This is a genomic window from Winogradskyella sp. HaHa_3_26, assembly GCF_019278425.1.
Classification (GTDB): Bacteria; Bacteroidota; Bacteroidia; order Flavobacteriales; family Flavobacteriaceae; genus Winogradskyella; species Winogradskyella undariae.
Genome location: NZ_CP058981.1, coordinates 1,275,857 through 1,391,199, shown reverse-complemented (window position 1 = coordinate 1,391,199; position 115,343 = coordinate 1,275,857). Strand labels below are relative to the sequence as shown.

At 31.9% G+C, this 115,343-nt stretch carries 97 protein-coding genes and 2 tRNA genes (2 of these 99 running past the window's edge); 55 read left to right on the top strand and 44 right to left on the bottom strand.

Going from position 1 to position 115,343, the window contains the following annotated elements; genetic code table 11:
- Positions 1 to 615, bottom strand: partial view of a universal stress protein gene (locus H0I32_RS06000; RefSeq protein ID WP_179312656.1) — the 5' portion only. 210 nt of this gene lie to the left of the window's left edge; only the first 615 of its 825 coding nucleotides appear in the window; the start codon lies at positions 613 to 615; the stop codon falls past the left edge of the window.
- Between the two features lie 158 nt (positions 616 to 773).
- Here H0I32_RS06000 and rimP point away from each other — a divergent pair, with 158 nt between their 5' ends.
- From rimP to infB, 3 genes are all read left to right on the top strand, one after another.
- Positions 774 to 1,238 (top strand): ribosome assembly cofactor RimP, encoded by a 465-nt coding sequence (gene rimP, locus H0I32_RS05995; protein ID WP_173587049.1) that lies wholly within the window; start codon positions 774 to 776, stop codon positions 1,236 to 1,238.
- 12 nt (positions 1,239 to 1,250) lie between these two features.
- A complete protein-coding gene (gene nusA, locus H0I32_RS05990; RefSeq protein ID WP_173587050.1) occupies positions 1,251 to 2,483 on the top strand; it encodes a transcription termination factor NusA in 1,233 nt (410 codons plus the stop codon).
- A 187-nt stretch (positions 2,484 to 2,670) separates the two neighbouring features.
- Positions 2,671 to 5,529, top strand: coding sequence for a translation initiation factor IF-2 (gene infB / locus H0I32_RS05985; protein ID WP_173587051.1), 2,859 nt, complete (start codon positions 2,671 to 2,673; stop codon positions 5,527 to 5,529).
- A 74-nt stretch (positions 5,530 to 5,603) separates the two neighbouring features.
- Here infB and H0I32_RS05980 read toward each other — a convergent pair whose 3' ends face one another.
- Positions 5,604 to 5,984, bottom strand: coding sequence for an SPOR domain-containing protein (locus H0I32_RS05980; RefSeq protein WP_173587052.1), 381 nt, complete (start codon positions 5,982 to 5,984; stop codon positions 5,604 to 5,606).
- 295 nt (positions 5,985 to 6,279) lie between these two features.
- On the opposite strand from H0I32_RS05980, the gene H0I32_RS05975 reads away from it, so the two are divergent.
- From H0I32_RS05975 to tsaB, 34 genes are all read left to right on the top strand, one after another.
- The gene (locus H0I32_RS05975) at positions 6,280 to 7,572 is read left to right on the top strand and encodes a c-type cytochrome (RefSeq protein WP_179312918.1); all 1,293 of its coding nucleotides are present in this window, start codon (positions 6,280 to 6,282) and stop codon (positions 7,570 to 7,572) included.
- Between the two features lie 144 nt (positions 7,573 to 7,716).
- Positions 7,717 to 10,959, top strand: a complete 3,243-nt coding sequence (locus H0I32_RS05970; RefSeq protein WP_179312658.1) for a TAT-variant-translocated molybdopterin oxidoreductase — start codon at positions 7,717 to 7,719, stop codon at positions 10,957 to 10,959.
- 27 nt (positions 10,960 to 10,986) lie between these two features.
- Positions 10,987 to 12,723: an NrfD/PsrC family molybdoenzyme membrane anchor subunit gene (gene nrfD, locus H0I32_RS05965; protein ID WP_173587054.1), complete on the top strand. Its 1,737-nt coding sequence runs from the start codon at positions 10,987 to 10,989 to the stop codon at positions 12,721 to 12,723.
- A gap of 8 nt (positions 12,724 to 12,731) precedes the next feature.
- Positions 12,732 to 13,271: a DUF3341 domain-containing protein gene (locus tag H0I32_RS05960; RefSeq protein ID WP_173587055.1), complete on the top strand. Its 540-nt coding sequence runs from the start codon at positions 12,732 to 12,734 to the stop codon at positions 13,269 to 13,271.
- A gap of 1 nt (position 13,272) precedes the next feature.
- Positions 13,273 to 13,833 carry a c-type cytochrome gene (locus tag H0I32_RS05955; protein ID WP_246293559.1) on the top strand — a complete coding sequence of 187 codons (561 nt, stop codon included), beginning with the start codon at positions 13,273 to 13,275 and terminating at the stop codon, positions 13,831 to 13,833.
- Positions 13,834 to 13,854: 21 nt separating this feature from the next.
- Complete coding sequence (locus H0I32_RS05950; RefSeq protein ID WP_179312660.1) at positions 13,855 to 15,201, top strand: quinol:cytochrome C oxidoreductase; 1,347 nt, start codon at positions 13,855 to 13,857, stop codon at positions 15,199 to 15,201.
- Positions 15,202 to 15,225: 24 nt separating this feature from the next.
- Entirely contained in the window at positions 15,226 to 16,284 is a 1,059-nt protein-coding gene (locus H0I32_RS05945) for a cytochrome c oxidase subunit II (RefSeq protein WP_179312662.1), read from the top strand.
- A 30-nt stretch (positions 16,285 to 16,314) separates the two neighbouring features.
- Complete coding sequence (locus tag H0I32_RS05940) at positions 16,315 to 18,108, top strand: cbb3-type cytochrome c oxidase subunit I (RefSeq protein WP_173587058.1); 1,794 nt, start codon at positions 16,315 to 16,317, stop codon at positions 18,106 to 18,108.
- 183 nt (positions 18,109 to 18,291) lie between these two features.
- Entirely contained in the window at positions 18,292 to 19,314 is a 1,023-nt protein-coding gene (gene ruvB / locus H0I32_RS05935; protein WP_179312664.1) for a Holliday junction branch migration DNA helicase RuvB, read from the top strand.
- Positions 19,315 to 19,377: 63 nt separating this feature from the next.
- Complete coding sequence (locus H0I32_RS05930; protein ID WP_179312666.1) at positions 19,378 to 20,712, top strand: cytochrome P450; 1,335 nt, start codon at positions 19,378 to 19,380, stop codon at positions 20,710 to 20,712.
- Positions 20,713 to 20,741: 29 nt separating this feature from the next.
- A complete protein-coding gene (queG, locus tag H0I32_RS05925; RefSeq protein WP_218841324.1) occupies positions 20,742 to 21,638 on the top strand; it encodes a tRNA epoxyqueuosine(34) reductase QueG in 897 nt (298 codons plus the stop codon).
- Between the two features lie 136 nt (positions 21,639 to 21,774).
- Positions 21,775 to 24,057, top strand: a complete 2,283-nt coding sequence (locus tag H0I32_RS05920) for an NADP-dependent malic enzyme (RefSeq protein WP_179312667.1) — start codon at positions 21,775 to 21,777, stop codon at positions 24,055 to 24,057.
- 168 nt (positions 24,058 to 24,225) lie between these two features.
- The gene (gene ruvA / locus H0I32_RS05915) at positions 24,226 to 24,807 is read left to right on the top strand and encodes a Holliday junction branch migration protein RuvA (RefSeq protein WP_173587062.1); all 582 of its coding nucleotides are present in this window, start codon (positions 24,226 to 24,228) and stop codon (positions 24,805 to 24,807) included.
- On the top strand, positions 24,807 to 32,105 hold the full coding sequence (sprA, locus tag H0I32_RS05910; protein WP_179312669.1) for a cell surface protein SprA: 7,299 nt from the start codon (positions 24,807 to 24,809) through the stop codon (positions 32,103 to 32,105). Before ruvA ends, sprA begins: the two co-directional genes overlap by 1 nt.
- 61 nt (positions 32,106 to 32,166) lie before the next feature.
- Entirely contained in the window at positions 32,167 to 32,547 is a 381-nt protein-coding gene (gene gcvH / locus H0I32_RS05905) for a glycine cleavage system protein GcvH (RefSeq protein ID WP_179312671.1), read from the top strand.
- Between the two features lie 43 nt (positions 32,548 to 32,590).
- Positions 32,591 to 32,887 (top strand): VanZ family protein, encoded by a 297-nt coding sequence (locus tag H0I32_RS05900; protein ID WP_256928801.1) that lies wholly within the window; start codon positions 32,591 to 32,593, stop codon positions 32,885 to 32,887.
- A gap of 72 nt (positions 32,888 to 32,959) precedes the next feature.
- Positions 32,960 to 33,688 carry an energy transducer TonB gene (locus tag H0I32_RS05895; RefSeq protein WP_173587066.1) on the top strand — a complete coding sequence of 243 codons (729 nt, stop codon included), beginning with the start codon at positions 32,960 to 32,962 and terminating at the stop codon, positions 33,686 to 33,688.
- Between the two features lie 116 nt (positions 33,689 to 33,804).
- Positions 33,805 to 34,596 carry an energy transducer TonB gene (locus H0I32_RS05890; RefSeq protein WP_179312675.1) on the top strand — a complete coding sequence of 264 codons (792 nt, stop codon included), beginning with the start codon at positions 33,805 to 33,807 and terminating at the stop codon, positions 34,594 to 34,596.
- A gap of 116 nt (positions 34,597 to 34,712) precedes the next feature.
- Entirely contained in the window at positions 34,713 to 36,824 is a 2,112-nt protein-coding gene (locus H0I32_RS05885; protein WP_179312677.1) for a gliding motility protein RemB, read from the top strand.
- Positions 36,825 to 36,975: 151 nt separating this feature from the next.
- On the top strand, positions 36,976 to 37,878 hold the full coding sequence (gene cyoE, locus H0I32_RS05880; RefSeq protein WP_173587069.1) for a heme o synthase: 903 nt from the start codon (positions 36,976 to 36,978) through the stop codon (positions 37,876 to 37,878).
- Complete coding sequence (locus H0I32_RS05875; protein WP_173587070.1) at positions 37,869 to 38,468, top strand: heme-copper oxidase subunit III; 600 nt, start codon at positions 37,869 to 37,871, stop codon at positions 38,466 to 38,468. Before cyoE ends, H0I32_RS05875 begins: the two co-directional genes overlap by 10 nt.
- 36 nt (positions 38,469 to 38,504) lie before the next feature.
- A complete protein-coding gene (locus H0I32_RS05870; RefSeq protein WP_173587071.1) occupies positions 38,505 to 39,506 on the top strand; it encodes a cytochrome c oxidase subunit 3 in 1,002 nt (333 codons plus the stop codon).
- A gap of 20 nt (positions 39,507 to 39,526) precedes the next feature.
- Positions 39,527 to 39,973, top strand: a complete 447-nt coding sequence (locus H0I32_RS05865; RefSeq protein WP_179312679.1) for a cytochrome C oxidase subunit IV family protein — start codon at positions 39,527 to 39,529, stop codon at positions 39,971 to 39,973.
- A gap of 156 nt (positions 39,974 to 40,129) precedes the next feature.
- Positions 40,130 to 40,849, top strand: a complete 720-nt coding sequence (locus H0I32_RS05860) for a hypothetical protein (RefSeq protein ID WP_173587073.1) — start codon at positions 40,130 to 40,132, stop codon at positions 40,847 to 40,849.
- Positions 40,842 to 41,603 carry an SCO family protein gene (locus H0I32_RS05855; RefSeq protein WP_179312681.1) on the top strand — a complete coding sequence of 254 codons (762 nt, stop codon included), beginning with the start codon at positions 40,842 to 40,844 and terminating at the stop codon, positions 41,601 to 41,603. Before H0I32_RS05860 ends, H0I32_RS05855 begins: the two co-directional genes overlap by 8 nt.
- A gap of 52 nt (positions 41,604 to 41,655) precedes the next feature.
- On the top strand, positions 41,656 to 42,201 hold the full coding sequence (locus H0I32_RS05850; RefSeq protein ID WP_179312683.1) for a DUF420 domain-containing protein: 546 nt from the start codon (positions 41,656 to 41,658) through the stop codon (positions 42,199 to 42,201).
- Between the two features lie 2 nt (positions 42,202 to 42,203).
- Positions 42,204 to 42,437 (top strand): hypothetical protein, encoded by a 234-nt coding sequence (locus tag H0I32_RS05845; protein ID WP_173587076.1) that lies wholly within the window; start codon positions 42,204 to 42,206, stop codon positions 42,435 to 42,437.
- Positions 42,438 to 42,597: 160 nt separating this feature from the next.
- Positions 42,598 to 43,299, top strand: a complete 702-nt coding sequence (locus tag H0I32_RS05840) for an ABC transporter ATP-binding protein (RefSeq protein ID WP_173587077.1) — start codon at positions 42,598 to 42,600, stop codon at positions 43,297 to 43,299.
- A complete protein-coding gene (locus H0I32_RS05835; protein ID WP_173587078.1) occupies positions 43,292 to 44,536 on the top strand; it encodes an ABC transporter permease in 1,245 nt (414 codons plus the stop codon). Before H0I32_RS05840 ends, H0I32_RS05835 begins: the two co-directional genes overlap by 8 nt.
- 1 nt (position 44,537) lies before the next feature.
- The gene (locus tag H0I32_RS05830) at positions 44,538 to 45,797 is read left to right on the top strand and encodes an ABC transporter permease (RefSeq protein ID WP_173587079.1); all 1,260 of its coding nucleotides are present in this window, start codon (positions 44,538 to 44,540) and stop codon (positions 45,795 to 45,797) included.
- A gap of 19 nt (positions 45,798 to 45,816) precedes the next feature.
- Positions 45,817 to 46,974, top strand: a complete 1,158-nt coding sequence (locus H0I32_RS05825; protein WP_179312685.1) for an efflux RND transporter periplasmic adaptor subunit — start codon at positions 45,817 to 45,819, stop codon at positions 46,972 to 46,974.
- 52 nt (positions 46,975 to 47,026) lie between these two features.
- Entirely contained in the window at positions 47,027 to 48,358 is a 1,332-nt protein-coding gene (locus H0I32_RS05820; RefSeq protein ID WP_179312687.1) for a TolC family protein, read from the top strand.
- A 2-nt stretch (positions 48,359 to 48,360) separates the two neighbouring features.
- Complete coding sequence (locus H0I32_RS05815; RefSeq protein ID WP_179312688.1) at positions 48,361 to 49,650, top strand: efflux RND transporter periplasmic adaptor subunit; 1,290 nt, start codon at positions 48,361 to 48,363, stop codon at positions 49,648 to 49,650.
- A 74-nt stretch (positions 49,651 to 49,724) separates the two neighbouring features.
- Entirely contained in the window at positions 49,725 to 50,396 is a 672-nt protein-coding gene (gene tsaB, locus H0I32_RS05810; protein ID WP_179312690.1) for a tRNA (adenosine(37)-N6)-threonylcarbamoyltransferase complex dimerization subunit type 1 TsaB, read from the top strand.
- Here the strand turns inward: tsaB and H0I32_RS05805 are convergent.
- From H0I32_RS05805 to H0I32_RS05795, 3 genes are all read right to left on the bottom strand, one after another.
- Positions 50,393 to 51,205 (bottom strand): mechanosensitive ion channel family protein, encoded by an 813-nt coding sequence (locus H0I32_RS05805; protein WP_179312692.1) that lies wholly within the window; start codon positions 51,203 to 51,205, stop codon positions 50,393 to 50,395. The two genes, tsaB and H0I32_RS05805, sit on opposite strands and share 4 nt — an antisense overlap.
- Before the next feature lie 37 nt (positions 51,206 to 51,242).
- Entirely contained in the window at positions 51,243 to 51,938 is a 696-nt protein-coding gene (locus H0I32_RS05800) for a hypothetical protein (protein WP_179312694.1), read from the bottom strand.
- 200 nt (positions 51,939 to 52,138) lie between these two features.
- Positions 52,139 to 53,041, bottom strand: a complete 903-nt coding sequence (locus H0I32_RS05795) for a NifU family protein (protein ID WP_173587086.1) — start codon at positions 53,039 to 53,041, stop codon at positions 52,139 to 52,141.
- A 179-nt stretch (positions 53,042 to 53,220) separates the two neighbouring features.
- Here H0I32_RS05795 and H0I32_RS05790 point away from each other — a divergent pair, with 179 nt between their 5' ends.
- Both H0I32_RS05790 and H0I32_RS05785 read left to right on the top strand, forming a co-directional pair.
- Positions 53,221 to 58,674 (top strand): choice-of-anchor L domain-containing protein, encoded by a 5,454-nt coding sequence (locus H0I32_RS05790; RefSeq protein ID WP_256928790.1) that lies wholly within the window; start codon positions 53,221 to 53,223, stop codon positions 58,672 to 58,674.
- Positions 58,675 to 58,680: 6 nt separating this feature from the next.
- Positions 58,681 to 59,694: a type IX secretion system membrane protein PorP/SprF gene (locus H0I32_RS05785; RefSeq protein ID WP_179312696.1), complete on the top strand. Its 1,014-nt coding sequence runs from the start codon at positions 58,681 to 58,683 to the stop codon at positions 59,692 to 59,694.
- A 73-nt stretch (positions 59,695 to 59,767) separates the two neighbouring features.
- On the opposite strand, the gene H0I32_RS05780 is transcribed toward H0I32_RS05785, so the two are convergent.
- Together H0I32_RS05780 and H0I32_RS05775 are read right to left on the bottom strand one after the other, a co-directional pair.
- Positions 59,768 to 60,934 (bottom strand): vWA domain-containing protein, encoded by a 1,167-nt coding sequence (locus tag H0I32_RS05780; protein WP_179312698.1) that lies wholly within the window; start codon positions 60,932 to 60,934, stop codon positions 59,768 to 59,770.
- Positions 60,935 to 60,939: 5 nt separating this feature from the next.
- Positions 60,940 to 61,971, bottom strand: coding sequence for an SIMPL domain-containing protein (locus H0I32_RS05775; RefSeq protein ID WP_179312700.1), 1,032 nt, complete (start codon positions 61,969 to 61,971; stop codon positions 60,940 to 60,942).
- A gap of 210 nt (positions 61,972 to 62,181) precedes the next feature.
- Here H0I32_RS05775 and H0I32_RS05770 point away from each other — a divergent pair, with 210 nt between their 5' ends.
- Both H0I32_RS05770 and H0I32_RS05765 read left to right on the top strand, forming a co-directional pair.
- Positions 62,182 to 64,353: a histidine kinase gene (locus H0I32_RS05770; protein WP_179312702.1), complete on the top strand. Its 2,172-nt coding sequence runs from the start codon at positions 62,182 to 62,184 to the stop codon at positions 64,351 to 64,353.
- A 2-nt stretch (positions 64,354 to 64,355) separates the two neighbouring features.
- On the top strand, positions 64,356 to 65,090 hold the full coding sequence (locus H0I32_RS05765) for a LytR/AlgR family response regulator transcription factor (RefSeq protein WP_179312704.1): 735 nt from the start codon (positions 64,356 to 64,358) through the stop codon (positions 65,088 to 65,090).
- Positions 65,091 to 65,139: 49 nt separating this feature from the next.
- Here the strand turns inward: H0I32_RS05765 and H0I32_RS05760 are convergent, their stop codons facing one another.
- Positions 65,140 to 65,931, bottom strand: coding sequence for a DUF2797 domain-containing protein (locus H0I32_RS05760; protein WP_179312921.1), 792 nt, complete (start codon positions 65,929 to 65,931; stop codon positions 65,140 to 65,142).
- Positions 65,932 to 65,983: 52 nt separating this feature from the next.
- Here H0I32_RS05760 and H0I32_RS05755 point away from each other — a divergent pair, with 52 nt between their 5' ends.
- On the top strand, positions 65,984 to 67,501 hold the full coding sequence (locus H0I32_RS05755; protein WP_179312706.1) for a GH3 auxin-responsive promoter family protein: 1,518 nt from the start codon (positions 65,984 to 65,986) through the stop codon (positions 67,499 to 67,501).
- A gap of 112 nt (positions 67,502 to 67,613) precedes the next feature.
- Here H0I32_RS05755 and clpX read toward each other — a convergent pair whose 3' ends face one another.
- The 6 genes from clpX to H0I32_RS05725 all read right to left on the bottom strand — a co-directional run bounded on the left by clpX (position 67,614) and on the right by H0I32_RS05725 (position 73,032).
- Positions 67,614 to 68,843, bottom strand: coding sequence for an ATP-dependent Clp protease ATP-binding subunit ClpX (clpX, locus tag H0I32_RS05750; RefSeq protein WP_179312708.1), 1,230 nt, complete (start codon positions 68,841 to 68,843; stop codon positions 67,614 to 67,616).
- 73 nt (positions 68,844 to 68,916) lie between these two features.
- Entirely contained in the window at positions 68,917 to 69,591 is a 675-nt protein-coding gene (locus H0I32_RS05745; protein ID WP_173587094.1) for an ATP-dependent Clp protease proteolytic subunit, read from the bottom strand.
- Between the two features lie 161 nt (positions 69,592 to 69,752).
- Complete coding sequence (gene tig, locus H0I32_RS05740; RefSeq protein WP_179312710.1) at positions 69,753 to 71,075, bottom strand: trigger factor; 1,323 nt, start codon at positions 71,073 to 71,075, stop codon at positions 69,753 to 69,755.
- A gap of 80 nt (positions 71,076 to 71,155) precedes the next feature.
- Positions 71,156 to 71,503 carry a phage holin family protein gene (locus tag H0I32_RS05735; protein WP_173587096.1) on the bottom strand — a complete coding sequence of 116 codons (348 nt, stop codon included), beginning with the start codon at positions 71,501 to 71,503 and terminating at the stop codon, positions 71,156 to 71,158.
- Positions 71,504 to 71,523: 20 nt separating this feature from the next.
- Positions 71,524 to 72,288: an alpha/beta fold hydrolase gene (locus tag H0I32_RS05730; RefSeq protein WP_179312712.1), complete on the bottom strand. Its 765-nt coding sequence runs from the start codon at positions 72,286 to 72,288 to the stop codon at positions 71,524 to 71,526.
- Positions 72,289 to 72,315: 27 nt separating this feature from the next.
- A complete protein-coding gene (locus H0I32_RS05725; protein ID WP_173587098.1) occupies positions 72,316 to 73,032 on the bottom strand; it encodes a pyridoxine 5'-phosphate synthase in 717 nt (238 codons plus the stop codon).
- A 232-nt stretch (positions 73,033 to 73,264) separates the two neighbouring features.
- On the opposite strand from H0I32_RS05725, the gene H0I32_RS05720 reads away from it, so the two are divergent.
- From H0I32_RS05720 to H0I32_RS05680, 9 genes are all read left to right on the top strand, one after another.
- Positions 73,265 to 73,921, top strand: coding sequence for a CBS domain-containing protein (locus H0I32_RS05720; RefSeq protein WP_179312714.1), 657 nt, complete (start codon positions 73,265 to 73,267; stop codon positions 73,919 to 73,921).
- A gap of 2 nt (positions 73,922 to 73,923) precedes the next feature.
- Positions 73,924 to 74,802, top strand: a complete 879-nt coding sequence (locus tag H0I32_RS05715; protein ID WP_179312922.1) for an NAD kinase — start codon at positions 73,924 to 73,926, stop codon at positions 74,800 to 74,802.
- A 112-nt stretch (positions 74,803 to 74,914) separates the two neighbouring features.
- On the top strand, positions 74,915 to 75,607 hold the full coding sequence (locus tag H0I32_RS05710; protein ID WP_179312716.1) for a DUF6089 family protein: 693 nt from the start codon (positions 74,915 to 74,917) through the stop codon (positions 75,605 to 75,607).
- 1 nt (position 75,608) lies between these two features.
- Positions 75,609 to 76,349: an isoprenyl transferase gene (locus H0I32_RS05705; RefSeq protein WP_179312923.1), complete on the top strand. Its 741-nt coding sequence runs from the start codon at positions 75,609 to 75,611 to the stop codon at positions 76,347 to 76,349.
- On the top strand, positions 76,321 to 78,888 hold the full coding sequence (gene bamA / locus H0I32_RS05700; RefSeq protein ID WP_394366304.1) for an outer membrane protein assembly factor BamA: 2,568 nt from the start codon (positions 76,321 to 76,323) through the stop codon (positions 78,886 to 78,888). The genes H0I32_RS05705 and bamA overlap by 29 nt, the downstream gene beginning before the upstream one ends.
- 141 nt (positions 78,889 to 79,029) lie before the next feature.
- Entirely contained in the window at positions 79,030 to 80,181 is a 1,152-nt protein-coding gene (locus H0I32_RS05695) for an OmpH family outer membrane protein (RefSeq protein WP_246293560.1), read from the top strand.
- 41 nt (positions 80,182 to 80,222) lie between these two features.
- A complete protein-coding gene (locus H0I32_RS05690) occupies positions 80,223 to 80,723 on the top strand; it encodes an OmpH family outer membrane protein (RefSeq protein WP_173587102.1) in 501 nt (166 codons plus the stop codon).
- 63 nt (positions 80,724 to 80,786) lie between these two features.
- Positions 80,787 to 81,569: a glutamate racemase gene (murI, locus tag H0I32_RS05685; protein ID WP_179312718.1), complete on the top strand. Its 783-nt coding sequence runs from the start codon at positions 80,787 to 80,789 to the stop codon at positions 81,567 to 81,569.
- A gap of 33 nt (positions 81,570 to 81,602) precedes the next feature.
- The gene (locus H0I32_RS05680; RefSeq protein WP_179312720.1) at positions 81,603 to 81,950 is read left to right on the top strand and encodes a GTPase; all 348 of its coding nucleotides are present in this window, start codon (positions 81,603 to 81,605) and stop codon (positions 81,948 to 81,950) included.
- Positions 81,951 to 81,978: 28 nt separating this feature from the next.
- On the opposite strand, the gene H0I32_RS05675 is transcribed toward H0I32_RS05680, so the two are convergent.
- The 5 genes from H0I32_RS05675 to H0I32_RS05655 form a co-directional block, all read right to left on the bottom strand.
- A complete protein-coding gene (locus H0I32_RS05675) occupies positions 81,979 to 82,497 on the bottom strand; it encodes a gamma carbonic anhydrase family protein (RefSeq protein ID WP_173587105.1) in 519 nt (172 codons plus the stop codon).
- A 126-nt stretch (positions 82,498 to 82,623) separates the two neighbouring features.
- Positions 82,624 to 82,818: a 30S ribosomal protein S21 gene (gene rpsU, locus H0I32_RS05670; RefSeq protein WP_173587106.1), complete on the bottom strand. Its 195-nt coding sequence runs from the start codon at positions 82,816 to 82,818 to the stop codon at positions 82,624 to 82,626.
- A 219-nt stretch (positions 82,819 to 83,037) separates the two neighbouring features.
- Positions 83,038 to 83,901 carry an RNA polymerase sigma factor RpoD/SigA gene (locus H0I32_RS05665; RefSeq protein ID WP_173587107.1) on the bottom strand — a complete coding sequence of 288 codons (864 nt, stop codon included), beginning with the start codon at positions 83,899 to 83,901 and terminating at the stop codon, positions 83,038 to 83,040.
- Between the two features lie 126 nt (positions 83,902 to 84,027).
- On the bottom strand, positions 84,028 to 86,700 hold the full coding sequence (locus H0I32_RS05660) for an AsmA-like C-terminal region-containing protein (RefSeq protein ID WP_179312722.1): 2,673 nt from the start codon (positions 86,698 to 86,700) through the stop codon (positions 84,028 to 84,030).
- Between the two features lie 158 nt (positions 86,701 to 86,858).
- A complete protein-coding gene (locus H0I32_RS05655; RefSeq protein ID WP_179312724.1) occupies positions 86,859 to 87,563 on the bottom strand; it encodes a queuosine precursor transporter in 705 nt (234 codons plus the stop codon).
- Positions 87,564 to 87,774: 211 nt separating this feature from the next.
- On the opposite strand from H0I32_RS05655, the gene folK reads away from it, so the two are divergent.
- On the top strand, positions 87,775 to 88,923 hold the full coding sequence (folK, locus tag H0I32_RS05650; RefSeq protein ID WP_179312726.1) for a 2-amino-4-hydroxy-6-hydroxymethyldihydropteridine diphosphokinase: 1,149 nt from the start codon (positions 87,775 to 87,777) through the stop codon (positions 88,921 to 88,923).
- Positions 88,924 to 89,110: 187 nt separating this feature from the next.
- Here folK and H0I32_RS05645 read toward each other — a convergent pair whose 3' ends face one another.
- Positions 89,111 to 89,758 carry a class I SAM-dependent methyltransferase gene (locus H0I32_RS05645; protein ID WP_246293561.1) on the bottom strand — a complete coding sequence of 216 codons (648 nt, stop codon included), beginning with the start codon at positions 89,756 to 89,758 and terminating at the stop codon, positions 89,111 to 89,113.
- Between the two features lie 97 nt (positions 89,759 to 89,855).
- Positions 89,856 to 90,392 (bottom strand): RNA methyltransferase, encoded by a 537-nt coding sequence (locus H0I32_RS05640; protein WP_179312728.1) that lies wholly within the window; start codon positions 90,390 to 90,392, stop codon positions 89,856 to 89,858.
- A 183-nt stretch (positions 90,393 to 90,575) separates the two neighbouring features.
- Between H0I32_RS05640 and mutS the strand changes: the two genes are divergently transcribed.
- From mutS to H0I32_RS05625, 3 genes are all read left to right on the top strand, one after another.
- Positions 90,576 to 93,188, top strand: coding sequence for a DNA mismatch repair protein MutS (gene mutS, locus H0I32_RS05635; protein WP_179312730.1), 2,613 nt, complete (start codon positions 90,576 to 90,578; stop codon positions 93,186 to 93,188).
- A gap of 93 nt (positions 93,189 to 93,281) precedes the next feature.
- Positions 93,282 to 93,353, top strand: a tRNA-Gly gene (locus H0I32_RS05630).
- 49 nt (positions 93,354 to 93,402) lie between these two features.
- Positions 93,403 to 93,486: transfer RNA gene (locus H0I32_RS05625), tRNA-Leu, on the top strand.
- Between the two features lie 166 nt (positions 93,487 to 93,652).
- On the opposite strand, the gene H0I32_RS05620 is transcribed toward H0I32_RS05625, so the two are convergent.
- From H0I32_RS05620 to hutH, 23 genes are all read right to left on the bottom strand, one after another.
- Positions 93,653 to 94,942, bottom strand: coding sequence for a phenylacetate--CoA ligase family protein (locus H0I32_RS05620; RefSeq protein ID WP_179312731.1), 1,290 nt, complete (start codon positions 94,940 to 94,942; stop codon positions 93,653 to 93,655).
- Positions 94,939 to 96,606 carry a C45 family autoproteolytic acyltransferase/hydolase gene (locus H0I32_RS05615; protein WP_179312732.1) on the bottom strand — a complete coding sequence of 556 codons (1,668 nt, stop codon included), beginning with the start codon at positions 96,604 to 96,606 and terminating at the stop codon, positions 94,939 to 94,941. The genes H0I32_RS05620 and H0I32_RS05615 overlap by 4 nt, the downstream gene beginning before the upstream one ends.
- 6 nt (positions 96,607 to 96,612) lie before the next feature.
- Positions 96,613 to 98,157, bottom strand: a complete 1,545-nt coding sequence (locus tag H0I32_RS05610) for a phytoene desaturase family protein (RefSeq protein WP_179312733.1) — start codon at positions 98,155 to 98,157, stop codon at positions 96,613 to 96,615.
- A 6-nt stretch (positions 98,158 to 98,163) separates the two neighbouring features.
- Positions 98,164 to 101,838, bottom strand: a complete 3,675-nt coding sequence (locus H0I32_RS05605; RefSeq protein ID WP_179312734.1) for an MMPL family transporter — start codon at positions 101,836 to 101,838, stop codon at positions 98,164 to 98,166.
- Positions 101,831 to 103,027 (bottom strand): DUF2062 domain-containing protein, encoded by a 1,197-nt coding sequence (locus tag H0I32_RS05600; RefSeq protein WP_179312735.1) that lies wholly within the window; start codon positions 103,025 to 103,027, stop codon positions 101,831 to 101,833. The genes H0I32_RS05605 and H0I32_RS05600 overlap by 8 nt, the downstream gene beginning before the upstream one ends.
- A 25-nt stretch (positions 103,028 to 103,052) precedes the next feature.
- Positions 103,053 to 103,436: a 3-hydroxyacyl-ACP dehydratase gene (locus H0I32_RS05595; RefSeq protein ID WP_173587136.1), complete on the bottom strand. Its 384-nt coding sequence runs from the start codon at positions 103,434 to 103,436 to the stop codon at positions 103,053 to 103,055.
- A gap of 4 nt (positions 103,437 to 103,440) precedes the next feature.
- Positions 103,441 to 104,043 carry a porin family protein gene (locus tag H0I32_RS05590; protein ID WP_173587137.1) on the bottom strand — a complete coding sequence of 201 codons (603 nt, stop codon included), beginning with the start codon at positions 104,041 to 104,043 and terminating at the stop codon, positions 103,441 to 103,443.
- 70 nt (positions 104,044 to 104,113) lie between these two features.
- Positions 104,114 to 104,746, bottom strand: a complete 633-nt coding sequence (locus H0I32_RS05585; protein ID WP_179312736.1) for a hypothetical protein — start codon at positions 104,744 to 104,746, stop codon at positions 104,114 to 104,116.
- Entirely contained in the window at positions 104,724 to 105,350 is a 627-nt protein-coding gene (locus H0I32_RS05580; RefSeq protein WP_179312737.1) for a LolA family protein, read from the bottom strand. Before H0I32_RS05580 ends, H0I32_RS05585 begins: the two co-directional genes overlap by 23 nt.
- A complete protein-coding gene (locus H0I32_RS05575; RefSeq protein WP_179312738.1) occupies positions 105,343 to 106,119 on the bottom strand; it encodes a polysaccharide deacetylase family protein in 777 nt (258 codons plus the stop codon). Before H0I32_RS05575 ends, H0I32_RS05580 begins: the two co-directional genes overlap by 8 nt.
- Positions 106,113 to 107,141 (bottom strand): beta-ketoacyl synthase chain length factor, encoded by a 1,029-nt coding sequence (locus tag H0I32_RS05570; protein WP_179312739.1) that lies wholly within the window; start codon positions 107,139 to 107,141, stop codon positions 106,113 to 106,115. Before H0I32_RS05570 ends, H0I32_RS05575 begins: the two co-directional genes overlap by 7 nt.
- Entirely contained in the window at positions 107,141 to 108,334 is a 1,194-nt protein-coding gene (locus tag H0I32_RS05565) for a beta-ketoacyl-[acyl-carrier-protein] synthase family protein (RefSeq protein WP_179312740.1), read from the bottom strand. The genes H0I32_RS05570 and H0I32_RS05565 overlap by 1 nt, the downstream gene beginning before the upstream one ends.
- Position 108,335: 1 nt before the next feature.
- On the bottom strand, positions 108,336 to 108,593 hold the full coding sequence (locus tag H0I32_RS05560) for a phosphopantetheine-binding protein (protein WP_173587143.1): 258 nt from the start codon (positions 108,591 to 108,593) through the stop codon (positions 108,336 to 108,338).
- On the bottom strand, positions 108,593 to 109,216 hold the full coding sequence (locus H0I32_RS05555; protein ID WP_179312741.1) for a 3-oxoacyl-ACP synthase: 624 nt from the start codon (positions 109,214 to 109,216) through the stop codon (positions 108,593 to 108,595). The genes H0I32_RS05560 and H0I32_RS05555 overlap by 1 nt, the downstream gene beginning before the upstream one ends.
- Positions 109,213 to 110,343, bottom strand: coding sequence for a beta-ketoacyl-[acyl-carrier-protein] synthase family protein (locus H0I32_RS05550; protein WP_179312742.1), 1,131 nt, complete (start codon positions 110,341 to 110,343; stop codon positions 109,213 to 109,215). The genes H0I32_RS05555 and H0I32_RS05550 overlap by 4 nt, the downstream gene beginning before the upstream one ends.
- A gap of 6 nt (positions 110,344 to 110,349) precedes the next feature.
- Positions 110,350 to 110,796: an acyl-CoA thioesterase gene (locus H0I32_RS05545; protein ID WP_173587146.1), complete on the bottom strand. Its 447-nt coding sequence runs from the start codon at positions 110,794 to 110,796 to the stop codon at positions 110,350 to 110,352.
- A 7-nt stretch (positions 110,797 to 110,803) separates the two neighbouring features.
- Complete coding sequence (locus tag H0I32_RS05540; protein ID WP_173587147.1) at positions 110,804 to 111,241, bottom strand: hypothetical protein; 438 nt, start codon at positions 111,239 to 111,241, stop codon at positions 110,804 to 110,806.
- 6 nt (positions 111,242 to 111,247) lie between these two features.
- Positions 111,248 to 112,138, bottom strand: coding sequence for a lipid A biosynthesis acyltransferase (locus tag H0I32_RS05535; protein WP_179312743.1), 891 nt, complete (start codon positions 112,136 to 112,138; stop codon positions 111,248 to 111,250).
- 16 nt (positions 112,139 to 112,154) lie between these two features.
- Positions 112,155 to 112,397, bottom strand: a complete 243-nt coding sequence (locus tag H0I32_RS05530) for an acyl carrier protein (RefSeq protein WP_092465719.1) — start codon at positions 112,395 to 112,397, stop codon at positions 112,155 to 112,157.
- A gap of 7 nt (positions 112,398 to 112,404) precedes the next feature.
- Positions 112,405 to 113,622: a beta-ketoacyl-[acyl-carrier-protein] synthase family protein gene (locus H0I32_RS05525; RefSeq protein WP_179312744.1), complete on the bottom strand. Its 1,218-nt coding sequence runs from the start codon at positions 113,620 to 113,622 to the stop codon at positions 112,405 to 112,407.
- A gap of 13 nt (positions 113,623 to 113,635) precedes the next feature.
- Complete coding sequence (fabG, locus tag H0I32_RS05520) at positions 113,636 to 114,367, bottom strand: 3-oxoacyl-ACP reductase FabG (protein WP_179312745.1); 732 nt, start codon at positions 114,365 to 114,367, stop codon at positions 113,636 to 113,638.
- Positions 114,367 to 114,999 carry a hypothetical protein gene (locus H0I32_RS05515; protein WP_179312746.1) on the bottom strand — a complete coding sequence of 211 codons (633 nt, stop codon included), beginning with the start codon at positions 114,997 to 114,999 and terminating at the stop codon, positions 114,367 to 114,369. The genes fabG and H0I32_RS05515 overlap by 1 nt, the downstream gene beginning before the upstream one ends.
- A gap of 2 nt (positions 115,000 to 115,001) precedes the next feature.
- Positions 115,002 to 115,343: the 3' end of a histidine ammonia-lyase gene (gene hutH / locus H0I32_RS05510; protein ID WP_179312747.1), read on the bottom strand. The gene runs 1,191 nt beyond the window's last position; 342 of the gene's 1,533 nt are visible here — the last part of the coding sequence; its start codon lies beyond the right edge, outside the window — the gene reads right to left on this strand; the stop codon is at positions 115,002 to 115,004.

Sequence of the window (115,343 nt, the reverse complement as noted above, 5' to 3'; positions counted from 1 at the left end):
TATGAAGTTGGTGATTCTTGATTTTGCTTCATATGTTGTCATAAAGCTATTTGGTGTGATAACGAGTAATAGGTGGATTTTCGCATTAAATATCTCTGCGAATTTTACAGCTTGTTTGTAGGTTTCTTTATTGTCGTTTTGAAAATCTGATGCAAATATAAAATCAGATACATTAAAGTTTTGATGTTCATTTTTTATTACTAGAACAGGTGTTTCGGAAGAACGAACTACTTTTTCTGTATTAGATCCTACAAACATGTCCATAATTCCTGAGGTGCCGTGCGAGCCCATGACAATTAAGTCGATATTAAATTCATCACAAGAATCTTTTACTTCATTAAAAGTAATATCTTCTTTTACGGTTTCGTGTACTTTAATACCTTTTAAATAATCTTGATTTTTGATGGTTTCAAATTTTTTACGCGCTAAATTCATAAAAAATAAAGTTTCAGGAATTATGCTTTTGGCTTTTCCGGGGTCTGTTTGTTGCATCGGAATTTCCATCATATGCAGTAAATAAATTTCTGCATCGTTCATTTTTGCAATCATAGCGGCAACTTTTAATGCGTTTTCCGCTTGCACTGAAAAATCAGTCGGTACGAGTATTCTTTTCATAGTTGTTGTGTTTTAGTTTACTTAGTCTCTTTAAAGTTAATAAAATAAATGAATATTATATCGCTTGGGTAAGTGAATATAATATCGTATATTTGCACCGTTATTTACTAAAATAAATAAGCGAGAGGACGAAAAGTCCTCTCTTTTTATATTAAGAAATGTTAAAGAAAATAGTAGAAGACTTATTACAAAGTGCGTTAGATGAGAGAGAGGATTTGTTCTTAATAGACTTTTCTTACTCAGCAGATAATGCTGTAAAAATTGTAATAGACGGTGATAATGGTGTGTTAGTAGAGGACTGTATGTTTATTAGCAGAGCTATTGAGAATAATATAGATAGAGAAGAACACGATTTTTCTTTAGAAGTACTTTCTTCTGGTGCTGCAAGTCCATTAATTTTGCCAAGACAATATGATAAGCATGTTGGTAGAAATTTAGAGATTAAAACTATCGATAATCAAAATTTAGAAGGTGAACTTACCGAAGTAAATGATGATAACGTGGTTTTAAGTTGGAAGGCAAGAGAGCCTAAGCCCATTGGGAAAGGGAAAGTAACAGTTACAAAAACAGTAGTGGTTGCTTTCAACAATATTAAAGAAGCAAAAGTTAAAATAAAATTTTAATTCATATCAATCATGGAGAATATAGCGTTAATTGATTCATTTTCAGAATTCAAAGACGACAAATCAATAGATAGAGTTACGCTAATGGCAATTCTTGAAGATGTATTACGTAATGCATTGAAGAAGAAGTATGGTGATGACGATAATTTTGATATTATTATAAATCCAGATAAAGGGGATTTAGAGATTTGGAGAAACCGTATCGTTGTTTCAGATGGAGAAGTTGAAGAGCCTAACCAAGAAATTGAATTATCAGAAGCTCAGAAAATAGAGCCTGACTTTGAAGTTGGTGAAGATGTTGCCGAAGAAGTGAAGTTGATTGATTTAGGTAGACGTTCTATCTTAGCATTGAGACAAAACTTAATTTCTAAGATTCATGAACATGATAATACAAATATATACAAGCAATTTAAGGAATTAGAAGGCGAAATATATACAGCAGAAGTTCACCACATTCGTCATAGAGCAATTATTTTGTTAGATGATGAAGGAAATGAAATTATACTTCCAAAAGACAAACAGATACCTTCAGATTTTTTCAGAAAAGGAGAAAATGTAAGAGGAATTATTGAAAGTGTTGAATTAAAAGGAAGTAAACCAGCAATTGTGATGTCTAGAACATCACCATTGTTTTTAGAAAAATTATTTGAACAGGAAATTCCAGAAGTTTTTGATGGTTTAATCACCGTTAAAAAAGTTGTGCGTATCCCTGGTGAAAAAGCAAAAGTTGCAGTAGATTCTTATGACGACAGAATTGACCCAGTTGGAGCTTGTGTTGGTATGAAAGGTTCTAGAATTCATGGTATAGTACGTGAGTTAGGAAACGAAAATATCGATGTAATTAATTACACAAATAATGTTCAACTTTTTGTAACAAGAGCATTAAGCCCAGCAAGAGTAACTTCTCTTAAATTAGATGAAGAAAACATGAGAGCTGAGGTTTTATTGAAACCAGAAGAGGTTTCTAAAGCGATTGGTAGAGGAGGTCACAATATACGTTTAGCAGGTCAATTAACAGGTTACGAAATTGATGTCTTTAGAGAAGGTGCAGAAGAAGATGTAGAATTAAAAGAATTCTCTGATGAAATTGAAGGCTGGGTAATCTCTGAATTTAGCAAGGCAGGATTAGATACAGCAAAAAGTATCTTAGAACAAGATGTTAAGGATTTAGTGAAGCGTACAGATTTAGAAGAAGAAACAATCTTAGATGTCTTAAGGATTCTAAGAGAAGAATTTGAAGAATAATATCAGCGTAATTTTGAAATGATTTAGTCAATACATTTTGAAATTGCATTGGTACCATACTAATTTTTATTTATAATTGACTTTTAATAAAATGATGTTTTTTACTTTTACAAAAGCAAAAAATATTTTATTAACTTTTTTATATATAATTAGTATATAATATATTTAAGTATTTTACAGGCAATTTATGGCTCAAACAACAAGATTAAATAAAGTATTAAGAGAACTGAATATCTCAATAGATCGCGCAGTGGATTTTTTAGAATCCAAAGGTGTGGAAATTGAGAAAAGTCCTAATACTAAAATTTCGCAAGAGGTTTATAACACGCTTTCTGGTGAATTTCAGACAGATGCATCTAAGCGTGAAAAAGCTCAAGAAGTAAGTGAAGCTAAACTTAAGGAAAAAGAAGAGCTTCGCGAACAAAGAGAACGCGAAATTGAGGAAAAGCAAAAGCAAAAGGCTGAAAGAGATGCAGTGGTTAAAGCTAAAGCTGAGTTAAGTGGTCCTAAGCAAGTTGGTAAAATAGACTTAGATAATAAGTCTAAAACTGTAAAGGAAGAAGCTCCTAAAACTCCAGAAGTTAAGGAAACTCCAAAAGCGGAAACACCGAAAGTAGAAATACCAGAGGTAAAAGCTGAGGTTCCTAAGGTTGAGGCTAAAGAACCAGAAAAACCAAAAGAGACTCCTAAAGCAGAGGAGGTTGCTAAGGTAGAAAAGGTTGAGCCAAAAGTAGAGAAGAAAGAAAAGGTAGAAGAGGTTAAGCCTAAACCAAGAGTAACTAATCTTGATAAAGTTGCGCAATCTGCAAGACCAGAACCAAGAGTTGTTGCTAAGAAGGAAGATAAACCTTCAACTCCAACTGAACCTGTAGAAGAAACGATAAAGACTAAATATCAAAAACTTTCAGGTCCAACTACAACAGGTAAAAAAATTGATTTATCTCAATTTAATAAACCGAAGAAGAAAAAAGTTGAAACAGCTAAACCAGGTGATGCTAATAAACGTAAAAGACGTAGAATTAGTAAAACAGGTGACACTACAACAACTAACAATAAGCCTAAATTCGATAATAGAAGAGGTGGTGGACCTAAAGGAAGAGGTGGTAATGCTGCAAGACCTAAAGTGGTTAAGACAGAACCAACTGAAGAGGATGTTCAAAAACAGATCCGTGAAACTTTAGAAAAACTTCAAGGGAAGTCTAATAAAGGTAAAGGAGCAAAATATCGTAGAGATAAAAGAGATCATCACCGTCAACAAACAGAAATTGATCAAGAAATTGCAGCTGCAGAAAGTAAAACCATTAAGGTTACTGAATTTGTTACAGTAAGTGAAATGGCTACGATGATGGAAGTTGGAGTTACGCAAGTGATTTCTGCATGTATGTCTTTAGGTATGATGGTTACCATGAACCAAAGATTAGATGCTGAAACTTTAACTATTGTTGCTGAAGAATTTGGTTTTGATGTAGAATTTATCAAAGCAGATATTGAAGAATCAATTGTGGTTGTAGAAGACGATCCAAAAGATTTAATCGAAAGAGCTCCTATTGTAACCGTAATGGGTCACGTAGATCATGGTAAAACATCTTTATTAGATTATATACGTAAAGAAAATGTTATTGCAGGTGAATCTGGAGGTATTACACAGCACATTGGTGCTTATGGTGTACAATTAGAGAGTGGTCAAAAAATAGCATTCTTAGATACACCAGGTCACGAAGCCTTTACAGCGATGCGTGCTCGTGGTGCTCAAGTTACAGATATTGCAATTATTGTTGTTGCTGCGGATGATGCTATAATGCCTCAAACAAAAGAAGCGATTTCTCATGCACAAGCTGCAGGAGTACCAATCGTATTTGCAATTAACAAAATTGATAAGCCAGATGCTAACCCAGAAAAGGTAAAAGAGCAATTGGCACAAATGAATTTATTAGTAGAAGATTGGGGTGGTAAAATTCAATCTCATGATATCTCTGCTAAAAAAGGAACAGGTGTTAAAGATTTACTTGAAAAAGTATTATTAGAAGCAGAACTTTTAGAATTAAAAGCCAACCCTAATAAAGCAGCAAGCGGAACAGTAGTTGAAGCTTACTTAGATAAAGGTAGAGGTTATGTATCAACAATTTTAGTACAAGCTGGTACATTAAAAGTTGGTGATTACGTTTTAGCTGGTAAGAACAGTGGTAAAGTAAAAGCTATGCAAGATGAGCGAGGACAAGATGTAAAAGAAGCTGGTCCTGCAACTCCTGTATCAATATTAGGTTTAGACGGAGCACCTCAAGCAGGTGATAAGTTTAATGTCTTTGCAGATGAGCGTGAAGCGAAACAAATTGCAACGAAACGTGCACAATTACAACGTGAGCAGTCTGTAAGAACTCAACGTCATATTACACTTGATGAAATTGGAAGACGTATTGCTCTTGGTGATTTCCAAGAATTGAATATAATTCTTAAAGGTGATGTTGATGGTTCTGTTGAAGCGTTAACAGATTCATTCCAGAAATTATCAACTGAAGAAATTCAAGTTAATATTATACATAAAGGCGTTGGTGCCATTACAGAAAGTGATGTGTTATTAGCAACGGCTTCAGATGCTATTATTGTCGGATTTAATGTTCGTCCTGTAGGTAATGCAAGAATGATTGCTGATAAAGAAGAAATTGATATCAGAACTTATTCTATTATTTATGCAGCGATTAATGATCTTAAAGATGCAATGGAAGGTATGTTATCCCCTGAAGTTAAAGAAGAGATTACGGGTACTGCTGAAATTAGAGAAATATTTAAAGTATCTAAAGTTGGTAACATTGCAGGTTGTATGGTAATGAATGGTAAAATCTTTAGAAATTCTGGTATTAGAATTATTAGAGATGGTGTCGTTGTTCATATGGGAACTCTAGAAGCTTTAAAACGATTTAAAGATGATGTAAGAGAAGTCGCTAAAGGATACGATTGTGGTATGCAAATTAAAGGCTATAACGATATCCAAGAAGGTGATGTTATAGAAGCATTCCAAGAAGTAGAAGTAAAGAAAAAGTTGAAGTAATATCAACTTCTTATAAATAAAAAAAACCGACAAGTAATTGTCGGTTTTTTTATGGTCTTTAATGAGCTAATAATTTAATCGTCACTCTTAGGTTGAAAGATAATAGCATACATGTATTTCTCTTTAATTTTAGCCCATGCACGGTCAGCTTCTAAACGTTTAGAAAAGTTACCAACCCAAACCTTATAATTAGGCGTGTTCCAAACTATTTCTACCGGCCACTCATTGTATTGATTTAAGAAGTTTGATTTCTCACGTCGGGCTTTATCAATATCTACATCTTGATAGACTTGTATTTTATAAACCTTAGTTGTTTTTGTGTCTTTCTTATAAGCTAGTAATTTATCAATATCACTATCTTGACTTACATTTACTACACCTTGTTGGGCATTTAATGCTAGACAAAGACCAAAGCCTGTAATTAATGTTGCTATAGATTTACTTTTTAATTTCATAGGGTATAATTATTTTACAAAGGTATAGTATTCGAATTAACATAAATAATTTTTTTTAAAACTCATTTAATTTGTAATTAATTGCATTTCAGGTAATCGATATATCTAACGAATATTCTTAGCTAAAATTTTAAAACACTTTATTTAGAATTGGTATAAATTAGCTGTTAACAGCTAATTTAGATTTTCAATACTCACTTTAAATGTTACTTTTGCGAGAGTTTTTTACAAATAACATTTTTCATTTTTAATGAAAAAATCGTACCAAAGTTTAGAAGATAATCCAAATTATAATATGAAACAGGTGATTTACTGTAGTTTAACCTCAAAGATGTCTCGTCTTTGTCTTTTTCTATTGCTTACGTTTTCAACCTCTCTTATGGCTCAAGAAGGTGATCCAGTTAATGGGAAGTCACTTTTTAATTCAAATTGTGCTGCTTGTCATAAATTAGATGCACCTATGACCGGGCCTGCTTTAAGAAATGTTGAAACAAGACTTTCTGATGATGAAGGTTTAGACCGAGTGTGGTTGTCGTCATGGATTAGAAATAGTTCTGCGTTAGTTAAATCTGGTGATGCTTATGCTAACAAAGTATACAATGAGCACAACGGAACACAAATGACTCCATTTCCTCAATTAAGTGATCAAGATATTTCTGATATCTTAGCTTATACGGCAGCTCCTAAACCGGAGCCTGTTGTTGTTGAAAGTAATACCGGAGCAGGAGAAGCTACACAACAAGGAGGTGTTTCTAATGATTTAATTCTTGGAGCTCTTGCTTTATTGTTTGCTTTATTAGCGATGGCTTTAGTTGTAGTGAATCGTACATTAAATCGTTTTGCGGAAGTTAAGGGTATTAGTGTTGTAACTGAGAAAGAGAAAAGAACACCATTATGGAAAGCTTTTGCTCAAAATCAATTCTTAGTTTTAGTAACTACAATTGTCTTTTTATTAGCAAGTGGATATTTTGTTTATGGATATTTAATGCAGGTTGGTGTAGATCAAGGTTACGAACCTGTTCAGCCAATTCATTATTCACATAGAATACATGCTGGTGATAACGGTATTGATTGTAAATATTGTCACTCATCTGCAAGAGTTAGTAAGACATCAGGTATTCCTTCGTTAAATGTTTGTATGAATTGTCATAAATCAATATCTGAAGTGGCACCAGAAACTTTAGCTGAAGGTAATGAGTATGGTGTTGATTATAATTCTGAAATTCAGAAATTATATGAAGCTGTAGGTTGGGATGGAACAGGATATACTGGCGAGTCCAAACCAGTTAAATGGATTCGTATTCATAATTTACCAGATTTTGCTTACTTTAATCACTCGCAACACGTTTCAGTTGGAGGTATCGAATGTCAAACTTGTCATGGTCCTGTAGAGGAAATGGAAGTTATGTATCAAAATGCTCCTTTAACAATGGGATGGTGTATTAACTGTCACAGAGAAACTAATGTAAAGGTTAAGGATAACGAGTATTATACTAAAATTCACGAACAACTATCTAAAAAATATGGTGTTGACCAATTAACGGTAGCACAGATGGGTGGTTTAGAATGTGGTAAGTGTCATTACTAATACATTAAGTGATTATCTCTGTAAAGTGAGAATCTCTTAAAAAGAGAAAATAATAAGTTTAAAAATTAAATATTTAGATTGAATGGGTTTAAGTTTAATAACTGTAAATCTTAATTCACAAATCGAAAATTATAAATAAACACTATGTCATCAAACAAGAAATACTGGAAAAGTGTTGAAGAGCTAAACGAAAATAGCTCTATTGTTGAGGCGCTTCAACAGAATGAATTTGTGGAAGAGATTCCTACAGACGAATTTTTAGGAGATAAAGAGTCTTTAGAGTCTTCGTCTACATCGCGTCGTGATTTCTTAAAATACGTTGGTTTCAGTACAGCAGCAGCTTCTTTAGCAGCATGTGAAGGACCGGTGATCAAATCAATACCTTATATAGTTCAACCAACAGAGATTATTCCTGGTGTTGCTAATTATTATGCAACTACTATTGCAGATGGTTTTGATTTTGCTAGTGTTTTAGTAAAGACTAGAGAAGGGCGACCAATTAAAATTGAAAACAACACGGATGCTGCTACAAACGGAACAGCAAACGCTAGAGTTAATGCTTCAGTTTTAGGATTGTATGATAGTCTAAGGGTTAAATCACCAATGAAAGGTGAGTCTAAGATTTCTTGGGACACTTTCATGTCTGAAACGACTTCGAAATTAAATGGACTTAATGGTAAAGCGATTGTTCTTTTAACACAATCAATGCCTAGTCCTTCAACAAATAAATTAATTGCAGAATTTAAATCTAAATATGGTAATGTAAGTCATGTGGCTTATGATGCTGTTTCAGAATCTGCAACATTAGATGCTTATCAAGCCAAATACGGTTCTAGAGGAATGGCTAATTACGATTTCTCTAAAGCAATGACTATTGTTTCTATCGGAGCTGATTTCTTAGGGGATTGGCAAGGTGGTGGATTTGAGTCTGATTATGCTAAAAAGCGTGTGCCTGCAAATGGTAAAATGTCTAGACATATTCAGTTTGAATCTAACATGTCTCTTGCTGGTGCCAATGCTGATAAACGTGTGCCATTAACACCTAGTCAACAAAAATTAGTATTAGCTAAATTATATAGTTATGTTACTGGTGTTGCTTTACCAGGCGCTCTACCTGAAGCTTTAGATACAGCGGTTAAAGCTGCTGCTAAAGAGTTAAGTTTAGCAGGTAGCAATGCAGTTGTGCTTACAGGTATTCAAGATGTAAATGCACAAACTACAGTTTTAGAGATTAATGAGCATTTAAAAAGTAAAGCTTTTGATCCTAAAACAACAATTAAGACAAGACAAGGTAACGATAAAGCCGTTTCTCAATTAGTAGCCGATATGAAGGCTGGTAAAGTAGGAGCGATTATTATGAATGGTGTTAATCCATTATATACTTTACCAAATGCTGCTGATTTTAAAGAAGGATTAGCTAAGACAGATTTATCTATTGCTTTCTCAATGAAGCAAGATGAAACGTCAACTAATTGTCAGTATATAGCAGCTGCGCCTCATTATTTAGAATCTTGGGGAGATATCGAAATCAAAACAGGTCATTATTCAATGATGCAGCCTACGATTCGTCCATTATTTGATACAAAACAATTCCAAGAAGTATTAATGAGTTGGACAAATACTTCTGGTTCTTACAGAGATTATTTAAAATCTGTATGGACTCAAAGTGTTTTAAATGGTGCTTCATTTAATAAAGCAATTCAAGATGGTGTTTTTGTAACGGGTTCAAATGGATTTGGTTCTAATGGATCAACTACGACAACAACGTCTACAACGGAATTACAAGATAAAAAAGATCGAACATTTTTAGGTGGTGTCATTCATGACGTTGCTGTAGGTGTTGGAATCAAAGATCAAGATAAAGACCAATATGTTACTTCAACATCATCAACTACGGTTGGTAGTGTAGATGTAGCTTCTGTTTTAACAGGAGGAGCTGCAGCAAGAGCGTTAGCAGCTTCAGTTAAAGAAGGTGGTTTTGAATTATCACTTTATACCAAAACAGGTATGGGTGATGGTCAACAAGCTAACAACCCTTGGTTACAAGAATTTCCTGATCCTATCACAAGAACAACTTGGGATAATTATTTAACAGTTTCTCAAGCAGATGCTGAAAAATTAGGATTAGAAAATTGGAATGTTGCTAATGGAGGATTAAATGGTAGTTATGCTAAGATTTCTGTAAAAGGAGCTGAAGCAATTACAGTACCAGTACTTATTCAACCAGGACAAGCTAAAGGTTCTGCTGGTTTATCATTTGGTTTTGGTAGAACATCTAATGCTCTAAAAGAGGAAATGAAAACAGGTGTTAACGCATATCCGTTATACCAAAATTTCAATTCTGTACAAAACGTTACTATTGAGAAAGCTACTGGTGAGCATGAATTTGCTTGTGTACAGTTACATAATACTTTAATGGGACGTGGAGATATCATAAAAGAAACTAGCTTAGAGATATTCAATACTAAAGATAAGAAACATTGGAATGCAATTCCAGAAGTGTCTCTTAATCATATAGAAACTCCTGTTACATCTCCAGATGTAGATTTATGGGATGAATTTGATCGTTCAGTAGGACATCACTTTAACCTATCTATCGATTTAAATGCTTGTACAGGTTGTGGGTCATGTGTTATAGCATGTCACGCAGAAAACAACGTACCTGTAGTTGGTAAGTCTGAAATGAGACGAAGTAGAGATATGCACTGGTTGCGTATTGATCGTTATTATTCTTCAGAAGATACGTTTGTAGATGATTTAGAAAAGAAAGAAAATATTTCAGGGTTAAGTAGTTCATTAAGTGAATTTGCTGAGTTAGAAAACCCAGCTGATAGTCCTCAGGTTGTATTTCAACCTGTAATGTGTCAGCATTGTAATCACGCACCTTGTGAAACTGTATGTCCTGTTGCTGCAACAGCTCATGGTCGTCAAGGTCAAAACCACATGGCTTATAACCGTTGTGTAGGTACACGTTACTGTGCTAACAACTGTCCTTATAAAGTACGTCGTTTTAACTGGTTCTTATATAACCAAAATGACGAGTTTGATTATTTCATGAATGACGATTTAGGTCGTATGGTATTAAACCCAGACGTTGTAGTTAGATCTCGTGGTGTGATGGAAAAATGTTCTATGTGTATTCAAAAAACACAAAAAACAATTCTTGATGCTAAACGTGATGGACGTCCTGTTAAAGATGGAGAATTCCAAACAGCTTGTTCTGCAGCATGTGGAAACGGCGCTATGGTATTTGGTGATATCAATGACAAAGAAAGTAAAGTTGCAGAGTTAAAAGAAGATGATCGTATGTATCACTTGTTAGAATATGTTGGAACAAAACCTAACGTATTTTACCATACAAAAGTGAGAAATACATCAAAAGCGTAAATAAATTAAAGAAACAATTATATAATTATGGCGTCTCATTACGAAGCACCTATTAGAAGACCTTTAGTTACAGGAGAAAAATCGTATCACGATGTTACTGTCGATGTCGCAAGACCAGTTGAAGGCAAAGCCAATAAAGCGTGGTGGATTGTATTCAGTATTGCTTTGGTTGCATTCCTTTGGGGAATAGGTTGTATTATTTATACCGTATCTACGGGTATTGGAGTTTGGGGTCTTAACAAGACTGTAAACTGGGCGTGGGATATTACTAACTTCGTTTGGTGGGTTGGTATTGGTCACGCAGGAACACTGATTTCAGCTGTTCTTTTATTATTCCGTCAAAAATGGAGAATGGCAATTAACCGTTCTGCAGAAGCAATGACAATCTTTGCGGTATTCCAAGCAGGTTTGTTCCCAATTATTCACATGGGTCGTCCATGGTTAGCATATTGGGTATTACCAATTCCAAACCAATTTGGTTCGTTATGGGTAAACTTTAACTCACCTTTACTTTGGGATGTATTCGCAATTTCTACTTATTTATCTGTATCATTAGTATTCTGGTGGACAGGTTTATTACCAGATTTTGCAATGTTAAGAGACAGAGCTGTACGTCCTTTCCAAAAGAAAATTTATGCTTTAGTAAGTTTCGGTTGGTCAGGTAGAGCTAAAGATTGGCAACGTTTTGAAGAAGTATCTTTAGTACTTGCTGGTTTAGCAACACCTTTAGTACTTTCTGTACACACTATTGTATCTTTTGATTTCGCTACTTCGATTGTACCAGGATGGCATACAACAATTTTCCCTCCTTACTTCGTTGCAGGTGCAATCTTCTCAGGATTCGCAATGGTAAATACACTTCTTATTATTATGAGAAAAGTGTGTAACCTTGAAGATTATATTACAGTACAACATATCGAGCTAATGAACATTGTAATTATGCTTACAGGTTCTATAGTAGGTGTAGCATATATTACAGAGTTATTTATTGCTTGGTATTCTGGTGTAGAATACGAACAGTTTGCATTCTTAAACAGAGCAACTGGACCTTACTGGTGGGCATACTGGTGTATGATGAGTTTTAATGTTTTCTCACCTCAATTTATGTGGTTCAAGAAACTTAGAACAAGTATTTTGTTCTCATTCTTTATTTCTATCGTAGTAAACATAGGTATGTGGTTTGAACGTTTCGTGATTATTGTAACATCATTACACAGAGATTACTTACCATCATCATGGACAATGTTCTCACCAACATTTGTAGACATCGGAATTTTTATTGGTACAATAGGTTTCTTCTTTGTATTATTCCTATTATACTCACGTACATTCCCTGTGATTGCACAAGCGGAAGTGAAAACAATATTAAAGTCTTCAGGTGAGCGTTACAAACGTATGAGAGAAAATGGAGAGTCACTATCAGGAACTGGTTCTGACGTCAGAACTTCTCATGTTAAAATTACTAGTGATGAAACAATAGTTACTAAGCCTGTTAAAGATACTACAGAGCAATTAGATCATTTATTGAAAGGTATTGGTGAATTTGATGCTTCATCTCAAAAAGCTGATGACTTAAAAGTTATAAGTGGTATTGGTCCAAAAATGGAAGAAGTACTTAATGATATAGGTATCTTTACTTACTTACAAGTAAGTAAAATGACAAAAAAAGAATATGATTTGTTAGATGAAATTACAGGTTCTTTCCCAGGAAGAGCAGAACGTGATGATTGGTCTGGACAAGCAAAAACCTTATTAAACAACTAATATAGTATATGGAAGCTTCAAAAGTAATTCATGCTATTTATACCGATGATGATGTATTAATGTCAGCTGTGAAAACAGTAAGGGCAGAAAAATATCACATTGAAGAGGTATTTACACCTTTTCCAGTTCACGGACTAGACAAGGCAATGGGATTAGCTCCAACACGTTTAGCAATAACAGCATTTTTATATGGTTGTGTTGGTTTAGCAGTTGCATCGGCAATGATGAACTATATAATGATTGTAGATTGGCCACAAGATATTGGTGGAAAACCAAGTTTTAGTTTTTTAGAAAACTTACCTGCGTTTGTACCAATTATGTTTGAACTTACAGTGTTTTTCGCAGCCCATTTAATGGTAATCACTTTTTATATGAGAAGTAGAATATGGCCATTTAAAGATGCTGAAAACCCTGATCCTAGAACAACAGATGACCATTTTTTAATGGAAATAGCTGTTCATAATAACGAAGAATCATTAACTAACTTGTTGAAAACTACAGGTGCCGTTGAGATAAATATTGTAGATAAAGATGAAGATGCACATTAATATGAAGATAGCCACAAAGTATATCGCAGTATTAGGGATGTTGGTAGGTCTTGTATCTTGCCAAAATAACTCTAGTAGAAATTACCAATACATGCCTAACATGTATGAGTCTGTTGGTTATGAAGCTTATCAAGAGTCTGATGCTTTTGGAAATGGAGTAGAAGCTCAATTACCAGCTGAAGGATCAATACCAAGAGGTGATTTTATGCCTTTTGAAATTGAAAACACAAACGAAGGTTTCCTATATGCTAAAGAGAACCTAAAAAGCCCTTTAGATTCAACTCAAGTTGATTACGAAAAAGGAGGTCCTTTATTTGCTATTTACTGTGGTATTTGTCATGGTAATAAAGGTGATGGTAAAGGTAAATTGGTACAAAGAGAAAAAATATTAGGTGTTCCTCGTTACGATGATGCTGGTAGAGCAATTACTGAAGGTGGTATTTATCATACAATTTATTATGGTAAAAACACAATGGGTTCTTATGCTAACCAATTGAACGAAGAAGAACGTTGGCAAGTTGTTGCTTATGTTGAGAAACTTAAGGCTGATTTAGAAAAATAAGATTTAGATAAAGATTATATAATGGAATATAAAATTTCAAATCGATTAAGAATTGTAGCTATCATATTAATGTTTTTAGGAGCTTTAGGTGTTGGTTATGGGTTTATTGATTCACATAGTGTTGATGAAGATAATATTGCTGAATTTATAGCAAACGAAGGTCATCATGGAGATGAACACGCTACTGAAGCACATGGTTTAGAAGAAGCTCACGTTGAAGCTGATCATGGACATGGAGCTGAAGCAGAAGTTGAAGGTCATGAATTATCTCATGAAGAACATGTTTTACACCAAATTCATAATAGACCATATGCAGCTTTATATGTAGCAGCATTCTTTTTCTTTATGATTTCATTAGGTGTTTTAGCTTTTTACGCTATTCAATATGCAGCACAAGCTGGTTGGTCTCCTGTACTCTTTAGAGTTATGGAAGGTATTACTTCTTATGTATTACCTGGTGGACTTATTTTATTGATAATTGTTTGGGTAGCGGATAGTCATATTTTTATCTGGATGGATGAAAATGTAGTTGCACACGATGCGTTAATTCAAAATAAATCGAGTTGGTTAAATAAAACTTGGTTTTTAATCAGAGGTTTAATTTTCTTAGGAGGATGGTCTACTTATCGTCATTTCTCAAGAAAGTTTTCTGTAGCACAAGATCTTGCTGATATTAATGATAATAGCAACTTTAAAAAGAACTTTAGAATCTCTGCAGCATTTTTAGTATTCTATATCTATACAGAATCTATGATGTCTTGGGATTGGATTATGAGTGTTGATCCACACTGGTTTAGTACTTTATTTGGATGGTACGTATTTGCAAGTATGTTTGTAAGTGGTATTACAGTAATTGCTTTAATTACAATATACCTTAAATCTAAAGGATTATTAGAATTTGTAAATGATAGCCATATTCATGATTTAGCTAAATTTATGTTCGGTATTAGTATTTTCTGGACTTACTTATGGTTTTCTCAATTTATGTTAATTTGGTATGCTAACATTCCTGAAGAAGTTACATACTTCGTTACACGTATAGAAGATTATAACTTACCATTCTTTGGTATGGTTGCATTAAATTTCTTATTCCCTTTATTACTATTAATGAATAGTGATTACAAACGTATTCCTTGGTTTGTAGTAATGGCTGGTGTAGTGATCTTATTTGGTCATTATTTGGATATATTCAATATGATTATGCCTGCAACAGTTGGAGATAGATGGTTTATTGGAATCCCAGAAATTGGATCAATATTATTCTTCGCTGGATTATTTATACTAATAGTATTTAATTCGCTTGGTAAATATCCATTATTAGCAAAAGGGAATCCTTTCGTTAAAGAAAGTGAACATTTCCATTATTAATATTAAACAAGAAAAGAAAAGATAATGACAGCATTATTTACGATTATAATTGTACTTTTTGTAGCAGTTGCTATATGGCAAATGGTTAAGATTTTTGACATTGCTCAAGTCGGTACAACACAAACACAAGTAGCAGACGATAAGGATAACAAGATCAATGGCTATTTAATGATTGCGTTCTTAATTTTTGTTTACGTAATTACTATTTTATGTTTTTGGTTTATTGGTGATTTGCCTTTATTATCAAATGCAGCTTCAGAACATGGATCTAAAGTAGATAATCTTATGATTATCTCTTTAGTTGTTATTTTTATAGTACAAACTATAACTCAGTTTTTATTACACTACTTTGCTTTTAAATATAAAGGTGAAAAAGGTAAAAAAGCATTTTTCTATGCTGATAACAATACTTTAGAGTTTATTTGGACTATTATTCCTGTTATTGTTTTAGCGGGTTTAATAATCTATGGTTTATTCACTTGGAATGATATTATGAATATCGATGAAGATGAAGATCCTATGGTTATTGAGTTATATGCACAGCAGTTTAACTGGAAAGCACGTTACAGTGGAGCCGATAATGTTTTAGGTAAAGCTAATGTTAGATTAATTGATATTGACCGTGCTAACATTTTAGGAGTAGATGAAGAAGACCCAAATGCTCAAGATGACATTATTGTATCTGAATTACATTTACCAGTAGGGAAACCAGTGGTATTTAAAATGAGATCTCAAGATGTATTACACTCAGCATATATGCCTCATTTTAGAGCTCAAATGAATTGTGTACCAGGTATGGTTACTCAATTTGGATTTACACCTTCTGTTACTACAGCAGATATGCGTGAAAGACCTGAGATGATTGATAAAGTGAAAAATATCAATGAACTTAGAAATGAACGTGCTGCTCAAATTGAAGAATCAGGTCAAGAATTAATATACGAATTTGATTACTTACTTTTATGTAATAAAATTTGTGGTACTTCTCACTACAATATGCAGATGAAGATTATTGTAGAGACTCAAGAAGAATTTGATGCATGGTTAAAAGAACAAACCACATTCCCAAATTCATTAAATTAATTAAGCTTTTAAGAAAAAGATAACAAACTTATGTCAGCAACTATAGATACACACGATCACGAGGATCACGAGGTACATCATCACAAACAAACATTTATTACTAAATATATATTTAGTTTAGATCATAAGATGATTGCTAAGCAGTACTTAATTACAGGTACTTTTATGGGGATTATCGGTATTTTAATGTCTATAATGTTTCGTATGCAAATCGCTTGGCCATCAGAGCCAAATGTATTGTTCGAAGCTTTATTAGGAAAATGGGCACCAGATGGTGTTATGAGTGCAGATGTTTATTTAGCACTTGTTACCATTCACGGTACTATCATGGTCTTTTTTGTATTAACAGCAGGATTAAGTGGTACGTTCAGTAACTTATTAATTCCATTGCAAATTGGTGCTAGAGATATGGCTTCTGGATTCCTAAATATGGTTTCTTATTGGTTGTTCTTTATCTCTTGTGTTATCATGGTAAGTTCACTATTTGTAGAAGCTGGTCCAGCTGCTGCAGGATGGACAATTTATCCTCCTTTATCTGCTTTGCCAATGGCATCAGGTGGTTCTGGTTTAGGTATGACATTATGGTTAGTATCAATGGCTATATTTATCGCTTCTTCTTTAATTGGAGCTTTAAATTATATTGTAACAGTAATAAACATGCGTACTAAAGGTATGTCTATGACAAGATTGCCTCTTACAATTTGGGCTTTCTTTGTAACTGCCGTTATTGGTGTTGTATCATTCCCTGTATTATTATCTGCAGCTTTATTATTAATAATGGATAGAAGTTTTGGAACCTCATTCTTCTTATCAGATATATTTATTCAAGGTGAAGTTTTACATTATCAAGGTGGTTCTCCAGTATTATTCGAACACTTATTTTGGTTCTTAGGTCACCCTGAAGTATATATCGTTATTCTTCCTGCAATGGGTCTAGTATCTGAAATTATGGCGAGTAATTCACGTAAACCAATTTTTGGTTACCGTGCAATGATTGCTTCAATCTTAGCGATTGCCTTTTTATCAACGATTGTTTGGGGTCACCATATGTTCGTATCAGGTATGAATCCTTTCTTAGGATCTGTATTTACATTTACAACTTTATTAATTGCAATACCATCAGCCGTAAAAGCTTTTAACTGGATAACGACCATTTGGAAAGGTAATCTCCAAATGAATCCTGCCATGTTATTTTCAATTGGTTTTGTATCAACATTTATCACAGGTGGTTTAACAGGAATTATTCTTGGTGATAGTGCATTAGATATTAACGTTCATGATACATATTTTGTTATTGCTCACTTTCACTTAGTTATGGGTATATCTGCATTATATGGTATGTTTGCTGGTATTTATCATTGGTATCCAAAAATGTTTGGTCGTATGATGAACAAGAATTTAGGTTATATTCATTTTTGGATAACAGCAGTTTGTGCTTACGGTGTATTTTTTCCAATGCACTTTATAGGTATGGCTGGTTTACCAAGACGTTATTATTCTAACTCTTCATTTCCTTTATTTGATGATTTAACAAACACAAATGTTGTCATTACAATGTTTGCTATTATCGGAGGAATTGCTCAAATCATTTATTTATATAACTTCTTTGTAAGTATATTCTATGGTAAGAAAGCAGAACAGAATCCTTGGAGATCTACAACTTTAGAGTGGACAACTCCTGTAGAACATATTCATGGTAACTGGGCAGGTCCAATACCTCATGTTTATCGTTGGCCTTATGATTACAGTAAGCCAGGTCATGATGTAGACTTTGTACCACAGAATATTCCTTTAATGGAAGGTGAAGAAGAATTACAACATTAAATTAATTCCTTTGATAAAAGGAACTTCATAATAGATTAAAAAAGACCTTTGGATAGCTTATAGTTTCCAAAGGTCTTTTTCTTTATATTTGTTTAGGCTTGTTGTCATCTACAGCTAAGCTTAGAACCTATATTTCTAATAGCAGTGTAACCTAATAAGATTTCCGTTTTCACGAGAAGTAATATGAACGAAAACTTAAACCCAAATAGTGATAATTTTAGTTCAGAGGAACTAGATGTCGAAAAGAAATTAAGACCCTTATCGTTTGATGACTTTACAGGTCAAGATCAGGTACTCGAAAATTTACTGGTTTTTGTTCAAGCTGCAAACCTTAGAGAAGAAGCTTTAGATCATACCTTGTTTCATGGCCCTCCAGGTTTAGGGAAAACAACTTTGGCACATATATTAGCCAATGAGTTAGATGTTGGTATTAAAGTCACTTCAGGACCCGTTTTAGATAAACCAGGAGACTTAGCAGGATTACTTACTAATCTAGATGAGCGTGATGTACTTTTTATTGATGAAATACACCGTTTAAGTCCAATTGTAGAAGAGTATTTATATTCTGCAATGGAAGACTATAAGATTGATATTATGATTGAATCTGGTCCTAATGCACGGACTGTTCAATTAAACTTAAATCCATTTACCTTAATTGGTGCAACGACGCGATCAGGATTACTTACAGCGCCTATGCGTGCACGTTTTGGTATTCAAAGTCGTTTACAATATTATAAAACAGAATTGCTGACTACGATTGTTCAACGTAGTGCTTCTATTTTAAATATGCCAATTTCTATGGAAGCTGCTATTGAAATTGCAGGTCGAAGTAGAGGAACACCTCGTATTGCAAATGCATTATTAAGACGTGTTAGAGATTTCGCTCAAATCAAAGGGAATGGAAAAATCGATATTGCCATCGCTAAGTTTGCTTTAAAGGCACTTAATGTTGACGCTTATGGTTTAGATGAAATGGATAATAAGATCTTATTGACTATTATCGATAAATTTAAAGGTGGACCAGTAGGGATTAGTACCATCGCTACTGCAGTGAGCGAAAGTACAGAAACCATTGAAGAAGTCTATGAACCTTTCTTAATTCAGCAAGGATTCATTATGAGGACTCCTCGTGGAAGAGAAGTTACAGAACAAGCTTATAAACATTTAGGAAAGATTAAAGGAGCAACGCAAGGCGGATTGTTCTAATTAATTCGATTGCTAGTTTAAAAATGATATTTCAATGCTAATTTAATTACAAATAGCCCTATTTTGAAATCAGATAACAACATACCAACAGTTCCGTTAAGTCGGTTTTTCAAACATTCACTAGAAATTTTGAAGAATCCCTTACCATTTCATCATCAAAATTTTGAAGAACAAGGGGACGTTTTCAGATTGAAAATAGGACTTAAAAATAGTGTGGTATTTGTTAGAGATGCTAGTTTAGCAGAATATGTCCTTCAAAAGAATCAAAAGAACTATACCAAGTCTAAGATTCAGACTGTAGACTTAGTTAAATATGTCGGAACAGGTTTGTTAACAGCTGAAGGTGAACATTGGAAAAAACAACGAAAATTAATTCAACCCGCGTTTCATAAAAAACAATTAGCAAATCTATTAGATAGTATTAAAGGTGCTATAGTTTCAGAATATATTAAGATTGTGCCTAATGAGGTGATAGATATATTCCCGATTCTAAATGATTTGGCATTTCAAGCGGTAGTAAAGTCACTTTTTAGTAGTGCAGCCAATCAAGAAGACATTAATAGACTTCAATATATTACGGAAGCTGCTCAGAAAATGTTGGTAAAAGAGTTGCGTCAACCCTATTTAGGTTGGTGGTTTAATGTAAGTGGTGAAATTAAAAAACACGTTGATTTAACAGGTGAAGCTAGAGAAATTCTAAAACGTATTGTTAACGAACGACGAACTTCAAAAGTTAAAGAAAATGATTTGTTAGATATGTTGTTAGATGCCAGATATGAGGATGGTAATCCGATGGAAGAAGAGCAACTTATCGATGAGATTTTAATTCTGTTTACAGCAGGTCATGAAACCACATCTAATGCGCTCACTTTTATAACACAACTTCTAGCATTGCACCCAGAGTGGCAAGAACGAATTTTAGTAGAACGAAATACTATTCTTTCCGAAAGTGATGATTTAATGGATTTGGTAACTAAATCTAAGGTTTGTCAACAAGTCATTGAAGAAGGTATGCGATTATACCCACCGGTTTATTTTATAGATCGTGTGAATAAGAAATCAGATGCTTTTAATGGTTTGGATTTTGAAGCCGGATGCAATCTCTTATTTTCAGTATACGAAATGCATCGTCATCCCAAATTATGGGAGCAACCCGATGAATTTCTACCCGAACGATTCAATGAAGGATCTCGTAAATTCTCATCACAATATTTTCCGTTTGGTGCTGGTCCTAGAAAATGTATAGGTAATAATTTTGCAATGTTCGAAATGATTATTGCCGTTTCTGAATTAGTTTCCAACTATAAAATGATTCCAGATTTCGAAAGCATTGATATTACACCATTGATTACTTTAAAGCCTAAAAATGCATTTTTAAAGTTTGAAGCGAGACATTGATATTAAACAATAAAATAAAATATAGTACAATGATTAAAACCGAAGCTAAACGTCTCGGTTTTTTATCTTGTGGTATAAGCCAAGCAGGATTTTTAGAAGAAGAAGCACCACGACTAGAAGCATATTTAAATAAGAATATGAATGGTGAAATGCGTTACATGGAAAATCATTTCGATAAACGTTTAGACCCAACTTTACTTGTGGAAGGTTCAAAAAGTGTTGTCTCCTTATTATTGAATTATTATCCTGAAGAAATTCAAACCGATGATTCTTACAAGATTTCAAAATACGCTTATGGTAACGATTACCATCATGTTATAAAACACAAGTTAAAATCACTTTTATATTTTATTCAAGATGAAATTGGTGAAGTTGGCGGACGTGCTTTTGTAGATTCAGCACCTGTTTTAGATAAGGCTTGGGCAGCAAAATCTGGTTTAGGTTGGATAGGGAAACATTCAAACCTTTTAACTCAAAAAGTAGGGTCTTTCTATTTTATAGCGGAACTGATTATCGACTTAGAATTAGATTATGATACTCCAGTTACGGACCATTGCGGTTCATGCACAGCTTGTATAGATGCTTGCCCAACAGAAGCCATTACAGATCCTTATGTGGTAGATGGAAGTAAATGTATTTCTTACTTCACGATAGAGTTAAAAGAAAACATTCCGACCGAATTTAAAGGCAAATTTGACGATTGGATGTTTGGTTGTGATATCTGCCAAGATGTTTGCCCATGGAATCGCTTTTCAAAACCACACAACGAACCCTTATTTAATCCACATCCTGAATTATTGGATATGACTAAAAAGGATTGGGAAGAAATTACAGAGGATACTTTTAGAAAAGTGTTTCAGAAATCTGCCGTAAAACGCACTAAATTTTCGGGTTTGGAGCGGAATATTGAGTTTTTGAAGGATTAATTCTTATCTAAGAACTTTATTGTCAGACTAAAAAATAGTTTAATTAAAAATAAGAAATAGCCATTCGTTTTTAAAAACACAGGTTTCTATAGCAAAGGTTCAAATCCTTATATTTGTAGCTTAATCCAATTAGATTATGAGCAAACAAAGCAAACGTAGAGAAGCCTTAGTATACCATGCTAAACCAACTCCTGGAAAAATAAAAGTAGTACCGACTAAAAAATACGCATCACAACGCGATTTATCTTTAGCTTATTCACCAGGTGTGGCTGAGCCCTGTTTAGAAATTGCAAAAGATGTAGAAAATGTTTATAAATACACAGCCAAAGGAAATTTGGTTGCTGTAATTTCTAACGGAACAGCTGTTTTAGGATTAGGTAATATTGGTCCTGAAGCTTCTAAGCCAGTAATGGAAGGTAAAGGTTTACTTTTTAAAATTTTTGCAGATATTGATGTTTTCGATATTGAAGTAAATACTGAAGATGTTGATGCGTTTATAGAAACAGTAAAAAATATTGCACCTACTTTTGGTGGTATTAATCTTGAAGATATAAAAGCACCTGAAGCTTTTGAAATTGAGCGTCGTTTAAAGGAAGAATTAGATATTCCTGTAATGCATGATGATCAGCATGGAACAGCAATTATTTCAGCAGCAGCTTTAATAAATGCTTTAGAAATCTCAGAAAAAAAGATTGAAGAAGTGAAAATTGTAGTCAGCGGAGCTGGTGCAGCTGCAATTTCTTGTACACGTTTATACCAAGCTTTTGGTGCAAAACGCGAAAATATTGTAATGCTAGATAGTAAAGGCGTTATTAGAGATGATAGAGATAATTTAACCTCTCAAAAAGCAGAATTTGCTACGCATCGTAAAATTGATACATTAACAGAAGCAATGCAAGATGCTGATGTATTTATAGGTTTATCGCAACCAAATATTGTTACTCCAGAGATGTTATTATCTATGTCAGACAATCCTATTGTATTTGCAATGGCTAATCCTGTTGCAGAGATTAGCTATCAGTTAGCAATAGACACAAGAGACGATATTATTATGGCAACGGGTCGTAGTGACCATCCTAACCAGGTTAATAATGTTCTAGGATTTCCATTTATTTTTAGAGGAGCTTTAGATGTTAGAGCAACTAAAATTAACGAAGCTATGAAAATGGCTGCAGTTAAAGCTTTATCTAAATTAGCAAAGGAGCCAGTACCAGAACAAGTAAATATAGCTTATGCCGAAACACGTTTAACGTTTGGTAAAGATTATATCATTCCAAAACCATTTGATCCTCGATTAATCGCTGTAGTTCCTCCTGCTGTTGCAAAAGCAGCAATGGAAAGTGGAGTTGCTAAAGAGCCTATTGAAGATTGGGAACGTTATGAAAATTCATTGTTAGAACGTTTGGGTTCTGATAATAAATTGGTGCGTATGCTATTGGGGCGTGCTAAAACGAATCCTAAACGTGTAGTTTTTGCGGAAGCAGATCAATTAGATGTTCTTAAGGCAGCTCAAATTGCTTACGATGAAGGTGTAGCACATCCAATTCTATTAGGTAGAAAAGATGCTATTATAAAATTAATGGAAGAGATCGAATTTGATGCAGATGTGCCTATTATTGATCCTAAATCAGATGAAGAGACTGATCGTAAAAATAGATATGCAGAAGCATATTGGAAAAAAAGAAAGCGTCAAGGCGTAACGGTTTATTCTGCTAAAAAAATAATGCGAGAACGTAATTATTTTGCAGCAATGATGGTTAATGAAGGAGATGCGGATTCTTTAATTACAGGATATTCTCGTAACTATCCATCGGTAATAAAACCGATGTTAGAATTAATAGGAATGGCTGATGGAGTTAGTAGAGTTGCAACAACTAATGTTATGATGACTGAACGTGGACCAATGTTTTTAAGCGATACATCAATAAATATTGATCCTACAGCATTAGATTTAGCTAAAATTGCTAGAATGACCTCACAAGTCACTAAAATGTTTGGTATAGAACCTGTAACGGCAATGATATCTTATTCTAATTTTGGGTCTTCTGAAAATCCAAGAGCAGAAAAAGTAAGAGAAGCCGTTGCTTATTTACATAAAGCATATCCAGAAATGATTGTTGATGGTGAATTGCAAACGGATTTTGCATTGAATGCAAAAATGCTTCAAGATATTTTTCCATTTTCAAAATTAGCAGGTCGTAAAGTCAATACGCTTATTTTTCCAAATTTAGATGCTGCAAATATTACATACAAATTATTAAAAGAGCTTAATAAGTCTGAATCTATTGGTCCAATTATGATGGGGATGAGAAAACCTATTCATATTTTACAATTAGGAGCTAGTGTAGACGAAATTGTAAATATGACAGCTGTAGCAGTTGTTGATGCACAAGAACGCGAAAAAAGACAATCAAAATAATTTCGAGATCAATAACAAAAAGATTATTAATTTCAACTATAAATGCCTGCTCTAAGTGGGCATTTATAGTTTTAAAAAATTAACAGTCTTCTCTCTTTCATACTACATCTGTATCTACTTTAATGAAAATAATTTTATTACATTTGGTTTTTTAACATTTCTTTATCAATGATTACACATATAGAAGGCAAGCTCGTAGAAAAAAATCCAACAGACGTTGTTATAGATTGCAATGGTGTCGGCTATTTTATCAATATATCATTACATACATTCTCTCAAATTCCAAGTAATGAAAAATTAAGACTTTATACTTATTTATTAGTCCGAGAAGATTCTCATAGTCTTTATGGATTTTCGTCTAAGGTAGAACGTGAAATTTTTAAATTATTAATTTCTGTTAGTGGTATTGGAGCCAATACTGCGCGTACAATGTTATCATCGCTTTCACCAGACCAAGTAAAGGAAGGAATTGCAAGTGAAGATGTTGCCTTAATTCAGAGTGTTAAGGGGATAGGGATAAAAACAGCTCAGCGTGTTATTATAGATTTGAAAGATAAAGTGTTAAAAGTCTTTGGTATGGAAGAACTTTCTTTAGCCCAGAGCAATACTGATAAAGAAGAAGCGTTATCAGCTTTAGAAGTGTTAGGCTTTAACAAAAAACAATCTGAAAAAGTTGTAGAAAAAATATTAAAAGCCCAACCAGATGCCCAAGTGGAGCAAATTATTAAAGAAGCTCTAAAAAACTTATAATGCAATTGAATAGACCAGAACATAAGCAAAGCTTCTCTTTTAAATGTTACTTAATGTTAGCTTTTGTAATGCTAATAGGTAATTTTGGTTTTGCACAAGAAGAAGAACAAGAGACAGAACAAGATTCTACTAAAACAACATTTGCATTTGGTAAGTTAAACATGCCAAATCCAAACAGTATTGTTTCAAAATATACTTATGATCCTGTTTTAGACCGCTATGTATATTCAGAAAAAATAGGGAATTTCAACATTAATTATCCATTAATTCTTACTCCAGAAGAATATCAAAAAAGAGTATTGGAGGAGAAGATGAAGGATTATTACAAAAAAACGGCCGATGCTGCAGCGGGTCAAAAAGAAGGTTCTGAAGAAGATCAGAAAAATTTATTGCCAGAGTTTTATGTAAATTCAGGATTATTTGAAACTATTTTTGGAGGAAACACTATAAATATAATTCCCCAAGGTTCTGTAGAGGTCGATTTGGGTATTCTTTTTTCAAAACAAGATAATCCTACACTGTCACCACAAAACAGATCGAATTTCACATTTGATTTCGATCAGAGAATTAGTTTAAGCTTATTAGGTAAGGTTGGTACAAAACTTCAAGTTACTGCAAACTATGATACAGAAGCAACTTTTGATTTTCAACAAGTTGTTAAATTAGAATATACACCTACAGAAGATGATATTATTCGTAAAATTGAAGTAGGTAATGTTAGTATGCCATTAAATAGTTCTTTAATTACGGGAGCACAAAGTCTTTTTGGTGTAAAAACAGAATTGCAATTTGGTAAAACGAGAGTGACAGCTGTATTCTCAGAACAACAATCAGAATCTACATCTGTTATAGCAGAGGGTGGTGGTACTGTTGAAGAATTTGAGTTTTTTGCACAAGATTATGATGAAAATAGACACTTCTTTTTAGCTCAGTACTTTAGAGATAACTACGATAAATCTTTATTACAATATCCATTTATTAATAATCAAGGACTTCAAATTACCAAAACAGAAGTTTGGGTAACTAACAGAACTAACGAAACTGAAAATGTAAGAAACATTGTTGCGTTTCAAGATTTAGGAGAATCTGATCCAGGTAATATAGGGTTAGATCCTTTACCGGCCACTTTTATTAACAATCTAGGAGCAAAACCAAATAATGAAAATAATGATTTTGACCCAACAAATATAGGAGGAGCGGGTTCATTATTAACAGAATCAGTTAGAGATATTACAAATACACAAGGCGGTGTTAATGTATCAATCCAAGAAGGTTTTGATTACGGTAAATTAGAGTCTGCTCGTAAATTAATAGAAGGACAGGATTATGTGCTAAATTCAGATTTAGGATATATTTCATTAAGTCAGCGTTTACTTAATGATGAAGTTTTAGCCGTATCATTTCAATATACGTTAGGTGGTCAAGTATTTCAAGTTGGTGAATTTGCTAATGATGGTGTAGAAGCTACCTCTGTAGATAATACAACAGGAACTGCTGTAGTTAGTAACCAAAGTTTAGTGACTAAAATGCTGAAAAGTGCTGTGACATCTGTAGATCAGCCTATTTGGGATTTAATGATGAAAAATATCTATGATACAGGTGCATATCAATTAAGTAAAGAGGATTTTACATTAAATATTTTTTATACAGAAGCATCTTCTGTCAATTATATAACTCCAGCGGTTGTTGGTGGTTCTGAAGTTCCTTTTCCTGCATTTACGGATGGTACAGAAATAAGAGAAACACCATTAATACGCCTTTTTCATTTAGATAAATTAGATTATAATGGAGATGCACAAAGTCAAGGAGATGGTTTTTTTGATTACGTAGAAGGCGTTACTGTTTTATCACAAAATGGGAAAATTATTTTTACAAAAACAGAGCCTTTTGGGCGTTATTTATTTGATATTTTAGATGATGATAGTAACCCTAGTAATAATGATGTTGATTACGAGGATGTTGCAGATACACAAAGTGGGTTTAATGAAAACCAAAAGAAATATGTTTATGATATTCTTTATAAATCAACTAAGACAGCGGCATTAGATGAAGCAGAGAAAAATAAGTTTCAAATACAAGGACGTTATACAAGTAGTGGAAGTGATAGTGGTATTCCTATAGGGGCATTTAATGTGCCTAGAGGTTCTGTAACAGTAACTGCAGGTGGACGTACACTTATTGAAGGACTAGATTACACGGTAAACTATACATTAGGGCGTGTAGAAATTTTAGACGAATCATTAATAGCTTCAAACACACCAATTAATATATCTGTTGAAAGTAATTCTGTTTTTGGTCAACAAACAAAAAGATTTGCTGGTGTTAACGTAGAACATCAATTTAATGAGAATTTTGTTTTAGGAGCTACATTATTAAATCTTAGTGAACAACCCGTAACTCAAAAAGCTGATTATAATTCTGAATCTATTAATAATACGATTTTTGGTTTTAATGGTAATTATTCAACAGAAGTTCCATTCTTAACACGGATGGTAAACAAATTACCAAATATAGATACAGATGTTCCTTCTAGTCTTTCTGTAAGAGGAGAGTTTGCTTATTTATTACCAGGAGCGTCAAGTGGGACTGATTTTAATGATGAAGCTACGGCTTACATTGATGATTTTGAAGGTTCTCAAGGCGCTATAGATTTATTAAGTCCAACATCTTGGACACTTTCTAGTCGTCCCTTAAATTTACCAAACAATGTACCAGGTAGTGATGTAAATGGAATACAAAATGGTTATGGTAGGGCGCTTTTAAACTGGTATACTGTAGATCCTATATTTTACAGTACTCAAAGACCAAGTGGTATAACAGATGATGATATTTCAGATTTATATACACGTCGTGTTTATATAGACGAAATATATGACCAAGATATAGCTCAAGGACAAACAACAGTAATAAATACTTTAGATTTAGCTTATTATCCTAGAGAACGTGGTCCTTATAATTTTGATCCTAGTGCAGCAAATGATACAGCATTAAACCCTATTAACAGTTGGGCAGGTATCACAAGACAAATAACGTCTACAGATTTTGAACAGGCTAATGTTGAGTATATCGAATTTTGGGTTCAAGATCCATTTTTAGATAATCCATCAAATGCCGGAGGTAAATTATATTTAAACCTTGGTAATATTTCAGAAGATATTTTAAGAGATGGTAAAAAGCAATATGAGAATGGTTTACCCGAAGATGGTGATGTTTCAACTTTAACCAGAACTGATTTTGGTAGTGTAGTGCCAGAAAATCAATCTCTTGTTTACACCTTTGGTACCACAGGAGCAGAACGGACTAATCAGGATGTTGGATTTGATGGTTTTAATGATACAGAAGAATTAGTGGAATTTGGTTCACAGTTTGGTGAAGATCCTGCGAATGATAACTATACTTATTATTTAAATACGGATGGAGATATCTTTAATCGTTATAAAAAATATAATGGTACAGAAGGGAATTCACCAGAAACCTTTACAGATACTAACAGAGGTTCTACTACACAACCCGATGTTGAAGATATCAATAGAGATAATACTATGAATACTATTAATAGTTATTATCAATATGAAATAGATATTACAAGTAACTCTTTAAATCTTTCTAACTCAATAGTTAATGATGTTAAAACAGAAGATGTAACCCTAGCAAATGGAGGAACAAGGACAGTAAAGTGGTACCAATTTAGAATACCTATAGCTGATAGTGATATTCGCGAAGCAGTAGGAGGTATTTCAGATATTCGTTCTATACGTTTTGCACGTTTATTTATGTCTGATTTTACAGAGACTACAGTGTTGCGTTTTGCTTCTTTAGATTTAGTTCGTAGTGATTGGAGACGTTATACTTTAGATTTAGATAATGATGATACAAATAACAGTACTAATGTAGACTTTAGCGTCGGTGTTGTAGGTATACAAGATAATGCAGGGTATGTAAGACCTCCAGGAGTGGAACAAGAAGAGATAAATAGCAATAACACAATTATTAGTGAGAATGAGCAGTCGTTAGTACTTCAGGCTTGTGATTTAGCACCTACAGATTCTAAAGGGGTTTATAAGAATATTGATTTAGATATGCGCCAGTATAAGAAATTGCGTATGTTTATTCATGCAGAACCACAGGATGGAAGTCTTTTGGAACCTGCAGAAATGGTTGGGTTTATTAGAATGGGTAATGATTTAACAGAAAATTATTATCAAATCGAAGTGCCTTTATTACCGTCTAGTGATGCCGAAGGAAGTATAAGAGAACAAGTTTGGCCAGAACAGAATGAAATTGAGATGCCTCTTGAGTTTTTACAAACAATTAAATCATTAGGTATTTCTGCAGGAACTTTAAGTAATGAAGATGCTACTTTTTATGATGTTATAGATGGTGAGCTAGATGAAAATCCTTTAGGAACATTAAATCCACTTTATGGAGATATTGTAGATACTGAGAAAAAACAGCGCGTAGGTATTAAAGGGAATCCTAATTATGGTGATATTAGGGTTTTAATGGTCGGTGTAAAAAATTCAGGTGTTACAGAAATGAGCTCTTGTAGTGAAGTATGGTTTAATGAACTTCGTATGTCTGATATGGAGGACGAAGGGGGTTGGGCCGCTATTTTAAGTATGGATACTAAAATTGCGGATTTTGCAGACATTAGTGCAACTGGAAAACGAAGTACTGTTGGTTTTGGTAGTATAGAACAAGGTCCTAGTGAACGCAGCTTAGAAGATGTAAAGCAATATGATGTTGTTACTAATATACAATTAGGACAATTATTTCCTAAAACTTGGGGCGTTCAATTACCATTTAATTATTCGCAAAGTGAAGAATTAATAACACCCAAATATGATGAGTATTATAATGACCTTACCTTAGAATCTAGATTAGATGCTGCAACTTCTAGCGAAGAAGCAGATCTTATTAGTGAGCAATCAGAGGATTATACAAAACGTCAAAGTGTAAATTTTATAGGAGTAAGAAAACAAAAAACAGGAGAGGCTAAAAAGCATTTCTATGATGTAGAAAATCTAACCTTAAATTACTCATATAATAAAGTAGAACATCGTGATTTTGAAATTGAAAATTCTTTAGATCAAACCGTAAGAGCAGGTGCTAATTATGTTTATGCTTTTGAGCCATTAAAAATTGAACCTTTCAAAAAGAATGATTCATTATTTACAGGTAAAAACTGGAAAATATTAAAAGATTTTAATCTAAACTTACTGCCCTCTAGCTTTTCTATAAATTCAGATTTTAATAGACAGTTTAATAAACAGAAATATAGAGATGTAGAATTAGGTGAAGATAATATTGGTCTTGAAGAATTATTTAGAAGAAGTTACACATTCAGTTTTCAATATGCTTTCAATTATAATATTACAGATGCATTGAGTTTAAACTTTACAGCAGCTAATACTAATATTGTTCGTAATTATTTTATAGATGATCAAATGGAAGAACAAGATCCTGAACTAGATGTTTGGGATGGTTTCTTTGATTTTGGAGATCCTAATTATCAGACACAACAGATTCAAGTAAATTATGAATTGCCATTATATAAAATACCAGCATTAAGCTTCTTTAGGTCTACTTATGCATACAGTGGTGCTTTTCAATGGCAAAAAGGTTCTGATTTATACACCGACTTAGAGATTATAGATGATGAAACAGGTGTTTCTGAAATAGTTAATTTAGGAAACTCAATTCAGAATTCTAATACACATACGCTTAACTCTACTCTTAATATGGAAACCTTATACAAGACTTTAGGGTTAGTAAGAAAAGGGAAACAAAAAGGTAGAGGAAGAACAAGATCAACAGTTGCAAGTAGACGTTCACCAAGTCCAGATTCAAAAAGCAATACAAATGCTAATAGTGCAGCAGATGAGACAAGTGCAGGAGATAAAGCATATAATACACTTATAGATATTGTTACTATGGTAAAACGTGTACAGTTTAACTACGCGGAGAACAATGGTACTTATTTGCCTGGTTATTTACCAACTCCAGGATTTATAGGAACTCTAAAACCAACTGTTGGGTATACTTTAGGTAGTCAGAGTGATATTAGAAGTCTAGCGGCTAGTAACGGTTGGTTAACAACGTATTCAAGTTTTAACGAGCAATACACAGAGGTTACAAATAAAATACTTGATTATTCGATTAATGTAGAGCCTCTAACAGACTTAAAAATAGATTTTACAGGTAATAGAACTTATGCTGAAACTACAACTGAAAGTTTTAATACAACAGATACTAATAATGATGGTTTAAGTGATGAGTATAATGATTTAATTACAAACTCTTACGGGAACTTTAATATCTCAACCGTATTATTTAAAACAACATTTAATAAAAGTGATGAAAATCAATCGACTACTTTCGATGATTTTAGAGCTAACCGATTAATCATAGCAAATCGATTAGCAAAAGAATTTTATGGAGATACACCTTACAGTACAGACGCTGATGGTTTTCCACAAGGTTTTGGTAAAAATAGTCAGCGTGTATTATTACCAGCATTTTTATCAGCATATCAAGGCTCTGATCCAGAAAAAGTAAATACTAGTGCATTTAGAGATATTCCAATTCCTAATTGGAACTTAAAATACACAGGCTTAATGAAACTACCATGGTTTAAGGAACGCTTTAAACGTTTTTCTGTTCAACATGGTTATCGTTCTAATTATACTATAAATCAATTTAGTACTAATTTAAATTATACAGAATACGATAAAGATTTAGGTTTTGATTCGCCAGGAAATGAAGATGCTTTAGACGAATCTAATAATTTAAAAAATGAAACTTTATTTAGTAACATTAATTTAGAAGAACAGTTTAGTCCATTAATTCGTTTAGATTTTGAAATGAAGAACTCTATTAAAATCTTAGCCGAAATTAAAACAGATAGATTATTGTCGCTTAGTTTTGATAATAATTTAATGACAGAAATTCAAGGTAAAGAATATACATTAGGATTAGGTTACCGTTTTAAAGATTTAAGAATCCGATCAGAGCTGGCAGGACCAGGTCAGATCATTGTAAGTGATTTAAATATGAGTTTAGATGTATCGGTAAGAGATAATAAAACGATTATAAGATACTTAGATTTAGATAGTAATCAAATTACAGCAGGGCAAACGATTTGGGCATTACAATACAATGCTGATTATGCTTTTAGTAAAAATTTATCAGCTATATTTTACTTTGATTATAGTTTTTCTGAATTTGCTATTTCTACATCATATCCACAAACCTCAATTAGATCTGGAATTACATTACGATATAATTTTGGAAATTAAGCTTGAATTGAATCTATTAAAAAATTACATTTGCATCTAAAATTTATAATTACTCTATAATATGAATATACCATCAGAATTAAAGTACACAAAAGATCACGAGTGGGTGAAAATTGAAGGAGATATAGCCACTATTGGAATTACAGATTTTGCGCAAAGCGAACTAGGAGACATCGTTTATGTAGAAGTTGATACCTTAGATGAAACTTTAGAAGCAGAAGAAGTATTCGGTACTGTTGAAGCCGTAAAAACTGTTTCAGACTTAATGTTGCCATTATCTGGTGAGATTGTAGAATTTAACGAAGGATTAGAAGATGAACCTGAAAATGTAAACACAGACCCTTATGGTAGTGGTTGGATGATTAAATTAAAGTTTTCAGATGCATCTCAAATAGAAAGTTTATTATCTGCAGAAGACTACAAGTCACATATCATTGGTTAAAAAAGGACTTCTACTGATTTCAATCGTCTATACGTTGGCATTAGTGGTTGCGAGTTTAATAACTCTAAATGGTGTACCTAGTTTAGGTTCATCGTTTGATGATAAAATTTATCATATTGTTGCTTACTTGTGTCTGACATTAGTTTGGGGACTTTATTTTAAATCAAAGCATTTGTTTTTAAAATTATGCTTTGCTGCTATTTTTCTTGGCTTTATATTAGAATTGCTACAATATCTAATTACAGAAAATAGAACTTATGATACATATGATTTAATTGCAAATAGCATCGGTGCCGTTTTTGGTACATTAATTGCAAGTCAAATAAACATATATAAATAAAATTAACCTAAAGCCTTGTTTTTTTTACTATTTATTGGTTAAATTAGCAACGTTATATTAAAGAAAAATAATATGGAACCTAAAAAGAATCCGAAATCAGACGTAAGTAGAAACAGTTCGCTGTACTTCGCTGTTGGTTTAGCCTTAATGATGGGGATAGCCTATATGGCAATTAATCACAAGACTTACGATCCCGTAAGTGTAATTGCAGACTCTCTAAATTTAGATGATGATTTAGATGAAGAAGTACCAATTACAGAACAAATAGTAACCCCACCACCACCACCACCGCCGCCACCAGCAGCGCCAGAAATTATTGAGGTTGTAGAAGATGAGGTTGAGATAGAAGAAACTGTAATTGAATCTACAGAAACTGAAATGGAAGCAGAAATTGTTGAAGTTGAAGAGGTAGAGGTAGCTGAAGTAGAAGAAGATTTAGAAGTACCTTTTTCTGTTATTGAAAATGTAGCCGTTTTTCCTGGTTGTGAAAAGGAAAAAGGAAATGCTGCTAAAAAACAATGTATGAACGATAAGGTAAATAAATATATCGGTAGAAAGTTTAATACAGACTTAGCTGGTGATTTAGGATTACCTCCTGGTAAAAAAAGAATTTTCGTTCAATTTAAAGTAGATAAGTCTGGTAACATTACAAATATTGTAGCTCGTGGTCCTCACCCAGGATTAGAGAAAGAAGCAAAACGTGTTATTGGTGGTTTACCTAAAATGAAACCAGGTAAACAAAGAGGAAAAGCAGTGGTTATGCCATTCTCTATTCCTATTGTATTCCAAGTACAAGACTAAGAATAAAATAGAATTTTTTCTAATATAAAAATCCCGTTCAAAATTAATTGAGCGGGATTTTCGTTTTGGTATGCTTATTGTGATTTTATCATAATATTAACATTTAAAATCATATTATGAAAAATTCTAAAAAAGAATTCAGCGGTACTGGTCAGAGTACTACTGAGGTGAGAAAATCACAAAAGCACGATGCAAATTTACAAAAAAACTCAAGCCTTTATTTCCAAATAGGTTTGATACTTTGTTTATTGGGTACGTATGCACTTTTTGAAATGCAATTTCAAGAAAAGAAAATCAACTTTGTTGAAGAAGAAGTTGAGGTCGATAAACTTACAATCGATTATGTGCCGCCCTACATCGTTGAGGTAATTAAACCAAAAACTATAGAGAAATTGCCTAGTAGCGATTTAATCGATATAGTTAAGGTTGTTAAAGACGATGATCCATTTGTTCAAAATGTTATCGATTTACCAAAGAGCAATAAGCCTATGGTTGAAACCCCATTTACCTTAGGTGATGTACCAGATGTAGATACATCAGATGATGTTATTGTCGATTTTGTTGCCGTAGAGAAAGTTCCTGTATATCCAGGTTGTGAAAAACGTAAGACAAATGAAGGCCGTAAAAAATGTATGTCAGATAAAATTAATAAATTAATAGGTAAAAGATTTGATGTAGATATTGCTTCTGGTTACGGGTTATCTGGTAAGCAAAGAATTTTTACCCAATTCACAATTGATAAATTAGGTAATGTAACCGATATAAAAATAAGAGGTCCACATCCTGTTTTAGAAAAAGAAGCTAATCGTGTTATTAATAAGATTCCTAAAATGAAACCAGGAATACAAGGTGATGTTCCTGTAGGTGTAGTGTATTCTCTTCCTATAACATATCAAGTTAGAAATTAATTAACAGAAATAATTAGAAACCGCTATTCTCTATATAGCGGTTTTTTTATGCCTAAATAGAATCGATGGTTACTAAAAAAAATAAGTATCTTTCGCCCATTAAAAATTAGTATTATATGAAGCGCATTGTGCTATTTGTTATCTTATTAACGACCACTTATGATTATGCTCAAACCCTATTGTCATACGAGAAATCTCCAGTATTTAAGGAATGTAACTCGGTTGAAGTAGATCAATTAAAATCATGTTTCAACTACAATTTGAATAGTTTTATTTATAAAAATTTTAAAACACCTCAAATCGTTATTGATGAGTCTTATGTGGGGGGTATTAAAGTTTTATTTGAAGTTAATAAAGAAGGAGAATTTAGAACATTATACATAGATGCTATTTATGATGAATTAAAAATTGAAAGCAAACGTGTTTTCGATTCACTCCCAAAAATAAAACCAGCAACTTATAATGGTATTCCAACATTTGTTCAATACAGTATTAGTATTAATATTCCATTAACCGAGCCAGTAAAGGTTGTAAAGCTAACTGTTGAAGAAGAAAAGGAGTTAAGTGAAAAAGAAGCTCTAAATCTTACTTTGTCTAGTGAGTTTGATGATGTTAATAAAGCATTGAAAGCCTATGAGAAACTTGAATATAGTAGTGAATTAAATATTCCTTTTACACATTCTTATTACGCAAGGTTTGATGACGAAATGAATGCTATTGGTACTAATAGTCATACCGCATCAAAACCATTTGTTTATAGTGATGTGGCTAGGTATTATGATATTAAAGCAGAAAAAGAAAGCTTAGTAAAAGATACAGATTCTTGGTTAGGTAGAAAGTTGTTTAATGAGCACTTAGTAGAAGTTCAAGGTAAAGATTATTGGTTTACAATAGATCCTATTTTAGATTTACAAGTAGGAAAAGATACTGAGGCTGATTTTAATACCACTTGGAACAATACAAGAGGTGTAAATATTCAAGCCGGATTAGGAAAACGTTTTAATTTATCAGCTTCGGTTTATGAAAGTCAAGGTAGGTTTGCGGATTACTTTAATCAATATGCAGAGAGCTTGAAGGCTTTTGGACCAGATCCAGCCATTATTCCTGGTAGAGGAATAGCAAAGAGTTTTAAAGAGGATGCTTACGATTACCCTGTTGCAGAAGCTTACTTGTCTTATACACCAGCAGACTTTTTAAATGTACAATTTGGTCACGGTAAAAATTTTATTGGTGATGGTTATCGTTCTTTATTGCAGAGTGATGTTTCAAGTCCGTATCCATACTTAAAACTGAATGCTACATTTTGGAAAATTAAATATACCAGCACGTGGATGTGGTTAAAAGATGTTAGAGATGAAGTTGTAGATGATAAAGCATTTTTAACTAAGTATATGGCTAATCATTATTTAAGTTGGAATGTTTCTAAACGATTAAATATAGGTTTGTTTGAATCTGTAATATGGGCTAATTCAAATGGAAGAGGTTTTGATGTTAATTATTTAAATCCTATCATATTTTTTAGAGCTATAGAATTTCAAACAGGTCAAGGTGCCGGTAATGCTATTTTAGGATTATCTTCAAAATATAAATGGAATAATAAAGTAAACCTATATGGACAATTTGTTTTAGATGAATTTTCATTAGGAGATGTTAAAGCTGGAGAAAAAAGTTGGAAAAATAAATTCGGATATCAGTTAGGGGTTAAATATTTTAATGCCTTTGATGTCGATAATTTATTGCTTCAAGCAGAATATAATCGTGTAAGACCTTATGTTTATTCTCATAATACACAAATTCTAAATTATGCAAACTTTAATCAACCAATGGCACATCTTTGGGGTGCTAATTTTAAAGAATTGGTATTAATTGGGCGTTATAATTATAAACGATGGTTTGGTGATGCTAAATTTATATTTGGGCAACGTGGTTTAGATTATAATACAGATGAAGATAGTTTTTCTTACGGTGGAGATATTTACAGAGATTATAACGATCGTAATGCAGATATAGGTATAGAAATAGGACAAGGAAATAAAACTAATAGTTTTATGACCGAAATACAAGCTGGTTATTTATTAAACCCAGCAACCAATTTAAAAGTATTTACAAATATTATTTATAGAGACTATAATCCTGAAACTATTACTGCTTCAACTACAGATTCTAATACACTTTGGTTTAGTATTGGTGTAAGAACAGATATATTTAATTGGTATAATGATTTTTAATTTCATTGCTATAGAACTTTAATTTTCTAAACATTATTGTCGAATTGTAATGTCGTAATAGTCAAGTGCTATTGTTAAAACTAAAGTTTAACGTTGGTTAGGATTATTTTTCAGACTATCTTCGCAATCATTTTTACAAAAAACATATAATTTGAGCAGTACAAAATCTTCGCTATCAACAGTTTCTGTGGTAACAGATTTCAAGGAAATTACCAAGATGGGTTTGTCCTTAAGTGTGGTATTTTCTTCTATTGCTGGTTATTTTCTTGGAGCAGATACTATTAATTTTGCAACGCTTGCTTTATTAGCTTTTGGTGGCTATTTTATGGTTGGTGCTTCAAATGCTTATAACCAAATCATTGAGCGCGATTTAGATGTGCTAATGGATAGAACCAAAAACAGACCTATTCCTGCAGGGCGTATGTCTGTTAATACAGCATTTATAATAGCTGTGTCATTTACCATTTTAGGATTAGTTACTTTATATATTATTAACCCTAAGACAGCCATGTATGGGGCAATTTCAATATTTTTATACACAAGTGTCTACACACCTTTAAAGACAAAAACATCATTATCTGTGTTTGTTGGGGCTTTACCTGGAGCTATTCCTTTTATGTTAGGTTGGGTAGCGGCTCGTAACGAATTTGGTATTGAGCCAGGGACTTTATTTGCGATTCAATTTTTTTGGCAATTCCCTCACTTTTGGTCTATAGGATGGTTTTTACACGATGATTACAAAAAAGGAGGCTTCCATATGTTACCAACAGGGAAACCAGATAAGGGAACTGCTGTGCAAATAATTATGTATAGCATTTGGACTATCATTGCTTCTATAATACCTGTATTCGGTATGTCGGGTGATTTAAAATTATCTATTGTTGGTGCTATTTTAGTTTTTATATTAGGTTTGGTAATGTTGTTCTATGCTTTTAGATTGTTTAAAGAGCGAACAATAAAAGCCGCAAAACAACTCATGCTATCTAGTGTGTTTTATATTACAATGTTGCAAATTATATATGTTGCAGATAAATTTTTAAGAGAATGGATTTAACACAAGGGACAAGTGCGCAAAAAATCGCTAGGTCTAAAAAAATGATGATATGGTTCGCCATAGGTTCTTTAATTATGTCTTTTGCAGGTTTACTAAGTGCTTTTATAGTGAGTAGTAAACAAAGACTTAATGAAGATTGGTTAGTTGATTTTCAATTACCAAATGCTTTTTTTATAAGTTTAATACTTATTTTAATAAGTAGTTTAACCTTTATTTTAGCAAAACGAGCACTGCAACAAAACAAAATACAACTGGTATCAGTGTATTTATTGGTGACTTTAGCTTTAGGGATTGGATTTATTTTTAGTCAATTTACAGGTTTTGGACAGATTATTTCTGATGGTTATTATTTTACAGGACCAACAAGTAATATCACAATGTCTTATATTTACGTTATCGCAGTATTGCACATAGCGCACGTTATTGCTGGGCTAGGGTGTTTAATTGTTGTGATTTTTAATAACTTTAGACATAAGTATAATCCCGATAATATGTTGGGATTTGAACTCGCAGCAAACTTTTGGCATTTCGTAGATATACTATGGCTTGTGCTCTTTTTGTTTTTATATTTTTTTAAATATATAATTTGATTATTTTTGTCCATCTAAAAAATTTAAATAAATTCTATGGATTCTACGGTAGTTAGTACTGGTACAGAAGAAAAAACTTGGGGTGGTGGTAAAGATCCACTAAAGGCAAGTTACGGAAAGATGATGATGTGGTTCTTCATTGTATCTGATGCATTAACATTTTCAGGCTTCTTGGCAGCTTATGGTTTTTCAAGATTTAAATTCATGACCGAATGGCCAATTGCGGACGAAGTGTTTACACACGTTCCGTTTTTACATGGTCAAGATTTGCCAATGATTTATGTGGCGTTTATGACGTTCATCCTTATTATGTCATCAGTAACTATGGTATTAGCTGTAGATGCGGGTCATCACATGAACAAATCTAAAGTAACCATATACATGTTCTTAACCATTATTGGTGGAGCTATATTCTTAGGTTCTCAAGCTTGGGAATGGGGAACTTTTATTAAAGGTGATTACGGTGCTGTTCAAACTAATGGTGGAAATATTCTACAATTTGGAGAATATATTACTGTTGATGGTGAAAAAACATTTAAGCGTGTATCAATTGAGGATTTAGCGATTACTCAACCAAGCGAGCGTGTAGACCATGAGCGTAAAAACGGAATATGGTTTACAGATGAAGGTACTTTACCACTTTTCTCAGTAGATGAAATTTATGCAGGTTTAGCTGCAAATGAAAATGTTTTAGTAAGAAATCAGATTCTTGATGAAAACGGTCATAAAACTGTATTGTCTAGAGCAGAGTCTTTAAAACAAATAAAAGAAAACGGTAAATTAGTCGTTAAAGGAGCTAACCTTCAGGTTAATGAATATGGGCCATCTTTATTCGCAGATTTCTTTTTCTTCATTACTGGTTTTCACGGATTCCACGTACTTTCAGGTGTAATACTTAATATCATTATTTTCTTTAATGTTGTATTAGGTACTTACGAAAGAAGAGGAAGTTATGAAATGGTTGAGAAAGTTGGGTTATACTGGCACTTTGTCGATTTAGTATGGGTATTTGTATTCACATTTTTCTATTTAGTATAAAAAGAAATTAAGATTATATTATGGCACACGAGCATAAATTAGAAATATTTAGAGGACGTTGGAAATTTAAATCTAACATCGAGAAAATCTGGGGAGTTTTAGTATTCTTATCTGTAATAACAGCAGTTGAAGTTATATTAGGTATCTATAAACCAGAAATATTAATGCATACATGGTTAGATCCATTAGAAGGCGGATTCTTTGCTACAATAGGAAACATGATTTTATCACCTATTGTATACATGAAACCCTTAAACTTAATATTCATTCTGTTAACAATTGTAAAAGCCTATTATATAGCATGGGACTTTATGCACTTGAGAGATGAAACAGGTAGTTTTAGAAAAATGGTCGTTTGGACAGGAGTTTTCTTAATATGCTATTTAGTTTTTATCTTACTACAAGAAGGAGGTTATGTATTTAGTGTTTATAATGCTGATCATGCTTTAATAAAGAAAGATTTTTAAGTGAAAACAACATATCAACACTCGGTAAAAACTTAGTGTTAAATACAATTAAAAGGTGGTTTTTCTAAACCACCTTTTTTATTTTTGCATTATTCGTAATCTAAGATAGATTATACAATATAAAGCCATTAAAATTAAGGCTATAGTTCTCAGCAGATGAAAATAGTTAAAGTAAAACGCTATATCGTTCTTGGTATATTATTCTTCTTACCAGTGGCATTCTTATTAATGCTATATCCAGCAAAACACAATTACATACCTTTAAATATCGTCAATGAAAAAGTATCTGATATAGATGGTTTTCATTCCGATAGAGATGGAGAACTTTTGTTAAAAGATCATATTACTGTTTTAGGATTCTTAGGTAAATCTCCTTTAGATCATATGATTGCTGCTTCAAACTTAAAAGAATTAGTCTACGATAAGTTTAAGGGGTTTAAGAATTTTCAAATTGTAATTGTTGTTCCTGAAGGCACAGAAAAAGAAATTGAAGCGCTTAAGAAAGAAATAAATACTTACGAAGACTTAAAGTATTGGCATTATGCTTTTGCTACAGAAGGTGAAATAAAAATGCTTTATAGTTCATTAAAATCTAAAGTTAATTTATCAGATGATTTATCTGTAAGTAATGTTTTTATTGTAGATAAAGATCTTAATCAACGCGGAAGGATTGATGGTAGAAACGAAAGAGAGATAGAAGAAAATAAACCAAAATTTAGTGTTTATTCTTATGATGCGATTCAAGTAGCCGAAATAAAAAACATGATGAGTGATGATGTTCGAATTTTATTTACAGAATATCGTCAAAAGAGAACAGGTAAATTTGAAGGCTCTAATACAAGAAGAACTAAAGAAATAAATAAGAGTAATGAGTAAAAAAACAAACTATTCGTATATAGGAATTGCGTTTATTATTCTAGTTTTTGGAATTATTTTTGTTCCTAAAATTATAGATCGTGTAAGTGAAGGAGATGTTATTAGAGATGAAAGTCGAAGTATTAATGTTTTAAATTCATCAGTAGAAGGTGCTAAGCATAATAAAAGTGATTTAGCATATTTAGAGATCAATGGAGTATCTAAAAAAGTACCTGCTTTCAGTTTTACAAATCAAGATGGAAAGACGATTACTAATGAAGATTATTTAGGTAAAGTTTATGTTGTAGAATTTTTCTTTACAACGTGTCCAACAATTTGCCCTATAATGAACAGGAATTTGGTAGATGTTCAAGAAGATTTTAAAGATTTTGAAAATTTCGGAGTTGCTTCTTTTACTATCTCACCAGAAATAGATACACCAGAAGTTTTAAAAGCTTATGCAGAAAAATATGGAGTAACAAATCCAAATTGGAATTTTATGACAGGTGATGAAGCTGTTATTTATAAGTTAGCAAACGAAGGTTTTAATCTTTACATTGCTAAAGATGATACTGCAGAAGGTGGATTTGAACATTCGGGAAATTTTGCATTAATTGATAAAGAAGGATTTATAAGATCTAGAGTTGATGATTTCGGAAACCCAAAGATTTTTTATAATGGATTAATTTCAGAAGCTATTGGTGTAGATGATGATGGTATTACTCAAGAAATCACTATCTTAAAAGAAGATATTGCTAAATTACTGAAAGAGTAATATGCCTCACTTATTATTTTAACTAGCTGTAGAAGCTACAATACCTATGGATATGGATACAATTGATACTGAAAAAGCTAAGAAATACAATAAGTGGATTATTGTGCTGTCTATAATGATTCCTGTTGTAGTAGCTATTTTATCTCGAGTTAAACTACAAGACTTGGGTTTTGATGTAGCACCGTTAACATTTTTACCTCCAATTTATGCTACCATTAATGGGTTTACTGCATTACTTCTAATTAGTGCATTTGTTGCTATTAGAAAAAAGAATGTAGTACTTCACGAAAGCTTAATGACTACTGCTGTTTGGACATCTGTTGTGTTTCTTGTAATGTATGTTGCATATCATATGACAAGTGATTCTACACCTTTTGGAGGAGAAGGAACTATTAAATACATCTACTATTTTATCTTAATTACACATATCATTTTATCTATTGTAATTATTCCGTTTGTGCTTATCACTTACGTAAGAGGAATTACTAATGATAGAGCACGCCATAGAAAAATAGCAAAAATCACATTTCCTATGTGGTTGTATGTTGCAATAACGGGAGTTATTGTGTATCTTATGATCTCACCTTATTACATTTAATTATGAAACGTAAAATCGGTTTATCACTTATTGCATTTTTTTTCTTTATCTCTACTAATGCTCAATGCGCCATGTGTAGAGCTGTTTTAGAGAGTGGAGAAGATCAATCTGCAGCAGAAGGTATAAATGATGGTATCGTTTTTTTAATGGCAGTACCTTATATTTTGGTAGCTACTATAGGTTTTATTATTTATCGAAAATATAATAAGACAGATAATTCAGAAAATATAGATTAATATCTGTAACATTATTTAAAGATATTCGTCTTATGTATAACTAATCATTTCATTCATATCTACATATAGGTGTAATTTAATGTTTATTTGGTGTTCATAATTTGTAGGTGTAAAACTTTTCAAGTTATAAAATAATTGTATCCGCTAACCTAACTACATTATGATTCAAATAAAGGATTTGCACAAGTCTTACCATATGGGAAGTAATTCACTTCACGTATTAAAAGGTATTAATTTTGATGTTAAAGAAGGAGAACTTGTATCTATCATGGGCTCTTCTGGTTCAGGTAAATCTACATTGCTTAATATTCTTGGAATGCTAGACGAAGCAGATGAAGGACAATACATATTAGATAATGTTCCGATTAAGAATCTTAATGAAAAAATAGCCGCCAAATATAGAAATGAATTTCTCGGATTCATTTTTCAATCCTTCAACCTTATCAATTACAAAAGTGCTTTAGATAACGTTTCTATGCCTTTATATTACAAAGGTGTAAAACGTAAAGAACGAACTGAACGCGCTATGCATTATCTCGAAAAAGTAGGTTTAGCACAATGGTCTCATCATTTACCAAGCGAACTTTCTGGAGGTCAAAAACAGCGTGTTGCCATAGCAAGAGCATTAGCAAGTGATCCTAAAGTATTATTAGCAGATGAGCCAACAGGGGCCTTAGATACCAAAACATCTTACGAGGTTATGGAGCTTATACAAGGGATTAATGACGAAGGAAAAACGATTTTAATCGTGACTCACGAAGATGATATTGCACACATGACTAAGCGTATCGTTAATCTTAAAGATGGTTTAATTATAGATGATAGTCCAGTAGAACAAATAAGAGCTTCTGCACATGTTTGATTTAGAACGTTGGCAAGAAATATTTGAAACACTTAGTAAAAATAAATTAAGAACGTTTTTAACAGGTTTATCTGTAGCTTCTGGTATTTTTATTTTGGTAATTCTTCTAGGGTTTAGTGAAGGAATTTCTAATGGTGTAAAATCTCAATTTGAACAAGATGCAACAAATAAGATTTCTGTTTGGACTGGTGTAACCACTAAAAGTTATAAAGGTTTAAATCCAGGCCGTTATGTGCAATTGAAAAATTCAAGCTTTGATGCTATTGATAATCAGTACGGTGATTATTTTGAATACAGAACTAAGGATTATATGATTTGGGGAGGAGCAGTTACTTTTAAAAATGAATCAGGTAATTACCGAGTTCGTGGAACCATGCCAGATAATCAATTTATAGAAAATGCAGATATTGGCTCAGGACGTTTTATAAATCAATCTGATATCAATGAAAGCAAAAAAGTAGCTGTTATTGGAAACAAAGTAAAAACAGATATCTTTAAAGGTGAAGACCCAATCAATCAGAATATTCAGGTTTTCGGAATGAACTTTAAAGTAGTCGGTGTTTTTTATGACCCAGGTGGAGACCGGGAAGAAGGTCAAGTTTATATTCCGCTTTCTACAGCACAAAAAGTATTTAATCAAGGTGAAAATATCAGAAATATGGCCTTTACCGTTAAGATGGCTGATAATTTTGATGAAGCTGTAAAAAGATCTAATGCTATAGCTTTAGGGGTTGAGCAAAAAATCAAAGAAATTCATACCGTAGCACCAGACGATTTAAGTGCTGTTAGGGTTAATAATACCTTAGAACAAGCAGAGAAAATTTATTCCTTAGTGGCAACGATACGTGCTGTGTTTTGGTTTGTTGGTATAGGTACAATTATTGCAGGTATTGTCGGTGTTGGTAATATTATGCTAATCATTGTAAAAGAACGCACTAAAGAAATAGGAATTAGAAAAGCTTTAGGTGCTTTACCGATGTCTATTGTTGGTATGATTTTACAAGAGGCTATTTTTGTAACTATGTTTTCTGGTTTATTTGGGTTAATCCTAGGATTAGGTTTATTAGAACTCGTTGGACCACAAATTGAAAGTGATTTTATAAAATACCCACAAGTAGATTTTAATATCGCAATTACTACAGTCTTTTTATTAGTATTTGCAGGTGCTATTGCAGGATTTATTCCTGCTTATAGAGCAGCCAAAATTAAACCAATTGTAGCACTTAGAGACGAATAATATGTTTAGTAGAGACCGTTGGGAAGAAATACTTGAAGCATTAAATGCTAATAAATTTAGAACGTTTTTAACAGCGTTCGGAGTCTTTTGGGGCATTACAATTCTTGTATTATTATTGGCCATGACTAATGGGCTAAAAAATGGAGTCATGTCAGATTTTGGTGATTTTGCTACCAACTCTATGTTTATGTGGACCCAAAGTACATCTAAACCCTACAAAGGACTGCCCAAAGGACGTAGTTTTAGTTATAAAATAGATGATGTTGCAGCGATTAAAGCTCAAATTCCAAATTTAAAATATGTATCACCACGAAACCAATTAGGTGGTTTTAATGGTGCTAACAATGTGACAAGAGGGACTAAAACAGGAGCTTTTGAAATCTATGGTGATTATCCAGAATATATTAATCAGCAACCTTTAGATATTCTTCAAGGACGTTTTATTAGTTATTCAGATATTAATGCTAAGCGTAAAATATGTGTTATAGGAACAGGTGTAGTTAATGGACTTTACGATAAAGGAGAAGAAATTTTAGGAACTTACGTTAAAGTAAATGGCGTTAATTTTTTGGTTGTAGGTACTTTTAAAATGAGTAATAGTCAAGGAGATGAAGAGCAAGATGCAAGTACCATTTATATACCTTTTACCACATTTGGTCAAGCTTTTAATAGAGGAGAAAATGTAGGTTGGATGGCTGTAACAGCTGTAGATGGTGTTACTATTACCTCTTTAAAGCAACAAGTGTTTAATTTAATGAAATCTAGGCATAAAGTAGACCCAACAGATGATCGTGCTATCGGACATTTTGATCTGTCCGAGCAATTTGAACGCGTTAGTGGTTTGTTTTCAATATTATCTTTTGTTGGGTATTTTGTTGGAGCTTTAGTGTTAATGTCTGGCATTATTGGTATCAGTAATATTATGCTTATTGTAGTTAAAGAACGTACCAAAGAAATTGGAGTAAGACGTGCTTTAGGAGCAAGCCCATGGGCAATTAAATCACAAATTTTACAAGAGAGTTTAATATTAACCATTCTATCTGGTATGGTTGGTATTTCATTTGCTGCATTTGTTATTTGGGTAATGAATACCATTTTAGACAATGTAGGTCCTGTAGATAATTTTGCAAACCCAAGTGTTAGCATGCAAGTTATATTTACCGCTTTAATTATATTAATAGTTTCAGGTGTATTAGCCGGATTAATTCCTGCAAATAGTGCCACAAAAATGAAACCTGTAGATGCCTTAAGAATAGACTAAATTTATACCAATCACAATCATGAAAAGAACTAAAACTGTAATTATATTAATAGCAATTGTCGCTTTGTTCGGAATTTCACTATTCTATTTATGGCAGAAAAATCAAGAAAATCCTATTACTTATGCTTTAGAGTCGCCAACGGAAGAAACGATTATTGTAAAAACTGTAGCAACAGGTAGTATTGTACCAAAAGAAGAAGTATTAATTAAACCGAATATTTCAGGTGTTATTGAAGAAATTTTTATTGAAGCAGGTGAGTATGTTAAACAAGGAGATCTTATTGCTCAAATTAAAGTGATTCCAAATGCATCAACTTTAACAAGTGCTAAGAATAGTATTGCAACCAACCAAACAGCACTTCAAACAGCAAAAATAAATTTACAGACACAACAAGCTAATTACGATAGGCAGAAAGCATTGTTTAAAAAGGGTGTCATTTCAGCTAATGATTTTGAAGGCGTAAATAATTCATATTTACAAACAAAACAAAGTGTTGAGCAGGCTAGAATTAATGTGAATTCAGCCAATCAGAATTACGATATCATTAAAACAGGAACAACTTCTGGTTTAGGAAACATAGCACAAACACAAGTAAGAGCAACAGTTTCTGGGATGGTTTTAGATGTGCCTGTAAAAGCAGGAAATCAAGTTATTGAAGCCAATAATTTTAATGAAGGAACATCAATAGCCTCTTTAGCTGATGTAAAGCAAATGATTTTTGAAGGTAAAGTAGATGAAAGCGAAGTCGGAAAAATAAAAGAAGGTTTGCCACTAGAAATTACAGTTGGTGCCATAGAAAATAAGCAATTTGAAGCAGTTTTAGATTATATAGCACCAAAAGGTGTGGCAGAAAATGGAGCTGTTCAATTTGAAATAAAAGGAACTCTTAAAAAAATAGATTCAACATTTATTAGAGCGGGTTTAAGTGCTAATGCTTCAATTATTTTAAATAAAGCAGAGAAAGTTTTAGCGATTAAGGAGGCTTTAGTTCAATATGATGAGGAAACTAAAAAACCATTTGTTGAAGTTGCAATTGGTGATCAAAAATTTGAAAGAAAAGATTTAGAATTAGGTATTAGCGATGGTATTTTTGTTGAAGTTAAAAGTGGTATTTCTAAAACCGATAAAATAAAAGTTTGGAATCAATTAGAAGGTGTTCCAGATTATGCGCAGTAATATATTTAAATTAAATGTAACATTTTAAGTTTTAGATAGACCAATAGACATCATGAAAAAATCAATCATAATAGTATTACTTCTTTTTGGAGTATTAGCACAATCACAGAATAAGCAATGGACACTCAAAGAATGTGTTGATTATGCTTTAGAAAATAATATTTCTGTAAAGCAGAGTGAATTAGATATTCAAACATCAGAACTTAATAAAAGTGATGCTATTGGTAATTTTTTACCAACATTAAATGCATCTTCAAGCCTGAGTTGGAGTATTGGTTTAAATCAAGATCCTGTAACATTTAATGCTGTTAATTCAACAACCCGTACGTTAAGTGGAGGTATTAGTTCTTCTGTTGATATTTATAGAGGATTGAGTAATGTAAACCAATTAAGACGTTCTAATCTTCAATTATTATCTAGTCAATATCAACTAGATAATATGAAAGATAATATTTCATTAAATGTAGCAAATGCTTTTGTTCAAGTTTTATTTAATAAAGAACAGTTAAAAGTAGCTTTAGCTCAACAAGAAGTAACAAAGCAAGATATTAATCGTACAAAAGAATTAGTAGATGCAGGTTCGCTTCCTAGAGGAGATTTGTACGAAATACAAGCTACATTAGCCTCTCAAGAACAACAAGTAGTTAATGCAGAGAATGCTATTTTATTATCTAAAATTAGTTTAGCACAATTGCTTTTATTAAAAGATTATGAAAATTTTGATATTGAAGAGTTTAATTACGATGTGCCACTAGCAGACATTTTAAACGAAACACCAAGGTCTATTTTTGAAAAAGCAAGAGAAGCTCGTTATGATATTAAGATTGCTGAGAATAATAACGAAATAGCAGAGTATGATTTAAAAATTGCAAAAGCTAGTTTACAGCCTTCTTTGACAGGTGGTTACAGTTTTAGTTCAAATTATTTTACATCAGAATTATTTGATACACCTAATTTTGAAAATCAAATATCTGACAATAAGAATCATAACTTCTTTTTAAGTTTGAATATTCCTATTTTTAATGGGTTTTCAGTAAAGAATAATGTAAAACGAAGTAAAGTTAGTTTAGAACTTACTAAGTTTCAATTAGAACAAACGGAATTAGATTTAGAAACTAATGTATACCAATCTTTTAATGACGCTAAAGGAGCTTTAAAAGCTTACGAAGCTGCACAGAAAACATTAATTGCTAGACAAGAAGCTTTTAATTATTCTCAAGAACGATATACCGTTGGGTTATTAAATTCATTTGATTTTAATCAATCAAAAAATAATCTTGAAGCCTCACAAAGTGAAGTGGTTAGAACTAAATACGATTATATATTTAAGTTAAAAGTATTAGAGTTTTATTTTGGAATACCAGTAACAGAATCAAAGTTATAATTATGAGTAAAACAGTAAAAATTATTATCGGAATTGTAATCATTGCACTTTTTGTTTTAGTAGCAGGTTCTAAAATGGGATGGTTTGGTGAAAAAAGTGATTTTAAAGAGGTAGTTCTTCAAGATGTAACTTTAAAAGATATTGTACAAACGGTATCTGCCACAGGTAAAATTCAGCCAGAGGTTGAGGTAAAGATTTCTTCAGAGGTTTCAGGTGAAATATTAGAACTACCTTTTAAAGAAGGGCAAGAAGTTAAGAAGGGTGATTTATTAGTCAAAGTAAACCCAGATTTAAGTCAGTCTGCATACAGTAGAAGTCAAGCATCTTATCAAAATGTAAGAGCGGGTATGGCACAAGCAGAAGCTAACTTAAAGCAAGCAAAAGCAGATTACGAAAGAAATAAAACGCTTTTTGATAGAGGTGTGATTTCAAAATCAGATTGGGACAGTTCTATTGCGGCTTATGAAACAGCAACTGCCGGAAAAAATTCAGCATATTATAATGTTCAAAGTGCAGCGGCAACAGTAAATGAAGCTAAAGATAATTTAAACAGAACTACGATTTATGCACCAATGACAGGAACTATTTCGCTTTTAAGTGTAGAACTTGGTGAGCGTGTAGTAGGAACACAACAAATGGCAGGTACAGAAATTCTTAGAGTAGCTAACTTAAAGAATATGGAAGTAGAAGTTGATGTTAATGAAAACGATATTGTAAAAGTGAGTATTGGTGACTCTGCAATTGTTGAAGTTGATGCTTATTTAAAGAAACAATTTAAAGGTATTGTTACCGCGATAGCTAATTCTGCAGAAGGAACTTTAACAGCAGATCAGGTTACTAATTTTAAAGTTAAGGTAAGAATTATTGAAGAGTCTTATAAAGATTTAACCGAAGGTAAACCTGAAACATATTCACCATTTAGACCAGGTATGACAGCTACAGTTGATATTATTACAAAAACTAGAAAAGATGCAATTTCAGTACCAATTAGTGCTATTGTAATTAAAACAGATACAAGCTCAACAAAGAAGACTTATGTTAAATCTACAGAAATGACAGAGCGTAATTTAGGGCAAGAAGAACAGAAATTTGAATGTGTTTTTGTTAATGATAATGGTAAAGCAAAATTAAGAGTGGTTACAACAGGTATTCAGGATGATACTAATATTGAAATTATTTCAGGATTGGCTGAGGATGATGAAATTATAACAGGACCTTATAGTATGGTTTCTAAAAATTTAAATCCAGGTGATTTAATTGCTGTTCCAAATAAAGAAATGGAAGATAAATAGGGGCAAATTCCTAAAGTTAAAGAATGTCATTTTTGATTAATATATTGTAGTTTTACCAAAAACAACAACAGCATATGGCATTAGTGCTAAATATAGAAACAGCAACAACAAATTGTTCAGTCTCTCTGTCTAAAGATGGGGAGACTTTAGTTTTAAAAGAAGATAACAGTCTTGGTTATTCTCATGCAGAAACTTTGCATCTTTTTATTGATGAGCTTTTTAAAATTTCAAAATTAAAACCATCAGAGATTGATGCTGTAGCCGTAAGTAAAGGTCCAGGATCTTATACCGGTTTAAGGATTGGTGTATCTTCAGCTAAAGGTTTGTGTTTTGCTTTAGATAAGCCTCTAATTTCTATTTCTACTTTAGAAAGTTTAGCACATCAGGTTAAGGTCGAAGATGGTTTTATTGTACCGATGTTAGATGCCAGACGTATGGAAGTTTATTCTGCTATTTATAATTCAAAATTAGAATTACACAGAGCTATAGAAGCAGAGATTCTTAATGAAGAAAGTTTTAGTACGCTTCTAGAGAGTCATAAAGTTTATTTTATAGGTAATGGTGTAGAAAAGACAAAAAGCTTAATTCAACATCCTAATGCAATCTTTATAGAAGGGAAATTACCTTCTGCTAATGAGATGTCCTTTTTGTCAGAAATGAAGCATGAAAAAAGCGACACCGAAGATGTCGCTTATTTTGAACCCTATTATTTAAAGGATTTTGTAGCTTTAAAAAAGAAGGCTTAAGCTTCTTTATGTATTTCTACTTGATGTGGGTAAGGAATTTCAATACCAGCAGCATCAAGAGCTTCTTTTACACTTTCAGTTACTTCAAAGTAAACTGTCCAGTAATCTGCAGTATTAACCCATGGTCTAACAACAAAGTTAATAGAGCTATCTGCAAGTTCAGATAAAGCAATTGTTGGAGCTGGATCTTTTAAAATTAAAGGATGCGCTGCTAATACTTTACTAAAAACTTCTTTGGTTTGTTTAATGTCAGCATCATAGCTTACACCAAATACTAAATCAACTCTACGGGTACCTTGTGTAGTATAGTTTACGATATTTCCGTTAGAAAGTGATCCATTAGGAATGATGATTTCTTTATTAGATAGGCCAATTAATTTTGTAGTAAAAATTTCAATTTCTTTTACAACTCCAATTTCACCTTGAGCTTCAATTAAATCACCTATTTTAATAGGTTTAAAAATCATAATTAATACTCCACCTGCAAAATTTCCAAGAGAACCTTGAAGCGCTAAACCAATAGCTAAACCAGCAGCAGCAATAATAGCAGCAAAAGACGTTGTCTCAATTCCCATTGTACCTAACACAACTATAATTAGTACAATTTTTAAAATCCAACTAATAAGATTTAATAAGAATTTTTTTAGGCTTTCATCATAATTAGCTTTGTTCATGGCTGCTTTAGCACCTTTTACTAGCATTTTTAGAATCCAAGATCCAATGATCCAAATTAGTATTGCTATAATAAGTTTGGGGCCATATTCTATAATTAAGTTATAGCCTGCGTCAATCCATTTTTGTGTATCCATTCTTCTGTATTAAATATATTTATTTTAAGTAGTGTATTTATAGAGTTTTAATATGTTTAAACAATGTAATTAAATCTTCATCATCCTTAAGGCTAATTTTATTTTCCTTTATGAACTCTTTTAAATCCTCAGAATTTTTAGGGAATAATTTTAAAAAATCTTTTCTTTTTTGAGGTAATAAAGTGATGTCATCTCCTGATCTATAGTAAAAAACATCTTTAGATCTTTTGTATTCTGCAGGCTTTGCTTCATCATAACCATTAGTTGATGGTTTTTCTTCATAGTATTTTACCACTTCTTCTTTTAAAAAGGCCATTGAATCTGTTTCTCCTAATACAACAAGGAATCCTTGTTTTAAAATATCATCATCATTTTTATAGTTATAGCTTTTGTATATTTTTTTACCCATTACAAAAGTAATCTCATATTTTTCTGCATTATTTAAAACGATGGTGTCATTGTCAAGTTTAAGTTGCATTTCTCCAAGATTTGCATCATACCTACCGTAAAATGTTTTATCACCAAATCTTTTAAGTTTAACAACTTCAAATATATCACTAATGTATGGTGAGCCTTTTGCATTTTTTACTTTATCAAAATCATTATTGATTGTACTAATAAAACCATTTAAAAGGTTTTGTGTACTTTGGTGATTTAGATCTTGTGCATTGCTTGTATTAATACCACTAAGAGTAATTAGTGTTATGAAGATAAATTGTTTAATGTGTGTCATAAAATTATTGGATTTAATATTATTAATTATATAACTTTAATATCTGTTAAGGTTAATTATAAGCTAATTAATATTGTTTCTGTTTATTAAATACATTTTGTTTTTTTAGTATTTATAGATTCAATATTTTAAGAAGTTTAGAATAGGACTTACTTATTAGACACTAAAGTTTTTTATTTGTCACTTAAAAATAGAAAAAATTAGCCATTTATAGCGTTTACAATGATCGAATTGTCATTTAACATTTCTTTTAACATACTTTCAATACCGTTTTTTAAAGTAAAAGTAGATGATGGGCAACCACTACATGCACCCTGTAATAATACTTTTACTTCTTTTGAAGTTTCATCATAAGATATAAATTCAATGTTACCACCATCACTTTCAACCGCTGGTTTTATGTATTCTTCAAGTATATTAATGATGTTTTTTGAAGTATCATCTAAAGCTTCAAATTTTTGTTCAATAGCTTTTTCTGTTTTTTCTAATTTTTTTGGGGCATCATCATTTAAAATAGTTTTTCCATCCTCAACATAAGATTTTAAGAACTCTCTTAATTGTAAAGTGACTTCTTCCCATTCAATAATGTCGAATTTTGTGATTGAAACAAAATTCTTTTCCATGTATATATTTTTTACAAAAGGAAATTGAAATAAAGCAGTTGCTAATGGAGATGGTTTTGCTTCTTCAATAGATTTAAACTCATATAAATTAGGAACAAGTACTTTGTTACATACAAATTTTAAAACTCCAGGATTAGGAGTGCTTTCTGCATAAATAGTGACTGCTGCTTTAGGTTTTGATGTATCTTCTATTACGACAACCTCGTTTTTAGACAAATATTCTTCAATCTGAAGTGCAACTTCATTTTCTACATCTTTCCATTCAACAATATTATAGCGTTCTATTGCTATAAAATTAGATGCAATATATACCTTCTTAACAAATGGAAGATAAAATAATTGTTGAGCCAAAGGAGAGTTTTTAGCGTCGTCTATATTGTTGAATTCGAAGCTGTTGTGATTGGTTAAGAATCTGTCGGCCTCAAATTTCTTGATTGCATCATTAGATGTTGATACTACGGATATTTTTGTTTCTAACATTTTTTTTAGCAAAAGTATGAAATATCATATTGATACCTTCATCCTATAGATTATGTTTTATATCTATTAAATTCTATGTGTCTAATATTATTTGTTTAAATTTCGTGTCAAATTTAAGTTGCTTTTTTGTTATTATTTCAACTCATTGGGCAATACCAGCGATAATTAATCAGAATTTTATGAAAAAAACATTACTATTCTTAACTTTATTTATTTCTTATTTTAGTTTTTCTCAAGACGTATCCATGGAAGATGGAGTTTTTCTGCGCTGTGAGCCAAATATGTTTTATGACTCAGGAACACAGTATACTGGTTACGGTAATGGTGAGAATTTTATAACTACAATTTGCCCAGAAAATGCAGATCAGTTTACGATTCTTAATTTTACATATTTTTGGACAAGAGCAGAAGATGTAATGAATATTTATGATGGAGATGATACTTCTGCACCTTTATTAGGAAGTTACTCAGGTGTAGTTTATATTCCGGCTACTAATCCATTTGAGGTTAGTGCATCGAGTTCTAATACATCTGGTTGTTTAACTGTTGAGTTTATTTCAGATGATTCTGGGACTGCTGATGGTTGGGTTGCAGAGATTTTATGTGCAACAGCATGTCAAGATATTGTTGCTTCAATTGATAGCACAACTCCAGCTCCTAGTGCAACAGGGGTAATAGGAGTACTTCCGGGTGATACAGTAGATTTCTCAGGAAGTGCTACATTTTCTTTAGATGATACAGGAGCTACTTATAGTTGGGATTTTGATGATGGAAATATAGCTACTGGAGCAGATGTAACAAATACATTTACAAGTCCAGGAACTTATATAGTAACTCTTACTGCAACGGATACTAATCCCCAAGGTTGTTCAGATACTGATACAATTACGGTTTTTGTTTTAGGGCCTAATCTTGTGGTAGACCAAGATATGTTTACTGTAGAAGAATTGATTGAAGATGTTTTAATAGACAGTCCGTGTGCTTCTGTTTCTGATATCGAGTACTCAACAGGGTCGACACTTGATCCTGATGACCCAAATGGTATAGGTTATTTTTTTAGTAATGGGGATGATGATTTCTTTGAAGAAGGTTTATTGTTAACTAGTGGTGATGCTAGTAGGGCTGGTGGTCCTAATAATGTAACTTTAAGTGATGGTTCTTGGGCTGGTGATGATGACTTAGATGATTTATTAGGGGTGGATTCTAATGACGCTACTTATATTCAATTTACATTTATACCTATAGGAAATTCTATAAAATTTGAATTTTTAATGGCTTCTGAAGAATACGATATGGGGTCATTTGAATGTAATTATTCAGATGCTTTTGCTTTTTTGTTAACAGATTCATCAGGTAATGTAACTAATCTAGCGGTTATACCTGATACTACAGACCCTATTTTAGTAACCAATGTTCATCCTGATAATGGTCAAGATTGTGGTGGTGCTAATGAAGAACTTTTTGATGTATATACCCCATCAAATGGAGCGCCTATTGCTTTTGATGGAAGGACAGTACCTTTTTTAGCTTACGCAGATGTGATTCCAAATGAAGTATATACGATTAAATTAGTGATTGCAGACGATAGAGATAGTTCATATGATTCAGGAGTTTTTATTAAGGCAGGAAGTTTTGATTTAGGAGGTAGTTTAGGGGAAGATATTACGATAGCATCAGGTAATGCGTTATGTGATGGGGAAGAAGTTATTTTAGATACAGGTCTTCCAGAAGAGGTAATTCATATTTGGTATAAAGATGATGTTTTAATACCTGGTGAATCATCTACAACACTTACTGTTACAGAACCAGGAATTTATTATGCTGAGTTTGATGCCAGTGTTTGCGTTGGAGCTTCCGATCCGATTTTAGTTGAGTTTAGGGATAATCCTACAGTCAATGCTGTTCCAGATATAGCAATTTGTAGTGCCTCTGGAACTGAAGAGTTTGATTTGTCTGCAAATGATAGTGCTGCTTTGGGAGATTTTAGTTCTACAGATTATACGGTTAGTTATCATCTTACAGAAGAAGATGCTATTGATAATATAGATCCATTACCAAGTCTTTATACTAATGTATCTAGCCCTCAAACTATATGGGTGCGTTTAGCAGATGTGTCTCAAACATGTGCAGTAACAACATCATTTGAGTTGTCTGCTGCTTTGGCTCCAGATATTAATTCGGTACCAGATTTAGAGACTTGTGATGATGCGTCTAATGATGGTTTTTCAACTTTTGAATTAAGTGATCAAACAGCTACAATATTAGGGTCACAATCTGGGACAGATTTTGAAGTCTCTTATTATCTTACAGCAGAAGATGCAGATTTAGGAAACAACACTTTACCATTAACTTATACTAATACTGTCAATTCACAACCTATTTATGTAAGAGTAGCGAGTATTGGAGATTCGGCTTGTTACAATGCCTCAACGACACCTTTATTTAATTTAGTCGTTAATACAAGAGCGTTGGCAACAGCTCCAATAGATTTAGAAATGTGTGATGATCTCAGTGGAGATGGTATTGCAACTTTTAACTTAAGTAACCAAGAAACAACAATCTTGGGCGGACAAGATGCTTCTGTTTATAATGTTAGTTTTCATGCAAGTCAAGATGATGCAGAAAATAATGTTGGAGTCTTACCAACGAATTATGAAAATACAAGTTCACCAAATACACAAACGATTTATGCTCGTGTAGAAGACCCATTATATTCAAGTTGTTATGCAACGACATCTTTTGATTTAATTGTAAATTCATTACCGGTGATAACTGATCCATCAGCATTAGAAGTTTGTGACGATGGTACACCAGATGGTCTTACGGAGATGGATTTAACTTTGAAGAATTCAGAAATTACAGGTGGTAATCCAGATTATACAATTACTTATCATGAGTTAATTTCAGAAGCAGAATTAGGTACTAATCCATTACCAACGCCGTATACAAATACAAGTAACGGACAATTTATTTTTGCACGGGTAGAAGATAACATTACAGGATGTTCTGTGACTACAAGGTTAGAATTAGTTGTGCAACAGGCTCCTGCAGCCTATACGCCACAACCTTTTGTTTATTGTGATCCGGATAACGATGGATACGGCATGTTTATGCTTAGTAATTTAGATGCTGAAATTACCGGAGGTGCTTCAGGATTAGATGTTACTTATCACGAAACACAAACCAATGCAGATACTGGAGTAAATGCCATAGATACATCTATAGATTACGAAAATATTGTTCAAGATGCTCAAATACTATATGCACGTGTAGAAAGTTCAACGATAACAACAGCTTGTGCAACGATTGTTGTGGTAGAATTAATAGTAGAGGAAACACCACAATTAACAGCTCCAACAGCATTAGAATTTTGTGAAGATATTAATTCCTTTGATGGTTATATTAGTTTTGACCTTACAAGTAAATCTTCAGAAGTATTAAACGGTCAAGATGAGACGCAATATATTCTAAGTTATTACGAGAATGAATCTGACGCTGAATCAGGAACAAATGCAATACCCAACCCTTCAGTTTACACTAATAATGTTCCTTTTAATCAAATTATTTGGATAAGAGTCGAATATAATACAAGTGCTGGAGGATGTTACAAAATAACAAGTTTAGAATTAATCGTTAATCCTTTACCTGTTGCAATCCAGCCAACACAATTAAGTTTATGTGATGATTTAGGAGAAACACCAGGTGATGAGTTTACAGTTTTTGATTTAACAGTAAAAGATGATGAAATTACAGGTAATAATGGAAGTTTATCGGTAACGTATTATGAAACTAATGCTGATGCACAGTCTCAAATCAATGCGATACCAGATCCAACGCAGTATACTAATACATCTGTAGATGGATTAGATGCGAATCCACAAACGCTTTATGCTGTAGTTACAGATACAAATACAGGTTGTGTAGATTATGTAACACTGACTATACGTGTATTACCAAATCCAACGCCAACACCAAGTGAAGATATTCCAAACATCGAGTTATGTGATGATGTAAATACAGGAGATGGTGTAGAGGTTTTTGATTTAACAGAAAATGAAGTTTTAATTCTAAACGGAGAAGCAGGTGTAACGGCAAGTTATTATGAAACTCAAGAAGATGCGAATACAGAATATAATGCAATACCAGATCCAACACAATACACTAATATAGATACGCCAGAACAAGAAATCTATGTAAGAATAACAAGAAACAGTACAGGGTGTTATTCGTTAGTAGACTTTACTATTGTAGTGCATCCTTTACCAGCAGTAGTTCCTGTTACAGATATTGTACAATGTGAATTGTTTACTGATGGGGTTGATAGTTTTGATTTAACAACAAAAGATGAAGAAGTACTAGGCGGTCAAGACGCAACACAATTCATAGTAAGTTATCACGAAAGTTTAGCTGATGCAGAAGCAGGAGTAAGTGGCTTAGTAAGTCCTTATAATAATACAAGTAACCCACAAGAAATCTTTGTTACAATCACAAATAACGTAACAGGTTGTTCAATAAGTACACAGAGTTTTTATATTGAAGTTGATGAGGCGGCACAAGCTAATCCAGATATGAACCCAATATTATATGAAATATGTGATGATGAAATTGATGGGGATTACACCAATGGTAGTGCTCAATTCGATTTAACCACGATGGATGAAGATATTTTAGATCTTCAAGATCCTTTAAATTATATCGTAACCTATTATGGAACTCAAGAAGATGCGGATTTAAAAGAGAATCCATTACCAACCTTGTATGAAAACACGGTAAATCCACAAGTGATTTATGCAAGAGTAGATAATGATACTCCAGATGCAACTACAGGTAACGACACTTCTATATGTTATGCTGTAGCAGAATTAACTTTAGAGGTTAATCCATTACCAAATCTAGATTTAGATGATCGTTATATTCTTTGTATAAACACTAATGACACAGAAGTATTAGAGCCTTTGGTTATAGATACTTATTTATCAGCTGCAGATTATAGTTTTGTATGGTATTTTAATGCAGTAGAAATGGCAGGGGAAACAGGATCAAGTATAGTTCCATTAGAAGAAGGAACATATAGCGTTGATGTTACTGATATCAGTACATCAAGTGAGACTAATTGCGTTATCAGTGATAGCACAGAAGTTATAGAAAGTGAGCCACCAAGTATAACAATAGATCTCTTAACACAAGCTTTTGCTGATAATCACGTTTTAGAAGCCATAGCTGTAGGGATCGGAGTCTATGAATATAGTTTAGATGGTGGTCCATGGCAAGACTCAGGTGTGTTTAGTAACGTATCATCAGGAGATCATGAGATCACTGCAAGAGACAGAAACGGATGTGGATTGAGATCATCATCTAAGTTTGTGCTAGATTATCCATTGTATTTCACCCCCAATGGAGATGGAAATCATGAAACTTGGAACATTGAAGGTGTTGGTAGTAATGCAAAAATTTATATATTTGACCGATACGGTAAGTTATTACAACAACTAAGTCCAGATGGTGATGGATGGGACGGAACGTATAATGGTAAAGCGATGGCAACAGATGGTTACTGGTTTACAGTAGAATACGATGAGCCAAGCACAGGAAAACGCAAAGAATTTAAAGCTCATTTTACATTGAAACGATAAAAAATTATGAAATTAAAAAAGTATTGTTTAGTTGCATTTATAGCATTTTTAGCAAATTTTAGCTTTGCACAAGAAGGTATTCCTATTTATTCTGATTATTTAACAGATAATTACTATTTAATTCATCCATCTATGGCTGGGGTTGCAAATTGTGCAAAAGTAAGAATGACGGCAAGACAGCAGTGGTTTGGAGTAGATGATGCACCTAGTTTACAAACATTAAGTATTAATGGAAGAATAGGTGATTCTCCTGTTGCTGTTGGAGGGGTTATTTTTAATGACTCTAATGGATATCATTCTACAGTTGGTGGTTATGCTACGTTTGCATATCATTTGATGTTTTCTAGAAATGAGATTGACTTAAATATGTTATCTTTTGGTTTAAGTGCAGGTTTTATACAATACAAATTAGATGAAACAAGTTGGTTAGCTCCAGGCGAATTTGATGATGCTGTTTTTGGTATTGAACAAAGTGCTACAAATTTTAATGTTGATTTTGGCTTTTCTTACCAGTTCGTAGATTTTTATGCACACTTTACGGCTAAAAATATTCTAAATAATGAAGGTATTAATTGGAATGGACTTGACGGTTTTGAATATGATAATTTAAGAACTTATTTAGCATCTACTGGTTATACATTTAGCAGATATGGTAGTGACTGGAGTATTGAACCTTCACTTATGTATATGTATAGAGATGCAACTGAAGAATCTTCAATAGATTTTAATGCTAAAGTATATAGAGAAATGGATTTTGGTAAAATTTGGGGTGGATTATCTTATAGACGTAGTTTCGATGCTGCTGAATTTCAAAGTGGATCTGGTATTGATAGCGAAAAAGCACAATATATCACTCCATTTATAGGGGTAGATTATAACAATTTTGTTTTTGCATATACGTACTCTTACCAAGCAAATACAGTGAATTTTAATACAGGTGGTTTTCACCAATTAACATTAGGATTTAACTTTAACTGTAGAAGAGAGAAATATGAGTGTAATTGTCCTGCTTTAAACTAGGATAGTAATAACTAAAATTAATAAAAGAGGCTCAATGAAAATTGAGCCTCTTTTATTTTGTCTTAATAGATGATTATTCCCATTTGTAATTTTTATTTTCTGCTTGTGTTTTTAAGGCTTTAAGCATTGCTGATTCTAAACTACTAGAATTGTCTTTGTCTTGTTTCGCTACATATTCACGTCGTTTTAAATTTAAGGTTGCTATTTCATCTTGTAAGCTTTTACGAACTTCACTTTTCTTTTCAACATAAGCTTTAATTTCAGCTTTAAGCATTCCTTTTAATTCTTCAGGTAATTCACTTTCTTCTAAATCATCGTAAGAAAAATCAGATTCTTGTTCAGCATCAACCAAATCCCAAGAACTGTTTTTATATAATCTAGAGCTTTTACTTACCGTTCTACTTACTGCATTAGCTTTATTATAACTCATGGCATTTGCATCTTGTTCGGCTTGCATTTCTATTTTTCTTCTGCCAGCAGATCCATAAGCAATATAGGTGGTGTTTAATTTTTTATTGAGTTCTAATATTTTATCATCGTATGGTGAAGCAATATGAACGGTTGCTTCATTATGATTAATTGCGATATAATTTCCGTGTGTTAAATCGGCTCCGTCTTTCCATTTGGTTGCTATACCTTGATTATAATCACCACAGAAAATAGTGTTTACGGTTACGTCATTTTTGTGTGCTAATTTTGAAGCGTCTTTATAACTAACATCACCTTGTGAGTAAGGCTCGTTTCCTGCAATAAATATAAGTTTTAAGTCGTCTGTATTATTACCCCATTCTAATTGGTTTAAAGCCGTTTTAATAACCTTGCCACAGTATTCATTACCGCCATTAGTTGTTAATGAAAATAGCGATTTCGAAATTTCATCTAAATCATCACTAAAGGAAAGAACTTGTCTTAAGTAACCTTCATCAGCATTGAGATTATCATTTCCATATTCGTAAAGAGCAATTTTAAGATTAGGACTTTTATCTTCACATTTAGCATAAGAGAGTTCATTGACTATTTTCCAAAGTTGTGCTTTCGCTTGGTCAATTAAACCATCCATACTGTTGCTGGTATCTAAAAGTAATGCTACTTTAATTTCAGGGTTGTCAGCTTTCGATATTGTTTTAATTACCGTTTCTGTGATGGCTAAATCTTGAGGTTTGTTTTTTGAATTTGCATTGCAAGCAGTAAGTGATATTAAGCTGAATGCAAATATTAAGGTTCTAAAAGGTGTTTTCATAAGTTTTAATTTTTTGTATTTAATTCTTTAACATCAATGGTTCCATTTGGAGATATAACATAGTATTTATGATCTATTTTTGTTTCTACAATAGGAGCTTCTTTTTTCTCTTTAGGTTTTGGTGTGAAGTGTAATTTTATATTCATACCAATTTGAACAACGGGTTCTAAAATTGAAGGATTGATAACCACATCATAATTTTCATAGGTTAAGGGCTGGTAATAATATGAGGTTTGATTTTTGGCTGTTGTAACGCCTTTGTTTTTATCTAAAGCTTCAATAGAAATGCTATTATAAGCTTGGTAACTTTGGTAGAAATCTTTAGGGAAATAACAGTATTTATCGTCTGCAATAGCTACATTATAAGTTGCCATATCAAAACCTAAAACTTTGTAATAAGCTTTTTTCTCTTCAATAAGTTTTAACAATTGATTTTGTAAATTTTTATAGACTTCTTGTATGTTTTCAATATAATAATCCACTTTAACCAAATTGTAGATTTCACTTTTTGCACAAGCTTCTAAGATGGCTTCAAATTGATTGGTTTTTGTAAATTGAATATGAATGTTTTGTTGCAATTCAAATCCTTTAGGGACTTCTGTATAGGTTTTACTGAATAGTTTCTTAGTCACTTCAACCTCATAAATAGGAACAAAAGAAATAACATCAATGGCAATATTGTTTTCCGTGATGCCTTTGGTCTTTAATCGCTGTTTAATACTGTCTATTCGTTTTTTTAATAATTGGTTTGTTTTCTCTGCTGTTGGGCCTATTTGAGAGACATTAAAAATAGCAGTATATGTTGTTGCACTTACATTTTGAAGTGCTTTTACATCAATAGTTAAAACATTACTTGGTTGTAAATTTTGATGTATTTGTTTTTTAACTGTAGGGTTGTAAATTTGAGCATTCCCGGAGGTTAATATATTCTGTCTCGAGATATCTTGAGTGATTTCGTTATAGTTCCCTTTGTGCTGTGCTAAAAGGATAGTGATGCTAAATAATAATAGAAGAAAGGTTGAATTACTTTTTTTCATGAGATTTTGTTTTTGATTTATTGTGTAAAGCTCAGTCTAAAATAGAGAGTGTAAAAGTCAGAATGAGTAAAGTTGTGTTCTCAATGAGTGAGAAGCTTTATAAATTTAGTAGAAGCGGTTATTTTACACGTAAAAGGCAACTAATTACGGAGTACTCATTTTTTGAAACCAAATAAAGTATGTAGCTTAGTCCGACTAATAAATAATTAAGTGAGAATTATAAAAACATATTATATAACAATCCTATTTTTTCTAATTGGGTTTTTAGCTTTTGGGCAGAATCGAGAATTAGAGCATGCTGAAGATGATAACGCTTCGTTTACAATTAGAGGTTCTGTGTATGAAAAAGAGACAAGAGATCCTTATAAAAATGTAGAAGTATTAGTTAATGGGGGGCGTTATGTTACTACTGATTTTAACGGCTCTTTTGATATTAAAGCAAAAATTGGTGACGAATTAATAATTAAGCACCCCGATTTTGAAACTATTTATTATACTGTAAAATCTAATGAACGCATCACGATAGAAGTTATAGATTCAACACAATCTAAGTTTAGCAGTAGAAGCAAAAGTGATTTTACACGATTTAATAAAATGATAGATTCTGCCGATGTCTATCTTAAAAAAGATGCAGAGAAAAGTATAAAATTTATAGGTGATGCCCTAGATGTCAATATAAATACCAATCAAAATGCGGAAGCACATGAATTATTAGGTGATGTTTATGTTTATTGGAAACAATATGATTTGGCTATATCTGCCTATAAAGTGAGTCTTCAGAATACTGAAAAAGCTTCTGCAAAACTTAAATTAGCAAAAGCTTACCTTAACAATGGAGATTTTAAAACGAGCCTTTCATCTTATCAGCAAATAGATGAAAAGAGCTTAACGAATTATGAGAAAACAATTTGGTTTGAAGGCATTGGTGACGCTAATTTAAAAACAGAAAATTTTGAAAAAGCCATTACAGCTTACCAAGACGGATTAAAGGTGGCTCAAAAACATTTAATAGCTCCAAAAATTACAGATTTAAATTCTAAAATAGCAGAAGTTTATAGTAAGAAAGGTCAAACAAGTAAAGCTAAAAGCTATTTTTCAAATTCGTTAAGTTTAGCAAAAAGCGAAAACAAAAAACGAGCGGTTGAAGAACAGGTAAAAGTTGCAGAGTTTAATAGTATAAATGCTGATTACGAGAGTGAAATTGTACTCAGAAAAGAAGCTATTGAAGGTATTAAAGATATTGAAGTCGATTCAATAATTAGTAACGAAAGTTCAATTACCTCTCAAAAGCAAAATTATAAAATTGGTAATGCTTATTTACTCAGTAATGATTTTACAAACGCTATTCCGTATCTAGAGAAGAGTAGAGAAGTGGCAGGTGAAAGAGGAGATTTAGAAGTGAAATTAGATGCAACGCGTAAACTCTCTGAGGTCAATGCTAAATTAGGAAATACTGAAAAAACAATTGCTTATAACAATGAATATAAAAATGTTGTTGACGAATTATATGCAAAAAAAATACAAGAAATTTCTCAAGCCGCTCGTTTTAGCAGAAACATTGCTGATCAGCAAAATAGAATAACAACTTTAGAAAGTGATCGGGCTTTATCTAAAAGTAAATATGAATTAACTCAAGAACGAAATAAACGTCAAGAACTCATTATTTACTCATTAATCGGCGGTTTAATCTTGCTTTTAATTACTGGTTATTTAATGTTTAAATACATAAAACAGCAACGTTTAGCAAATAATTTATTGGCTTTAAAATCGTTGCGAAGTCAAATGAATCCGCATTTTATTTTTAACGCTTTAAACTCTGTAAACACGTTTATTGCTACTAATGATGAACGTACAGCTAATAAATATTTAACAGATTTCTCTCAATTAATGCGTGCCGTTTTAGAAAATAGTGAAGAAGATTTTATACCTCTAAAAAAAGAAATTGAATTGCTTAATTTATATACTAAACTAGAGCACTTTAGGTTTCAAGATAAATTTGATTATGCCATAGAGATTGATGAAGCAATTGATGTAGACGAATTTCAGATTCCACCAATGTTATTGCAGCCTTATATTGAAAATGCAGTATGGCATGGCTTACGTTACAAAACAGAAAAAGGACATCTAAAGATTCAAATTCTGCCAAAATCTAAAGACGAAATAACAATAACCATTGCAGATGACGGTATTGGTCGTTTGCGATCTAAAGCTTTAAAAACAGAGCATCAAAAAAAGCAAAACTCAAAAGGAATGAACAATATCAAAAAACGTGTTGCTATTCTTAATGAAATGTATAAGGATAAAGTAGATGTAACGATTGGCGATTTTCAAGAATTAGAAGATGCCGGAACAAAAGTGGTTGTAACCTTAAAAAAGGATTAAGTATGAAATTGAATGCCATCATCGTAGAAGACGAAGCACAGAGTCGACTTATTTTAAGAAATTATTTGACTAAATATTGCCCTAATATTTCCATCTTAGGTGAGGCGACTAATGTTGAAGAAGCTTTGGTGTTAATTAGAAATCATGATTTAGATGTCGTGTTTTTAGATGTAGAAATGCCTTATGGAAATGCTTTTGATTTATTAGATAAAGTTGGTGATGTTAATTTTGAAACCATATTTGTTACGGCCTATAATCATTATGCAATTGAAGCTCTAAATGCACATGCTTCTTATTATTTAATGAAGCCAATTTCTATAGATGAATTAATTAAGGCTGTAGATTATGTTACTGAAATTAGAACGAAAGAAGAGGCGCTTCAAGATCAAGTTTTAGTGCCAAAAACAAATGCTGTGAGCGGAAAAATAACACTACCTCAACAAGATGGTTTTGAGGTTATAGAAACTGCCGATATTATGTATTGCAAAGCAGATGATAACTATACTGAGATTTATCTAAACAACAATAAGAAGAAATTGGTTAGTAAAACTTTAAAATATATTGAAGAAAGTCTTAAGGATGCCAATTTTGCAAGAGTACACAAAAGTTATTTGGTAAATGTCAATGAAATTGTAAAATACGTAAAAGGTAAAGGAGGGAGTGTTGTATTGAGTAACGGAAAAGAAATTATGGTTTCTGCTTCAAAAAAATCAGATTTACTATCTTATTTTAAATAAAGAATCCCTTTTTTAAAAAGGGATTCTTTATCGATTTATAAAGTGTATTTTAAAGGCTTAATTCTACAACCATTCCTTCATTAGAGCGTACGTTAAATACGGTGTTATCTTCAAAAATTAGATATTGACCTTTGATGCCTACTAATTTCCCTGAGTATTCGGGAGTTTTACTTAGGTTAAGACTTTTTAGTTTTTCAGGATATTTCTCTACAGGAAACATAATATGCGTTTCTGCATTATCTTCAATAAAATAAGGTAAAGCTTCTTCGGGAATAAAAGCTTTTAATTTTTGTTTCCATTCAAGTAAATCTTCATCTTTAATCTCGTTTTTTAACATGGTTCTCCAATTTGTCTTGTCTCCAACATGGTCTTTTAAAGCGACCTCAGTAATTCCAGCTAAATAACGGTTAGGAACTTCTACTATTTCAACAGCTTCATGAGCACCTTGGTCAATCCAACGTGTTGGTACTTGGCTCTTTCTGGTGACTCCCACTTTTACGTTACTAGAGTTCGCTAAATACACAATATGAGGTTGTAGTTGTACTCTTTTTTCATATTCTAAATCACGATCTTCCTGATCTAAATGTGCAGTACTCAATTCAGGGCGCATTATCCAATCACCAGCAAATGGTTTGTCAAAAAAACAAGATTTACAAAATCCTTGTCTGTAAATAGGTTTATCTAATCCACAGCTTAAACATTGGTGTCCAATAAGTTTAATATCAATGGTTTTGTTCAGTAATTGATTCACGTGGATAAAGTCATTTTTAAAGACAAGATAGTATTGAATTGGCTCTAAAAATTCAGTTTGCATTTTTGTGAGAACTCCTGAGTAAACCATAAAAGAATTTAGTATTTTTATCATTAATTAATAGTGTAAAGATAGCTAATCCATGCCAATTCCTATTGTAAATTCTATTGCGTCTTGGTTTTTGAAAAAACGATTTCATCAAATTGAATTGTTTTTAAAATACCCAAACGAAGTACAGAATGAATTACTTTTTAGTTTATTAAAACTTTCCAAAGATACTGAGGTTGGCAAGCAATATGATTTTGATTCTATTAAGAGCTATAGAGAATTTAATGAACGAATTCCTGTAGTTGATTATGAAGGTTTTCATCCTTTAATTGAACGTTCACGAAATGGCGAGCAAAATATTTTTTGGCCTAGACCGATAAAATGGTTTGCTAAATCTAGTGGAACTACAAATGCTAAGAGTAAATTTATTCCTGTAAGTCTTGAATCTTTAGAAGACTGTCACTACGCAGCAAGTAAAGATCTGTTGTGTATGTATTTAAGCAATAATGAAGATTCACAATTGTTTACAGGTAAGAGTTTGCGTTTAGGAGGAAGTAAAGAACTTTATAAAGAAAAAGGAACTGTATTTGGAGATTTAAGCGCCATACTTATTGATAATATGCCATTTTGGGCAGAATTTAGTAGTACACCAAGTAATAGTGTGTCATTAATGAGTGACTGGGAAACCAAGATGCAAGCTATTGTTGAAGAAACGATAGAAGAAAACGTAACGAGTTTGGCAGGTGTACCTTCTTGGATGTTAGTATTGTTAAATAATGTTTTAGAGAAAACAGGAAAAGATAATATTCTTGATGTTTGGCCAAACCTAGAAGTTTATTTTCATGGAGGAGTGAGTTTTAATCCATACGTAGAGCAATATAAGTCAATTTTACCATCAGATAATTTTAGGTATTATGAAACTTATAATGCTTCAGAAGGTTTTTTTGCAATTCAAGATCAGAATAATTCGAGTGATCTATTATTGATGCTAGATTATGGTATTTTCTATGAGTTTATTCCCATGAATGCTTATGGAACCGAAGCTCAAAAAGTGATCCCACTAAGTGATGTTAAGCTTAATACAAATTATGCTGTTGTAATTACAACTAATGCTGGTTTATGGCGCTATAAAATTGGAGATACAATTCGGTTTGTAAGTTTAAGTCCTCATAGAATTAGAGTTTCTGGTAGAACGAAACATCACATTAATGCTTTTGGTGAAGAATTAATTATTGAAAATGCTGAAGATGCGTTTAGGGATGTTTGCAAGCAAACGTCATCTGAAATTGTAGATTACACAGCTGCACCAATTTTTATGGAAGGTAAAGAAAAAGGAGCACATGAGTGGATTGTTGAATTTAAAACACCACCTGAAAATATGCCTCATTTTGAAGAACTTTTTGATAATGCATTGAAGTCTTTAAATTCTGATTATGAAGCCAAGCGTTTAAATAATATGACGCTTAATAAACCTAAAATGCATAGTGCAAGAACCAATTTGTTTTATGATTGGTTAAAAGAAAATAATAAATTAGGAGGACAACATAAAGTACCGCGTTTATCTAATTCTCGGGTTTATGTTGAAGAATTATTACGTATTAATAACCTTTAAAATGTACTCTTAAAAAGCATGATTTAATATTTAGTTTCATGATAAGCTAAAAATAAAAAGCCACAATTTTCAATATTGAAATTGTGGCTTTTTTTATGATGTTTAATAAAGTTTATGAAACTGCTTTCAAAGTTTTAAGTGTTGATTTATTTAAACGATCTTCAACATAAGCTTTAGTAACGTTTAATTTAGTTTCATCTGAACTTGGTAAATGAAACATAGCTTCAGTTAAAATCTCTTCACAAAGCGATCTTAAACCACGGGCACCAAGTTTGTATTCAATAGCTTTATCTACAATATAATCTAAAGCATCATCTGTAATAGTAAACTCAACTTCATCCATCTCAAACAACTTTTTATATTGTTTAATAATAGCATTTTTTGGTTGTGTTAAAATAGCTCTTAGTGTTTTTGCATCTAATGGATCCATGTATGTTAATACCGGTAAACGTCCTATGATTTCAGGAATCAATCCAAAGTTTTTTAAATCTCTTGGCGAGATATATTTAAGGATATTATCCTTGTCAATATCATCTGTTTTCATTGCGCTATAACCTATGGCTTGCATGTTCATTCGCTTAGTAATGACACGTTCAATACCATCAAAAGCACCACCGGCAATAAATAAGATGTTTTCAGTATCTACTTCAATAAATTTTTGATCAGGATGTTTACGTCCTCCTTTTGGTGGGACATTAACAACAGTACCTTCTAAAAGTTTTAATAAAGCTTGTTGTACACCTTCACCAGAGACATCTCTCGTTATTGAAGGATTATCACTCTTACGTGCAATTTTATCAATTTCATCAATAAAAACAATACCTCGTTGTGCTTTTTCTAGATTGTAATCTGCAGCTTGTAGTAAGCGTGTTAATATACTTTCTACATCTTCACCAACATAACCAGCTTCTGTTAATACAGTAGCATCAACGATTGCTAAAGGTACATTTAACATCTTAGCAATTGTTTTTGCCATTAATGTTTTACCAGTACCTGTTTGCCCAACCATGATGATATTACTTTTTTGTATCTCTATGTCATCATCAGATTGTGGTTGTAATAAACGCTTATAGTGATTGTATACAGCAACTGACATTACACGCTTAGTGTTGTCTTGTCCGATGATATATTCGTCTAAAAAGCCTTTGATTTCTTTAGGTTTTTTAAGTATCAATTCTGCACTTAAATCTGAATCATCAGATTGTTTAGATTCTTCAATTACAATACCGTGAGCTTGTTGAATACAGCGATCACATATATGTGCGTCTAAACCTGCTATTAATAAGCTTGTTTCTGGCTTTTTCCTACCACAAAATGAACATTCTAGTTCTTCCTTTGCCATTTTAATTTTTTTTAATTCCTGCAAAGCAGAAATCTCATTTTACTTTTAAATTGTTAGTCGAAAGTAATGTGACTTACTTGCGTTCTAAAATTTCATCAATCATTCCGTACTTTAAAGCTTCAGGTGAGCGCATCCAATAATCTCTATCAGAATCTTTCTCTACTTGTTCTAAAGTGTTACCAGAATGGTTTGCTATTATTTCGTACAATTCTTCTTTCACTCTAATAGTTTCCTTTAAGGCAATTTGCATATCACTTAATTGTCCTTGTGTACCACTACTCACTTGGTGAATCATTACACGAGAGTGTTTTAAAGCAGAACGCTTTCCTTTTTGTCCTGCACATAATAATACAGCTGCCATTGATGCAGCAATACCTGTACAAATTGTAGCCACATCTGGCTTAACAAACTGCATAGTATCGTAAATACCTAAACCAGCATAAACACTTCCTCCTGGAGAGTTAATATAGATTTGAATATCCTTTACGGCATCTACACTTTGTAAAAATAATAATTGTGCTTGTATAATATTTGCAACTTGATCATTTACACCTGTTCCTAAAAAGATAATACGATCCATCATTAAACGTGAAAACACATCCATTGAAACCGCATTCATTTGACGCTCTTCAATAATGTTTGGCGTTAAATTAGTAGGATTCATGCTTGTAATTATTTTTTGATAATAATTACCATTGATGCCTTGATCTTTAGTGGCGAACTTTTCAAATTCTTTTCCGTAATCCATATAGCTTTTAATTCTTTTAATTAATGTTGTGTCTATTAAAGCATTTTAAAAGAGCTTAATAGATCATTTGTATTTGTTTTCTAATGGAAAATGAATTCCAAAAAAAAGCGTAAAATTTTTACATTTTACGCCTTAAAGATACTAATAATTTTAAAGACTGCTTAACTATAGAATTCTTTTACGAAATCATCGTAAGTGATTTCTTTAGTCTTCGTGTTAGCTTCAGTTTTATATAAGTTTAATAATTTCTGACTTAATAACTGTTCAGACATACGTTTTACTTCTTCTTGGTTTCCTAAGATACGTGCAGCGATGTCTTCTAATTCTTTATCTGAAGGATTCATTTGACCAAATTGTGCCATTTGACCTTTTATCATTTCCATAGAAAATGATTTTAATTCTTCAAACTGAACTTGTAATTTGTGTTCTTGAACTAATTTACCTTCAATAAGTTGGTAACGCATGCTTTTTTCAGACTTTTCAAATTCTTCTTTAGCTTGCTCTTCAGTCATTGGTTCTTCACCTGCTGTTTGCATCCATTTTTGTAAGAATGTAGTAGGTAAATCGAATTTAGTATTTTCAACTAAACTCTCAGTAACGTCATTTAATAACTTTTGGTCTCCTTGTTGTGCAAATTGCTTTTCAGAATCTTCTTTAATTTTATCTTTTAATTCAGATACAGAAGTTACTTTTCCTTCTCCAAATAATTTATCAAATAATTCTTGATCTAAATTTGCAGCTTCACGTTCGTTAATTTCAGTAACAGTAAAAGTTACTTCGATTTCTAAACCATGAGCATCATCATGAGATACTTTTAAGAAATTCATTAAATCGTGATCATCGTTAAATAACCCTTTTGTTTTTAATGTAATAACGTCTCCAACTTTAGCTCCGATAAATTTCTTAGAATTTGTTTTTCCTTTTAGTTTATCTAAAGTAATCATTGTAGCGTTATCGATTCCTTCTTCTTCGTTAGCAAAAGTTCCTGTAATTTCAGAAGCTTCAGTAATTTCGTTTTGAGAAATGATTTTACCATATTGTTTTTGGATGTTTTCAACCTGATCATCGATCATTTTGTCATCAGCCACAATATTATAATGTGTAATTGCTTTTTTACCTTTTAATTCTACTTCGAATTTTGGTGCTAAACCTAATTCAAATTCAAATGTAAATGCTTCAGCATCCCAATTTAAATCATCTTGTGCTTTTGGTAAAGGATTACCTAAAACATCTAGTTTTTCTTCAACTAAATATTTACCAAGAGCATCTTGTAATAATTTATTTACTTCATCTACCAATACAGCTTTACCATATTGTTTTTTTACCATTCCCATTGGTACGTGACCTTTTCTAAAGCCAGGAATGTTAGCAGATTTACGGTAATCTAATAAGATTTTCTCTACTTTATCGCTATAATCTTCTTTAGCGATATCCACTTTTACAACTGCATTTAATGCATCGATGTTTTCTCTTGTAATGTTCATTTTTATTGAAACTAAAATTGGGCTGCAAAAATACAATATTTTTTACAACCCAACAATAGTTTTAAATGTTTGACCTTAAGCTACTTTTTATCATCTTTTAATAAGGATTGAAATAAAGATTGCAAAATAGATAGTAATACGCTAAATAATAAAGCGGTCCAGAAGCTAGAAACACCAAATCCGTCAATCAGTTTGTCTGCTAGTAATATGATTAGTGCATTTATGACTAGAAGAAAAAGACCTAGCGTAAAAATCGTTGCTGGTAATGTTAATATTACTAGTATTGGTTTTATTAATAAATTAAGTATTGAAAGTACTAATGCTACAATTATAGCACCAACATATCCGTCTACAGTAACGCCGCTAAGAATGTTTGCTAAAATAAAAACGGCCAAAGCATTAAGTAAAAGTCTAATTAATAAATTCATAATTTTACGTTTTAATATTTCTAAGATACAAAATTCATAACAGCTGCGTAAAAATCTTTTGGGTTTTCTGCATGTAACCAATGCCCAGCATTTGAAATGGTTATAATTTTAGCATTGGGAAAATGACGATGAATTACAGCTTCATCAGCTTGAGCGATATATTCTGAACGATCACCTCTAAGAAATAAAGTGTCTTTATTAAAGGTTGCGTGTACTGGGAGTGCTTCTCCAACTTCAGAAACATTCTCTTTTAAAGATTTTAAATTAATGCGTAATCCCAATTGTCCTTTCTCTACCCAGTATAAATTTTTAAGTAGAAACATTCGTGTTCCTGTATCGGTAACATAGTTGCTTAATACTTTGTCTGCGGCACCTCTTGTTTTTATTTCAGAAAAATCTAATTGACTTAAACCTTCTAAAATAGCATCGTGATGAACGGGGTAATAACGAGGCGAAATATCTGCAACGATTAATTTGCGTACCAATTCAGGGTATTTTGCAGCAAAAAGCATTGCTGTTTTTCCTCCCATAGAATGCCCTAATAAAACGATGTCTTCTAAGTTGTTAGTTTGGCAATACGCTTTTAAATCTTCAGCTAATAATTCATAATCAAAATCATCAGAGTGAAAACTGCGACCATGATTTCTTTGATCTACAAGGTGTACTTCAAAGTTTGACTCCGAAAATTGTCTTGCTAAAGTTTTCCAATTATCTCCCATTCCTAAAAATCCGTGAAGAATTATAAATGGTTTTCCTTCTCCTATTATATTAGAATGTAATGTCATGCTATTTTCTTTTTTGTTCTTGGGTAATTAATCTTTTAATTTTTCAAGATACATGTTAATCACATTTTCTACTCCCATGTATAAACTTTCAGTAATTAAGGCGTGTCCAATAGATACTTCTAATAGTCCAGTAATATTTTCTTTAAAGAATTTAATGTTATCCAAAGATAAATCGTGACCTGCATTAATGCCTAGTTGAAGTGTGTTTGCTAATCCGGCACATTTCATATAAGGATTAATCGCTTCTTTATTTCCTAAACCATATTGGTGAGCAAAGGCTTCTGTGTAAAGTTCTATACGATCAGTACCTGTTTCTTTTGCTCCTTCTATTTGGTGTAAATCTGGATCTACAAATATGGATGTTCTAATTCCATTGGCTTTAAACTCCTTAATTACTTCAGCCAAAAAATCTTTATGTTTAATAGTGTCCCAACCAGCATTAGACGTAATGGCATCAATAGAATCAGGAACTAAAGTAACTTGTGTTGGTTTTATTTTTAAAACCATATCTACAAACTTAGGAATAGGGTTTCCTTCTATATTATACTCTGTGTGAACGGCAGATGTTAAATCGTACGCATCCTGATAACGAATGTGTCTTTCATCTGGTCTTGGGTGAATAGTTATACCTTCAGCACCAAAATTTTGAACATCTTTTGCAAACTGTATTAAATTTGGTACATCGCCACCTCGACTATTTCTTAGCGTTGCGATTTTATTTATATTAACACTTAACTTAGTCATACTATTTTGAATTTGAACTACAAAAATACAGAACTCAGCTTTACTTTTAATTGTAAACTAAAAAGTTTCACTATTGTTTAATAGTTACACCGTGAAATATTAAAAAGATGAATGCATCTAGTTTATTTTGTTTTTTTTAAAATTAAAAGAAAAAGGAGCAGAGTTCTGGTGACATGTAAAGGTGTTTTGTGGTTATTTTTCGTTAATTTGCACCATATTTAATACCGTTTTAATGGAACTTCAAGATTATATAATTAACGATATAAAACCACTCGATGTAACTGATAAAGTAAGCGATATAAAAATGCTCTTTAATCAGTTAACTTACTCTCATATTCCTATAGAAAAGGACGGTGTATATATGGGGTGTATTTCTGAAACTGACGCACATTGTTTTGAGGCCGAAAAAATTATTGAAGATTGCCATTATGCAGTAGAAGGTTTTTTTGTGAGGCCTACCACAATTTGGTTAGATGTTCTAGAAGCTTTTGCGCAAAACGATACTAACATAATGCCTATACTAGATCATAACAACAAGTATCTTGGTTATTATGAATTAAATGATGTTATACATTTATTTAATGAAACTCCTTTTTTTTCTGAACCAGGAGGAATTATTATGGTAGAAAAAGGAGTTAATGATTATTCTTTTAGTGAAATTAGTCAGATTGTAGAATCTAATGATGCTAAAGTTTTAGGTGCTTTTGTGTCTAAAATTGAAGGGAATTTAGCAAGAATTACTTTAAAAATAGGAAATGGAAGTTTAAATGAAGTTATTCAAACATTTAGACGTTATAGTTATAATATTATTTCTGGGCATGAAGATGATTCTTATGTTGAAAGCCTAAAATCGCGTTCTAAATATTTAGACAAATACCTTAATATGTAATGATAAAAGTCGCAGTTTACGGTCAGAATTACTTAAAAGAAATCACTCAACAAGCAGTAGAGAAACTCATAGAGGTCTTACTAGAAAAAGATGCTGAGGTTTATGTAGAGGAAGAGTTTTTAGAAATACAATTTAATCATGTAAAGGATAATACTAAGATAAAGACGTTTCATACTTTAGATACAAGTTTTAATTTATTAATTAGTGTTGGTGGTGATGGTACTATTTTAAGAGCTATTACTTATGTTAGAGATTTAAATATCCCTGTTGTTGGTATAAATACTGGACGATTAGGGTTTTTAGCGACAATTCAAATAGATGATATTGAACCAGCCTTAACGGAAATTTTTAATGGTGAATACAAAATCTCAGAACGTGCATTACTTAGTGTGTCTACAGATCCCGAACATGAGGATGTGGTTAATACATATTTTGCGCTAAATGAGATTGCTATAAGTAGAAAAAATACAACCTCAATGATTACTATAGAAACGCATCTTGATGATGAGTTTTTAACAACCTATTGGGCAGACGGACTTATTTTATCTACACCAACAGGTTCTACAGGTTATTCTTTAAGTTGTGGTGGGCCAGTAATAGCACCTAATGCTAAGAATTTTGTATTAACAACAATAGCACCTCATAATTTAAGTGCGCGTCCATTGGTTATTCCAGATAGTAAAACGGTGAGATTAAAGGTTAATGGTAGAGAAGATCAGTTTTTAATGTCATTAGATTCAAGGATCGTTACCCTTTCTAACACTACAATAGTAACAGTAAAAAAAGCAGATTTTGTTATAAAAATGGTAGAGTTGTTAGAGGAATCTTTCTTAGCAACACTTCGAAAAAAATTACTTTGGGGAGAAGATCGTCGAAACTAAACTATTTAGTGACACAATAATTATTTCTAAAAACTGTTTATTTGTAAGACAATTTGCGCCAAATTACTGTACGCAAATCATAATTGCTATATTTGCAAACTTTAAAAATTTTATGAAGTATTTATTTCTGTTAATATTATGCGTTTTTATTACTAAAAATGTTGATGCTCAAATTTATGAAATTGGTGTATTTGCAGGTGGAAGTAATTTTATAGGAGATGTTGGCGCTACTGATTATATATCGCCAAATCAACCTGCTTTTGGTGTCCTTGCAAGATGGAATAGAAGTGCAAGACATTCATTTAGAGCTTCTGTTATTTTTTCAGAATTAAATGGTGTAGATGCAAAATCAGATGATCCTAGAAGACAACAACGGGATTATGAATTTAATTCTAATATTATTGAAATTTCAGCAGGAATGGAGTTTACGTTTTTAGATTTCGATCTTCATACTTCAGGAATTAAAGGAACACCATATTTATATTCAGGACTTACGCTTACAGGGTACGATAATTATTATTTTTCACCAGCAGGTGAATATACTTCCGAAGGTACATCTAGTTGGGCTTTAGGGATACCTATGGCAATTGGCTATAAAACAAATATTAGTAGCCAAATTATTTTAGCAGCTGAGGTAGGGGCACGTTATACTTTTACAGATGAATTAGATGGAAGTGTACCAGATTCAGTTGATACAGAGGAATATTTGAGTTTCGGAAATACAAATAATAACGATTGGTATATGTTTACAGGAATAACATTAACATATACCTTTGGTAGAAGACCTTGCTATTGCAATTTTTAAAATGAGTTTAAAAGAACAAATAAATATAGAGAAATTACCTAGCCATATAGCTATTATTATGGATGGTAACGGTCGTTGGGCCAAACAAAAAGGTTTGTTACGGGTTATAGGTCATGAAAACGGAACAAAATCAGTAAGAGAAACTGTAGAAACTAGTGCAGAATTAGGAATTAAAAATCTTACGCTTTATGCATTTTCTACAGAGAATTGGAACAGGCCAAAGCTAGAAGTACAAACTTTAATGAAGCTTTTAGTTAAGTCTCTTAAGAAAGAAATAAAGACATTACAAGATAATAATATTAAATTGAATGCTATAGGGTGTTTAAATGATTTGCCTAAAAAAGCACATTTAGAACTTTTAGATGTTATCGATAAAACGAAGAACAATACTAATATGACATTGACTCTAGCATTGAGTTATGGATCTCGTGAAGAAATCGTTAATGTTGTTAAGGAATTATCAGTTAAAGTTAAAAATAATATAATTTCTACTGAAAGTATTGACGAATCAATTATTAATAAGCATCTTTACACGCAAAATTTACCAGACGTAGACCTGCTTATACGTACAAGTGGAGAGCAACGTATTAGTAACTTTTTGCTATGGCAAATAGCCTATGCAGAATTATATTTTACCGATATTTTATGGCCAGATTTTAAAAAAGAAAATCTATACGAAGCAATCATAAATTATCAAAACAGAGAACGAAGATTTGGAAAAACAAGCGAACAACTTACCTAACTATGCAATGTTGAGATTATTTATTCAACGAATTTTTATTGCATCACTTTTTATAATTTCAATTAATAGTTACGCCCAAGTAGAAGATGGCGAAACTTATTTAATAAATGAAATTACAGTTACAGGAAACACTAATTTTAGTGCACAAACTATTATTGCCTATTCTAAACTTAGAAAAGATGAAGAGATTCAGGTAGGAGGTGAAAAAATTGCTAATGCTGTAAAAACATTATGGAAGTCTAATTTATTTAGTAGTATAGATATTTATATTACCAATATAGATGGTAATACTGCAGACTTAGAAATTAATCTTAGTGATTTACCAGAGCTTAAAGAATTAACAATAGAAGGTGTTAAGAAAGGTAAAAAAGACGAAATTATTGACGAGAATAAATTAAAACCTGGTCAGAAAGTTACAGAAAACCTTGTTGCAACGACTAAAAATTATCTAACTAATAAGTATAGAAAAAAAGGATTTTTAAATACTGATGTAAAAATCACTACTTCTGAAGTCATTGATTCTGTTGAAAAAGAACGTGTAGATATGCGTCTTGTTATTGATAAGGGAGAAAAAGTAAAAATTAAGTCAATTGATTTTGATGGAAACGAAAAGATAACAGACAAAAAGCTTCGTAAAGCAATGAAAAGTACGAAGCAGAAAAAGTTTATAAGAGTATTAAAACGTTCTAAATATATTGAAGATGATTTTAGAGCAGATTTAGTAAGTGTTGTAGATTATTATAAAGAGAATGGATATAGAGATGCAAGAATTATCTCGGATTCTATTTCTTATTTAGATAAAAAAACAATCAGTTTAGATATTAAAGTTGAAGAAGGAGACCAATATACTTTTGGTAAAATTTCTTTTGTAGGTAATACAATTTATTCAGATGAGCAGTTATCTAACTTATTAGGAATAAAAGAAGGAGATACCTATAATGGTGTAGAGTTAAGAGAGCGTATCGCTAATCAGGAAAACCCTGATGCAAATGATATTACCAATGCTTATCAAAACTTTGGTTATATGTTCTCTACAATTAACCCTGTTGAGGTTAGTGCAGAAGGAAATGTAATAGATATGGAGATCCGTATATCTGAAGGTAAACCAGCTTATTACAATAATATTTCTGTTGTTGGTAATGATGTTACAAATGATCATGTTATATATAGAGAATTAAGAACACGTCCAGGTGAACTTTATAGAAAATCTGATATTATTAGAACCATTAGAGAGCTTGGACAATTAGGCTTTTTTGATGCACAACAAATAGTGCCAGATATTAAAAATCCAAATCCAGTTGATGGTACTTTAGATGTACAATATTCTGTTGTAGAACAAGGTTCTAGTCAAATACAACTACAAGGTGGTTACGGTGGAGGAGGCTTCATTGGTACTTTAGGGTTATCATTCAATAACTTTTCTATTAAAGATTTATTTAAAAAAGATGCTTACAAGCCCGTTCCTAGAGGTGATGGTCAAAGTTTAGCATTAAGACTTCAGGCAAGTGAATATTATCAAACGTATAGTTTTTCATTTAGTGAGCCATGGTTTGGAGGTAAAAAACCTTATCAATTATCATCATCATTATCATATTCTAAGCAGTTTTTATATGATTCATCAACAGGAAGTGCCGATAATGATAAAAGCTTTAACATATTAGGATTAACTTTTGGTCTATCAACAAGATTAGCAGAACCAGATGATTATTTTGTGTTATCTCAGGCAATAAGTTACCAACATTACGATCTTCAAAATTATTCTACAGGTTTATTTACTTTTGGAAACGGAAGCTCAAATAATTTATCTTATACAATAGGTTTAAGCAGAAATGATCTTAGAGTAGACCCTGTTTATCCAACAGGTGGATCTAGCTTTTCTGTGTCAGCTAAATTTTCTTTCCCTTATTCTTTAGTTAACGGTGTAGATTACGGTGAGTTAGCAGATGAAAGAGAAGATGCATTAGACGCGGGAGATAATGATCGTGTTGCAGAGATAGATCAAGAACGTTTTAAATGGTTAGAATTTTATAAAATTAAATTTAAAGCAGATTGGTATCAAGCCTTAACTAAAAAACTTGTTTTACGACCAAGTATGGAATTTGGATTCCTTGGCGCTTATAATAGCGATAGAGGTGTTATTCCTTTTGAGCGATTCTTTGTTGGAGGTGATGGTTTAGCCAATTATTCTTTAGATGGTAGAGAGGTTATTCAACTTCGTGGATATCCTAATCAATCACTTTCAGATAGTGATGGTGGATCAATATATAATAAATTTTCTTTAGAGTTGCGTTACCCAATTACTTTAGGTGCTCAAGCTAAAATATATGCATTATCATTCTTAGAAGCTGGTTCATCTGTAAATGACTTTAAGGATTTTGATCCTTTCAAACTTCAGAGATCAGCAGGTTTTGGTCTTAGAATCTTTATGCCAGCATTTGGTTTATTAGGTATAGACTTTGGTCATGCATTTGATGATTCACCTTATGGTACAGAGGTAAAAAACTGGGAAACTCACTTCATCATCGGGCAACAATTTTAAGTTTGGCACGATATTTTCTAATATTAAAATAAGTATTTCATCACATTGTTAAAATTTTTAAGAATATATTTCGTTAAATTTGAAGATTAGTAATACTAAATGAATAGTATATTTAGCATTACGATTAAATTGTCTCAAAATATGAAAAATAAAATGATGAAATTTAAAGTTCTTTTTTTACTAATAATCATTGGTCTACTAAGTTTTAGTGCACATGCGCAACGTGGTGTTAGAATCGGTTATATTGATACTGAGTATATTTTACAAAATGTGCCAGAATATCAAGAAGCTTCATCTCAGTTAGATAAAAAAGTTCAAGGATGGAAATCTGAAATTGAAACAAAATTAAATGCTATTGAACAAAAGAAGAAAGAACTAAATAACGAAAGTGTTCTTTTAACTAAAGAGTTATACGATGAGCGTTTTGAAGATATTTCTTTTGAAGAAGCTGAGGTATTAGATTATCAGCAAAAACGTTTTGGACCTGAAGGCGATTTAATGATTCAGAAACGTCAATTGATAGAGCCTATTCAAGATCAAATTTTTGCAGCTGTACAAGAAATTGCAGAAACTAAAAGTTACGATTTTGTTTTTGATAGATCTGCAGATGTTGTTATGCTTTACTCAGCAGAACGCTACGATATGAGTGAACAAGTTCTGAGAACAATCACTAGAACATCAAAACGTACACAAGCTAAAAATAAAAAAGAACGTAAAGCTTTAGATGAAGAGGAAGTAGTGCCAGTAGTTGATGGAGATAAAGATGCAAGACAACAAGCTTTAGAAGATCGTAAAGTACAACGTGAAGCTCAATTAGCAGCTAAACGTGCAGAGCGCGAAAAAGCAATTGAAGATAGAAAAAAAGCACAAGAAGAACTTAGAGAAGCTAAAAAGAAAGAGGCAGAAGAGCGTAGGCAAAATGCTCTAGAAGCAAGAAATAAAAGTACTGAGGTTTCGGAAGAAACTAAAGAGGAAGCGAAAGAAGAAGTTAAAGCTGTTGATTCTGTAACTATTAAAAAAGATACTACAGCTGTAGAAAAGTCAATTATAAAAACGGATAGCACGAAAGTTGAAGGACTTATTAAAAACGATTCTACAACAATAAAAAAACCAAAAACTGCAGCAGAATTAGCTGCTGAAGTACGCGCTCAAAAATTAAAAGAAAGAGAAGCTAGAGCAAAAGAATTAGAAGAAAGAAAGCAGAGAATTATAGATCAAAGACTAAAAGCACGTAAAGATCGTGAAGAACAGGTTAGAAAGAATGATTCTATAGCAAATGCTAAAAAAGATTAATAATCAATAAATTTAAATAACACGTAATACAATTAAATCAAATGAAACATTTAAAATCTTTATTATTTGCAGCAGTACTTTTTATTGGGGCTACAAGTTTAGCTTCTGCACAAAGCACAGTTGCTCATATCAATAAGCAAGAATTAATTAAGTCAATGCCAGCTTATACACAAGCGCAATCTGAAATTGAAAAATTAGGTAAAACTTACGAAGCTAATATTCAAACTTCTATTAAAGAATTAGATGCAAAATTAAAGCAATATGATGCTGAATCTGCAACGAAATCTGAAGAAGAAAATATGAAGCGTATGCAAGAAGTTGAAGGAATTAAGCAAAGCTTAGGTGAGTTTCAACAACAAGCTCAGAAAGATTTACAACAAAAAGAATTTAATCTTTTAAAACCTATTGTTGAAAAAGCGGATAATGCAATTAAAGCAGTAGCTAAAGCTCAAGGAATTAAGTATGTAGTTGATTCTGCAATGCTTATTGTAGCTGACGGAAAAGATCTTATGGCAGATGTTAAAAAGCAATTAGGGATGTAATCCTTATTAAAATAATTATTTAGAAAGTCGCTTATTATTAAGCGACTTTTTATTTTTGTACTCATGAGTAATAAACAACCTATAGGTATATTTGATTCTGGTATTGGTGGGACTTCTATCTTTAAAGAAATTCATTCCCTATTACCAAATGAAAATTGCATTTATCTAGCCGATAGTATAAATGCTCCTTATGGAAATAAGTCTAAAGAAGACATTATAAAGCTTAGTATTAAAAATACTGAATACTTAATAAATAAAGGTTGTAAAACTATTGTAATTGCTTGTAATACGGCTACTACAAATGCTATTGATTACTTAAGAGCAAACTATAATATTCCTTTTATAGGAATAGAGCCAGCTATTAAACCTGCGGCTTTAAATACACAAACCAAGGCTATTGGTATATTGGCTACAAAGGGAACTTTAAGTAGTCAACTTTTTCATAAAACTACAGATCTATATTCTGAAGGAATTAAGATTATAGAACAAGAAGGGGATGGTATTGTTCAGTTAATAGAATCTGGTCAGTTAAATTCTAATAAGATGAAATCTCTTCTAGAAATCTATTTAAAGCCCATGTTAGAGCAGAATATAGATCACCTAGTGTTAGGTTGCACACACTATCCTTATTTAATACCTATGCTATCTAAAATGCTTCCTAGTCATATTAAAATTATTGACTCCGGAAGAGCTGTAGCAAACCAAACAAAAGTGGTATTAGCTTCTTTAGATTTGCTTAATCCTTCTTCAGAAAATCCAAAAATAGAATTGTTATCAAACAGTGATATTGCAGTTTTAAATACAATACTCGATAATAAATTTAATGTAACTCATTTAAAATTTTAGTAAGGTTAATTAAGTTTTCCATACTAAGACTTTATGAAATTACTATTTGTTTATAATGCGAACTCAGGAAAGTTAAATAACCTATTAGATATTGGTCATAAATTATTGAGTCCTTCAACATATCAATGCAGTCTTTGTGCTTTAACACATGATACGTTTAAGGAAAATACAATATGGAAAAACTTTAGAGCAGAAAGTCAGTTTCAAATGGAATTTTATCATAAAGATGAATTTGAAACCAAATTCCCTAGTGTAAAGCTAAATTATCCTACAATATTAAAACTAGAAACAATTAAATTTACTACAGTTTTAACTCCAGACATCTTAAATGAAATTTCATCTGTTGAAGCTTTAATTGAGAGATTGAAAGTGAGTCTTTAATTTTGTAGAATAATCTATAAAACAATTCTTATTCTTCCTTAAACCAACCTGAATATTTTACATAATTGTTTGCGATACGATCAATTTCACCTGAAATTAATTCTTTGCTAATGTCTTTTACTTTTTTAGCAGGAACACCAGCATAAATACTTCCAGATTTTACGATTGTATTTTTAGTAACCACAGCTCCTGCTGCAATAATGCTATTGCTTTCTATAACGCAATCATCCATAACAATGCTTCCCATACCGATCAGTACATTGTCTTGAATCGTACAACCATGCACCATTGCATTATGGCCAATAGACACATTGTTACCTATTGTTGTTGGTGATTTTTGATACGTTGCATGTATTATAGCACCGTCTTGAATATTCACCTTGTTTCCTATTTTAATGTAGTGTACATCGCCTCTAATTACGGCATTAAACCATATGCTGCATTGGCTTCCTAATGTAACGTCTCCAACAATAGTTGCATTCTCTGCAACGTAGCAATCTTCTGGGATTTGAGGGTGTTTTCCTTGTACGGTTTTTATAAGTGGCATAACTTCTTTTTTAGTGAATTATTATACCTTAAAGATAAAATGAAAAACTTGAATATGATAAAATATGGCACAAAAAAAGAGTAGCATATTTGCTACTCTTTAATCTTAATTTTATGAATGAGAAAACTATACGTTTTCAGCATCTCTTAAGCCTTGGATATATTCAGCTTTCTGAATTTCTCTTCTTCTTGTTACAGAAGGTTTAGCGAAATAACGCTTTTCTCTTAAGTTTTGCATAATTTGCACATTTCTGTGTTTACGCTTATAACGCTTAAGTGCACGTTCTATATTTTCTCCTTCTTTGATTTCGATTTTAATCATTATATCGATATATTTTTATTAACTAATTCTTGCAAACGGTCGGCAAATATACTTTAACTATTTGAAAATAAAAAATTAATTGAAACTTTTAAACAATTATTTTTAAATTTAAAAGTTTCAATACTATTCTTACTATAAAATCATTAGGCTAAACCTATATCATTAGTAGAAGAATCTATGTTTCAGGCTTTAAAGTAAAATTATTTTAAAGCAGTTAATTTATCCTAAGTATGTTTTTAAGATCTTACTCTTACTAGCATGTCTTAATCTTCTAATTCCTTTTTCTCTAATTTGTCTTACACGTTCGCGTGTTAGATCATAGATACTTCCAATTTCTTCTAATGTCATTGGTGGTTGATCTCCAATACCAAAGTTTAAGCGAATAACATCACTTTCCTTCTGTGTTAATGTTTCTAAAGCACGTTCTACTTCTACATTTAATGACTCACGCATTAAATCGTGATCAGGTCTTGGTGATTCACCAGAACTTACAACATCATACAAACTAAAAGTTTCTCCATCCTTCAATGGCGCATCCATAGAAAGGTGACGACCAGAATTTTTCATTGATTGTTTTACCTCACGAACACTAAGATCTAATTCACCAGCAATTTCATCTGCATTTGGTGGTCTTTGATTTACTTGCTCTAAATGAGAAAAGGCTTTATTAATCTTATTAATAGTACCAATTTTATTTAAAGGCAAACGTACAATACGAGATTGTTCTGCTAAAGCTTGTAAAATAGCTTGTCTAATCCACCATACAGCATAAGAAATAAACTTAAAACCTCTAGTTTCATCAAAACGCTTTGCTGCTTTTACCAAACCTGCATTACCTTCATTAATTAAATCTGGTAATTTTAATCCTTGATTTTGATATTGTTTTGCAACTGATACAACGAACCTTAAATTGGCTGTTGTTAATTTATCTAGTGCAGCTTGATCACCTTTTTTAATAAGTTGTGCTAATTCCACTTCTTCATCAGCTGTTATCAACGGAATCTTACTTATGTCTTGTAGATATTTATCTAAAGATTTATCTTCCCTATTGGTAACCTGCTTGGTGATTTTTAATTGCCTCATGTATCCTTTGAAATTTTGTGAACCTTCAATGTAACCTAATTATTAAGAATTCCAAAAAATTATGCAATTATTAACAAAAAGTGGTTGATTTTTTTTATTTTAACCGATTAACGGTCTTATTTTGGTCTAATCTTCTGTTTTATCGTCCGTACTTTTCTTCTTTCCTTTTAAGAGTCCGCCAAGAATATTTCCGACACCTTCTTTCACTTTATCTTCTGTACTTTGTTTTGTAGATTCTTCAGATGTTGCTGTAGAGTCTGTTTTTGTAGTGTTTGAATTTCCTCCGACAAGACCGCTTAATAAATCGCTAACTTTATCTTTTCCTTTACCAATTAATTTCTGTTTTTCAATTTCAACTAATTGTTTTGTTAAGTTAGTAACACCACTCGTTAAGTCTGTTTTTATATTAGGACTTGCAAATGTACCGCCGATATTTGCTGTTATAGGAACCGTTAGGTTATTTACCTCGCCATCATTGATTTTTCCTATTAATTGATTGACTTCACTTCCTAAATATTTAGCTGGTACTTGTAAAACAGCACTATAATTCATCGTGTTTGTAAAACTATGCGTGCCCGATACTTCAATAGGAATGTCTTTATAGTTGATAGTGAATGGTTTTACTGAAACATTTCCATTTTCAAAACTTAAGTTAGCTACAATATCTTTAAGGTCAAGTCCATTAAAATCAATAAAATCTAGTTTACTATCTAAACTACTTAATAGAGGACTGTTACTTGTATCTACCTTATCTGTTAGGATTTTAGCTAAAGCACTACCAGAAATAGTACTTAGGTCTGGAGAAAGACTACTGTCTAGTAATCCGCTAACATCTATAGTAGAGTTAAATTTACCTTGAAGTACTTTTGCTATTGGTGCTATAGATTTTAGCATTTCTAATTTTGAAAAGGACTGCGAAATATCAAAATTTTGCATTCCCAACTTCATATCAAAGGTTGGTTTTTCATTTTTAGTAGAAACACTACCTGTAATGCCTAATTGTCCATTAAAAATATCTGTAGTCATATTTTGAAGACTAGCCGTTTGATCTTTAATTACTAATTTCCCTTTTACATTTTTTAAATTTAGATTATCATAAATAACAGTTTTAGCGTTAGCAGTAATGGTACAATCTAAAAATGCTGGAATTTTAAGAGCTTCTGCAACAGCTTCAGTTTCGGTTGATTTGTTATAAGTCGAAGTTTCTGTTTCAGTAGTAACAGTATCTTCAGACATAAAATCTGAAAGGGCAAATGTATTAGAGTTTAAGTTGAAATTACCTTCTAAGTTTTTATCACTTAACATAAAACCAAGTAAGTTGTTGATTGTTCCTGTTGCAGAAAAATCACTTTTTCCGGTTAAGGCATCAAAACTATTTAAACTAACTGTTCCTGGTTTAAAGCTTAAATCTGCTTTATTAATTTGAATTGGATTTAGAATGTCATCTGAAGAAAATACAAAATTAGATAACGAAATATTTCCTACGCTTTTAATACGTTGATAAGCGTTGGTTTCAATAGCATCCATATCAAAAGAGGTGCTTATGTTGGCTTTTAAAATTCCACTAAGTTCGTTGTCTAATTCAACAGGGTATGCTTTGGTGATATTTGCTAAATTTAAAGAGCCATTTAGCTTCGCTGCTATTAACATGTTTTTAGTTAGATTTTTAATAGAAGCTTCGGCTTTAAAAACATCTTCATCAATTTGAAAATTTAACTTGTCAATATTAACAAAGGTGTCATCAACATTTCCTGTTGTATTTTTTATAGAAACATCAATACCTATATTTTTTACACTTTTTGGAAGTTGTGGAAATTTGAAAGAAGCATTTTCCGAAAGTAAATTAATATCTAAAGTCGGGATTGTTTCTTCCGAAACTAAACCTTTTACAATTCCTGTGAATGAAAAGTTTCCTGTTGTGCTAACATTGGCAACATCTTTAGCATAAGCTTCAGGGATTATCGCCAAGAAATCTTTAAACGTAGCTCCCGGATTTTTAAAAGTGATGTCTATCTGTTGTCCGGCTTCTACCAATTGTACATAACCATCAAACTCTAATGGTAATGCATTAATGTAGGCTTTGTTTTCTTTAAAGGTATATTTTTCTTGCTCCAAATCTAAGTCAATTAACGCATCTAATTTAATATGGGTGTTAGTTAAATAAGAAGTGCTATCCATCGCAAAACTAACGTTTGCTTCAGTATTAGTGTCTAATTCAGATTTCCCGCCAGAGAAAATTCCGGTTCCTTTATGGTTAATTTCTGTAAGGTAGAATGCCATATCAGAAGTTTCATCTATATAGGTAAAGGCACTATTGTTTAATTCATAGTTATCAATATCAAAACTAAAGCCCGCTGAACTTTCTGTTTCTGTTGGTGTTTCTGTAGTGGTTTCACTTTCTTTTACAATATCGTAATTTACAGCACCTGTTTTATTGGTTTTAATGACTAAGAGTAATTCGTTAGCGATAATTTCATTGATTTCTAACGGGTCTTCTGTTCCATTTAATAATTGCATCATTCCCATTTCAAAAGAAATTGATTGCGCAGTTGCTAAACTTTCTCCAGTAAAAGGAGCGCGATTAATTACTTTTAAATTTTCAACACTAACTTCTGCTTTAGGAAAACTACTAATAAGACTAAGGCTAATATCATCAAAAGATAAATCAGCATTTAAATTTTCATCTGCATAGTTTTGAACAATGGCATCTATTTTAGATTCTAAAACAAAAGGAATAGCTACAAGTATTGCAATAAAAAGGACTAATACGATTCCGATAATTTTTAAAAATTTCTTCATAAGTTCTATTTGGGTTGGTAAAATAACATCTCAATACTATATATATACGCAAATTTCTGCATAAAAGTTGCTAATATCAATAAGTTTAAGAAGATTTTAATGATTTAGTAAGGTCTAATTTGTATTAATAAAAATACTATTATTTAGTTGTATGGGTGTTAAAGTAAATCTATTTCTTGATTAACTTTTAAGTTAAAACGTTTCCGGAATAAGTAAACACCAAGATATAAAAACGGCGTATCTAATATGGCAACTATAACTTTAAAAATAAAACCACTTATGAGTAAGCCTTTAAAATTAGCCCAATCTATAATGCCAAAGCTACAAAGTAAAGAGACAATTGTAAAAGTGTCTATAAATTGAGAAAGCCAAGTGGAAAAATTATTCCGAATCCATAAGTGTTTTCCTTTAGTAATACGTTTCCAAAAATGATAAATTTGAATATCTACAAATTGCGCAAATAGGTAGGTGAGCATACTCGCAAAAACAGCAATTGTGGTATTTCCAAAAACCGTATCAAACATTTTGTTGTCTACATAAGACCATTCTGTAGCAGGCATGCTACTTGCGGTAAAAATAATTAATAAGGAAAATAGCGAGGCAAAAATTCCAACCACCACAATATCATTGGCTCTTTTTTTTCCATAAATCTCACTAATTAAATCGGTAATTAAAAAAGTTATAGGATAAGGCAGAATTCCGACAGAAATCTCAAATAATTTAGAACCAAAGATTTCTATATCTAAAGGATACCAATAAAAGAATTTTTGAAATATTAAATTTGAAACGACAAGCGATGTAATAAAAAGTCCGCCAAGTAAGAGATAAATACGTTGTGCTAAAATTTTGTCTCTTAATGTCATTAAGCTGTGGTTGTAGATTGTTTTCAGTAAAGATAAAGAATTTGATTTTGTTGTAATAGTTACTTAAACTTAAGTTTATTCTGGATTAGAAAAAGATGATGAAAAACAAAAGATTTTATTTTTAAAAGAACAGTCCTTAAATCATTAGCATAATAGATTTTGTTTTAGTTATTTTGTCCATCCCGATTCGGCATAGAATCCGTATTTATTTATGAAGCCAACCAAAACCATTCACATCGCATTAGGAAGTAACAAAGGTCATAAATTGCAGTATTTGCAATTGGCTATTGATGCTGTTTTTAAGCGTATTGGTGTAGTTAAAAAGATTTCTAAAGTCTATAAAACACCTGCTTTTGGATTTGAAGGTGATGATTTTTATAATGCTTGCATAACGGTAGATACAGAATTGAAACCTAAAAGAGTGTTGAGAGAACTCCAGACTATAGAAGTAGAGTTGGGGCGAAAATCAAAAACGACTAAAGGTTATGAGTCTCGTGAAATTGATTTAGATATTTTGTTTTTTGAAGATGAAATTATTGAGGAAAAAACATTAACGATTCCGCATTTAGAATTACATAAGCGTAAGTTTGTTTTAGAGCCACTTTTAGATATTGCGAAAGATTTTGAACATCCTGTTTTAAATAAATCTATTGAGCTATTACTTTCAGAATGCGAGGATAATTCAGAAATTGAATCTTTAGATTTTCACTTAGAAAATCCAAGAGCAGCATACGCTTTTAATAATCACAGTTATATTGCTATTGAAGGGAATATTGGAGCTGGGAAAACGAGTTTAGCAAATAAGATTGCTAAAGATTTTAATGCGAAATTAATTTTAGAACGTTTTGCAGATAATCCATTTTTGCCAAAATTCTATAAAGAACCAGAGCGTTATGCATTTACTTTAGAAATGTCGTTTTTAGCAGACCGTTACCAACAAATTAGTGACGATTTATCGCAATTCGATTTGTTTAAAGATTTTATGGTGAGTGATTATGATGTGTTTAAGTCTTTAATTTTTTCTAAAATCACCTTGCCAGAAGATGAATTTAGATTGTACAGAAAACTATTCTACCAGGTTTATAAAGATATCGCTAAGCCAGATTTGTACATTTATTTATATCAGAATACAGAAAGACTTCAGGCTAACATAAAAAAGAGAGGTCGTAATTACGAAAAAGATATTAAGGACGATTATCTCGAAAAAATAAATGCTGGTTATCTCGATTTTTTAAAGAGTCAACAAGAGATGAATGTCAAGATTATTGATATTTCAGATAAAGATTTTGTAAAGTCTCGTGAAGATTATTTGTGGCTATTGGGTGAAATTAATGATTCTTCAGTAAGCAGTAAGCAGTAAGCAGTAAGCAATAAGCAGTAAGCAGTAAGCAGTAAGCAGTAAGCAGTAAGCAGTAAGCAGTAAGCAGTAAGCAGTAAGCAGTTTAGGCTTAATAAAATTGAAATAAGATAATTTTAAAATTGAGAGAAATCTCTCTGTGAAAACTTCGTGTTACTCAGCGCATCTCAGCGTAATAATTAAAACTTTATTAAATAGTTTTATAAAGAACAGTTACAATACAGCCTTTGTTATCTTCAAGGTGAATTTCTGAAAGTAGATGTTCTTCCTTTACTTCTAAATTAAAAGGAGCTTTCAATAGATTAACACCACTATTTTGTTTTAATCGAATTCCTTGGCTTGCAATTTTATCTTTATTAACTTCAAAATTACCTTGAGGTAAATGTTCTGTAAGAATTATATATTTATAGTTTTTAAATTTCTCTACAATCTTAAGTATTTCAACATTAGATAAATGTTGAAGGACTTGTCTTATAATAATACAATCTGCTTTATGTAATTCATCTTCTACAATATTTAAACAATGAAATTCTAAATTCTTAGCTTTAAAAAGTGTTTTGTTTCTTTCAATTAGATTTTCAACGATATCAATCCCAATATATTTTTTAGTGTGTTTAGTGAGTTGTTTTCCAATATTAAAATCACCGCAACCTAAATCGCAAACCACTAAATCATTATCATGAGATTTAAGGAAGCTAATAATCGAATCTAAATAAGGTTGAATGATTTCTGTATGATGAGAACCTTCACCTGAATAGAAATCAAAGTCTTTTCCGCCCCAAAGTTTCTTGTCGTAAATCTGTTCCATTACGGCTTTAGTAGGCCAAGGTTTTTTCATTTGTTCTTTATTAAGGTAAATAAAAAGCGAAGTTGTTCAACTTTGTTCAAGAAATAAGAGTATAACTTTCTATTTTCTATTTTCTATCTTCTATCTTCTATCTTCTATCTTCTATCTTCGAAAACACATCCCAAATCACCACACCACAACTCACAGAAATATTTAAGGAATGTTTGGTTCCGTATTGTGGAATTTCAATCACAACATCACTTGTATCAACAACATCTTGTGCAACACCTTTTACTTCGTTTCCAAATACAAAAGCGTATTTTTTATGAGGTTGAGGTGCAAATTTGTTTAACATCGTAGCATTTTCAGCTTGCTCTATTGAGCAGATATTAACATCTTCTGCCTTTAGTTTTTCAATAACATCTAAGGTGTTTTCTGCATATTCCCAATCTACGGTTTCTGTACTTCCTAGGGCTGTTTTTCTAATGTCGTTATGCGGTGGTTGTGCAGTAATACCACACAAATAGATTTTTTCAATTAAAAAAGCATCACTAGTTCTAAACACAGAACCAATATTATTTAAGCTTCTAATATTATCGAGTATAATAATGATTGGTGATTTTTCAGCTGTTTTAAATTCTGAAACTTCTAATCGGTCTAGTTCTTCGTTTTTTAGTTTACGCATTTTTATCGTTTTGGAGACTTATCAGGTTTTTAAAACCTTGCAGGTCTGAAAAGTGTAATTATCAACATCTGTAAATAACTTCTAGTCTTTCGGTTTTAATAAGCCTCAAAATATAAGTAATTTAGCAAACTTGCAATCTTGAAATTTTTCAAGACAAAAATATAACTTAAAACCAGATTACCATTGGCTAAATCCGCAAAAAAAGTAACCCCATTAATGAAACAGTATAATGCCATTAAGGTAAAATATCCTGATGCATTATTATTGTTTAGAGTTGGTGATTTTTACGAAACATTTGGTAGCGATGCTGTTAAAGCGTCTAAAATTTTAGATATTATTTTAACCAAGCGTGGTGCGGGTAGTGAGAGTGAAATTGAGTTGGCTGGTTTTCCACATCATTCTTTAAATACCTATTTACCTAAATTAGTTAGAGCAGGTGAACGTGTTGCTATTTGCGACCAATTAGAAGATCCTAAGCAAACCAAAACTATTGTAAAACGTGGAGTTACAGAGTTGGTAACACCAGGTGTGGCTTTTAATGATGATATTTTACATTCTAAATCGAATAACTTTTTAGCGGCTGTTTATTTCGAAAAAGAACGTATCGGAATTGCATTCTTGGATATTTCTACAGGTGAATTTTTAACGTCTCAAGGAAATGCAGAATATGTAGATAAGTTACTTCAGAATTTTAATCCAAGTGAAGTTTTAGTTTCTAAGAAAAGTAGAAAAGTGTTTTCTGAAACCTTCGGAAATGATTTTCATACCTTTTATTTGGAAGATTGGGTTTTTCAAGCCGATTATGCCAATGAAACTTTAACCAAACATTTTAATACTAAAACGCTTAAAGGGTTTGGAATTGAAGATTTATATGAAGGGATTATTGCATCGGGTGTGGTACTTCACTATTTAGGAGAAACACGTCATAATAAATTAGAACATATTGCTACGGTTTCTAGAATTGCTACAGATGATTATGTGTGGATGGATAAATTTACCATCCGAAATTTAGAATTATACCATTCTACCAATGCCAATGCTGTAACTTTAATTAACGTAATTGATAAAACGATTTCGGCAATGGGCGGTCGTATGCTAAAACGTTGGTTGGCATTGCCTCTTAAGCATGCCGAAAAAATAAAGCAGCGTCACGAAGTCGTCAAATATTTACTTGAAAACGAAACGGTTTTAGAAAAGGTTCAAACACAAATAAAACAAATAGGAGACATTGAACGTCTGATTTCAAAAATAGCAACGGTAAAAGTTTCCCCACGAGAGGTTATTCAACTTAAAAACTCGTTAGATGCTATTGTGCCAATTAAGTTGGTAGCGGAAACTTGCGAGAATGAAGCTTTAAAAATACTAGGTGATAATTTACATCGTTGTGATTTATTGCGCGAAAAAATAAAGGAAACCTTAAACGAAGAAGCGCCTGTAAATGTTTTAAAAGGGCATACAATTGCTGTTGGTTTTTCAGAAGAATTAGATGAATTAAGAGGTTTGTCTCAATCCGGAAAAACTTATTTAGATAATATGCTAAAGCGCGAAAGCGAACGAACAGGCATAACATCTTTAAAGATAGCATCGAACAACGTTTTTGGGTATTATATAGAGGTTCGTAACTCACATAAAGATAAAGTACCTGAAGAATGGATTAGAAAGCAAACTTTAGTAAATGCAGAGCGTTACATTACCGAAGAGCTTAAAGAATATGAAGCAAAAATTTTAGGGGCAGAAGAACGTATTTTAGCTATAGAGCAACAATTATTTGGTGAGTTGGTCACTTGGATGCATCAATTTATTATTTCGGTACAAGAGAATGCACAACTTATTGGGCAATTAGATTGTTTATGTGGTTTTGCAAGTTTAGCAAATGCAAATAAATATGTGTACCCACAAATTGATGATAGTTACGATTTAGAAATTAAAGATGGTCGTCACCCAGTGATTGAAAAACAATTACCCATCGGTGAACCTTATATTGCAAATGATGTTTTTTTAGATAGAGAAACGCAACAAATTATTATGATTACGGGGCCTAACATGTCTGGTAAGTCGGCTATTTTAAGGCAAACTGCTTTAATTGTATTATTAGCGCAAATAGGGAGTTTTGTGCCTGCAGGAGAAGCGCGTATAGGATTGGTAGATAAGATTTTTACTAGAGTAGGAGCTAGCGATAATATTTCGATGGGTGAATCTACTTTTATGGTAGAAATGAATGAGACCGCTTCTATTCTTAATAATATTTCAGATCGAAGTTTAGTGTTGTTAGATGAAATAGGAAGAGGAACCAGTACATACGATGGTATTTCTATCGCTTGGGCTATTAGTGAATATTTACACGAGCATCCATCTAAGCCTAAAACGCTTTTTGCAACGCATTACCATGAGTTAAATGAAATGACTGAGACTTTTGGTCGTATTAAAAATTTCAACGTTGCTGTAAAGGAATTAAAAGATAATGTACTTTTTGTTCGAAAATTGGTTGAAGGCGGAAGTGAACATAGTTTTGGTATTCATGTTGCTAAAATGGCGGGGATGCCGCAACAAGTTATCCGACGTGCAAACAAAATTTTATCGAAATTAGAGAAATCGCATTCTAGTGAAGAATTAACCGATAAAGTAAAAGGGTTAAAAGACGATTTACAACTTAGTTTTTTTAATTTAGATGATCCCTTACTCGTTGAAATTAAGGACGAAATCATCCATACGGACATAGATACCTTAACACCTGTTGAGGCTTTAATGAAGCTCAATGAAATTAAGAGAATGTTGGTGAAGAAAAAGCCAGTTTAAAATTTTTTTAATTTTTTTTCGAAAAAAGTTTGGTGGTATGTAAATAAAGTGTAAATTTGCACCCGCTTACAGAGCGAAACGTTCATTAAAATTGCGAAAGTAGCTCAGGGGTAGAGCATCACCTTGCCAAGGTGGAGGTCGTGGGTTCAAATCCCATCTTTCGCTCTGAATACAAAAATATACCAATTTGATTACATTTATTTGTAATTATAATGCTGAAGTGGTGGAATTGGTAGACACGTTGGACTTAAAATCCAATGTCCATTAGGACGTACGGGTTCAAGTCCCGTCTTCAGTACTAAACCTCTTGTTAATCGTTTGATTTTCAAGAGGTTTTTGCGTTTAAATAGGTTTTGAGATGCTATCTTATGATAGATATCTAAAATAAAAAAGCAATTCAGTACTTTGAATTGCTTTATCAATATATTCTTATTTTTAGGTAAGCCTTAGCTTAATATTTAAAATCACTTCCGCTTATCAATAACCATTACTGGTTTTCTACTCATTTTTGGGAATTGTAATTTCTGAATTTCCTTTTTGTCGCTAAATTCAATTTTTGGCAATACGCGTAGCTTTGCTCTAAAATGATTCTTTATGCTTTGTAACAAGCTTTCGCTTGGTGTGTTTACGGCTATTTTAATGAGGATTTCGTCAGTTCCTATGGAATTGTGAGAAAGTTCTATAACAAACGCTTCTACCTCGTTAAAATCGTTTAAAATATTATGCATTGCTGGTGGATATAAAGTTGTGCCTTTATATTTTATCATTTGTTTTTTTCTGCCAATCACAGGTCCTAATCGCTTGGTGTTTCTGCCACACTCACATTTTTCATAATGTGCTTTTACAATATCTCCTGTTTTAAATCTAAGTAGAGGCATACCTTCTACACCTAAGGAGGTAATGGTAAGTTCGCCAGACTCTCCTTTGGCTACAGGTTGGTTGTTATCATCTAATATTTCTGTAATAATTAATTCGGGGTGTTGGTGTCCTCCTTTTTGTTGCTCACATTCCGTAAAAGCCGTATTCATTTCGGTAGAAGCGTAAGTAGAATACAATTCTATATTCCAGCTTTCTTTTATTTTTTTAGATAAGGTGTTTAACGAAAAATCTTGAGCCCTTAAAGGTTCACCAATACAAATTGCTCCTTTTATTCCTGAGTTGTTGAGGTCTATGTGATGTTGTTTGGCATATTCTATCAATTTTAATAAAAAGGAAGGTACTGCGATAATATAGGTGGGTTTAAATTTTAAAATAGAATCCCATTGTAGTTCCGGAATACCATTACCAACCCTAATGATTCCGGCACCAAGTTTTCTTGCGCCTAAAAAATAAGCTAACCCTGCCATAAAGCGTCGGTCTATTGTGGTCATAAGCTGAATTACATCATCTTGTCCAACGCCTGCACAAGCAAAAGAGATAGCTTCGTTATAAGCTAAACGGTCTAAATCGTTATCGGTGAGTCCAAAAAGCACAGGATCTCCCAAAGTACCCGAAGTCGTTACATAATCCACAATTTTGTTTTTTGGGACACAAATAAAATCGTCATTATATTGCTGTAAATCGTCTTTTGTGGTCGTTGGAATTACAGCTAAATCTTCAAGCGAATTAATAGTTGAAATATCAATTTTATGAGTGCTAAATAAACGCTTATAAAAAGCAGAATTTGTATTTAAATACTGTAAAAGAACCTTTAGTTTTTCAACTTGAAAGTTATTTATTTTAGCTTTGGAAGCATATTCTATTTCAGGAATCATAATTCTAACTTTCTTTTTAATTTTTTAATGTATTTATCTACTTGTTCTTCGTCAGGAACAGTAGTAATTTCTTTTGTTTTAGCGATTTTGAAAGCCTCTAAAGCTGCTGTGTAATATCCTTTTTTATAATAGTAAGTGCCAACGATATAATAGGATTCCCAGTATTCTAGATTTAATTTTTCTAACTGTAAAAGCTTTTCTAAATCTATAGTGTCATTATTATCAATTGCTGTGAGTACTTCATGTCTAAGATGTCTATAGCTTTGATAATTTTTATAAGCTTCTGTGTATTGAAAAGGGTCTTCCTCAATATTTAAAGCCGTATTTGCAAGAGCAGTTTTTGTGGGGGTTTTAAATATTTCATTTAAATCGTATGCGACAAATTCGCCTAATTGATAAGGGTTTGAAGATACCCAAACTAAACGTTGTTCGGGTTTGAAAACGACTGAATGATGTGCTAATAGTTGATTTAAAGCTTTTTCATTGCCATAGCCAATAGCTTTGTTGTGTAAGCCTTCTTTATTTCTTAAAATATCTACGGCTATTTCTGGTGTCAATTTTGGGTTTTGGTCCAAAAGTTCTTCCATGCGTTCGTAGCGGTATTGCGAATGACTTTCTTCTATATGTTTTAAATTATTTTTATCATTTGCATAAGCTTCACTTTGAAAATGGTTAGAGCATATCAATTGATTTGAATTTTGAACGTCATACACACCAAAATTATGAGGTGACACTTCAATTATTACAGCTTTTCTATCTTCAGCACTTCCCACTAAAATAGATTCGGAAACAAATACTTGACGTTTTTTTGCAATAGCAATGGCTTCCTTAATATTTGAAGCATATTGTAAAATTTCACGATTTAAAATAGAGATAGGTGTTTTTGCTATGAGCGGAATTTTAGATTTTCCTGCATTTATGGTCACGGTTAAACCATGTTCATTCATACCAGAAAGAACACCTAACATTCCGGCCCAAGTTACCGACATAAATTTATTGCCTTCTGTTGGATTGGTAAAGGATACAATTTTTTCTTCAGCAAAATCATCGCCGGCATAAAAATCTAAATTCCGACCTATAATTAGACTTCCGTCTGCGGTTTTTTCATCCCAGGCAGCAAATGATGTGCAACCAACTAAGGCTAAATCTTGCAAAGCGTGGCCAATATCGTGGGCGCCATGAAAATAAAGAACTCTTAAATAAGGATCTGCAATGTAATTATAGTCAGGGGAAGCATATTTAGAAAGGCCTAGAATTTCTGTTTTATATTCTAATGGAACATTAAGATATAGTTTTCTATTATACCAAGCCAAAAAGCGTCTTAATAAAGCTTGTTTAGTTTTAGAAGGTACAAATTTGTCTATTTTAGAAACAAAAATACTTTCCTGTTTATGGAATAATTCTTGAGTAAGACTTCCTGTAATTAAACCTCTCTGATAAGGATTTCCTTCAACATAAAGTTCCCATAAACCTTGTTGGTTTTTGCTTAGGTGATTATTTCCTAGGGTGAAGCTAGAATCAGAAGTTTTAACGCGTTCTGGAATTACCGGATTATAAGCGCTTACATCGGGAACATCATGTAATGATTTTGAAATTCCGCACGAGGTTAGACTTACAAAAAGAAGAAGTAAAAGCCCATGATATATGCTTAAGTTAATCTTCATGATCATTTAATTTTCGATGCTTTCGTCGGTTTTATTAGCATCTAATATTTTTTCTAATAAAGGTTCCATACCAATAATTTCAGAACAGGTGAGTACGGCGCTAATGGTAACTCCTAAAATGCCATGCATGTTTAAACTTTGTCCTGTAAGTAATAAATTTTTAATTTTTGTACGTGGTGAAACAAAGGACGCTAAAGGATTATTAGCATCTTTTACATAGCCATAAATAGAGCCTCTATTAGAGCCAATATAATCGCGATAAGATAATGGTGTTGAGGTATATGTTTCTTGAATGCAGTCTCTAATATTTGGATATTTTTTTTCTAATTCTTGAATAAGTTTTTCAGCTTTTTCAGCTTTAAACTCTTCATAGGTTTGTCCGCGTTCATTCTTATTTGCTACAGTATTAAATGTGTTTTCCCATGGTTCTACTTCTTCGTAACGCATAAAGGTCATTACAGTTAAGCTTTCTCCATAAACATCTGTTTTTTTATTGATCCCCATAGATGCCATATAGCCCTCAGGCCAAGTTTCTGTAGTGTAATCTTGTCCGTCCCAAATCTTGTTAGGATCTTTTATGTGGTAAATATTTTTGTTTTGATATTTAAAAGTATTTGGTTTTAAAACAATATAAAGGCTAAAACCAGCGATGATACTTTCGATATTATTGATGCGTTTAGTGTAAACTTTTCTAAATTTATCTTCACCAACTAATTTTATAGTCAGCTTTGGTTCTATATTAGAAATGAATAGATCTCCTTTAATTTCTTTACCGTTTTTGGTGAAAACAGAACTGATGTTCTTGTCTTCGAATCCAAATTTAACCACCTCATGATGCTTAAAAGCATCACCACCATTTTCCTTTAAACGTCTAATTAATAATTTAGAAATTTGACTACCTCCATTTACACAACGGTAAGCACTTTCTATATATGAATTGACGGTTAGCGCATGCACGTAAAAAGGTGTGCGATTGGCATCACCAGCATATAGGTAATTGGTGCCAGCAAGGACAGCGCGTAATTTTTTATTATCTGTTATAGAGTCGATATAATCTTTTGCTTTTAAGCTGAAAATATCTGTGTTTTCATAGTAAGGCTTGCCGTGCTTCAATCCGTATAAAGGAAATTGATTACAAATATCCTGAAGTTTATCACAATAGGTTATAATGGCTTTTTCTTCATCAGGAAATTCAATTAGTAAATTTTTAATGAATTTATCATAACCTTGCGCGTGTTTGTATTCATTGTCGTCGCCTTCAAAAGTAACGACATCAAAGCCATCCTCATCTAGCTTTTTTAGATTTAAGTCGTCTATAATATCGAGATACTTAAAGTATTGATATAGATTTTGTCCTTCGTTTAAGCCACCGATGTAATGCACACCTGTGTCAAAAATAGTTTTATCGCGAACAAAGGTCTGTAAGTTACCACCATACTGATTATTTTTTTCTAAAACACAAACGCTATAGCCTTCTTTTGCTAATATATTGGCAGAAACTAAACCACCTAAACCGCTTCCTATTATAACAACATCGTAATGAGATTTCATGCTTTTTTACTGTTTTGATAAGATAGTCAAATTTTCTGTTTCGTATGTGCTAACGAATCCCAAATCAATTTTATTTAAAGTGAATTTAGAACTGTTTTCTTTCAAAAATATAATATAATTTAAGTTTGGATGTAGCATCGATTTTAGTTGTGTTTCTGTAATATCAATATTATTTATGATTAAAGTATTTGGTTTAAAAGCGAATGTTTCTTCTATAGAATCTGGACAAGTAATATTTCGAGAATTGGTGATAAAGCTGTTTTTGACAATAATTCTATTTTCAATATTCTTAATATAAGAAACGATTTTTCGATCTACACCATCTAAAGCTAATAAGAAATCGAGCTGACCTGCATCGTCTGACAAATGTAAAATGGTATCTTTTACACTAACCGTATGTAGCACCTTTAAATAAATATCTTTGTTAATTTTAATATCATTTTTAACGCATTTGTAAAGTGAATCTCCTTTGTATCTATAATCGTCTAAAAGTGTTTTGTAAAAATAAGTTGCACCTTCTCTTTCTTTTCTGAAGGCACTAAATTCAGTTCTAAAATAAGAACCAATTTGTTTAGCCCGCTGCGAATAATTGTTGCTAAATCTAGAATCGTTTGGTGTAATTCTATCCATGATTTTTAGAGTAATATGACCATCTCTAATCATAGATTCTCCTTTAGGAATCACTTCGGAATTACCGTGAATAAGTACAGATACAATATCTAAATTAAATTGTTCTGCTAAATAAAATGCGCCTTTATGAAAACGCTTTATTTTATGGGTTTTAGAGCGTGTGCCTTCAGGGAAAGCCATTAAAGTGTAACCTTGTTCTACTTTTTTCTTTAAATGGTCTAATCCATTTTCAATACCACTAGATACCGGATAGAAGCCAGCTAATTGTACGGCTTTTCCAAATACAGGCGAATTGTAAACCCAATCATTTACTAAGAAAATAATTTTTGGGTGTAACATTCCAATGGCTAAAATGTCTAAGAACGACGTGTGGTTTGCTATAATTATGGCTTGTTTTTTAAAATCCTCTTTCGGTTCATTAATCACTTTTTTTACTAGAAAAAGATGTGTGTACAATACGGATTTCATGAATTTTGAAATGCATACATGAAACCATTTCATCTTTGTTTTCTTAGGAAGTGGAATGATTTTTAAAATGGTAACACTAAACAGAGATAATAAAATACCGCCTAAACCAAAATAGGTAAATGAGATGATAGAATGAATTAATAATCGTAATGATATTGGTCGTTTGGTCTTACTACCAATAAATAATTTGAACAATAAAGGTTGAATAGCAAATGCAACAAGAACGGCAGATGTAATGCCAATTAAACATACCAAAGATATAGAATATAATGCAGGATGTTTGGCAAAAATTAAAACACCAACACCTAAAATGGTAGTGATTACCGAAAGTAAAATAGACGTTTTATGTGTGGTTAAAGATTTCTCACCCGTTCTATATTCGTGTAATAAACCGTTGGTCATAAAAATGCCATAGTCAATCCCTAACCCGAAAATAAAAGTTGAAATGATAATGTTGAAAATATTGAATTCTAAATGAAATAATCCCATTATTCCAATGGTTAATAACCAAGTTAAACAAATAGGAATTCCCGTTACTAAAGTTAAAGAAAGGCTTCTGTAAAAAAGTAAAAGAATAAGAATGACTGCAATTAGTGAATACCCAATTAAACTATTAAAATCGTTTTTTAGATTCCCTAATAAGGTCTCATTCATTTGTTTTCTATCAATCACTAACGTTTGAGAATCCGCTTTAAAAGCATCCATTACAGCATCTGCTTGTTCTACTTTTACTAAGGTTGTAATGGTGGTGTAATTGTCTTTAGTAGCAATATAATCATCCACAGAAAAGATGTTTATTGCTTTGTAATCTTTACTTTTTAGAGGTTTGAATTTGGTGTTTAAAAGCGTATAAAAAGAGTTGAAAGTTTCGGGTTTAAAACCTAAAGCAGTTCCGCTTTCTATAAGCTGTTGTTTTGTGTTTTCAATAGTATTTCTATTCCAAAAAGATTGCCAACGTTCAATTTGTTGGTTTTGTTGTTTTTTAGAATGTACAAATGTACTGATAGAACTAAAGTTAATAAGTTGGCCTTCGGTTTTTAAATTTTGAAGCTTCGTTAAAATGGCGTCATTAATTTGAAGTGTCTTTTCTTCAGAATCACCATAAGCAGCAATGTATACAGATTTTGAGGTGCTATTAATAAGTTTATCTAAGTTTAATTCTGCAGCCTCGATATCTTTTGGCATGTAATTCATTTCACTTAGATCATTATTAAAAATAACGGTGTTATAAGTGAATAAGCTACCAAAGCACAATAAGAATAAGCCTATGATTACCCATTTGTTTTTATGAATATTGTAAGAGGCTATTTTGTCTAAAGCAGTGTTTTTTTTAATCGTTTTTGTTTGCTCTTTATAGATTTGAGGAATAAAAAGTAAAGCAAAACAAGACGAACCAATAACGCTTACGGCTGCAAAAATCCCTAAATCTTGTAAAGCTTGTGAGTTGATAAATAACAAACACAAAAACGCTAAAGCCGTAGTTAGACTACTCATTAAAATAGGTTTTGAAATCTCTTGATAGAGGTTTTTTACATTGTTATTACTTCTAATATGGGTAAGGATGTGTAAGGAATAATCGAGTGTAACACCTAGTAGGACTGAGCCAATCCCCAAGGAAATGGCAGATATTTTTTCGCGGATTAAGAAGAGTAATGCAATGGCTAAAAGGCCACCAAATATCGTAGGCACAAATAAGATAATTGGGACTGTTAATTTTTTATAGAAAAGTATAAATATGAGTAAAAGAACCGTTAAGGCAATCCCAACCGTAAGCTGAATGTCGCTTTTTATTTGATTGGCATTTGCGACAGCAATTAAAGTTCCACCAAAATATTCAGCATTAACTTTATCTTGAAAAGTGAGGTTTAATTTCGCATTAGTATCGTAAAGATTTTTTACAAACTGTGTGTTTTCAGCGGTTTCGTTAGAACCCAAAGCAGGTGTGATAAATAAGAGAATATGCTGTTTATCTTTACTAACTAAGAAACCGTTTTGCAACGTAAAATCTTCACCGAAACTCAATTCTTGTAATTTCTTTAAAGCAATGAATGATAATCCTAAAGGATCTTTTAATATAAAATCTTTAGCAACAATGCCCGAAGGTGAAATTAGCGTTTTATAGTTTTTTAGTGTAATAGCATCAATACTATCTTTCTCAATTTTGTTCGCAATAGTTTTATAATCTGCTTCATTTAGAAAAAGCGGTAAATTATCATATATAAAACTGGCTGTTTTCTGAATTTCTTTATCATCAATCTGTCCTTGAATTTGTTTTATATATGGACTTGAAGACGCATTGATACTGTCAATAAATTGCGATGCATACTGGGTTAAATCTTCAACAGAGCCATCTTTGCTTTTAGTGATGTTTACAATAATTTTATCTGTAAAGTTTACGTTTTTTAAAACCTTTTGTAGTTCTGAATTTTCTGCATTACTAGGTATTAGTTTAGTGATGTCTTCTTCAAATTCAATTTTAGAAGCCACAAAAACTAAAGTCAATAGCAAGATTCCTAAAATGCTTAAACCAAGCCATTTTTTAGAATTAAAATAGTTGTATGTACTGTAAAATATATTATCCATTAGTTGGGATTACATTTTTATTTTCAAAAAAGAAAAAAAGTAAATAGCTTAAAATTCCAATAAATATTGCTGATAGTGATGCTAAAGCTAAACTTCCGACGATATAAGATTTAAGATGTTTTAAAACTTCAAAATCAGCTACAATTTCAGTAATATGAAACGTTACATTTTCACCTAGAATAAAGTTTCCTAACTGAAAGCTTGTAAAGATAATAAAGGGAATAAAAGGGGGAAGACTAATGTTTGAAAAAGCAAAAGCAATAGTTTTATTCAGTTTAAATATCAAAGCTAAAAAAATAACGGTCACAGTTTGAACTCCCCATAGAGGTGTGATACCAATAAAAATACCCAAAGCTATAGATAGTGCTTTTTTTTGAGGAGAATCCTTACTGCCAATAACATCTTCAGTTATAAAACGCTTAAATCCTTTTTTTTTTAATTTCCTGAAAAAATCACGAGGTTTTATATAAAGTAAAGTAAGTATAACGAGCCATGTGTTTAGGATACTTATTCGTGTAAAATCTTTAAAAGGTCTAAAGTGAGAAACACGCTCATCTTCATCATATAAAACTTGAATTGGAATATTTTTAACGCTAGTACCAGACCAAGCAGCTTTTACAATGACTTCTATTTCAAATTCGAATTTTGAAGTATAAAATTTTAAATTTTTTAAATGTTGAATAGGGTAGAGTCTAAATCCAGATTGTGTGTCTTGCAGTTTAATTCCGGTTTCTGCCCAATACCAAAAATTAGAAAACTTGTTTCCAAAACTACTTTTTTTAGGAACACTTTCTTGGCTCATATTCCTTGCGCCAATAAGTAGTAAATTTTTATCCTCAGAACTTTCTAATGCTTCTATAAATTGAGGTATATCTTCAGGGAAATGTTGCCCATCAGAATCTATCGTTATTGCATAGTGATATCCTAAATTCTCGGCATGTTTAAAAGCGGTACGTAGAGCTTTTCCTTTTCCTTTATTTTCTTCAAAATGAATCTGTTTTAATTCATAAAAGCTTTCTAAAATTTTTAATGTATTATCAGTAGAACCATCATTAACGATGATAATATTTTCTGTGTAATTTAAAACGCCATTGATAACGCGTTGCAACGTTTTAGGATTGTTAAAGGTTGGTATAATTACACAACATTTTAAGCTGCTTAGTTTATGATGTGTGGTAATATCCTTCATTTTGTTGTTAGAATTAGGCGTAAGATTAAACTAATTCTTTGTTTTTTATAAATGTACCATTACATTTTAAAGCAACAGTACCATCTGTAAATTTAGTGCTATTTTTAATCTTAACCGTGTCGTTTTCTTCTATAATAGAAAGCTCTAAAATGAGTTCTGCGTTTACATTTGGGTTAATTAATGCTGTGAATTTTATGTTAGAAATATTTTGTAAAAATAAAGGGCTATTGACATAATCTTGCGTGATTTCTTTAATAGTCTGAACCATACAAACGCCAGGTGTTACTGGATTTCCAGGGAAATGACCGTTAAACACATCGTGATCTTTATTCAGGTTAATAGTAACATGAATTGTGTTTGTATCAACAATAGAAGTTGTTAATTTAGTGTAAAAATCCTTAATCAGCATTTGCTTATAATTTAAATTGATAACCAACACTTAGTTGAATAACATTGTTTAAAATTAACTCACTAACCTCTGTAGTTTCATAGCCATAACCATCATCTACATTTCTACCAAATAAATCAGTTAATCCTTGTTTGTAACCTATAGACATAACTAATCCATTACTAATATCATAACCTACAGCTGCAGCAAAAGCGATATCTACAGATTGTGGTTTGTAGATGTTTTTATGGCTTAATAAAATGTCGATTACAGGTGCGATCTGAAAATTAATACCACTTCCTTTAATATAAAATTTGTTGTTTACAGGTATTGATAAATAATTAAGTTCTGTTGTGTAGGTTTCTGTAGATCCTGTAACTCTGTAATCACTTCCTTGTTTAGAGTAAAGAATTTCGGGTTGTAAGGTGTAAAATTTTGCAAATTTAAATGATAAAGTTCCACCAATATGAAAGCTGGTTAGTTTTTCGCTACGTACACCTCCGTTTTCTTCTAGGTTACTTAAGCCAGCGATATTCATACCTCCTTTTATACCAGGTTTAATTTCTACTTGAGCATTAATAAATGTGAAAGAGAATAATGTAATTAGAATGATTGTTAGTTGTTTCATAGCGGTTTTGATTGACGGAATAAGTTACAAAAATGCAGAAATATCTTATAATTAAGAAGTAATAAAGTGTTTATTCTTGTGGGCTTAAATAACTTATATTAATTTCTATGGGTGCTGTTAGGTGCTGAATGTTAATATTTTCAGCAATAGAATTTTTAATATTAGAAAAGGATAAGATAACTTTTTCTTTTGAATGATTTGTATTTATAATTTGTGTAAGTTTCTTTGTTTGCTGATTAACGAAGTAATGATTAAATCGTTTTTCTGTTTTAGATTGAAAAATAAGATGTCCTTCATCATCAGAAAAAGCTTTATTAATTTTATTATGTTCTTGAGTTAAAGTTTGAAAGTCTCTTTTAAGTGTGTTAATGATAATTTTTCTATCTAATTCTTTCATAATAAAATGTGTTTTCATTTCATTATTAATCAATTCAAAATCAAATATTTTATTTCCAAAATTGGTGGCAAACACAATACGATGATTGTTTTCTTTAATTTTTTTGATAATTAAAATACCACCAAAATCATTATTATAAGCTTTGATTTTAGTTTTATACACATAATCTATATCTGCATTTGCAAAATATGGATTTGAAAATTCTGTAACCTCAGCATCATATTCCGAAAGCCCTTTTACTGTAGAAATTGCACAAGAGGAGAAAAGAAAAAGAATAAATAGATTAATTATTAAAAACCGCTTCATCTAAAGTTGTGTTTCTTGTTTTATTCTTAAAAATAATTTTTGTGTAATCTTCTGAGGGTTCAATCATTTTTACCTCTACAACATCGCTTGTCTTTATATCGAACTTCAATTCGAATTTAGCAATGAATTGAAGCATGGTTTCATCCTTTGGAATAAATTTCACTAAATAAAATTCATCAACTTTAAAATAAGAAATTTCAAAGGCATTGTCATCAAACATATTTCCTTTTACACTATTTGTAATAAGGCTGTTTAGACCTTTAAACATTTTATTAGAGCCAATGTCAATTTTACTTTTATCACCTTCGTCATCAATAAATAGTTTGTCATCTTTAAAAATAACACTGTATTTATAAGGCGATGTGTATTCCCATTTTACCAATCCAGGAACTTTAAAAGCAAGCTTTCCTTGTGTTTCAACATCATTACTTAAAAAGCTAAGATGCTTATATTGTATAAAATCACTAACAATGGTTTGGGTATTGCTATCTAGTTTTTCTACCGCTGATTTAAAAGTGTTTATTTCTTCTGTTGTAAGTGACTTTTGAGCACTAGCAATCTGAATTCCGATACCTAAAAAAAGAAAAAAGTAAATATTACGCATAAGCTTCTATATTAAATAAGGTGTCTATTGTTACGGATTGATAATTGTTCTCTTGCAAAAATAACAACAATTGTTCCAAAACTCGTACTGTGATTTCTTGTGAGTCGTGCAATAAGATAACAGCACCAGGTTTGATGTTTTTAGTAATTCGGTTTAAGGTTTTTTTTTCGTCTTTTTTAACGGTGTCTAAAGATCGAATATTCCAGCCTATAACGTGATGTTTGGTGTGTTTTAGGGCTTTGGTTATGGCAGGATTTGTAACGCCATATGGTGGACGAAACAATTTCATTTCTTTATTTATAATTGAAGAAATAATGGTGTTTGTATTTTTAATTTCAGCAATTACATTTTGTTTATTATAGAAATCAAAAAAATCAGAATGCGTATAGGTGTGATTTCCAATAGTGTGACCTTCTTCTATAATTTGTTGTACCAATTCAGGTTGTTGTTCGGCATGTTTACCGATACAGAAAAACGTAGCTTTTGCATGATGAGCTTTTAATAATTCTAGAATTTGTGGCGTAAATTCTGCATTTGGACCATCATCAAAAGTAATGGCAACTTGATTTTTTGTGTGATTTTTTTTTGAATTGAAGGCTTTTAAATGATAGTTCCAACCGATAGTAAAACTACCAATAATTGTTAGCGTAAGCCATGCTAAAAAAAGAACTATAAAAAAGAAAATAGATATGTTAAAAAACTGACTTAATAGTAGCAAGCCAAGAAAAAGAATGAATGTTAAAACATTTATATTTTTGAAGTTTAACATGAGCTTAGTAAGGTAAAACTATGTTGTTGTCCTTTAAGTTGGTTGTAAAGCAGTACATTTTTATAACCAGATTTATCTATAGCATTAAGCTTTAAAACATCAGGGATATATTGTTGCTTAATAATGTTTGTTGCTGCCCAAAAGCCAAAAGCCGAAGCTGTGAAAAACTCACCACAAAGATGTTTGTAATGTAGTTGTGGTGTGTCTTTAAATACTGAATCTTGAAGTGCTTGATATAAAACATCAAAAGCATCTCCGTTTTTTCCGAGGACGACAGCATCAATATCTTCAGACATTAAATGATTTTCTTTTAAGAAAGCTTCTACTTTAGTTTGAATAGTTTCTGTTGTGGCTTTATTAAAAATCTTAAGCCCTTTAAGAACACAGAAACTGTTATTTTGCTTTAAAGATGATAGGGTAAAAAAGTGAGCACCTTCTCCAAAAGGTGTTAGTATGGGTTGTTCTTCTGCTTCTTCTGCAAGAATAATGTCGTTGATAAGAAATTTACCTAATTCGTCTGTGCCACCAACTAAAATTGTGTTTGCTTCATTTTCATGAAGCATTAATTGAGCATCTATAACAGCAGATTCAAAAGACGCAGCACCTTGTACATAGGTTACATTATAACCTTTGCAATTTAAAGTTAATGCAATTTGAGCACCAACTGTATTATGTGTAGATTGAATAAACGATGTTGGTGTTAAAAACTGTTCGTCGTTATCGAGTATAGCATTTAAAAACTTTTCAGAATCTTCTATACAACCAATTCCTGTTCCTGTAATAATAGCATCGGGTATTTCTAATTCAGCTAACTCTAATGCTTTTTTTGCTGCTGCAACTCCCATTTTTACAGCAGTTGCCATTCGTCTACTAGCAATTGGACTTATAAATTTTTTATAATTAGGATGAATAGCTTTCGCTAATTTCCCTTCAAACGAAATCGTGTTTTCTAAAAAGCTAGAATTGTCTAAGGTGTCTTGTGCAGAAATTGAAACCGCACTATTTATATAACAGGGTTTCATTAGTTTTTAGAAAATATAAGTGTTGAACAATTACCACCAAATCCAAAAGAATTAGAAAGCACGTAGTTTAAGGTTTTTTTAGTGACTTTGGTAACAGGAACTAGATCAAGCTCCGGTATCGCAGTTTTAAAATTTAGATTCGGAAACATTACATTATTTTGAAGTGCTAAAACAGAATAAACAGCTTCAATCGCACCTGCTGCAGCTAGCGTATGTCCTGTAAAAGCTTTTGTAGAACTGAAGTCGGGAACAAAATCTCCGTAAATACGTTTCATGGCTTTACCTTCAGATAAATCGTTATTAGGTGTTGCCGTACCGTGTGCATTAATATAACTAACGTCTTCGGGTTTTATTTCTGCAATTTTTAGAGCTTTAGTCATTGCTAAAAAAGCACCTTCACCGTTTTCAGACGAAGCCGTTTGATGAAAAGCATCATTGGCATTACCATAACCTGCTAAATAACCTAAAACGGTTTTATTTTCTTGTTTTACAACAGTATCAGATTCTAATACTAAATACGCCGCTGCTTCCCCTAAATTTAAACCTTTTCTGTTCGCATCGAAAGGCGTACAATCGGTATCCGATAGAATCATTAGTGTTTTAAACCCGTTGATGGTAAATTTTGCTAAACCATCTGTTCCTCCAACAATAACGCGGTCTAGCTGCCCAGATTTTATTAATCTAGCACCTAACATTATAGCATTCGCCGCTGATGAACACGCGGTGCTAATGGTTGAAGTGAAATCTGTAATTCCTAAAAGTTCAGCGATTTTTTCGGTGCTATCTACCGCATGATGACTATTAATTAACCGTCTGCTTTCTGCGTTGTAATTTTGAAAATGTTTTTCTGTCAAATCCATACCGCCAACACTTGTAGATGATATTAAACCAGTTTTAAAGGCTTCAATATCTCTAATATTGGCTTGTTTTACGGCTTGTTTAGCAGCAATACAACCTAATAAAGCAGTCCTAGAATAATTATGCTCTTCTGGTAAATTAAGCATTTTAGAAAGTTCTGCATTCGTTTGTAAAACTTCACCAACCTTAAATTCATTTTTATGTCGTGTTTCTATATTTACAATAGGTGCAATGCCTTTTTTATTATTTAAAAGTGCGTGCAAATTCTCTTCTACAGAGTTTCCTATAGAAGACATAATTCCCATTCCGGTTATAGCAACACGATTTTGCGACATATTATTTAGTACGGTGTTCTGTAATGTATTTAGCTAAAACTTCAACAGAAACAAATACGGCTTTACCTTCGTTTGGATCGGTTAATTTTATGCCATAATCTTTATCTAGCATTACAATAAGTTCTAGAGCATCTATGGAATCTAATCCTAAACCGTCTCCAAATAAAGCATCATCATCAGCAATATCTTCAACACTAAAATCTTCTAGATTTAATTGCTCAATAATACTTTCTTTAAGTTCTTTTTTTAACGCATCCATTAATTTTCTTTATATATTTTTTTAATAATTTCTTTTGAATAGTTCTCTGATTCTTCTTCTGCAACAAGGTACATAAAAGCATCATATTTGTCATTATCTACATCTACCCAACCACATAAAACATGACTACTTTTTTCATTCTTAATTAAACTTGAAGCATATTGGTCTAAAAGTGTTTCATTAAATTTATCTGAAACAAAAAATACATTTTCTCCCTTTATTTGATGTCTAATGCTAATTTCACCAATCATAATATTGGCTAAGGTATAAACAAATACAGCAGGACTCGGAAAATAGTTATCTTTATCATTAATGGTTTCTTGATACTTTCTGTCGGTATCTAAACTTGCCGATTTATTTGAAAGTACAATGCCTATGTTCTCTTTAGTAGTCTGATTTAATTCTGCATTTTCAAAAAGAAATTCAGAAACCAGAAATCCCAATTTAGACAAATTATCCATTTTAAAAAATTTAGGATAAGCGATGTCTTTTTCTTTATAGACTAGCTTTGCAAATTCAGGAAAAGTAAGTTGAGAATCTTTAGTAATAACTTCCTTTCCATTTACAGAAATTGAATGGTCTTTTATGCGACAATATGCAATGGTATTTAGATTTTTTTTCAATGCGTTACTTTTTTGAAAATTACAGCCGTATTACAACCTCCAAAACCCGATGCCGTTTTTAAAAAAGTATTAATTGTCTTTTTAGTGGTGTTTTGAATGATATTTAATGGCATAGAAACACCTAATTCATCAAAACCTAAAGACTCATAAAGTGTATTGTTTTTAATGGAATGCATACCAATAATTGTTTCTAATAATCCTGATGCACCAAGCGTATGTCCGTAATATCCTTTTAAACTATTTAAAGGTACATGTTCTAATTTTGCACGATTAAAAGCGATGGCCTCCATCTCGTCGTTAAAAGCTGTAGCTGTTCCGTGAGCTGAAATGTAATCGATATTTTTGGGTTTTAATTTTGCTTCTTTTAAAGCCGAGAGTATGCTTAAATACAAACCTTCACCAGTTCTTGAAGGTCCTGAGATATGATTAGCATCATTACAACTTCCGTCTCCTATAATTTGAATCGTTTCCTTTTCTGTATTTTTATTTGAAATAGCTACTGAAGCTGCAGCTTCCCCAATACTAATTCCGGTTCTTTGGTTTGAAAACGGTTTGCAAGGTTTATCACTTATGGCCTGAAACGATTGAAAGCCCGATAATGTAAATTCTGAAACAATATCTCCTCCAACAACAAAAGCATTGTCATAATATTCATTTTGAATGAATCTTTTAGCAACAGCAATAGCTAAAATTCCTGAAACACAAGCGTTAGATATAATTATTGGTTCAGTTTTAAAACCAAAGAAATCTTTAATTTTGTTACCTAAAACAGATAAATAAGCGCGTTCTGGTTCAAAATTATTATTTAAAGCATCAACATTACCTTTTGTGGTAGCAATGATTAAAGCTGTTTTGTCTGAAATTGAAAATGCAGCTTGAGAAATGGTGTTCTGTAATGATAGAATCATCATTTTCTCTAGTTTGGTATATATATCAGGGTTACCTAATGTGTTGAAAGCTTCATTTAATTTTTTATCATTTATAATAGAAGCATAACATGGTGAGTTACTGATATCATTATGCAAAGTAATCCCTGAGCGCTCTTTTGCGATTTCAGAAACGTTAGCTTCTGAAGTAAATCCAAGAGGGGAAATAATTGTATCTGCAGAGATGAAGATGTCTTTCATATTAATTTATAAAAGATTATTTTTTGCTTTCCAAGCTTCAAAAAAAGGTGGAAGTGTTAGTGATAAATCATTATTATCATCTACAAAAACTTGAATAGTTTCTCCTGTACAAACCGTTTGCCCTTCTGCATTTAAAATTTTATATCTAAAGATAATTTTTGCGGCAGGTGTATTTATATAAGTCGTTTCTATCGTAGCAATATCTCCATAACGCAGCGGTAATTTATGCTCGCAACCCGATTTTATAATAGGAGACACATAACCTTCTGCTTTGGTATCTAAATATGATATTCCGTGTTTTCTTCCAAAAGCTTCGCGTCCATCTTCAAAATAATTCAGATAGTAACCATGCCAAACAATACCTAAAGCATCCGTTTCATTAAAGCGTACTCTAATTTGGTGTGTAACTTTTAAGTTTGTTTCTGAAGTATTATTTCGTTTTTTAGAATTCATTTGAAATTTAGTTTTTTAAGACTGTTTTCATCTGAGCTGTTACAATCACTTCGCCATTTAGTTTTGTAGTGCCTTTTACTAAGGTAACTCCCATGATTTCATGTAAAATTTCAACTTCAGTTTCTAGTTGCATATTTACTTTTGGTAATTTCTCAATAGTTACACCTTTTATGGCTCCTATATAACCTTCTGGAGCTGGTGTGTTTTTTATATAAAAATGATAACCTGTATAAAGTGCTACGGTTTGTGCCATATGCTCAATGAGTCCTGGTTCTGTAAAAAAACCATTTTGAACAAACATATTATCACTTGTAACGGTTAAGCCTGAAATTACTTTAGAATCATCAAAGTATAATAACGCATCTACCATAATAATTGGTGCGCGCTGCGGAATTAATTTTAGAATGATATTTTGATCCGTAATAGGCTCTTTAAGTAAATTCATGATTTTTTAGTCTTTTAAATCGTTCCAGAAATCAAAATAATTAAACCATTGTAATGGATATTTATTTAGTATCCATTCTAAGTTTTCTGTATATGATTCTAGTAAAGCCATATGATCGCGTTGTTTTACTTCTACTGTTCTGGCATAAAGGTGATAATGTTTTGTGGTTTCTTTCATCACATAAACAAAAATCACTGGTACTTTTAATCGTGATCCTAATAGAAAAGGACCCGCAGGAAAAAGGGCTTCTTGGCCTAATAAATTATGTGATAACGATTTTGAAGGTTTTACATAGCGATCTCCGGTAATGCATATTATTTCATTTCGAGATAATGCTGCGTTTATTTCAAAGATATGCGATAAATCGTCTTGAATGATTATAAATTTAATGTTAGATTTTGTGGTGACACTTTCTAAATAAGCTTTAATGTCTCCATGTTCTGTATCTGTTGTTAATAAGCTAATTGTAACGTCTTCTTCTAATTCTAATTCATTTAAAAAGTATTCGGCAATTTCAAAATTACCAACATGTGCACTAATTAAAATACCTCCTTTTTTCGATTTTAAAATGGTATCGAGATGATCAATCCCATCAAATTCGTAAGTAAATTTATTTCTCAGTCCAGAAGAAATAGCAATTTTATCTATAATGGTTTGCCCGAAAACAAAATAGCTTTTGTAGATGCTAATAAGGCTTTTTAATCGGGAATATTGACGTCTTTTTCTAAAGTAGTAATAAATAGATTTGGTACTGTCTTTTGCGAAAAAACAAAAATAAAAAGCTACAAAAATCAATACAAAATAGGCCGTACGTAAGCCTAGTTTTTTGATACAAAACACAAATATTTTATACCCTAAAACTGAGCCTCTAGACTTTCCTTGCCATTCCGTAGCCATTCAATTTTATAAAAATTTAGCTTAATTTATTCTCAATAAGGTCGTAGAAATCTTGTAGTGTAAGAATATTAATAAAATCTTCACCTACTAGTTTTACACCAAAATTAGCTTCAACAGCGACTACTAGATCAACAAAATCTAAGCTGTCTAATTCTAGGGCTTCTTTTAAATTCGCTTCAGGTGAAAGATCTTCTGCTTCAACTTCAAATTCATCTATAAGAAAGTCGTTTATCTTTTCAATAATAACTTCTTTATTCATAACAGGGCTATAGTTTTTTTATTATTAGGGCAGAATTTGTTCCTCCAAACCCAAAAGAATTTGACAAAAATACATCAATTTTTTTATCTATGGTTTTGCTTACTAAATTTAATTTAGCAGCATCTTCATCCGGATTTTCTAAATTAATATTTGGAGCTATAAAGGAGTTTTGCATCATAAGCATAGAGTAGATAACCTCACTTGCTCCGGCCATCCAACACTCGTGACCAGTCATTGATTTTGTAGAACTTACATAAGGTCCGTTTTCTCCAAATACATCAAATATAGCTTTGGCTTCATTTGTATCTCCAACAGGAGTTGAGGTTGCGTGTGCATTTACATAGTCAATACTATCTATTGAAATATTAGCTTGATCTATTGCTTTTTTCATGGCTCTAGCTGGTCCATCTACATTTGGTGTTGAAATATGTTCGCCGTTAGAAGAAAATCCATAACCTATAACTTCTCCTAAAATTGGAGCACCACGTTTTACAGCAGATTCATAACTTTCTAAAACAAGTGTTGCACCACCACCACTTGGAATGAGGCCATCTCTATTTTTGTCGAAAGGTTTAGAGGCTTTTCCTGGTTGTTCTTCATTTGCAGAAAATACACCTAGACCATCAAAACTACCCATGGCGAGTTCGTTAATTTCTTGTGCACCACCACAAATAATACAATCTTGAAGTCCACTTTTTATAAGTTGATAAGCCATACCAATAGCATGAGAACCACTTGCACAGGCAGCACTAATAGTAAAATTGATACCTTTTAATTTGAAAATGGTAGATAAATTCATGGTAATCGTAGAATTCATTCCTTTAAAAATGGAGCCAGAACCCACTAAAGTCGTGTCTTTTTTCTCTCTAATAATGTCTACGGCTTCAATTACAGATTTAGCTGTGCTATCATTTCCGTATAGAATACCAACTTCATTGGCATCTAAAAACTCTTGTGTAATATTGGCGTTTTTTAAGGCTTCTATCGTTGCCATGTAGGCATAAGTGCCTTCTTCACCTAAGCTAATGCGTTGTCTTCTGGTTAACAGTTTTTTTAATTGAGGTTCTTTTACCATGCCTGTTAAGCAAGATCGGTAACCAAAATCTTTACGCTTCTCATCGAAAACGATACCAGAAGTTCCGTTGTATAACGATGTTTTTACTTCTTCTAAATTTTCACCAATGCACGAATATATGCCCATGCCTGTTATTACAACTCTACTCATTATATAATTTTATTTAAGAGTAAACACCTCCATTAATATTAATTACTTCTCCTGTAATATAAGATGCTTTTTTTGATGCTAAAAAGGATACTAAATGTGCGACTTCTTCAGGATTTCCAAAACGATTTGCTGGAACCATTTTTTTAAGTTCCTTTTCATTTAAGTCACTAGTCATATCTGTTTTAATAAATCCGGGAGCAACAGCATTTACCGTAATATTTCGTTTTGCTATTTCTTGTGCCAATGCTTTCGTTGCCGCAATAACAGCACCTTTTGCAGCAGAATAATTAGTTTGTCCAGGCGTGCCTTTTAAACCAGATAATGAAACTAAATTTATAATTCTACCATACTTTTGAACGAGCATTTTTTGAATTAAATGATTGGTAACATTAAAAAAACCATTAAGACTTGTGTTAATTACGTTGTTCCAATCTTCGGGTTTCATCCACATAAAAAGGCCATCTTTTGTAATGCCTGCATTGTTAACGATAACCTCTATAATAGCATCTTTATTATGGTCTTGCCAATTGTCTAATGCTGATTGTACTTCTTCTATGTTTACAACATTAAAAGGTAATAATTCACCTGTTCCGCCTGCTTCTATTACAGCTTCTAAGGTGTTTAATGCCGCTTCTTTATTACTTTGGTAATTAATTAAAATATGATAATCCGAATCTTTTGCTAATTGTATACAAATTGATTTTCCTATGCCTCTAGAGCCACCTGTTATTAATGCGCACTTCATTATTTATATTCTTTTTTCCAAATTTTATATTCTACTTTTTTAATATTATTTAAAATATTATAAAAAGCTCCCATCCAATAATTTCTTAATCCAAATCCTCTAGGTATTCCTATTAATTCTTTGCTGTATATTATTTTCTTTGTTTTTGAATTGAAATATACCAAATTAACAACAGCATTTTTTCTGAATTTGTTTAATGCATTTACAATAAAAACCATAGAGACCTCACTCTGAGAATTAATATCATAAGCAGTCACCATATCTTGCAATTTCTCTTCCGAAAAAGATTGAGGTGTTGTGTTGGTTACCAATTCATCTTCATCAGTAGAATTATTTAAAGTTTCTATAGATTCAATTAAATAGACTACGTTTTCTTTTTTCAAATATTTGGCAACGTCATATTTTTCTGGTTCACTATAAAAAAAGTTATTCCACTTAGGGAAATAATCATTTTTTATAATCTCAGCATTTTTAAAATCTGAAGATGTTCCAACTAATTTACACGCTGAAAAATCAATACCAATAAAATCAATAGTGTAATCCTTTTCTATAAAAACGTCTTTCAGTTCTTGTGCTTCAATATTTATGATATTTTGAAAAAGAAGTAATAATACAATTAGTCTTATTTTCATTTTTAAATATTGTTTTCATGATTCATGATAAAGCCTTTCACTTTATTAACATAAGGATACATTATAACATCTTCTTTAAATGCAGGAACTAAATTTCTAATGGCATCATACATTTTTTTAGTTTTTGAAGATACTTTGTCCTGTATTTCTAAATATTCAATAGCTTGTATAATGGTTATCATTTCTATGGCAACAACTTCATAAGCATTTTCAATTACCTTTTTAGTAATTAAAGCAGCATTAGTTCCCATACTTACCACATCTTGATTGTCGTTATTGTTAGGGATGCTATGTACATACATAGGGTTAGATAATGTTTGATTTTCTGCAGTAGTTGAGGTTGC

Bases quoted from the DNA above. Each gene is read 5' to 3' on its own strand.
- rimP (WP_173587049.1), top strand. From the start codon at position 774: ATGTTAAAGAAAATAGTAGAAGACTTATTACAAAGTGCGTTAGATGAG.
- nusA (WP_173587050.1), top strand. From the start codon at position 1,251: ATGGAGAATATAGCGTTAATTGATTCATTTTCAGAATTCAAAGACGAC.
- infB (WP_173587051.1), top strand. From the start codon at position 2,671: ATGGCTCAAACAACAAGATTAAATAAAGTATTAAGAGAACTGAATATC.
- H0I32_RS05980 (WP_173587052.1), bottom strand. From the start codon at position 5,984: ATGAAATTAAAAAGTAAATCTATAGCAACATTAATTACAGGCTTTGGT.
- H0I32_RS05975 (WP_179312918.1), top strand. From the start codon at position 6,280: ATGAAACAGGTGATTTACTGTAGTTTAACCTCAAAGATGTCTCGTCTT.
- H0I32_RS05970 (WP_179312658.1), top strand. From the start codon at position 7,717: ATGTCATCAAACAAGAAATACTGGAAAAGTGTTGAAGAGCTAAACGAA.
- nrfD (WP_173587054.1), top strand. From the start codon at position 10,987: ATGGCGTCTCATTACGAAGCACCTATTAGAAGACCTTTAGTTACAGGA.
- H0I32_RS05960 (WP_173587055.1), top strand. From the start codon at position 12,732: ATGGAAGCTTCAAAAGTAATTCATGCTATTTATACCGATGATGATGTA.
- H0I32_RS05955 (WP_246293559.1), top strand. From the start codon at position 13,273: ATGAAGATAGCCACAAAGTATATCGCAGTATTAGGGATGTTGGTAGGT.
- H0I32_RS05950 (WP_179312660.1), top strand. From the start codon at position 13,855: ATGGAATATAAAATTTCAAATCGATTAAGAATTGTAGCTATCATATTA.
- H0I32_RS05945 (WP_179312662.1), top strand. From the start codon at position 15,226: ATGACAGCATTATTTACGATTATAATTGTACTTTTTGTAGCAGTTGCT.
- H0I32_RS05940 (WP_173587058.1), top strand. From the start codon at position 16,315: ATGTCAGCAACTATAGATACACACGATCACGAGGATCACGAGGTACAT.
- ruvB (WP_179312664.1), top strand. From the start codon at position 18,292: ATGAACGAAAACTTAAACCCAAATAGTGATAATTTTAGTTCAGAGGAA.
- queG (WP_218841324.1), top strand. From the start codon at position 20,742: ATGATTAAAACCGAAGCTAAACGTCTCGGTTTTTTATCTTGTGGTATA.
- H0I32_RS05920 (WP_179312667.1), top strand. From the start codon at position 21,775: ATGAGCAAACAAAGCAAACGTAGAGAAGCCTTAGTATACCATGCTAAA.
- ruvA (WP_173587062.1), top strand. From the start codon at position 24,226: ATGATTACACATATAGAAGGCAAGCTCGTAGAAAAAAATCCAACAGAC.
- sprA (WP_179312669.1), top strand. From the start codon at position 24,807: ATGCAATTGAATAGACCAGAACATAAGCAAAGCTTCTCTTTTAAATGT.
- gcvH (WP_179312671.1), top strand. From the start codon at position 32,167: ATGAATATACCATCAGAATTAAAGTACACAAAAGATCACGAGTGGGTG.
- H0I32_RS05895 (WP_173587066.1), top strand. From the start codon at position 32,960: ATGGAACCTAAAAAGAATCCGAAATCAGACGTAAGTAGAAACAGTTCG.
- H0I32_RS05890 (WP_179312675.1), top strand. From the start codon at position 33,805: ATGAAAAATTCTAAAAAAGAATTCAGCGGTACTGGTCAGAGTACTACT.
- H0I32_RS05885 (WP_179312677.1), top strand. From the start codon at position 34,713: ATGAAGCGCATTGTGCTATTTGTTATCTTATTAACGACCACTTATGAT.
- H0I32_RS05875 (WP_173587070.1), top strand. From the start codon at position 37,869: ATGGATTTAACACAAGGGACAAGTGCGCAAAAAATCGCTAGGTCTAAA.
- H0I32_RS05870 (WP_173587071.1), top strand. From the start codon at position 38,505: ATGGATTCTACGGTAGTTAGTACTGGTACAGAAGAAAAAACTTGGGGT.
- H0I32_RS05865 (WP_179312679.1), top strand. From the start codon at position 39,527: ATGGCACACGAGCATAAATTAGAAATATTTAGAGGACGTTGGAAATTT.
- H0I32_RS05860 (WP_173587073.1), top strand. From the start codon at position 40,130: ATGAAAATAGTTAAAGTAAAACGCTATATCGTTCTTGGTATATTATTC.
- H0I32_RS05855 (WP_179312681.1), top strand. From the start codon at position 40,842: ATGAGTAAAAAAACAAACTATTCGTATATAGGAATTGCGTTTATTATT.
- H0I32_RS05850 (WP_179312683.1), top strand. From the start codon at position 41,656: ATGGATACAATTGATACTGAAAAAGCTAAGAAATACAATAAGTGGATT.
- H0I32_RS05845 (WP_173587076.1), top strand. From the start codon at position 42,204: ATGAAACGTAAAATCGGTTTATCACTTATTGCATTTTTTTTCTTTATC.
- H0I32_RS05840 (WP_173587077.1), top strand. From the start codon at position 42,598: ATGATTCAAATAAAGGATTTGCACAAGTCTTACCATATGGGAAGTAAT.
- H0I32_RS05835 (WP_173587078.1), top strand. From the start codon at position 43,292: ATGTTTGATTTAGAACGTTGGCAAGAAATATTTGAAACACTTAGTAAA.
- H0I32_RS05830 (WP_173587079.1), top strand. From the start codon at position 44,538: ATGTTTAGTAGAGACCGTTGGGAAGAAATACTTGAAGCATTAAATGCT.
- H0I32_RS05825 (WP_179312685.1), top strand. From the start codon at position 45,817: ATGAAAAGAACTAAAACTGTAATTATATTAATAGCAATTGTCGCTTTG.
- H0I32_RS05820 (WP_179312687.1), top strand. From the start codon at position 47,027: ATGAAAAAATCAATCATAATAGTATTACTTCTTTTTGGAGTATTAGCA.
- H0I32_RS05815 (WP_179312688.1), top strand. From the start codon at position 48,361: ATGAGTAAAACAGTAAAAATTATTATCGGAATTGTAATCATTGCACTT.
- tsaB (WP_179312690.1), top strand. From the start codon at position 49,725: ATGGCATTAGTGCTAAATATAGAAACAGCAACAACAAATTGTTCAGTC.
- H0I32_RS05805 (WP_179312692.1), bottom strand. From the start codon at position 51,205: ATGGATACACAAAAATGGATTGACGCAGGCTATAACTTAATTATAGAA.
- H0I32_RS05800 (WP_179312694.1), bottom strand. From the start codon at position 51,938: ATGACACACATTAAACAATTTATCTTCATAACACTAATTACTCTTAGT.
- H0I32_RS05795 (WP_173587086.1), bottom strand. From the start codon at position 53,041: ATGTTAGAAACAAAAATATCCGTAGTATCAACATCTAATGATGCAATC.
- H0I32_RS05790 (WP_256928790.1), top strand. From the start codon at position 53,221: ATGAAAAAAACATTACTATTCTTAACTTTATTTATTTCTTATTTTAGT.
- H0I32_RS05785 (WP_179312696.1), top strand. From the start codon at position 58,681: ATGAAATTAAAAAAGTATTGTTTAGTTGCATTTATAGCATTTTTAGCA.
- H0I32_RS05780 (WP_179312698.1), bottom strand. From the start codon at position 60,934: ATGAAAACACCTTTTAGAACCTTAATATTTGCATTCAGCTTAATATCA.
- H0I32_RS05775 (WP_179312700.1), bottom strand. From the start codon at position 61,971: ATGAAAAAAAGTAATTCAACCTTTCTTCTATTATTATTTAGCATCACT.
- H0I32_RS05765 (WP_179312704.1), top strand. From the start codon at position 64,356: ATGAAATTGAATGCCATCATCGTAGAAGACGAAGCACAGAGTCGACTT.
- H0I32_RS05760 (WP_179312921.1), bottom strand. From the start codon at position 65,931: ATGGTTTACTCAGGAGTTCTCACAAAAATGCAAACTGAATTTTTAGAG.
- H0I32_RS05755 (WP_179312706.1), top strand. From the start codon at position 65,984: ATGCCAATTCCTATTGTAAATTCTATTGCGTCTTGGTTTTTGAAAAAA.
- clpX (WP_179312708.1), bottom strand. From the start codon at position 68,843: ATGGCAAAGGAAGAACTAGAATGTTCATTTTGTGGTAGGAAAAAGCCA.
- H0I32_RS05745 (WP_173587094.1), bottom strand. From the start codon at position 69,591: ATGGATTACGGAAAAGAATTTGAAAAGTTCGCCACTAAAGATCAAGGC.
- tig (WP_179312710.1), bottom strand. From the start codon at position 71,075: ATGAACATTACAAGAGAAAACATCGATGCATTAAATGCAGTTGTAAAA.
- H0I32_RS05735 (WP_173587096.1), bottom strand. From the start codon at position 71,503: ATGAATTTATTAATTAGACTTTTACTTAATGCTTTGGCCGTTTTTATT.
- H0I32_RS05730 (WP_179312712.1), bottom strand. From the start codon at position 72,288: ATGACATTACATTCTAATATAATAGGAGAAGGAAAACCATTTATAATT.
- H0I32_RS05725 (WP_173587098.1), bottom strand. From the start codon at position 73,032: ATGACTAAGTTAAGTGTTAATATAAATAAAATCGCAACGCTAAGAAAT.
- H0I32_RS05720 (WP_179312714.1), top strand. From the start codon at position 73,265: ATGGAACTTCAAGATTATATAATTAACGATATAAAACCACTCGATGTA.
- H0I32_RS05710 (WP_179312716.1), top strand. From the start codon at position 74,915: ATGAAGTATTTATTTCTGTTAATATTATGCGTTTTTATTACTAAAAAT.
- H0I32_RS05705 (WP_179312923.1), top strand. From the start codon at position 75,609: ATGAGTTTAAAAGAACAAATAAATATAGAGAAATTACCTAGCCATATA.
- H0I32_RS05695 (WP_246293560.1), top strand. From the start codon at position 79,030: ATGAAAAATAAAATGATGAAATTTAAAGTTCTTTTTTTACTAATAATC.
- H0I32_RS05690 (WP_173587102.1), top strand. From the start codon at position 80,223: ATGAAACATTTAAAATCTTTATTATTTGCAGCAGTACTTTTTATTGGG.
- murI (WP_179312718.1), top strand. From the start codon at position 80,787: ATGAGTAATAAACAACCTATAGGTATATTTGATTCTGGTATTGGTGGG.
- H0I32_RS05680 (WP_179312720.1), top strand. From the start codon at position 81,603: ATGAAATTACTATTTGTTTATAATGCGAACTCAGGAAAGTTAAATAAC.
- H0I32_RS05675 (WP_173587105.1), bottom strand. From the start codon at position 82,497: ATGCCACTTATAAAAACCGTACAAGGAAAACACCCTCAAATCCCAGAA.
- rpsU (WP_173587106.1), bottom strand. From the start codon at position 82,818: ATGATTAAAATCGAAATCAAAGAAGGAGAAAATATAGAACGTGCACTT.
- H0I32_RS05665 (WP_173587107.1), bottom strand. From the start codon at position 83,901: ATGAGGCAATTAAAAATCACCAAGCAGGTTACCAATAGGGAAGATAAA.
- H0I32_RS05660 (WP_179312722.1), bottom strand. From the start codon at position 86,700: ATGAAGAAATTTTTAAAAATTATCGGAATCGTATTAGTCCTTTTTATT.
- H0I32_RS05655 (WP_179312724.1), bottom strand. From the start codon at position 87,563: ATGACATTAAGAGACAAAATTTTAGCACAACGTATTTATCTCTTACTT.
- folK (WP_179312726.1), top strand. From the start codon at position 87,775: ATGAAGCCAACCAAAACCATTCACATCGCATTAGGAAGTAACAAAGGT.
- H0I32_RS05645 (WP_246293561.1), bottom strand. From the start codon at position 89,758: ATGAAAAAACCTTGGCCTACTAAAGCCGTAATGGAACAGATTTACGAC.
- H0I32_RS05640 (WP_179312728.1), bottom strand. From the start codon at position 90,392: ATGCGTAAACTAAAAAACGAAGAACTAGACCGATTAGAAGTTTCAGAA.
- H0I32_RS05620 (WP_179312731.1), bottom strand. From the start codon at position 94,942: ATGATTCCTGAAATAGAATATGCTTCCAAAGCTAAAATAAATAACTTT.
- H0I32_RS05615 (WP_179312732.1), bottom strand. From the start codon at position 96,606: ATGAAGATTAACTTAAGCATATATCATGGGCTTTTACTTCTTCTTTTT.
- H0I32_RS05610 (WP_179312733.1), bottom strand. From the start codon at position 98,157: ATGAAATCTCATTACGATGTTGTTATAATAGGAAGCGGTTTAGGTGGT.
- H0I32_RS05605 (WP_179312734.1), bottom strand. From the start codon at position 101,838: ATGGATAATATATTTTACAGTACATACAACTATTTTAATTCTAAAAAA.
- H0I32_RS05600 (WP_179312735.1), bottom strand. From the start codon at position 103,027: ATGAAGGATATTACCACACATCATAAACTAAGCAGCTTAAAATGTTGT.
- H0I32_RS05595 (WP_173587136.1), bottom strand. From the start codon at position 103,436: ATGCTGATTAAGGATTTTTACACTAAATTAACAACTTCTATTGTTGAT.
- H0I32_RS05590 (WP_173587137.1), bottom strand. From the start codon at position 104,043: ATGAAACAACTAACAATCATTCTAATTACATTATTCTCTTTCACATTT.
- H0I32_RS05585 (WP_179312736.1), bottom strand. From the start codon at position 104,746: ATGAAGCGGTTTTTAATAATTAATCTATTTATTCTTTTTCTTTTCTCC.
- H0I32_RS05580 (WP_179312737.1), bottom strand. From the start codon at position 105,350: ATGCGTAATATTTACTTTTTTCTTTTTTTAGGTATCGGAATTCAGATT.
- H0I32_RS05575 (WP_179312738.1), bottom strand. From the start codon at position 106,119: ATGTTAAACTTCAAAAATATAAATGTTTTAACATTCATTCTTTTTCTT.
- H0I32_RS05570 (WP_179312739.1), bottom strand. From the start codon at position 107,141: ATGAAACCCTGTTATATAAATAGTGCGGTTTCAATTTCTGCACAAGAC.
- H0I32_RS05565 (WP_179312740.1), bottom strand. From the start codon at position 108,334: ATGTCGCAAAATCGTGTTGCTATAACCGGAATGGGAATTATGTCTTCT.
- H0I32_RS05560 (WP_173587143.1), bottom strand. From the start codon at position 108,593: ATGGATGCGTTAAAAAAAGAACTTAAAGAAAGTATTATTGAGCAATTA.
- H0I32_RS05550 (WP_179312742.1), bottom strand. From the start codon at position 110,343: ATGAAAGACATCTTCATCTCTGCAGATACAATTATTTCCCCTCTTGGA.
- H0I32_RS05545 (WP_173587146.1), bottom strand. From the start codon at position 110,796: ATGAATTCTAAAAAACGAAATAATACTTCAGAAACAAACTTAAAAGTT.
- H0I32_RS05540 (WP_173587147.1), bottom strand. From the start codon at position 111,241: ATGAATTTACTTAAAGAGCCTATTACGGATCAAAATATCATTCTAAAA.
- H0I32_RS05535 (WP_179312743.1), bottom strand. From the start codon at position 112,138: ATGGCTACGGAATGGCAAGGAAAGTCTAGAGGCTCAGTTTTAGGGTAT.
- H0I32_RS05530 (WP_092465719.1), bottom strand. From the start codon at position 112,397: ATGAATAAAGAAGTTATTATTGAAAAGATAAACGACTTTCTTATAGAT.
- H0I32_RS05525 (WP_179312744.1), bottom strand. From the start codon at position 113,622: ATGAGTAGAGTTGTAATAACAGGCATGGGCATATATTCGTGCATTGGT.
- fabG (WP_179312745.1), bottom strand. From the start codon at position 114,367: ATGAAGTGCGCATTAATAACAGGTGGCTCTAGAGGCATAGGAAAATCA.
- H0I32_RS05515 (WP_179312746.1), bottom strand. From the start codon at position 114,999: ATGAAAATAAGACTAATTGTATTATTACTTCTTTTTCAAAATATCATA.